Source organism: Fretibacterium sp. OH1220_COT-178 (assembly GCF_003860125.1).
GTDB lineage: Bacteria > Synergistota > Synergistia > Synergistales > Aminobacteriaceae > CAJPSE01.
On record NZ_RQYL01000011.1, the window covers coordinates 1 to 100953 of the forward strand.

Here is a 100953-nt window from a genome sequence, read left to right on the forward strand (position 1 = left end):
TACTGTATGGGGTACATACGGAAGAGTAGGTCGCCGCCAGAAAACAGTATGAATACAACACGAAGCCCCCCAGCCATTCTGGCCGGGGGGCTTCGCGCGTCTTTCGATTGTTTTTGAATGAGGCTCTTGGGGCTGCTTTATGCTCTTGCCCCTCAAACTTGGGCGGGGCTTGATCCTGAGATCAAGCCCCGTTTTTTCATATTCTCTTCTCTCAACTTTTTTCTCTTGTATTTTAGAGAAATAAAAGCTATAGTTTATTTGTGTTTGCATCTTAAAACTTTTAAGGAGTGATTCTCGTGATGAAGTCTGGAAAGTGGAAGCTGGGAGTTTCTCTTTGCCTACTTGTTTTTGCCTTGATGTTCTTGGGGGGGTGCGGCGGGTCGGATAGCAATCAGCAGACCCGAATTTTTGGTCCCTGGGCGGGGAGCTGGACGAGTTCCACTACTTTCCTTGACGCGCCCGAGATGGTTGATGTCTACAAGATGCTGGCAGAGAAGGCTGCCGCTGCAGGAAAGAAGACCAACACGCCGGAGGCGGTAAAAGCCTTTTTCAAGGCAATGGGGAATTCGGATTTTGCAGGATTGAGACTGGAGGGAGACAAGGTTACTTTCCTGAATGCCGATGGTACGTCTAAGGAGACCCTGTCCTATACTTATGAGGGGATTGAGAAGCGGAAATTCGGCGAGTATCCCTTGAGCTGGTCGACCTTTCAGGCGACGTCCGCGAGCTCCTATAAATACCTCGTTATGATGCCTCCGGAGCAACACGGTACTGGGCCTGTCCATTTTCACGTCCGTTACGGTGACAAGGGTATAGCGTATTTGTTGGACACACCTGCACTGCAGGGGTGGTGGCCGACGCTCTGCAAGGAGGGGACGACGGCTGCCAAGTACGCCGCGGGGATCCTGGAAGGGGCGGACGAGATGGTGGGCATGCTGCCTTAGCCGGTCCAGGTGGAAAGACGCGGTCGGGGGACGTCCTGATCGTGATGCCGGCGTTGCCCTTTCTCGACATCTGCACGAGCCCCCCAGCCAAAATGGCCGGGGGGCTTCGCGCATCTTATAACCGTTTTTTCTTTCGAAAGGCGCACGGCAACGGACCCTGCCGGATGCCCGCAGCCTTGCGGAGGATCGAGGATCCTATCGCGAAGGCAAGGCCTCGTCGGCCTCCCTTTCGGCCAGAAGCCTGCGGGCGTGATCGCGGGCCTCCGCAAGGTTGGGGGTGCCGGAGAGCATCCTCGCGATCTCGGTCACGCGCTCCTCGCCCTCGACCCTCCGCACTTGGGATTCTCCGCCCTCCCGGCGGACGAGGATATGGACATCTCCCAAGGCCGCGATCGAGGCCTCGTGGGTGACCAGGACGACTTGGCAGCGGCGCGAAAGCGCCTTCAGCTTGACCCCGGACAATACGGCGGCCCGTCCGCCCAGCCCGGCCTCCACCTCGTCGAACACGAGGCTGGGCGGAAGCCACTCGTCGGGAAGGGACAATTGAAGCGCCAGGAGCAGCCGGCTCAACTCCCCCCCGGAGGCGATCTTGTCCACGCGCCCGGAGCGCTTTCCGGCGGAGAGGAGGAACTCCGCCTCGTCCGCGCCGCTTCGGCGCAGTTTTGTGAGCTCCTTCAGCACAACGGAGAATTCGATGCCCTCCATGCCCAGGTCGGCCAGAAGTGCGTTGACCCTCGCCTCCAGGGCGGAGGCAGCGGTCCTGCGCCCCTCGCGCAGGACGAGAGCCAGGGCGCTGGCCCTGCGCTTGAGGTCCCGGGAGCGCTGCGACAGATCTTCGAGCTGCGCGTAACTCGTCTCCAGCCACTCCAGGCTTTCCGCGGCATCCCGGCAGTAGGCCAGCAACTCGTCCTCGGTTCGGGTGCCGGACAGGCGTTTCAGCCGGCGCAACGCTCCGAGGCGCGACTCCAGACGGTCCCTCTCCATCGCCTCGTTCGCGTGTCCCTCCAGGCCCTCCCGAACCGTCTCGGCGACGTCCGTAAAGGCTTGCACGCCCTCGGTCAGTGAATGGCGTGCTTTGGAGTGCTCCTCCTCCGGCAGGATCTCCAGCAGGGATTCGCCGATGTTTCTCAGCTCGTCGAGAAGTCCCTGCTCGGAGAGTCCGCCGCAGAGACGGTCCAGGTTCTGCCTCGCCCTATCCTGCTGCGCCAGGCGCCGGTTGATGGCGCCGATCTCGGATTCGAGCGCGCCCTCGAGGCCGGGTTCGGGCCGCACCTTTCGGACGAGAGCCAGGACCTCGCCGGCGTTGGCGTATTGGCGCTCGATCTCCGCCCTTCGCTCCGCCATCCCCCTCAGCTCCCTGTCGCAGGCACGGGCCTGGTCGAAGACGGTCCGCAGTTCCCGGGCGGCCGCCCGGGCCTCGGAATCGATGCAGGAGTCCACCATGGAAAGCTGCCGATCGGCGTCCAGGAGCTCCATCTGGGCGAACTGGCTTTGAATGCGGAGCAGGCGTCCCATGGCCTGAGCATAGGTCCCGAGCGGGACATGGATGCCCTGGAGGGCCGCTCGTGCACGGTCGCCGCGCGGCAGAACGCGCCGCGCAAAGAGCGCCCCCTCCTCCGGCTGCAGGGAGTCCTCCAGGCCCGGAAAATGGAGGGCGGTGGAGAAGGTCGCCTCCGCCCCCGCCTCCTCCTCTCCGCCCCGGATCAGGGACGCTTGTCCCCGCGCCCCGGCGACGAGCTCGAGGGCCCGGACGATGCTGCTCTTGCCCGCGCCGCTCTCGCCGGTGATGACGGTCAGCCCCCGATCGAAGGAGAGGGCGGTTTGTCCGATGCCCCCGACGTTCCAGAGACGGAGTTCCTCCAGCACGGCGGGCGTCTCACTCCTTTTCGGACACGGCCCGGCTCTGTCCCCAGCCGAGCTTCTCCTGGACGAGGTCGAGGAAGGTGCGCTCGGGCATGGTGATGGTGCGGATGCACTTGTCCTGGGCCAGTTCGATGTCCATGCGGTCCCCGGGAAAGACCTCGTAGCCCAGCTGGCCGTCCTGCGTCAGGGTGATGTCGCGGGAGCTTCCGCGCGGGATGAGCGAGATCCGGTCCGTGGCCGCCGCCATGAGCGGACGGGAGTAGAGCGTGTGGGCGCAGAGGGGGGCGAGCAGCATGCTGTCGAGATGAGGCGGGATGATGGGGCCGCCTGCGGAGAGGGCGTAGGCGGTCGAGCCCGTGGGGGAGGAGACGATGACCCCGTCCGCCGGAAGAACGCCGAAGAAGCGGTCGTCGAACCGCACCTCGATGTGGAGCAGCCGCGCGATGGCGTTTTTGCTGAGGACGACGTCGTTGAGGGCGTAAAGGGTATGGAGCGGCACGCCGTCCCGGTGGAGGACGCACCGCAGGAGCCTGCGGCACAGAACGTTGTAGTGGCCGTTCAGGATGTTCTCCAGGTCCGTCTCCGCGTCGTCGGGCTTGCCGGAGGCGAGAAAGCCGAGATGCCCCAGGTTGATGCCGTAAAGGAGGGTGTCCGCGTCGAGCACGTAGCGTGCGGCGCGCAGGAACGTCCCGTCCCCGCCGATGACGAGGGCGACCTCGACCGTCCTCAGCCACTCCTCGTCCGGGATCCCGACGGTCGTGAGGACCGAGGCCTCCTGTTGGGGGAGGAGGATGGAGAGCCCTTTGTCCTGTCCCCACTGCAACAGCCGACGCGCCATCGCGATGGCCTCGGGCTTGTGCGTGTTGACGATCATCCCCAGTTTTTTCATGACGTCCCTCTTTCCTCCTGCGTTCGTGCCCGGGGGGCGCTGCCGCCCCATTATATCAGGGCCGATCGGCCTCCGCCCGTGCGAAGTCCCTGTACATCAGGCTGGGCTGTATGCCCGTGTTGTTTTGGTACTTGCCGCTTCGGTAGGGCTCGTAGTCGCCCTCGAGCGTGTGGTAATAGATCTGGCAGATCTCGATTCCCGGGTAGATGCGGACGGGCTGGACGCAGAAGATCTCGAGGGTCCAGTAGCCCGCGAAACCGACGTCGCCGAAGCCCGCGGTCACGTGGATGCAGAGTCCGAGTCGGCCGATGGACGAGCGCCCTTCGAGCATGGGGACGTAGGACTCGGTGCGGGTGTACTCGACGGTCCGTCCCAGGTAGAGTTTGCCCGGCTTCAGGAGAAGGCCGTCCCTGGGGATGGCGAGCGTCTCGGTTTCGTTGGGGATTCTCATGTCGAGCGCTTCGCACGCGTAGACCATCAGTTCGTCGTGCAGGGTCAGGTTGTAGCTGTTGGGGTTGAGCCTCCGTTCGTCGAAGGGATCGATGACGATCTCCTTCCCCATGTGCCTCAGGATTTCCTTTCCGGAGAGAATCACGATGACGCGGGCCCCCTTTTCGGATTTTCGGGCGCCTTTCTCGTTCGGCGGAGGCGCTCCTTTTCTGTTCCTCGATCTCCGGGCCGATCAGGCCGTTTTTCGTAAAAAGCCCTTTATATTTTGGCCTTTTGTCGATTGCCCCCTTGCCGTTTATCGTCCCTGGGCCTTATTATAGAACGGATGCGTTTTTTCGCCGAATGGCGTCCGTCTCGGGCGTATGGGATTCGTAAATTCGAGGTTCCATTGAGGTTATGTGAGCAGAACGAAGGAAAGAGCGGAACGGGGCAGATGAAGGAAAAAAAGAGATTGACGGTCGAGGAGACGCGGCGGCTTTCCAAGGATTCCGCCTTTTCCCTGTTGGGGGTCGTCTCCCGCCTTGTGCGCAAGAAGGACAGAAACGACAATCCCTTCTGGGACATCTCGGTGATGGACGGAACGGGACAGATCGACGGCAAGATCTGGGGCAACTCCGAATGGTGGCGGCTCCGGGGCGAGGAGCGGACGCGCCTCGATCCTCTGGCCGACGACGAAGTCCTGAACCTGGAAGGATGCACCGCAGGGCTCCAGGGCAAGGTCGTGGAGTTCAGGGACCAGAACCAGTACAACTTCAACGTCGTGTACCTCGTGGATCAGGACAAGTACCCGGCGCACGGCTTCGTGCGCCGGTCCCCGTTCTCCGACGAGGCCATGGAGGCCGAGTTTCGGTCCTTGGTCGAGGGGTGCGGGGAGCCCGTTCGAGGCTTCCTGGAGCGTATTTTCTTCGAACGGGGGATTTGGAGGGAATTCAGGGCGTGGCCTGCGGCCGTCTCGGTTCACCACGCCTACGTGGGCGGGCTTCTCGAGCACTCGCTGTCCGTGGCGCGCGCGGCGGTCGCCCTCGCCCGCGGCTACGTCGAATCCGGCGTGCCGGTGGACGTGGATGTCGTCGTCGCCGGATCGCTTCTGCACGACCTCGGGAAGCTCGAGTCGTACCGCCTGTCCCCAACCCCCCAGGTCACGCTTCCCGGCAACGTCGTGGACCACATCGTCCTGGGCTATCACCGTTTTATGTCCCTGGCCGAGGAGGCGGGGTTCGACCGGGACAGGGCGCTGGCCATAGGACACATCCTGGTGAGCCACCACGGAAGCCGCGAGTTCGGGTCGCCCGTTCTGCCCGCCACGGCCGAGGCGATGATCGTCTCCGCGGCCGACGAGCTGGACTTCAAGCTCTATTGCTGGCGGGAGCAGATCGCCCAGCTGGATGCGGCCCGGGACGTGACCGATTTCGTGCCCACGCTGCAGCGCCGCCTGTGGCGGGGTGCTCCCCCCGCGGGGAACGCGAAGGCCTTCACGGAGCAGGGATGAGCTACCGCCTGCTCCTTTCCCGGGACCACGACGGGCGCCGTCTCGACCGCACGCTGCGCTCGATATGGCCGGCCGTCCCCCTCTCCGCCATCATGCGGAGCCTGCGCAAGGGGGAGGTGCGGCTGGACTCCGTCCGGGTTCGGGAGCCGGGTACGCGCGTCCGTGCGGGGCAGGAGCTTTACGTCCCCTGGGAGGGCCCGGAGGAGCGGAGCTTCGAGCGGCGGGGGACCGTTCCGGTCCTCTGGCGGGGGGATGCGGCGCTCGTCGTGAACAAGCCCGCGAACCTGCTCGTTCAGCCCGACGTCAAGGACGGCGACAGCGTGATCACGCGGGTCTGGAGCATGGTGGGGGGGCGCGAGGCCGGGTTTGCCCCCGCCGCCGTCCATCGCCTCGACCGCAACACGACCGGAGCGCTTGTCGTCGCCCTCCGGGGCGACGCCTTGCGGGGCCTGGAGCGCCTCTTCAAGGAGAGGCGCGTGGTCAAGCGCTACCTGGCGATCGTCGTGGGACGGTCCCGCGAGGCCGGGGAGATCGATGCCCCTCTGCTGAAGGACGCGGAGGCGAACACCGTTCGCGTGGCTTCCGAGGGGAAGAGGGCCCTGACCCGCTACCGGCGCCTGGCGGGCGACGACGGGATGTCCCTGGTGGCCATCGACCTGCTGACGGGGCGGACGCACCAGGCCCGCGTGCACATGGCCCATGCGGGGTTCCCCATACTGGGGGACCGGAAGTACGGCTGTTTCGAGGCGAACCGAAGCCGGGGGGAGGTGCGGCGTCCTTTGCTCCACGCGTTCGAGCTGGGCTTTCCCGAGGGGCTCGACGGTCCCCTGGCCGAGCTGTCGGGCCGGACCTTTAGGGCGCCCCTGCCCGAGGAGATGCAGGCGGTCGCCGTGAGGCGAGGGTGGGACGTCTCCGTTTTGGGGAACTGATTTTTTCGCCGTCCTGAGCGTTTTCGAGGTGTGGATCACGGAGGGGGGAGTCGGGGAGGATGGAAGAGGGGACGAAACGGGTTCCTCTTGTGGAGATGCGGGGCATCACCAAGCAGTTCTCGGGGGTGACGGCCAACAGTGAGGTCGATTTCTCGGTGGAGGCCGGGGAGGTTCACGCCCTCCTGGGGGAGAACGGGGCCGGAAAATCCACCCTGATGAACGTTCTGTACGGCCTGTATGCCCCGGACTCGGGACAGATTTTTGTGAATGGAGTCCCCAAGGTCTTCCGGTCGCCGAGCGACGCCATCGCGGCGGGCATCGGCATGGTGCACCAGCACTTCATGCTGGTTCAGACCCAGACGGTCTGGGAGAACATGATCCTGGGGCTTCCGGGGACCGGCTTTGTTCTGCCGCGCCGAAGGATTCAGGACAGGATCGCGGAGATCTCGGAGCACTACGGGCTCCGGATCGACCCCTCCGCAATGGTCTGGCAGCTCTCCATGGGGGAACAGCAGCGCGTGGCGATCCTGCAGATGCTCTACCGCAACGCCTCGGTCCTGATCCTGGACGAGCCCACGGCGGTCCTGACGCCCCAGGAGGCGCAGAACCTCTTCAAGACGATGCGCCGCATGACGGAGGAGGGGCACGGGATCGTCTTCATCTCGCACAAGATGCACGAGGTCATGAGCGAGACGCGGCGGGTCACGGTGCTCCGCAGGGGGCGCAACGCGGGCTCCGTGAGGACCGCGGAGACCTCGCCCGGGGCGTTGGCGGAGATGATGATGGGGACCAAGGTCCCGATCGACCTCCATAAAAAGCCGTTGAAGGCGGGCCCCCCCGTGTTCGAGGCCGAGAACATCTCGGTGCTCAACGACCGGGGGCTGGTGGCCGTGGACGGGCTTTCCTTCCGGCTCCGCCCCTACGAGATCCTGGGCATAGCGGGGGTGGCGGGAAACGGCCAGAGGGAGCTCTGCGAGGGGATCGTCGGGCTTCGGGCCCTGAGCTCGGGATGCGTCCGCATGGAGGGGACGGACATGACGAACGCGGCGCCCCGCCGCTTCGTGGACAAGGGCGTGCACTACATCCCCGCCGACCGCAAGCGGGTCGGCATGGTGGCGGACATGGACGTCAGCAGCAACACGATCCTCCGCAACTACTGGCAGAACCCCATCTCGCGCTCCGGCTTCATCGACTGGAGACGCTCGGAGGACTACTCGAAGAACATCATCCAGGACTTCAACGTCTCGGTCCCCTCGCCGAGGACCCCCGTGCGGAACCTGAGCGGGGGCAACCTCCAGAAGCTCCTGCTGGGGCGCGAGCTCTCCGGAGACCCCAAGGTGGTCGTGGCCATGCACCCCACCTGGGGCCTGGACGTCGCCGCCACGCGCTACGTGCGCGAGCAGCTGCTGAAGGAGCGCGAGCAGGGGGCGGCGATCCTGCTGATCTCCGAGGACCTGGACGAGCTGATGGCCCTGAGCGATCGGCTGGCCGTGCTGTTCAAGGGAAAGTTCATGGGCATCCTCGCGGACCCCGCCTCGGTGTCGTTCGAGAAGGTGGGGCTGATGATGGCGGGCTCGTGGATCTCCGAGGTCCTGAGGGACGAGGCCGGGGTATGCGGGGAGGGCTCGCGATGAGGCTGAGGGTGGAGAAGCGGCTCGATCCCTCCGCCTGGATCAACGCCGCCGTGTCGGTGCTGTCGGTGCTGCTGGCCTTTGGGGTGGGGGGTGTGCTCCTGCACGTGCAGGGGGTATCGCCCATCGAGGCCTACAAGATGATCTTCGATTCGGCCTTCGGCAGTGCCTACGACCTGAGCGAGACGGTGGTGAAGGCGCTGCCCCTGGCGATGGTGTCGCTGGCGGCGATGCTCTGCTTCACGATGCTGATCTGGAACATCGGCGGGGAAGGGCAGGCCCTGATCGGCGCCCTGGCCGCTGCGGCCGTGGTGCGCTATTTTCCCATGGAAAACTCCCTTGCGATGCTGGCCTCGATGGCGGCCGCGGCCGCGGTCGCCGGCGGGACGTGGGCGGGGATCGCCGGCTTTCTCAAGGGACGCTGGAACGTCAACGAGATCATCTCGACCCTGATGCTGAACTATATCGCCATCAAACTGCTGGAGTACTTCGTCTACGGCCCATGGCGGGATCCCTCCTCCCTGGGGTTCCCCATGACGGCGCCCTTCATCGACTCCGCGCGCCTGCCGACGCTCTGGGGGACGCGCATCCACCTGGGGCTTTACGCCGTTCTGGCCCTGACGGCGGTCATGTGGGTCCTGCTCCGCAGGAGCCGCTGGGGCTACGAGATCCGGGTGATGGGAAACAACGCCCGGGCGGCCCACTACGCCGGGATGAACTACGAGCGGAGCGTGATCCTGGTCATGTTCGTCTCCGGGGCCATCGCGGGCTGTGCGGGGATGTGCGAGGTCTCGGGCCTTCAGGGGCGCCTGCAGGCCGGATTCACCGCCCAGTACGGCTACACGGCGATCATCGTCGCCTGGCTGTCCCGGCTCAATCCTCTGCTCAGCCTCCTCGTCGCCTTCCTGATGGGGGCGCTTCTCGTGGGGGGCGATGCGCTGCAGATCATGATGGGGCTGCCGGTGGCGACCGCCACCATTCTCCAGGGCCTGATCCTGTTCTTCGTGCTGGGGGGACAGTTCTTCTACAATTACCGTATTTCCTGGATCGATGGAGGTAAGAGCTGATGGAGACCCTGGTTCCGATTTTGGCCGCCGCCGTCCGGAGCGGCACGCCGATTCTCTATGCCACGCTGGGCGAGATCCTGACGGAGAAGGGCGGGGTCATGAACCTGGGGCTCGAGGGAATCATGCTGATGGGGGCCCTGTCGGGGTTCGTGGTCACGTTCTCCACGGGAAATCCCTGGCTGGGCCTGGGGGCCGCCTTTGCGGTCGGGATGGGGCTGGGGCTGATCCACGCCTTCCTGACCGTGACCATGAAGGGCAATCAGGTGGTCTGCGGCCTGGCCATGACGATGTTCGGCTCGGGCGTCAGTGCGCTGATGGGCCGTGCGCACATCGGGGTGACCATCGGCGGCCTGAACCCCGTTCCGATACCCGGCCTGTCGGACCTGCCGGTCCTCGGTCGGGTGCTCTTCTCGCAGGATGTGATGGTCTACGCCTCGCTCGTGCTGATGGCGCTGCTGTACTTCTTTTTCTCCGCGACGAGGCCGGGGATGAACCTGAGGGCGGTCGGCGACAACCCCAAGGCCGCGGACGCCATGGGGCTCTCCGTCGCCCGCGTCCGCTATCTCTACACTATTCTCGGTGCGGGGCTGGTGTCCCTGGGTGGGGCCTACATGTCGATCGTCTACAACAAATTCTGGGCGGAGGGCATGATCGCCGGACGGGGCTGGATTGCCGTGGCCATGGTCATCTTCGCGATCTGGAACCCCTTCCAGGCCGCCGTGGGCGCCTATCTCTTCGGGGGGGTCGAGGCCTTCCAGCTGAGGCTCCAGACGGCGGGCACCTCCATTCCCGCGCCGCTCCTGATGATGCTGCCCTACGTCATGACGATTCTGGTGCTGCTCTTCATCTCGATCGGGCGGGGGAGAAGCGTCGTCCTGGGGGCTCCGACGGCGTTGGGGGTGCCCTTCGACCGGGAGGAACGGGACTAGGAGGGGAGAAATATGGACGGGACGATTCGGGATCTGATGCCGCTGAGGGACGACGAGACGCCCCCCGCGCTCTTCCGGTGGGGGGGCATCGCGCTTGGCGTCGTCCTGGTGTCGGACGCGTTGCGGCGTTTTCTGATTCCCGCCTCCAGGCGGGATCTTTACGGTTTTCTGGTCTACCTCGTCCTGGGCGTCGCCTGCCTGGCCCTTGCGGGGTATCGGCGCGCCTTTGTGCTCGACGATCGGGGCCTGGTCCGCGAGACGACCGTCTGGGGGAGGAGCCGGCACCGCCTCCTCCTCTCCTGGGAGGATATGACGGGGATTCTCTGGGATCCGGAGGAGGGGGGCGGCACGGCCAGATTCGCCGCCGACGGCGTGGCGTGGCGCCTGCGGGTGCCCGAGAGGGGCGGCGATTTGGCCGAATGGATCGCCCGAAGGCGGCCGGACCTGGGAAATTTCGGGCCTGCTGGGAGATGACGAATTCATGGTGAAGGTCTTGCTGTTTGGAGAGCTGAAGCGCCTGGCGGCGAGCTCGGAGGTTTTTCTGGAGGTTCGGGAGACCAATGTGCTGAACGCCCTGGTCGACCTTTCCGCCCGCTACGGGGGGCGTTTTCGTGAGATCGTCCTCGGGGATGGCGACGAGAGGGCGATCGTCCTGGTGAACGGGGCTCCCGTTCGTTTTGGGGTCATGGAAAAGCGATTGAACGACGGCGATGTCCTGAGCCTGATGCCGCTCTGCGAGGAGGGGCCGGAATGAGCCTGCCCCGCTGCAGAAGGTTTTTGCTGCGTCTCGCCGCGGTCTTCGTCTTCGTGTTCGCGGTCTATCATGCGGCGGATCTTTGGACGCTCCGTTCCTGGAACGATGAGGACTCCCTGATTGTGGAAGTGCTGGAGATGGGGACCGAACGGCTCCGGCCGACGGCCGTTTCGAAGGACGAGGAGGCCGAGGAGGAGTCGTTTCCGGCCCTGGATCGGCCTCTGAAGGTGCTCGTTCTGACGGGGAAGCAAAAGGGGCGCGCCTTCAACATCGTCGTGACCCGGCTTGCGGGCAGCGGCGTCGACCTGCTCCCGAACCGGCGCTATCTCCTGATGGAGGACGTCTTCGAGGACGGCGGCAAGCAATATTCCATTGCGGACTCCTATCGCATTCCCTCGGTCCTCGCCTTCGTGGCGTTCGTCTCCGCACTGCTGCTGCTTTTCGCGGGGTGGGATGGGCTTCGTGCCCTGCTGGGACTGGGCATCTCGGTCGTCTGCCTGCTCTGGGGGCTGGTCCCTCTGATCGCTTCGGGCTGGCCTCCCATCCCGCTGGCCTTCTCCGCCGTGCTCGCCATCTCGACCGTGACGGTGATCTGCGTCGTCAAACGGCACCGTTACCGCTCCGCGGCGCTCCTGGGCAGCCTGGGAGGCGTGGGGGGAGGATTTCTCCTGGGCGTGTCGATGGTCTTCGTCTGGCAGCTCAGCGGCCTGGCCGGCGAGGGTGCGGCGCTGCTGGCCTCCACGCATCCCGACATCGACATCCGCGGAATCCTGTTGGCCTCGCTTCTGATCGGGGCTATCGGGGCGGTGCTCGATGTGGGGATCTCCATCACGGCCTCGATGGCGGAGCTGGTGGATTACGACCCGGACATTCCCCTGAAGCGGCTCTGGGTCGCCGGTATGAATGTCGGGGGCGAGGTGCTGGGGAGCATGATCAATACCCTGATCCTGGCCTATCTGGGGGTCTCCTTGCCGATGACGGTGCTCATCAGCAGCGCCGGAGCGGACGTCAAGGGGCTGCTGAACGACCCGTACATCGGCCAGGAGATCGTACAGAGCCTCGCCGGGACGGCCGGTCTCCTGCTGACGATTCCCATGACCGCCCTGTTCTTCGTCCTGCAGGAGGGCTGGGAACGCCGGCGCCAGGTCCGGAACGATCAGGAGTTCGTACCCGAGGAGGACGGGGAGGAGGGCGCATAGGACGATGGGCGAGGTCAAGGCCGTCATAGACATCGGGAGCAACTCCATCAAGCTGCGCGTCGGCCGCTTCCGGAGGGGGCGGATCGAGGTGTTGCTGGACTCGACCGAGGTCGTTCGTCTGGGGCGCGGGCTCGAGGGCGGACGTCTGCGGGAGGAGACGCTTCGGAACGGCGTCCGCGTCGTCGAGGAGATGGTCCGTCGTGCCCGGGACCGGGGGGCCGATCCGCGTCTCGTTGGAACAATGGCCCTTCGCATTGCGGAGAACGCTCAGGACTTCCTGGACGCCATTCTCGATCGCACGGGATTGGAGGCGACGGTGCTCTCCGGGGAGGAGGAGGCCCGGCTCGCATGGAAGGGGGCCGTGGCCGGGCGCGATTGCGGCGGGGCGTTTGCGGTGTTCGACACGGGGGGCGGAAGCACGGAGTTCATCTTTGGCTCGAGCTCCGGCATAGAACGTTCCGAAAGCGTTGCGGTGGGGGCGGTGAGCCTCTCCGAGCGTTTTTTTGCGGAGGATCCCGTTTCGGAGGCGTCGCTGCACGAGGCTTTGGGTTATGTCCGCGATCTGTTTTTTTGCAGTAAAATAGAATGGGGCAGGTCGTTGGTCTCTCCGACGGTCATCGGACTGGGAGGCGGTCTGGTGGCCATGGCCTCAGTCCGATTGGGGCGTCCGGTCTTCGTGCCGCTGAGGCTCGACGGCATGAGATTGTCCCGGGAGAATGTGGAGGAACAGGTGCGACGCTATGCGGGCTGTACGCTCGACGAGCGGCGGCGCATCGTGGGGTTGCCGGCGAGCCGGGCCGACCTGGTCCTGGGCAGCGCCTGCATCGTGCGGTGCGCGATGGAGGCGCTGCATGTCGATTCCCTCATCGTCGGTATCAACGGGCTTCGACATGGGCTCCTGGTGGAGCTGTTCGAGGCGGACGGTTTTGTCCTGCGATAGGAACGTGAGCGCGATCGGGCCCTTGGGCCCATGACGTCGTCTTTCGAGGAGGAGGGGACATGGTGAGTCTGCGGAAGCTCTTGAGCGCGGTTCTGATTGTTGTCGTTGCGGTGCTTCTGGCCGTTCCCGCTTCGGCGTCTTCTCCGAAGCGGCTGATCGAGGACTCCGTCGAGGTCCTCAGGGAAATGGTCAAGCAGGACGATGCCCGGAGTATGGCCGACGTGCTGAAGGGGGCCCATGCCGTCGCCTTCGTTCCCTCTCTGGTCAAGGCCGGATTTGTCCTGGGAGGCCAGTACGGCGAGGGGCTGATCCTGCGGAGGGAGAAGGGCAAATGGTACGGCCCGAGCTTCTACAACCTGGGAGGCGGTTCCCTGGGGCTCCAGATCGGGGCTCAGAAGATCTCCCTGGTCCTCGTCGTGACGAACGAGAAGGGGGTGGAGGCCTTTTTGCGCAGCAAGACGAAGCTGGGCGGGGACGTGGCTGTGGCCGCAGGACCGGTGGGGCGCCGCGCCGAGGCCGCGACGGACGCCCAGATGAAGGCCTCCATTTACAGCTATTCCATGACGCAGGGGTTGTTTGCCGGTGTCTCGCTGGAGGGGTCCGTGATCAGCATCAGCGTCAAGCGCAACGAGGAGTACTGGAAAAAGAAGATCAGCGCGTCCGAGGCCCTGAAGGGCCGGGCGAGCGACAAGCGAATCCAGCCCCTCGTCAGGGAGCTGGACCGTTTGATCGGAAAATAGCCTCCGCTCCGGCGGCGGAGGGGCGTCGGTATTGGCGAAGCGCTTCACCGGTTCCGGGCATCGACGAAAAGCCGTCCATGGAGGGAGACGACCGTTCACCCAGAGGACGGCCGCGGAACGAGCGGCTTTCAGCGGGGTCGGCAAGGAGGAGAAAGTGTGAAAGCTCTGATACCGTCCTTTCAGGAGCGCGTGCTCTTCGACAATCTCCTGAGTGGGGTGTGTTTTCTGAACCAGGCTCGCCAGATCACCTACTGGAACGAGGCGGCCGAATATTTTCTGGGCTATCGCGCCGAGGACGTCATGGGAAAGCCCTGCGCCGACTGGGTCAGCGGAATGGCCCTGAACCTCGCCTCCTTTTGCGAGCAGAGCTGTGTCCTGAAGGGGTGCGTCCCCGAGGCCATGAACTCCCGGCAGTTCTCCGTGGTGACGAATCTGCGGCACAAGGAGGGCTACTGGATTCCCCTCGAGCTGAGCTGCTTCCCCCTGCTGGACCGGAGGGGCAAGGTGATCGGCGCGGCCCTGGTCTTTGGTCAGACCCGGGAGGCCAGGGAGCTCGAGAGCCGGCTTTCGGAGCTCAGTCAGATCGCGTACTGCGACGCGCTGACGAACATCCCCAACCGTCGCTATCTCGAGGAGCGGCTTCAGGAGGCCCTCAAGCTGTGGGAGGAGGAGCGGCGGAGCTTCATCGGCGCCATGGGCGACATCGACTTTTTCAAGAACGTCAACGATTCCTACGGTCACGACGTGGGCGACCAGGTGCTCAAGGAGGTGGCCTGTGTCCTCTCCCGGAAGCTCCGTTCGTCGGACGTGGTGGGGCGCTGGGGGGGCGAGGAGTTCCTGATCCTGCTGAACAACATCTCGGCCGATAACCTGGTGCGCCGGCTGGACCGCCTTCGGGAGTCCGTCAGTGCCACCGTGATTCAGTCGGGGATGGTGGAGGTGCACGTGACCATGTCCTTCGGAGCCACCGAGCCCCGCAAGGGGGAGACCTCGGCGTCCCTGCTCTCCCGGATGGACGACTGCCTCTACCGGAGCAAGCGCGAGGGGCGGAACCGGGTCACGTTCGAACCGGCCTGATCCGCGCCGCCCGAAGGTACGGGCCGCCCGGCGGCCTTGGACTCGGATTGTTGGGAGGGATACCCATGAACGCAGGAAGACTGGGAAAGCGTCTCGTTCTGGCGGGCTTGTTGGCGCTGCTGCTGGGGTCGTCGGCCCTTGCCGCCGCGAAGTCGAGTTTTCTCCACCTCGCGCACTTCGGGACGGTCGCCCAGGTGCGGGCGGCCCTGGACCGGGGAGCGAACGTCAACATCCGCCGGGACAACGGTTCCACGCCTTTGGTGGAGTCCGTTTTCAACAAGAACATCGGCGTGTTTCCCCTTCTGATCGAGCGGGGGGCGGACATTCACGCCAGGGACAGGGACGGCGCCACGCCTCTGATGATCGTGGCCCTGTACGGCAAGGACCTCCTGAATCAGCTCCGCATGCTGCTGGATGCCGGCGCCGACGTGAACGCTCGGTCCGACGACGGCCGGACGGCGCTGATCTACCTCTGCATGACCTCCCTGATCCACCCCCATCCCGCCCGGGCCGTCGAACTGCTGCTGGACGCCGGGGCGGACCCCTCCATCGCCGACGACTCGGGGAGGACGGCCCTGGATTACGCCCTGCGCAACCGGGGGCTGATGGACGAGCCGGTGGTCGAGCGCCTGAGGTGACCGATGTGGCGCCGGGGGAGCCGCGACTTCGGCGGCGGGGGGAGCCTTGGAACGGCATTGCCCCCGCTCCGCTGGCGGGTTTGAAAAAGCCATGAGAGACATGACGAGCCCCATGCCCCAGGTCGTAGGCCGACGCGGGCATGGGGCTTGTCGAAGAGCGAGACGACCGTATTATTTCCCCGCCTGATAGACCGCCACCGCGTCGGGATACTTGATTCGGGGAAGAGCCGTCTCCAGAATACGGAGGTGATGGTTCAGCTCAACCTGCTCCGTGTAGGCCACGGAGATGTCCTGGCCGACCAGCAGATCCATGAATTGAGGCTGGGCGCAGAGCAGCGCGGCCGTTCCGGGCTGCAGTACCGCAGCCTGGAAGATACGCCCGTCGAGCAGTTTCTGGATGCGCTCGATCTCCATCAGCCCCGTACCCGGCTGGATGCGGTGGAGCTGTACGAAGAGGTCCGGACTCACGACCAGCGTGTGCCGGCCCATGCGCCCTTTCTGCTGCAGCGCGGAGATGCCGGATACGATGTCCATGAACGCCTCCTCGCCGTTCCCCCAATCGCCCCGTTTGAGGGTATTGACCCCGCGGGCGGAAAGCAGGCCGTCGATGCCCAGGGACTTGTTGCCGTAGAAGACCATGTGGTCCTCCCGTCGGCAGAAGGCCTGTGCGGCTACGAGCGCCGGAGCGAGGTCGAGCGGCTGCCCCTCCCTTTCGGCCACCTCGATGTCGCGCCACAAAAGCCAAAAATCCTCGGAGAGCTGGGGGACTTCGACGAAGGTGCGCTTGGGCGAGAAGGTGAAGCCGTTTTCGGTTTTTTCCTCCCGGACGGGGCCGTCCGTCGGGGCGACCTGAACTCCGGGGCCGAGCGGGCCGTGCAGGGGCAGAAAGCGCCGGGCGGTGAGAAATTCCTTTGCCGTCTCGACAACCGTCTCGTCCAGTCGTCTCCAGATTTCTATGGGAAGGGGAGAGGCGGCTCTCCCAAGATAATCTTCCATTTTGTCTACCTCCTTATTTTTAAGCCGGAGATGAGGGCTATTTTTCGATGAGGCTGCCAACGGTTACCGTAGGGGCGGAATCCGGCCTCGACGGGGTGATGCCGAGTTCCTCCATCATCTCGCGGACCTCGCCGTCCCCTTCGGCAAGGAACTCCGCCCAGTTGGGCTCGAGGTAGCGCAGCAGCGCCATCAACTCGCCGACATGCGCCTTCTCCTCGTCCCGGATGTCCATCAGCACCTTTCGCACCAGAGGATCGTCGGTCGCCTGGGCGTGAGCGTCATAGAGAAACATGGCCTCGAGCTCTCCTGCGATGTCGATGCGCAGGGCCTGGACCAGTTCCTCCTTGCTGACTTTTCGGTCGACGTTTCCGGCGAACGGATTGGGAAATTCGGGCACGATAAATCGCTCCTTCCTTGTTGGTGTGTCAATTTCGTCAATTATAAAGAATATCAAATAAAAATAGAAGGGAGGGAAGTGCAGATTTTGCTTGTCGGAGTGCCGTTCCCCCCTCCCGAGGTTTCGGTCGATTTCGTTCCGGCTGCGGAGGACGAAGCTGACGATTGCTTTCGGCGAACCCGAAGGCATCCGCGCGTCAGAGCCTCAACATGGTCTCCGAAAACCTGAGGCGCCGCCCCAGTCGGTGCAGGGCGTCCCTCGCCCGGGGGGCCAGGGAGGTCCGGTGGCGCTTCAGCGTCTCGTAGTAGAGGTTCTGGGCCTGGTACAGGCTGGGACGCCACTGGTGTTCGTCGACGAAGAGGGCGAGCAGGCCGCAGATGCCGTCGATCCGTTCGACGTCCCGGGGGTCCTCGCAGAGCTTCTCCATCTCCAGATGGAGCCAGCGGGACAGGGCAAAGCTCACCCGGGCGGCGTCGGGCGCGATGCGCCACCGCGCCGCGAGCCGAAGCTGGCGGCGGATGTCCTGGAGGTCGGGCGCATCCCGCTCCAGGGCATGGACGATGTTGGCGGTCAGGGCGACCTCCGCGGCGGAGGCGATGATCCGCGGCGGCCGCACCTCCAGGGCCGTCAGGTCGTCCAGGAGCGTGTCGTAGCTGCGGACGATGGCGTGAACGCTCTCCTCGATGCGCTCCACGTCCTGCTGCAGCAGCTGGTCCAGGAGTCTGTGCTGGGTGTCTCGCAGGATGTGGCGCAGGGAGAAGAGGGCGTGCCCGAAACGATCCACCAGCTCCCTTTCGCCGGGGCCGGCAAAGAGGGCGTGCAGGGACGAGGCCTCCTCGTCGGTCGGCTCGCGGAGGCCGCTCTCGGGGGACACGCCGCAGAGCATGGAGGTGCCGCCCCGGTGGTTGGCGGCGAAGAGGAACGTCCCCTCCTCCTCCGTGACAACGGAGCGGACGCGGACGGTCCCGGCGGAGAAGGCGAGGGACCCCGGAGCGTCCTTCCGGACGGAGGCCGTGCCGGAGAGCCTCCAGCACCCCTCGGAGCTCTCCATCCCGAAGCCCGGGAAGAGCGAGGTGATCCCGTAGTGCGCGGCCAGCTGGGCCTTGTCGATGCGCCCGGGGCAAGCCAGGAGCTCGTAGACCCGGGCTCCGTTCTCGAGTTCGGGGACGTTGCTGGGAGCCCTCTCCAGCGTGCTCAAAAAATCCGGAGTGCGGTCCCGGCCGGAGAGCGCCTTGCCCAGCTCGATGGCCCGGGCCGCATAGCGCAGGATCTGGACGGTCTCGATGCGCGAGACGTCGTCGAAGAACCAGCCGCAGCTCGTGTACATCAGGAGGGCCGAGCGCTGCATCTCCATGAGGGAGAGGGCGCGCCTGCGCTCCTCGGGGGACAGGGGACGGGAGGCGTGCTTCGCGAGCCAGCGCCCCACGTTCTCCGGCGATCGGTCGAGGACGACGGAGATGTAGGCGTCCCGCGCCCCCCAGGGGTCCGGAAACAGCCCCGCCGACTCCCGCTCGAATACGCCGGCCAGATCGTCCCTCAGGGCGTCCAGGGCCTCCCGCAGGGGGCCGCGCCATCGCTGATGGAACCCCGGGGTCCCCGCGTTGCAGCCGCAGTCCCCCCGCCACCGCTCCACTCCGTGCGCGCAGCTCCAGGAGGAGTTCTCCACGATCCGCACGGCGTGCTCGGGGGGAAAGAGCGCCAGGAATTCTCCGTAGACGGTGAGCTGTGCGTCGTGGGAGCGGTCCAGGGTCTCCAGGCAGTAGGCCAGGGCCATGTCCCCGTGGTCGTGGTGGTGTCCGTAGGACTCCCCGTCCGTCGCGACGTGGGAGAGCTCCGGCTGCTGCGGGTCCGTGCAGGTGCCGATCAGGCGGTGGGCGAGATGCTCCCCGTTGTGCAGGAGCCCCCCGAAGGCGATCTCCTGTGCGAGACGGCCGTCGTAGAAGAACAGGGCGATGCTGCGCCCGGAGGGGAGATCGCAGCGGTAGGCGCGGCGGGTGTCCACGCGCTCGCCCCTCACGTCGTGCCAGGTGCTCTCCTGCAGCGGACGGACCGCGGCGGCCTGCTTCGGGGCCAGGACGGTGAAGAGGATGCCGTTCTCGGCCAGGACCTCCAGGGTCTCCGTGTCCACGGCGGCCTCGGCCAGCCACATCCCCTCGGGGTCGCGCCCGAAGCGCCTCTTGAAGTCCTCGAGGCCCCACCGGACCTGAGTGGCCTTGTCCCGGCGGTTCGCCAGGGGCATGATCGGATGGCTGTAGACCTGAGCCATGGCGGGCCCGTGGCCGGAGAACCGCTTTCGGCCCAGGATGTCCGCCTCCAGGATCGCCCGGTAGCAGCGGGGCTCCCGCTCCTCCAGCCAGGAGAGCAGGGTCGGCCCGACGTTGAAGCTGATCCGGGAGTAGTTGTTGCAGATCTTCACGATGTCTCCCCGTGCGTCGAGAATGCGGGAGGCCGCGTTGCGGTTGTAGCATTCGGCCGCGATCCGTGCGTTCCAGTCGTGCCACGGGGCGGCCGACTCCTGAAGCTCGACGGCCTCGAGCCAGGGGTTCTCCCTCGGCGGCTGGTAGAAGTGTCCGTGGATGCAGACATAACGGGGCATGCGCAAAAACTCCCTTCGAAACCGTGAATGTGAACCGCCCGAAAAAGCCCCCTTCGTCTCGGAAGGGGGCGGCCGGCCGGAGGATCAGGGTGCCGGGGTCCTGTAGTGGAAGAGCACGATCGAAAGCGGGGGCAGGACCAGAGGCAGGGATTGGGGATACCCGTGGCTGGGCACCTGGTCGGCCTCCACCCCCCCCGCGTTGCCCATGCCGCTCCCCCCGTAGAGGAGGGCGTCGCTGTTCAGCATCTCCCGCCAATAGCCGGGACGGGGGACCCCGACCCGGTAGGGGGTCCTCGGCACCGGGGTGAAGTTGCAGACGCAGAGGACGAACTCCCCGTCGTCCCTGCCCTTGCGCAGCCAGGCGAGGACGCTCTGTCGCCAGTCGGTGCAGTCGACCCAGCGGAAGCCCTCCGGGGAGAAGTCCAGCTCGTGAAGCGGGGGGCAGGTCCTGAGGGCGGCGTTGAGGTCCTTGACCCATTGCTGGATACCGCGGAACTCCGGCTTGTCCAACAGGTGCCACTCCAGGGCGGCGTTGTGGTTCCACTCGAGCCCCTGGCCGAACTCCCCGCCCATGAAGAGCAGCTTCTTTCCCGGGTGCGCCCACATGTAGCCGAGCAGGAGGCGGAGGTTGGCGCGCTTCTGCCACCAGTCGCCCGGCATCTTGTTGATGAGGGATCCCTTGCCGTGGACCACCTCGTCGTGGGAGAGGGCCAGCATGAAGTTCTCCGAGAACGCGTAACAGATGCTGAAGGTCAGCCGGTTCTGGTGATAGCTGCGGAAGACGCTGTCCAGGCCCATGTAGCCCAGGGTGTCGTGCATCCAGCCCATGTTCCACTTCATCCCGAAGCCCAGGCCCCCCAGGAACACGGGGCGCGTGACCATGGGCCAGTTCGTGGACTCCTCGGCCACGGTCTGCACGTCGGGGAAGCGGCCGTAGACCTCGCGGTTCAGGTCCTGGAGCAGGGATATGGCCTCCAGGTTCTCCCGCCCTCCGTGCACGTTGGGCTCCCACTGGCCGGCCTTCCGGGAGTAGTCGAGGTAGAGCATGGAGGCGACGGCGTCGATGCGCAGGCCGTCGATATGATAGTGGTCGAGCCAGTACACGGCGCTCGAGATGAGGAAGCTCCGTACCTCGTTGCGGCCGTAGTTGAAGATGTAGCTGCCCCAGTCGGGATGGTAGCCCTTCTGGGGGTTCTCGTGCTCGTAGAGGGCGGTCCCGTCGTAGCGGGCCAGGCCGAAATCGTCGGTCGGAAAATGGCTGGGAACCCAGTCCAGAAGGACGGCCACTCCGCTTTGGTGCAGGGCGTCGATCAGGGCCATGAAGTCCTCGGGGGACCCGTAACGGCTGGAGGGGGCGAAGTAGCCCAGGGTCTGATAGCCCCAGGATCCGTAGAAGGGGTGTTCCATGACGGGCAGCAGCTCGACGGCGGTGAACCCCATCTCCGTGCAGTAGCGCGGGAGCTCCTCGGCGAGCTCCCGATAGGAGAGGGAGAGCCCGTCGTCCCAACGGTGCTTCCAGGAGCCCAGGTGCACCTCGTAGACGCTCCAGGGCGCGTGGAGCGAGGTGACGCCGGCGCGCCCGGCCATCCATCCGGAGTCCCGCCACTCGTAGTCGGGCCAGTGGACGATCGAGGCGGTGCGCGGCGGCACCTCGAAGGCGCGGGCGAAGGGGTCCATCTTGTCCTTGTGCTCGCCCCTGCTGTTCAGGAGGTGGAACTTGTAGAGGGTCCACTTTTCGAGCCCGGGGACGAAGCCCTCCCAGATTCCGCTGCCGTCCCAGCGGGCGGCCAGGGGGTGCGCCTCGGGGTTCCAGCCGTTGAAGTCGCCGACGACGCTCACGGACCTGGCGTTGGGGGCCCAGACGGAGAAGGCGATCCCCTCCGTCCCGTCCTCGGCGATGTGCCTCTGCGCGCCCATCTTGTCGTGAAGGGTGTAGTGCGTTCCCTGCTTGAACAGGAAGATATCGTAGTCGGTCAGGGTCGAAACGCCGTACCGTACCGCATGGTCTTTCCGCATGGCCGTTTCCTTTCCCCAGGGGGCCTTCTTGCCCGCCCCGGACTCGATCCCGAATCTTAAGCAGATGACCGCCTCTCCAGGATCGGAAGGTCCTGGATGGCGTGTCAGTCGCTTACGTCGACACGCGGTACGGTTACCGCGTCGTCGACGCAAACGGAAGGCTTTGCTTTCTTAATAAAAAGCGTATAACGGGCCCGCTCGATGGGAATCAGATCAGCGCGTAGTGCTCCAGCCGCCGCCGAACCTCGTCCCGCCCCAGGTGGACGGCGACCTCGAAGATGCCGGGGCTGACCTTCATCCCCGTCAGGGCGAAGCGCATCGTCATCGCGTAGTCCTTCATCTTCGCTCCGCGGTCGGCGACCCACCGGCGGGCGCTCTCCTCGAGGGCCTCCGAGGTCCAGTCGGGCGTGGCGAGGAGGACGCCGAAGAAGTCCTTCAGGCCCGGCCTGAGCCCGTCCGGGACGGCATCCGACGCGTACCGGGCCTTCACCGGCTCGAAGGACACGAAGTAGTCCGAGTACTCGGCCATCTCCCTGGCCGTCCGCCCCCTCCCGGCCATCAGGGTCAGGGCGTCGGCCAGCCAGGCGTCGCCGTGGTTTTCGACGGGCAGTCCCATCTCCGTCCAGAAGGGACGGATCATCGCCAGGCGCACCGCCGGGTCGAGCCGCTTCAGGTGCTCCTGGTTGATGAAGTTGAGCTTGTCGGGGTCGAACACCGCGGCCTTCCGGGTGACCCGCGACAGCTCGAAGAGCGCGGCGGCCTCGTCGCGGGAGAAGATCTCCCGGTCCTCCCCGGCCGACCAGCCCAGGAGGGCCAGGAAGTTGAAGACGGAGTCCGGCATGTAGCCCATGTCCCGGAACTCGTAGACGCTCGTGGCCCCGTGGCGCTTGCTCAGCTTCTTCTTGTCCTTGCCCAGGATCATGGGCAGGTGGGCGAACTGCGGTACCTCCCAGCCCAGGGCGCGGTAGATCAGGATCTGCTTGGGGGTGTTGGAGATGTGGTCCTCGCCCCGGATGACGTGGCTGATGTCCATGAGGTGGTCGTCGATCACGACGGCGTAGTTGTAGGTGGGCATCCCGTCGCTCTTGATGAGGACGATGTCCTTCAGGTTGTCCGAGTTCTTCTCCTTCAGGCCGTCGCTCAGGGTCTCGATGCGGCCGTAGACGATATCGTCGAAGGACAGGTCCTGACCGGGCAGGACCTTGAAGAGGACGGCCTCTCCGTCCCGGTAGGCCTTGCCCTCCGCCACGAGGCGCTCGGCGTGCTCCCTGTAGAGGTCGAGCCGTTCGGACTGGCGGTAGGGGCCATGGTCCCCGCCCCGGTCGGGGCCCTCGTCCCAGTCCAGGCCCAGCCAGTTCATGCCGGCCATGATGGTCTCCTCGTAGGCCTGGGTCGATCGGGCCCGGTCGGTGTCCTCGATGCGCAGGATGAACTGCCCGCCGGTGTGCCGGGCCCAGAGCCAGTTGAAAAGGGCGGTGTGCCCGCCCCCGATGTGCAATGCCCCCGTGGGGCTCGGGGCGAAGCGCACCCGCACGCTTTTTTCAGGTTTTGCTGTCATGAACGTCCGTCCTCCACGCCGATTTTTTGCGACCATGCGCCCGCCGGGCCCCCGAAGGGATGCCGACGAGGCAAAATCTCATAGGATAAGTTATTATAACGCAAGCGGAGCACGTACGACCTTGCGCGGGTCGCCGCGTCACCTCTGCGACTTCGAGACCCCGTCGAAAAGCGCGGCCGGGGGAGGGCTCCCCTCCGTGCGCCCGGGGTTTTGGGAAAACGAGGTTCATCCAGATGCGGGAAATGGAAAAAATTCTGATCGTCGACGGGCACGGACTGGCCTTCCGGGCCTTCTACGCCGTGCCGCCCCTCTCGGCCCCGGACGGGACGCCGACCAACGCGATCACGGGGTTCATGAACATGCTGGCCCGGGTGGAGGAGGACCTGGCGCCCGGCCGCTGTGCCGTGGTGTTCGACGCGCCCGGCCCCACCTTCCGGCACGAGGCCTTTCCGCAGTACAAGGAGCAGCGCAGGCCGACCCCCGAGGAGTTCAAGCCGCAGGTGCCCCTCCTGCGGGAGCTCCTGGAGCTGATGGGGTACCCCGTCCTCTCCGTGGAGGGGGTGGAGGCGGACGACGTCATCGCCTCCCTGGCGCGTCTGGCGGTCGGTGCGGGGCGGCGCGCCGTCATCCTCTCGTCGGACAAGGACCTCCTGCAGGTGCTGGGCGACGGCGTGACGATGATGCGGCCGATGAAGGGCATCACCACGCTGGCGGAGTACGACGCGGCCGCCTTCGAGCGGGAGCACGGCTTCCCTCCGGAGTCGGTCCCGGACTACCTGGCGCTCCTCGGCGACGCCGCGGACAACGTCCCGGGGGTGCCGGGGGTGGGGGAGAAGACCGCCCTGCAGCTCGTGGGGCAGTGGGGGACGCTCGAACGGCTCTTCGAGTCCCTGGACGAGGTCAGGCCCGCGGTCCGCAAGAAGCTCGAGGCGGGGCGGGATTCCGCGTTCCGGAGCCGCGAGCTCATCCGGCTTCGGCTCGACGTCCCGCTCGGCCTGGACGAGTCCCTTGCGGCCGAGCCCCGGCCCGAGGGGGCGCTGTCGCTCTGCGCCCGCCTGGGGCTCTCGAAGCTCGCGGAGCGGGTGAGGCGGAGGGCCTCGGCCCCGGAGAGCGCGGCGCCTGTCGTTCGGGAGGGGATGATCGCCTCCTGGGAGGATCTGGCGGGGGCCGATACGCTAGCGGCCGTCCTCCTCGACGCCGGAGAGAGGGGGGACGGCGAGGCTCGTTTTCAGGTCGCCGTCCCGGACGGACGCTTCGCCGAGGGCGGCCCTGACGATCTGAGGGGGCTTCTGTCCCGCGGGGGCGTCCGCACCGCGTTCGTGGACGACTGCAAGGGGCTGATGACCCGTCTCGGGACGGCCCCGTTCGAGGGGCTGCGCGTGTGGGACCTCAGGACGGCCCACTACCTGCTGCACCCCGACCGGGGCTCCCACGGGCCGGCCGATCTTCTTCCGGAGGGGACGCCGCCCGCCCTGGGGCTCCTGGACCTGGCCCGGACCCTGGACGCCGAGATCGACCGCCATGAGGGGCTGCGGGACGTTATGGAGAGGATCGACCTCCCTCTGATCCCCGTCCTGATCGGCATGGAACGGGCCGGGATCCGGCTCGATTTCGGCCGGTTCGATGCGCTCCGCTCCGAGCTGGAGGAGCGCATCCGCGTCATCGAGGGGGAGGTCGCGGATCGTGCCGGGGAGGAGGTCAACCTGAACTCGCCCAAGCAGGTCGCCGAGCTCCTGTTCGTGCGGCTGGGCCTTCCCAGCGGGGCCAGGACCAAGGGAAAGACGGCCTTCTCGACGAGCGCATCCGTCCTGGAGGGGCTGGCCGACCTGGACCTGCCGCACAGCGACGTCCCGCGGCTCCTTCTGGAGCACCGCGAGCTCTCCAAGATGCTCAGCGGCTTCGTGGTCCCCCTGCGGAAGTCGGCCGAGCTCGACGGCGGCGTCATCCATACGACGTTCGAGGCGGCCTTCACCGGGACGGGGCGGCTCAGCAGCCGGGACCCGAACCTCCAGAACCTTCCGGCGTTCGGACACTGGGCGGAGCGCATCAAGGCGGGACTGATCCCCGTAGGGGAGGGCAACGTCTTTGTCGCCGCGGACTACTCGCAGATCGAGCTGCGCGTTCTGGCGCACTTCTCGCGGGAGCCCCGGCTGATCGAGGCCTTCCGGAGGGGGATGGACATTCACCGGGAGACGGCGTCCTGGGTCTTCGGCGTGGAGCCGGACTTCGTCACCCCTGAGCTGCGCCGCGTCGCGAAGATGGTCAACTTCGGCCTTCTCTACGGGATGAGCGCCTTCGGGCTGGCCGAGCGGCTGGGCGTGGATCGGGGGGAGGCCGCGGGGATCGTCAAGCGCTACTTCGAGGCCCTGCCGGGGGTGGAGCGGTACTTGGAGGAGAGCGCCGCCCAGGCCCGGGCCGTCGGGTATGCCCGGACCCTGGACGGACGGATCCGCCCCGTGGCGGAGGCTGCGGAGGGCCTGAGGGACCGGAACGGGCTGAACCGCGTCCTTGTGAACACCCCCATCCAGGGGACGGCAGCGGACGTCGCCCGGAGGGCGATGGTGGAGTTCGCCCGGCGTTTCTCCGGGGACGGGGACGTGCGCCTCTTTCTGCAGGTGCACGACTCTCTGGTCTGCGAGTGCCCGGAGGAGCGCGCGGAGGAGGTGGGAGCGGTCATGGCCGAGGTCATGAAGGCGGCCGGACGCCTGTCGGTCCCCCTGGAGACCGCCCTCAAGACGGGACGCTCCCTTGCGGAGGTGTAGGGGGGGCCGTCCGCCGGGAGCGGGCAGGTTCGGAACCGATATGATAAAATCAAAACTCATGGCACCCGGGGGAACGGGGTGTTTTGACTTTTTGCCGAAAGAAGGACGATGGTGGATATGATGCAGCGGTTGAGGACGCAGATGCGTTGGATCATGCTCTTGATTGTGGTGGCCTTCCTGCTCTCGACGTTTCTCATGTACGAGGGGCGCGGTCGGCGCGGGCCGCAGCGCGCGCCCGACGGTTCGATGGCCGACTACGAGGTGGCCGAGATCAACGGGAAGCCGCTGATGCGGTCCGAGCTGGAGCAGAGGCTGAGGGGCTACCTGGAAAGCTATGGACAGCGCGGGATGGCGTCCCTGGACATGCCCGCCATCTACAAGTCCCTGCTGGACCAGTATGCGTTCGAGCTCCAGCTGGCTCAGGAGGTCCGGGATCGCGGGATAGAGGTCTCGGACGCCGAGGCCGAACAGGCGATGAAGGATTACGCCGACCAGGTGTTCCCGACGCGGGAGGCCTTCTTCCAATCCCTGGAGCGCTCGGGGATAAAGGTCGAGGACTACAGGAAGGGCATAGCCCGTCAGATGGCCAACGAGCGGCTTCTGCGCTCCGCCATCGGCGAGGTGGTCGTCAGCGAGGACGAGGCGGTGCAGTTCTACGACACGATGAAACCGCTGCTCTACCGGCAGCCCGAGGGCTTCAAGGTCTATCTGGCCCAGTTCTCGAACGCGGGGGCGGCCGAGTCCCTTCGGGGGCAGCTGGTCGGAGGGGAGAGCTGGGAGCAGGCGACCTCCGGCGATGCCCTGGCCTCCAAGGACGTGATCAGCGTGACCGCCGAGGCGATCTTCCTGCCCGAGAGCGCCTTCGATTCGGGGGCCCTGTCCTTGATGAAGTCCCTGGACGTCGGCCAGGTCAGCCCGGTCTTCGAGCTGTCGAGCGACGACTTCGCCGTGGGGCTCAAGAGCGAGAGGGTCGCGGAGCGGACCACGCCCTACGATGAGGTCAGCGCGGACATCCGCGTGCTCCTGCGGCAGCAGAAGGAGCGCCAGAGCCTGGATGCCTTCGAGAAGGAGGTGCTGGCCCGGGCGAAGGTCGTGATCCACGATCCGTCCCTCTTCGCTGCGAACGCGTCCGCCGACGTCTCCGAGGGGCGCGCCCCTGCGGCCCTTTCCTCGGGGGACGCCGCCTCGCCGGACAAGGCCCCCGAGTAGCTCTGCCGGGGAGAGAAACCGCTCGACTCGGGCCTGTCGCCTTCACGGGACGGGCCCGATTTGTTTTCTCCCCTTGGCGGGTTTGATATAATTACGATAATTATGGAAAGCGGCAGGGACGATCGTCGAATTCATACACGAAGCAGGAGGAGGCGTTGCAAGTGAGGAAGTTTGTGCTGTTGGCGCTGCTGTCGGCCTTTGCGTTCGCGGGGGCCGCGGGGGCCGCGGGGGCGGCGGACGAGGCCGCCTTTCATATCGGGATCGTGACGGGCACCGTGTCCCAGAGCGAGGACGATCTGCGCGGGGCGGAGCTGATGATCCAGAAGTACGGAAATGCGGCCGAGGGCGGAATGGTCACGCACATCACCTACCCCGACAACTTCATGTCCGAGATGGAGACGACCATCAGCCAGCTGGTGGGGCTGGCCGACGATCCCAAGATGAAGGTGATCGTGGTCAACCAGGCCATCCCCGGGACCACCGAGGGCTTCCGCCGCGTGCGGGAGAAGCGTCCCGACATCCTTCTCTTCGCCGGCGAGGCGCACGAGGATCCGGGCGTCATCACGACGGCCGCGGACATCGCCATCAATGCGGACAACATCAGCCGCGGCTACACGATTCCCCTCGGGGCCCAGAAGATGGGGGCCAAGACCTTCGTGCACATCTCCTTCCCGCGCCACATGAGCTACGAGACGCTGGGCCGCCGCCGTGCCATCATGGAGGCCGCGTGCAAGGATCTGGGCATCAACTTCGTGTTCGAGACGGCTCCGGATCCGACCAGCGACGTGGGGGTCGCCGGAGCGCAGCAGTTCATCCTCGAGAAGATGCCCGCGTGGCTGGAGAAGTACGGCAAGGACACGGCGTTCTTCTGCACCAACGACGCGCACACGGAGCCCCTGCTGAAGCGCATCGCCGAGCAGGGCGGCTATTTCGTCGAGGCGGACCTTCCCTCGCCCCTGATGGGCTATCCCGGCGCGCTGGGGATCGACCTCTCCAAGGAGAAGGGCGACTGGCCGGCGATTCTGAAGAAGGTCGAGGAGTCCGTGGTGAAGGCCGGGGGCGGCGAGCGCATGGGGACGTGGGCCTACTCCTACGGCTACACCAACAGCGCGGCGCTGGCCGAGTTCGGCAAGCGCATCGTCGAGGGCAAGGCCAAGCTGGGCAACATGAAGGACCTCATCGCCTGCTACAACGAGTTCACCCCGGGCGCCAAATGGAACGCCAGCTACTACACGGACGCGGGGACCGGCGTGCGCAACAAGAAATTCGTCCTCGTCCAGCAGGACACCTACGTGTTCGGCAAGGGGTACCTGAATGTGGCCGAGACCGAGGTGCCCGAGAAGTACTTCAAGATCGGCAAGTAGGTCCGGGCCACTTTCGATGCACGTCTCGGAGGCCGGGGCCCCGGGCGGTCGGGAAATTTAAGGTTTTGTGTCTCAAGGGGTGAGTGCCCGCCAAGGCACTTTCCCCTTTATTTTTGCTGTTTTGCGTGAAACGCGAGAGGTGATGGTATTGTCCGATACGCCCCTGCTGAAACTGGAAAATATAGGTAAGGAATATTACGGAAACAGGGTGCTCTCGAACGTCAGCTTCTCCCTGCATTCCGGCGAAATCCTGGGGCTGGTGGGAGAAAACGGCGCGGGAAAGTCCACGCTCATGAACATCCTGTTCGGGATGCCCGTGATCGCCGCCACGGGCGGCTACGAGGGAACGATCACCATGGACGGCCGCGTCGTCCGTTTCGGGTCCCCGTTTCAGGCCCTCGAGGCCGGAATCGGGATGGTGCACCAGGAGTTCTCCCTCATCCCGGGCTTCACGGCGGCCGAGAACATCCTGCTCAACCGCGAGGTGCTCAACAAGTCCCTCCTGGAGCACGTCTTCAGCGAGCGCATGTCCACCCTGGACCGGGATGCGATGCGGGAGCGGGCCGGAAGGGCCATTCGCACCCTCGGCGTGGACATCGGGGTCGACACGATCGTCGCGGAGATGCCCGTGGGCTACAAGCAGTTCATCGAGATCGCCCGGGAGATCGACCGCAGCCGGACCCGGCTTCTCTTTCTGGACGAGCCCACGGCCGTCCTGACGGAGACCGAGGCCCAGATCCTGATCGCCGCCCTCAAGAAGCTGGCCCGGAGCGGCATCGGGATCATCTTCATCTCGCACCGCCTGCACGAGGTCAAGGAGCTGTGCGACCGTATCGTCGTCCTTCGGGACGGGGAGGTGATCCGCGAGGCGGACGCCAAGACCGCCTCGGTACGGGACATCGCCTCCTGGATGGTGGGGCGTCAGGTGGACGAGCACAAGGGCCGGAGGCGCGAGCGCGTCCGTTCGGATTCCGTGGCCCTGGCCGTGGAGCACCTTTGGGTCGATATGCCCGGAGAGACCGTGCGCGACGTCTCCTTCGAGGTCCGCAAGGGCGAGATCTTCGGCATCGGCGGCCTGGCGGGGCACGGAAAGCTCGGAATCCCCAACGGCATCATGGGGCTCTACCCCTCGGGCGGAGCGGTGGAGCTCTTCGGCCGCTCCATCCCCCTGAACATACCCCGAAAGGCCCTGGACAGCCGCATGGCCTTCGTATCGGAGGACCGGCGCGGGGTGGGACTGCTCCTGGACGAACGCATCGACTGGAACATCACCTTCACCGCCATGCAGGTGCAGAACCGCTTCCTGAAGCGCATTCCGGGGCTGGGGATCCGGCTCCGGGACGACCGTGCCATCAGCCGCGAGGCCGAGCGGTACATCGACGCGCTGGAGATCAAGTGCACGGGGCCCGGCCAGCGGGCGGCGGAGCTGTCGGGAGGGAACCAGCAGAAGATCTGCCTGGCCAAGGCCTTTGTGCTTCAGCCCGAGGTCCTGCTGGTGTGTGAGCCCACGCGGGGCATCGACATCGGAGCCAAGGAGCTGGTGCTCGATACCCTCAGACGCTACAACGAGGAGCATGGGACGACGATCGTCGTCACCTCCTCCGAGCTTGAGGAGCTGCGCGCCATCTGCGACCGTATTGCCATCGTGGGCGAGGGCCGCATTGCGGGCGTGCTCCCCGCCGAGAGCCCGGCCGAGGAGTTCGGCCTCCTGATGATGGGCTCGAAATAGAGGAGGGGGACGTCAATGATCGGAAACTTTATCGACAGGGCCGGATGGCCGCGGATCATCATCGGCCTGTTTCTGCTGGGGCTCTTCATCGCGGCCCCGTTCGTCGGGGTGCGGATCGACACGTCGCTGTCCGACACGCTGGTCCGCTTCGGGATGAACGGCGTCATGGTCCTGGCCATGATCCCGATGGTCCAGTCGGGCTGCGGCCTGAACTTCGGTCTGCCCCTGGGCATCATCGCGGGGCTGCTGGGCGCCACGCTGTCCATCGAGCTCGACATCCGCGGCCCCCTGGGCTTTTTCGCCGCCATCCTGATCTCCATGCCCATCGCCGCAATCCTGGGCTACTTCTACGGCCAGCTCCTGAACCGGGTCAAGGGCGACGAGATGATGATCGCGACCTACGTCGGCTTCTCGTCCGTGGCCTTCATGTGCATCGCCTGGCTGCTGCTGCCGTACAGGAGTCCCACCATGATCTGGGGGTACGGGGGCTCGGGGCTGCGCACCACGATCAGTGTGGGCGACTATTGGATTCACGTCCTGAGCAATTTCCTCTCCTTCAAGATCGGGCACCTCTTCGTCCCGACGGGAATGTTCCTCTTCTTCGGCCTGATGAGCTTTCTGGTGTGGCTCTTCATGAAGAGCAAGACGGGGACGGCGATGACGGCGGTAGGCTCCAACCCCGAGTTCGCCCGGGCCTCCGGGGTGAACGTCGACCGCATGAGGACCATCTCGGTCATCCTCTCCACCATGCTGGGGGCCGTCGGCATCCTGGTGTACGAGCAGAGCTTCGGCTTCATCCAGCTCTACATGGGGCCCTTCTACATGGCGCTTCCGGCCGTGGCGGCCATCCTGCTGGGCGGGGCCTCGGTCAACAAGGCCTCCATCCTCAACGTCGTCGTGGGGACCTTCCTCTTCCAGGGGATCCTCACCATGACGCCCTCCGTCATCAACAGCGTGCTGCAGACGGACATGTCGGAGGTCATCAGGATCATCGTCAGCAACGGGATGATCCTCTACGCCCTGACGAGAAAGGTGCGGGTGAAACGATGAACAGCCCGGTGCGCAGCCTTCTGAAGCCGATCCTCAACAACGCGGTGCCCCTCATCTTCATCGCGATATCGGCCGTGGCCATTCCCCTCTCGGGCTTCTCGGCCAGCTACCTGATCCAGGAGCTCCTGATCCGGATCGGGCGCAACTCCTTCCTCATCCTCTCCCTGCTGATCCCCATCATGGCGGGGATGGGCCTGAACTTCGGCATGGTGCTCGGCGCCATGGCGGGGCAGATCGGCCTGATCCTCGTCTCGGACTGGGCGATCGTCGGCATCCCCGGCGTTTTGCTCGCCATGATGATCGGGACGCCCATCGCCGTGCTCCTGGGTCTGCTCTGCGGCCATGTCCTGAATCGGGCCAAGGGGCAGGAGATGGTCACCTCCTACATCCTGGGCTTCTTCATCAACGGCATCTACCAGCTCTTCGTCCTCTATTTCATGGGGTGGATCATCCCGATCGGCAATCCCTCCCTCGTGCTCTCCCGAGGATACGGCATCCGAAACGCCGTGAGCCTCCTGGGGGTCCGCGGCGTTCTGGACAACCTGATCCCGTTATCCTTCACGCTGCCGTTCTTCTCGGGGACCGTCAAGGTGCCGGTGGCGACCTTCCTGGTCATCGCGGTCTTCTGCGTCTTCGTCGTCTGGTTCCGCAGGACCAAGCTGGGCCAGGACATGCGCGCCATCGGCCAGGACATGGCGGTCGCCGACTCCGCGGGGATCCCGGTCAACCGCACCCGGGTCATCGCCATCGTCATCTCCACGGTGCTGGCCTGCTACGGGCAGATCATCTTCCTCCAGAACATGGGGACCCTGAACACCTACAACAGCCACGACCAGGCCGGGATGTTCTCGATCGCGGCGCTCCTCATCGGCGGGGCCAGCGTCTCCCGCGCCGGCATCGCGAACGTCTTCGTGGGGGTGGTGCTCTTCCACCTCATGTTCATCGTCGCCCCCATGGCGGGCAAGAACCTCATGGGGCAGGCGCAGATCGGGGAGTACTTCCGCGTCTTCGTGTCCTACGGGATCATCGCCATCGCGCTGGTGCTCCACGCCTGGAAGCGGAACCGGGACAGGGCCGAGGCGCGCCGAAGCCTGCGCGGCCCCGCCGGGGCCGGAAAGGAGGGAGCGTGATGCGCGTCCTTCAGAGGACCGTCGTGCTGCTGGCCCTGATCGCTCTCGGGGTGGGGCTCTTCTACATGGGGCGGGAGCATCAGGTGTTCCTCGACAACAGGACGATCGAGGCGGGCGGGGCCACCTTCAGGGCCCTGGAGCAGGTCAACGTCAGCGTGAACGGGGGCGAGCCCATCGAGCTCCTGGAGCGCGACCGGGACGTGGTCCGGACGGTGGGGCCCACGCTCTCGGTCCGGGTGGAGGTCCTGGACTCCATGGGCGGCGACGTCGAGCGGACGGTCGACCTCGTGCTCAGGCCCGGGTTCCGGAGGGATCTGATGCTCAGCCTTCCTCTGGTGGCCGCGGGCCGGGACGATTTCGTCCTGCCGCCCCCCACGGCGCAGCAAACCGCTCCGGAGGCGGAACCCGCGCCTCCGCCCGAGGAGGGGATTTCGCCTCCGGCCGCGGAGCTCCCCCCTCCGGGGACCGCCCCCGAGGAGACGCGGCCCGCCGGGAAGCCCTGAGTGATTCGAGGGCTGGAACGGTTGTCCGATCTTCTTGTGCGAGGGTTCGTCATTTCTCCTAAGGTAAAAACGTGAAGATTGTGTTATTCTTAGAGAATATGTGGTAAGTTGCCTCAACCCGCAAATCGAGTGCCCGCGGTGTCCTCGGGGGCACATTTTAAGGAGGAACGTGTCGGATATGGGATTCCGCACTATCGAGGAGCTTTGTGAGGAGCTCAAGGCAAAGCGCGTATCCGTCCTCGCCGGCGGCGGGGAGAAGGCCGTCGCCAAGCAGAAGGCCAAGGGAAAGGGGACGGCCCGGGAGAGGATCGACCAGCTTCTGGATCCGGGCTCCTTTGTGGAGATCGACGAGTACGTGACGCACCGCTGCGTCAACTTCGGCCTGGATAAGTCCAAGCCGCTGGGGGACGGGGTGGTCACCGGATGGGGGACCATCGAGGGCCGAAAGGTCTTCGTCTTCAGCCAGGACTTTACCGTTCTGGGCGGGTCGCTCGGCGAGAAGCACGCCGACAAGATCTGCAAGGTCATGGACCTGGCCATGGAGATGGGCTGCCCGGTCATCGGCCTCAACGACTCCGGCGGCGCCCGCATCCAGGAGGCCGTCGACGCCCTGAACGGCTACGGCAAGATCTTCTATCGCAACACCCTCGCCAGCGGGGTGATCCCGCAGTTCTCCGTCATCATGGGGCCCACGGCGGGTGGCGCGGTCTACAGCCCCGCCCTGACGGACTTCATCTTCATGGTGGACAAGACGGGCATCATGCACATCACCGGCCCGGCCGTCATCAAGGCCGTCACGGGCGAGGAGGTCTCGAGCGAGGAGCTGGGCGGGGCCACGGCCCACAACACCAAGAGCGGCAACGCGCATTTCATGGCGGCCTCGGAGCAGGAGTGCTTTGCGCAGATTCGCAAGGTCCTGTCCTACCTGCCCCTGAACAACCTGGAGGACGCGCCCTGCAAGGAGACGACGGACAGCGTGGAGCGCGCCGACCTCGGCCTGCGCGCGGCGGTTCCCACGAACCCCAACAAGGGGTACGACGTGCGGGACGTGCTCGTCCGCGTCCTGGACGACGGGGAGTTCACCGAGGTCCAGCCGGGCTGGGCCCAGAACATCCTGACCGGTTACGGCCGCATCGGCGGGCGCGCCGTCGGGATCATCGCCAATCAGGCCAAGGTCATGGCCGGCTGCCTGGACATCAACGCCTCCGACAAGGCCAGCCGCTTCATCCGCCACTGTGACGCCTTCAACCTGCCGATCGTGACCTTCGTGGACGTCCCCGGGTACCTTCCGGGCGTCACCCAGGAGCACAACGGCATCATCCGCCACGGGGCCAAGCTCCTCTACGCCTACAGCGAGGCCACGGTGCCCCTCCTTACGGTCATCCTCCGCAAGGCCTACGGCGGCGCCTATCTGGCCATGAGCAGCAAGTCCCTGGGAGCCGACATGGTCCTGGCCTGGCCCCAGGCGGAGATCGCGGTCATGGGGGCCGAGGGCGCGGCGAACATCGTGTTCAAGAAGGACATCGACGCCTCGTCGGATCCTGCGGCCACCCGTCTCGAGAAGATCGAGGAGTACCGGAAGGCCTTTGCCACTCCCTACGTGGCCGCCGAACGGGGCCTGGTGGACCGCGTCATCATGCCGGAGGAGACGCGCCGGGAGCTTTGGCTCGCCCTGTGCGGCATGGAGAGCAAGCGGGTCGGACGCCCGAGCAAAAAGCATGGCGTCATCCCGCACTGAGGAGGCCGGCCATGGTTCCCGCTGCGGCCACTGAAGCTTTCGAGGGGGTCTCCGGTTCCGTCATCGTCAGCATCACGGCCTTCACCATCGTATTCATCGTCCTGCTGGGCCTGACGGCCGTGATCTATGCCATCAAGATCTTCGCGGGCGAGAACTCCGCCTCGAACGGCAAGGCCTCCGCCGTCCCGGCGCCCGCCCCGTCCCAGGCACCCGCCCCTGTATCCGTCGCCTCTGCGACCCCGAGCGGGTGCGAGAGCACGAGGGTCGTCGCCGCCATCACGGCGGCCATACTCGCGGCGACGGGCGGCCGGGGCAGGGTTCTCTCCGTCGTCCCCGAGGAGACGAGGGGGCCGGGGTCCCGATGGACGCGCACCTGGAGGACCGCCGCCCTGATCGAGCAGGTCGGCAATCGCCTGAACCGTTCCTGGAAGCACTAGCCGGTACGGTCCGGACCGTGAATGAATCCGTGCTCCTTTTTGAGAGCGCGTCGTCATCTTTGGAAAGGGGTTGTTTCTGTCGTGAATAAATACAGAGTTGTCGTGGATGGTACCGCGTACGTCGTCGAGGTGGAGGATCTGGGCGCGGCTCCCGCGAGTGCGCCCGTTGCTCCGGCTCCCGCAGCGGTATCGGCTCCCGTTGCCGCCCCAGTGCCCGCTCCCGCCCCTGCGGCGCCCGCAGCTCCGAAGCCGGCGGCGCCGGTGTCGGCCGGAAGCTCCACCATCACGGCGCCCATGCCGGGCAAGGTCCTCGACGTCAAGGTCTCGGTCGGCGGTGCCGTCAAGAACGGCGATCTCGTCCTGCTCCTCGAGGCGATGAAGATGGAGAACGAGATCTTCGCCCCGGCCGACGGCACGGTCGCGGAGGTCCGGGTGCGGGGCGGGGACTCCGTCAATACGGGAGACGTCCTGGTCGTCCTCTCCTGAGGAGAGAGGGCGCCCTGCAGGGCCCCCTTTCCCGGTCCGGCCGCCGTTCTTCCCGATTTCCGATCGCACGTTTCCCTCCCCCCCTCTCGTTGTCGAAAACGAATGGCGGGGAGGGAATTTTTTTGACCGGCCCGGCCCGGCTGCATCGGCCGTTTGCATGAAATGTGGGGATAGCGCTCCTCCCGAAGTCCGGGTAGTGCTATCATTGTAAGATATGGAGGTGCTTGAGATGAACATAGCCGTTGGATGCGATCATGCCGGTTTCGTTCTGAAGTCCGCCGTGACGGACTACCTCGGGCAGCGTCCGGGAGTCGAGCTCCTGGATTTCGGGACCCATTCCGAGGATCGGGTCGACTATCCCGATGTGGCTCTCGAGGTGGGCCGGGCCGTCTCGGACGGTCGCGCCGCCTGCGGGGTGCTGCTCTGCGGGACGGGCATCGGCATGGCGATAGCGGCCAACAAGATTGGGGGCGTGCGGGCCGCGGCCTGCAACGACGTCGAGAGTGCCCGCATGGCCAAGGCCCACAACGACCTCAACGTGATCGCGCTCGGAGGTCGGGTCATCGGGACCGGGCAGGTCCCCGACATTCTCGAGGCGTGGCTCTCGACCCCCTTCGAGGGGGACCGCCACCTCGTGCGCATCAACAAGATCGCGGCGGCGGAGACGGCGACCCTCTCCGCGGAGCTCTCCTCCGGGGGGCGCGTGGTCGTGTTCAACCATCCCCTGGTCCAGCACAAGGTCGGGATCATCCGGGACAAGGACACCAGCGTCAAGGAGTTTCGCGAGCTGGTTCAGGAGATCGCGGGGCTGATGGTCTACGAGATCACCCGCAATCTTCCCCTGACCGAGGTGCGGGTGGAGACGCCTCTGGCGGTGACGACGGCTCGGACCCTGGAGGGCAAGAAGCTGGCCATCCTCCCCGTCCTGAGGGCGGGGCTGGGCATGGTGGACGGAATCCTTCAGCTGGTCCCGAACGCCAAGGTCGGACACATCGGCCTTTACAGGGATCCCGAGACGCTGCTGCCGGTGGAATACTACTGCAAGCTTCCGCAGGACATCGAGGAGCGCGAGATTTTCGTCCTCGACCCGATGCTGGCGACCGGGGGATCGGCCGCCGCGGCCATCTCCCTCGTCAAGGGCCGCGGGGGGCAGAAGATCTCCCTGGTGTGCCTCATCGCGGCTCCGGAGGGCATCGCACGCGTCCACGAGGAGCACCCCGAGGTCGACATCTTCATCGCGGCGCTGGACAGCCACCTGAACGACCACGGCTATATCGTCCCGGGGCTCGGGGATGCGGGGGACCGGCTCTTCGGGACGAAATAGGGGGGATCGGCGCTCTTGATCGACGTCGAACTGTTCCTGCTGGGGCTTGGAGGCTTTTTCTGGGGCGGCCTGATCACGCCGTTCTCCATTCGCCTGGCCCAGAGCTACCGCATCCTGGACCTGCCGGACGCCAGAAAGATCCATACGGATCAGGTGCCGCGCGGCGCCGGGCTGGGACTCTGGGCGGGATACCTGCTGTGGTCGCTCTATGCGGTGGGGACGACGCCGGCCGTGCGGGTGATCGCGCTTGGGGCGACGATCGTCTTCTTCGCCGGTTACGTCGACGACATGCGCTCCCTCAGCCCCTTTCTCAGGCTGGGGCTCCATCTGCTGGGCTCGGCCCTGGCCGTTCTGCCCCTGGGGCTGCCCCCCACGACCGCCCTCGTCTGCATCCTCTGGGGGGCGGGGGTGACCAGCGCCTACAACCTGATCGATGGGGTCAATGGCCTTTGCCTCTCGCTTTTCATCGCCTCCTCCTCGGGGCTGGCCTTTCTGGGGGCCGTACCCGTCGGGGTGACCCTGGCGGCGATGGCCCTGGGGGTGCTGTGCTGGAATTTTCCGTGGGCCCAGACTTTTTTGGGGGACGGCGGGAGCACGCTGCTGGGCTATATTTTCGCCGTCCATTTTCTGACCGCCGCAGCCCCGACGCTCCGGACCGTGGGGCCCCACGAACTGATCCTGCTGCTCCTGCTGTTCGGCGGGGTTCCGGTGCTGGACACGATGGTCGCCTTCGTCCGCCGCATCCTGAGGGGCAAATCCCCCTTTTATCCCGACAAGGGGCACCTGCACCATCGCCTGATGCGCCTTACGGGCTCCCCGTTCTGGGCCGTCGTCTGCCTGTGGCTGATGCAGTCGGCCTTCCTCGCGGGGGGGATCGCGGTGTATGGGCGGCTGTCCTGACGGGCGGCGGATAGGATACGAAATGAAGAAGAAACGGGGAGCGCCTTAATGCGTAGAGTAACCTGTGTCGTGGGGACCCGGCCGGAGGCCATCAAGATGGCGCCGCTCATACGCCTGCTGAGGGAGGATGGGCGTTTTGCCGTCACCGTCCTGGCCAGCGGTCAGCATACCGACATGCTTCAGCAGGCGCTGGCGCATTTTTGCATCGATGCGGACGTCAATTTGAACGTCATGAGGGAGCGGCAGACGCTCGATCACGTCACGTCGGCCGTGCTGCTGGGGGTCGGCGCCTTCCTGGACCGGGCTCCGCAGGACATGCTGCTGGTGCACGGGGACACGACCACGACGCTCGGAGCGGCCCTGGCGGGCTTCTATCGCGGGGTCCCCGTGGGGCACGTGGAGGCCGGATTGCGCAGCCACAACATGGCCCTTCCCTTTCCGGAGGAGGCCAATCGGGTGCTGACGGACCGCCTCGCCTCGCTTCACTTCGCCCCCACTCCCAGGGATGCGGAGAACCTGAGGCGCGAGGGGGCATCGGAGGCCCGTATTTTCGTCACCGGAAACACCGTCATCGACGCACTGTACTGGACGCTCGAGAACCTCGCTCCGGCGGAGATCCTGCGGGACGTCCCCGAGGACGTCCCGCTCGTGCTGATGACGGCCCACCGGAGGGAGTCGTGGGGGACGCCGCTGGTCTCCATCTGCGAGGGCGTTGCGGCGCTCCTGAGGGAGCATCCCGAGGTCCGGGTGCTCGTCCCGCTCCACAAGAATCCGGCCGTCCGCGACGTCATCCGCAGGGAGCTGGGGGCCTCCCCGCAGGTGATCCTGACGGAGCCCCTGTCGTATCCCGACTTCGTCTCGGTGATGAACAGGAGCCTTTTCATCGTGAGCGACAGCGGGGGTATCCAGGAGGAGGCCTCCGCGCTCAGGAAGCCCGTCCTGATCCTGAGGGAGGTCTCGGAGCGTCCGGAGGCCATTTTCGAGGGGACGGGGGTCCTTGTGGGGACCCGCCCCGACGCCATCCTTCGGGAGTCCCTGCGGCTTTTGGAGGACCCGGCCTATCGGGCGGTGTTTTCGGAACGGGGGATGCCCTTCGGGGACGGCAGGGCGTCCTCGAAGATCAGGGATGTCGTCTTGGAATACCTGGACGGGGCTCCGCGGGAGGGGTTTTAGATGAATGTCATGAGGATAGAGGGGGGGACGCCCCTCAAGGGGACCGTCCGGACTCAGGGGGCGAAGAACGCGGCGCTGCCCGTGATGGCGGCCTGCCTGCTCCTGAAGGGGGGGACGCTGACGCTCGACAACGTCCCCGACCTTTATGACGTGAGCACGATGATCGAGCTGCTCGGAACCCTTGGCGTGAAGGTCTCCCGGGAGGAGGACCGCGTCCGGCTGAACGTCCCCGATGAGGTCGTCTGGGAGGCGCCGGAGCACCTGGTGCGCAAGATGAGGGCCTCCTCGCTGGTCCTCGGGCCCCTCCTGGCGCGCTGCGGCCGTGCGGCCCTGCCCCTGCCGGGCGGGTGCTCCATCGGCAGCAGGCCCATAGACCTGCACCTGAAGGGGCTGGTGCAGATGGGGGCGAAGATCGAGATCCGAAACGGCGTGGTGCACGCGGTCGCGGATCAGCTACGGGGCCGGCGGATCTACCTCGACTTCCCGTCGGTGGGGGCTACGGAGAATCTCATGATGGCCGCGGCCCTGGCCCGGGGGGAGACGATCATCGAGAACACCGCCCGCGAGCCGGAGATCGAGAACCTCGCGGCGGTCCTGAGGGCCATGGGGGTCCCCATCGAGATGGAGGGGACGGGCTGCGTCCGCATCAAGGGGATCGAGGAGGTCCGGGAGGGATGCGAGCGGGTCATCCCCGACCGCATCGAGGCCTGCACCTACATTCTGGCCGGGGTCATGACCGGCGGGGAGATCACCGTGAGCGACATCGTCCCCGCCCACATCGACGCCCTGCTGGCCAAACTGGAGGAGGCCGGAGCGAACTTCGTCGTGAGGGGCAGGGAGGTGGCCGTGTTTCCCGTCGGCCGGCTGAAGTCCGTCTCCCTCAAGACGATGCCCTACCCGGGTTTCCCCACGGATCTGCAGCCCCAGATGACTGCGGCGCTGGCGCTGGCCGGCGGCGTCAGCATGGTGGAGGAGAGCGTCTTCCAGGCCCGATTCCTGTACGCCGAGGAGCTCAATCGGATGGGGGCGGAGATCCGCATCAAAGGGGACACGGCCATCGTCAACGGGGTGAAGGCGCTGGACGGGGCCACCGTCAGGGCGACGGACCTGCGTGCGGGGGCCGCCCTGATCCTTGCCGGGCTGGCCGCGTCCGGCGAGACTCGCATCGAGGATATGGTCCACGTGTGGCGCGGGTACGAGGCGATCGACCGCAAGCTTCGCGGCCTGGGCGCCCGCGTTTCGCTCGAGGAGGGGGTTGGGGGATGACGGGAATCGAGACGGAGCTCGAGAGGACCGGGAACGAGGGAACGGTACCCCCGGACGGGGGCTCGCCTCGGCCGGATGGCGCTGCGGCACGGAGGCCCAACCTCTCGTCGATAGAGGTCTACGGGTTCGTGGGGCCAGCAGGGACGGGAAAGAGCCAGAGGGCCTCGCAGGTTGCGCGGCAGTACGGGATCGACCTGATCGTCGACGACGGCTTGGTCGTCTCCCGCGGTCGGATCATGGCCGGAAAGAGCGCCAAATCGGAGGTCAACATGGTCCGGGCCATACGGCGTGCGATCTTCGAGTATCCCGCCCACCGCATGGAGGTGGCGGGTTTCCTGGAGGGACGTGCGCCCTGCAAGGTGATGATCCTGGCCACCTCCGAGGGGATGATGCGGAAGATCGTGGCGAAGCTGGGGCTGAACGATCCGGTCAAGGTCATCGGCATCGCCGACGTGGCGACGCAGGAGGAGATCGAAAACGCGCTGCGCGAGCGGCGCGAGAAGAAGCAGCACGTCGTCCCCGTCGCCCGGGCCCAGATTCAGCGGAACTTCGCCGGAAAGCTGGTGAGCCAGCTCAAGGACCTCTTCAAAAGCAAGGACAAGGAGGACGGCCGCACCGTCGTCAAGCCTCCCTTCAGTTTCGACGGGCGCGTGACGATCGGCCAGGAGGCCATCCTGGAGATGTGCCGTCGCCTCGTCGTGATCGGGGAGCACGTTCAAAAGGTGCATGAAATCGATCTGGAGCCCGACGACGACAGCCTCGACGTCAACATGGTGCTGGACGTCAAGCTCGGGGACAAGAGCGCGCTGGCCATCGCCCGCCTCCTGCAGAAGAAGATCAGTGTGGGGTTGAGCTACTTCACGGGGATGGAGGTCCGCAAGGTCAACGTCAAGATCAACGAGGTGGCTCTGTAGCTCCGATGGGGAGCGAAACGTGTCCTGGGCGGCCGGTGCCCTGTCCGGGGCTGCCGGAACGAGGCCGGTCATGATGGGGAGGAGTGTGGCTATGGACGGTGTGGAGGGTGAGCTCCGCGTCCCATCGGGACGGGAGGAGGCGGCCTGGAACGAGTTGCGCTCCCGCGTCGAGTCGTGTGGGCGCTGCGGGCTCTGCGAGACCCGTACCCGCACGGTCTTTGGACAGGGGGCGCTGCGGACGCCGCTCGCGTTCGTCGGAGAGGGGCCCGGTGCGGACGAGGACAGGGAGGGATTGGCCTTCGTCGGAAGGGCCGGTCAGCTTCTCACGCAGATCCTCAACGCGGCCGGTATCGATCGGGAGTCGGTATTCATCACGAACGTGGTCAAGTGCCGCCCTCCGAACAACCGGGTCCCCACGCAGGAGGAGATGATGCGGTGCGGGGATTTCCTGGAGGCGCAGCTCCTGCTGCTCCGTCCCCGCCTTCTCGTCTGCCTCGGCAACACGCCGATGCGCTGGATACTCAAGACCTCGGAGGGCATCACGGCCCTCCGAGGGCGCTGGTTCGAGTGGCGGGGCATCGAGGTGATGCCCATGTTCCACCCCAGCTATCTTCTGCGCAACGACTCCCGCCAGAAGGGCAGTCCGAAGGACCTCACGTGGCAGGACGTCCAAAAACTGAAGGCGCGCCTGGACGAAATAAGGAAGGAGAACGTCGAGCGATCATGAAAACAGTGCCCGATCACCTGGCAATCATTCTGGATGGGAACGGGAGGTGGGCCAAGCGCCGCGGGCTGCCGCGGCTCATGGGGCATCGTGCCGGCCTGAGAAAACTCGAGGAGATGGTCCGCCTCGTCAAACGTCAGGGAATCCGCTATTTCTCGGTCTACGCCTTTTCGACCGAGAACTGGAACAGGCCCAAGATGGAGGTCGATGGACTGATGAGCCTGTTCCGTTACTATATCCGCCACAAGGTCGACGCGATCAAGGCGGAGGGGGGGCGCATCCGTTTTGCCGGCAGGCGCGAGAACATCCCCGCGGATCTGCTGGAGATGATGCGCTGGGCCGAGGAGCGCACCGCGGGGGAGACGACGATCGACTTCATCCTCTGCCTGAACTACGGCGGCCGCGCCGAGGTGCTGGACGCCGTCAACGCCCTTCTGGAGAGCGGGCACCGGGGGCCGGTCACGGAGGCCGACCTGCGAAGGTTCTTCTACCTTCCGGACGTTCCCGACCCCGACCTGATCGTGCGTACGAGCGGCGAGCTGCGCCTCAGCAACTTCTGGCTGTGGGAGGCCGCCTACAGCGAGTTCTATTTTACGGACATCCACTGGCCCGACTTCGACGAGGCCGCCCTCAGGACGGCGCTCGAGGACTATGCCGGACGGGAGAGGCGCTATGGCGGGCTCAAATCCTAGCCGGGAGTTCGTTCAGCGGACCCTGAGCGGCGCCGTCATCGTCCTGGGGATCATCGGCGGCATCTACCTCGGCGGGTGGGCGTGGATCCTCGTCGTCTCCCTGCTGGCGCTCGTCTCCCTGAGCGAGTATTACCGCCTGCTCGGCAAGCGCATGAAACTTTCGCGGGGAATCGGCTACATCTGCGCGCTGTCGGTGCTCCTCTCGTCGGCGGAGGGGGTTCGCCCGGTATCGATCGCCCTGATCCTGTCGCTGAGCACCTACGCCATCTTCATGGTCGAGATGATGCGGCGGCAGACGACGCAGCAGAGCTTCGCGGTGGGCAACGTGGGCGGCACCCTGTCGGGGGTGCTCTTCATCGTCATCCCCTGGACCTGCATTCTGCTGCTCCGCAGTTTTCCGATGGGAAACCTGATCCTGGTCTCGCTTTTCGCCTGTACATGGGGCTGCGACGTCATGGCCTACCTGATCGGGGCGCGGTGGGGCCGGTTCAGGCTCTGCGAGTACATCAGCCCCAAGAAGACCTGGGAGGGGTTCATCGGAGGGGTCGTGGGCAGCTTTCTGGTGATCGCCGTCGTCATCTACGTCCTGGAGCAGCCGCCCTACCCCCTCTTTCTGATCGCCCCGATCTGCGGCCTCGCCGGCCAGCTTGGGGACCTCGCGGAGTCCCTCGTCAAGCGGGAGCTCGACGAGAAGGACTCCGGCCGGATCATTCCCGGGCATGGGGGCGTCCTGGACCGTTTTGACAGCATTCTGATCAACGGGCTCCTGACCTACCTCCTGTTCGGGGTCGTCCTGGCATGACGGGGCCGGAGGGAGGGCAGGGCCGGAAGCGGGTTGCGGTCATCGGGGCCACGGGCAGCGTGGGGACGGCCGTGCTGGACGTCTGCCGCGCCCATCCCGGGGCGTTCGAGGTCCGTGCCCTGGCCGCCCGCACGGACTCCGAAAAACTGACGGCGTTGGCGGCGGAGTTCGGTGCTACAATGCTCTGTGTCCACGACGCGCCGCCCGGTTCGGGGTCGGCGCTTTGCGGCACCCGGGGACTCGTCGCCGTGGCGGAGGACCCCGGGGTGGATCACGTGGTCTTCGCTTCGTCCGGGACGGCGGCCATACCCGCTCTGCAGGCCGCCCTCCGCGCAGGGAAGGAGGTCTCCCTGGCGAACAAGGAGAGCATCGTGGTCGCAGGGCCATGGGTGATGCCCCTGGTGCGTTTCCGGGATCAATTGCGCCCCCTGGACAGCGAGCACAATGCCGTCTGGCAATGTCTTCACGGGGAGGAGGCCCCCGTGCGGCGAATCTTTCTCACGGCCTCCGGGGGCCCCTTTCGGGACTGGCCGGCCTCGAAGCTCGATGCCGTGACCCCCGAGATGGCCCTTCGGCATCCCGTCTGGGCGATGGGGGCGAAGATCACGATCGACAGCGCCACCCTGATGAACAAGGGTATCGAGCTCATCGAGGCGATGATCCTCTTCGGCCTCGAGCCGCATCAGGTGGAGGCCCTGGTCTCGCCGGGCTCCTTCGTCCACGCCCTCGCCGAGTTCGAGGACGGCAGCGTCAAGATGCTCGCCGGCCCTCCGGATATGCGGCTGCCGGCCGCCTCCTGCCTTTTCTGGCCGGAGCGCCGTTTCCCCTGCGAGCGCGTCGGCCGGCCCGTCCTGGCGCCTCGGACGATCGCCTTCGAGCCCCCGGACGAGGGACGTTTCCCCGCCCTGAGGCTTGCGCGGGAGGCGATGGAGCGAAGGGGACCTCTTCCCGCCGTGCTGGTGGGGGCGGACGAGGTGGCCGTCGATCGGTTCCTGGAGGGGCGCATCGGGTTTACGGCCATAGCCCGGGCCGTGGAGGAGACGATGGGGGCCTGTCCGCTTCCCGCCCCCGCCTCCCTGGAGGAGGCGCTCTCGGCGCTGGACTGGGCCCGTCGGTATTGTGCAAAGATCTGCGATGCGTGGGAGGCGTGAACGGCCTCTTGACGAATCGTAAAATATCGGGAGGACTTGGATGTTGACAAGTGTGGTTGCGTTCATCATCGTCATCGCCATCTGCGTGCTGATTCACGAGTTCGGGCACTACATCACGGCGCGCCTTCTGGGCGTGCAGGTGCACGAGTTCGCCTTCGGCATGGGGCCGGCGATCAAACAGATCGAGCGGAAGGGCCGGTCCCGGATGCTTTGGTCCTGGCGGCTTTTTCCGGTCGGCGGTTTCTGCCGTCTGGCCGGCATGGGGGAGGAGTCCGGCGAGGAGACCGTGCTCCCGGGCATGGGGTTCAACGAGCAGCCCGCCTGGAAGCGCTTCTTCATCCTCCTGAACGGCTCCCTCTTCAACGTTCTGCTGGCGTTCCTGCTGACGGCGGTCTTTCTCTGCGGGCACGGCGTCATGAACATGGAGGACACGAAGATCGGGACCCTGATGGAGGGCTTCCCGGCGCAGCGCGCCGGGCTCGAGGCCGGGGACCGCATCGTAGCGGTCAACGGCAGGCCCGTCGGGCATTGGCGCGAGATGTCGGCCGCATTGCGCGACGCCGCGGCGAAGGGGGACGTCACCATCGAGGTCCAGCGCGCCGATCGGACGCTGACCGTGACGACGCCCATTCCCGACAATGCGGAGTACGGGCACCCCATGCTGGGGGTTACCCCGGCGCTCGAGCGCTACGCCCCCGGCCGCGCCCTGCGGAACGCGGTGGGGTACACCTGGGGGATGACGAAGCTCATGCTCAAGGGGGTCTGGGACTGGGTGGCGCAGCGCCAGGAGGTCGACGTGACGGGGCCCATCGGCATCGCCTCGATGTCCGGCCGCGCTCTGCGCGAGGGGCCCTGGAGCTTCGTGACCTTTTTGGCGCTGATCAGCCTGAATCTGGGCCTCCTCAACCTCTTTCCCATCCCGGCCCTGGACGGGGGGCGCATCGTCTTCGTGCTGCTGGAGATGGTGTTCCGCCGGCGGCTGCCGGAGCGGGTTGAGAACTGGATCCACATGACGGGGTTCGCCCTGCTCATCGCCCTGATGATCTTCATCACCTGGCAGGACGTTTACAACCTCTTCTGGGCGCGATGAAGCGCCAGGTTCGTATCGGGCCCCTTTCCGTCGGGGGGGGGGCGCCGGTTCGTGTGGAGAGCATGCTCAAGACGCCCCTCTCGGACCGCGCGGCCTGTCTCGCTCAGTGCGAGAGCCTCCTGAGGTCGGGATGCGAACTGGCCCGCGTGGCCCTGCCGAGGGCGGAGGATGCGGGTGGCCTGGCATGGCTCCTGCCCCGGACCGAACTTCCCCTGATGGCGGACATCCATTTCGATCCCGCCCTGGCCCTGGCCGCGATGGCCGCGGGGTGCCGCAGCATACGGATCAACCCCGGAAACATGCCCCTGGGGCGGCTGAACGAGATGATCCGGGCCGCGAAGGACGCCGGGGTCGTGATCCGGATCGGCGCCAACGGGGGTTCTCTTTCGGGCCGTCAGCTCGACGAGGCGGAGGGCGACCGGGCCGCCGCGCTCTTTCTGGCGGTCAGGGAGCAGGCCGAGCTTCTGCTGGAGAACGGCTTCGAGGACATCATCCTCTCGGCAAAGTCCTCGTCCGTTTCCGAGATGGTGCGGGCCAACGTTCTGATCGCCCGGGCCTTTCCCGGTTTTCCTCTGCACATCGGTCTGACGGAGGCGGGGCCCGGGGACGGAGGGATCGTCAAGAGCACGGCCGGGATCTCGGCACTGCTGAGTCAGGGGATCGGAGATACGCTGCGCGTCTCCCTGACCGACGAGCCGGAACGCGAGGTTCGGGTGGGCTACGAGATCCTGAAGGCGCTCTCCCTGCGTTCCCGGGGCGTCAACCTGATCTCCTGCCCGACCTGCGGCCGCAGGCGCGCGGACGTCATGCGCCTCGTGGCGCTCATCGAGCCGATGCTCGAAGGGCTGCCCGACGGGACGAGCGTGGCCGTCATGGGCTGTGAGGTCAACGGCCCCAAGGAGGCGAAGCACGCCCGGCTGGGGATCGCCGGGACGCCTTCCGGTGCGGTGCTGTTCCGGGAGGGGCGGGTCGTCGGCGAATATGCCTTCGAGGCCCTGCCGGAGGTGTTGCCGCGCTTTTTCGCGGCGGACGGCAAGGTGGACGGGGGGCAGGATTCCTGAGGCGGGCGTTGCCTGTCGTAGGTGCGACTTGCGGCCGCTGTTCGGGCCGATAGCTTGGAGGAGGGGGTCAAGATGTCTGCAAAGCGAGTCTTCCGGTGTGCGTCCTGTTCGCACGTCTTCGATCAGGAGGAGGGGCACTTGTCGCTTCGGTGCCCCGAATGCCGGGGCAGGACGCTGATTCTGGTGGAGGGGGCCTCCCTCAAGGGGGCCAAGGGATGCGGCGGGAACTGCGGGGGCTGCTCCTGCGGCTGCCATTAGGGGGAAACGCCTATGGCAGGACAAAAGCAGGAGCATACGACCCATCTGCTGGGTGCCGCGGTCGTCGGCAAGACGCATCCGCGCATCGAGCTGCGCGGTCGGCTCGACAGCCTGAATGCTGCGATCATCCGTGTACAGGTGCTGGCCCGCGAGGCGGGGTGCGCCCAGCTGGAAGGGGACCTCGAGGAGCTCCGGGAAAAGGTGGGGGAACTTCTGGCCTGCGAGGTGCGGGACATCCCCTGTTCCGAGCTCTCGTTGTGGGGGCTGACGGACGAGGAGATCCACGAGCGGTCGCACTTTCCGGAGCGTTCCTATGGACTGGGGCACATTCTCCCTCACCCGGACATGGGCCGATGGGCCGCGGAGCTCAACGTGCTGCGTACGCTGGTTCGGGAGGTGGAGCTCTGCGCCTGCCGGGCCTTCGAAACGGATGAGGGGATGGAGCGCCCGGATATCGTCAAAGTGCTGAACCGTCTCAGCAGCGCCCTCTACATCCTGACCTACCGGTACCTGCCCGAGGGGTACGATCGAACGATCCATTTTGCAAGGAAATAACGGCACCTGGAGGAAACGCACAAAAACCTTTTTCGTCGAACATGGCGTGTTTTTTCTGGGGGGATGTGTCAATGGCCGGAGAAAAACTCCTCCCCAAATGTGCAGGGAAAAGTCCTCTCCGTGTTTTGACGTTGACTGGCACGTTGTCTGTTTTTATTGAAACCGCATCTCCAGGGGGGCAGGGGCGGGCTTGTGAGCTTTCACGAGCTTCGCCCTTGTTCTCTTTCTTCGCGTCGTCCGGTTCGGCCTCTGCAGGAAATGCTTCCGCCGCAGTCCGTCTTGTGCATCTGCCGGTTAGGGTTGGCGAAGAGAAAATCCAGTCGACCCTCTCCGCGGCTGTGAGCATGCGTGCGGCACTTGAACGGCTGATGTCCATCTCTTCGACCTCCTTCAGACCGTCGGTGAAATGGGAGAAGTTGAAGTCGTGATGCTTTTCCCGGCGGAGGCGGAGCACTTTGAGGCGGATGTGTTCTCCTGTCTCGTGTGTGGGATGTCTGCCTCTGTTCCCGTGAACGATGCCCGTTTTGCCCCGATCCAGGTCCTTTTTCCCGAGCCTGAGATCTGCCTCCGACAGAGCTTTGAGGACCCCTCAGCCTCCTGATTGGTCATCATTCTACTGACCGACAGCTCCAAGACCTCGATGCGTTTGATATCTTTTTGCGACAATGCCGCTCGCTCCCGCTCCATGCCGATATTTCGTGCGGGGGGACCTTTTCACTGACCATTTATAGGGTGGACCGAAAGTTTGATGAAGCCCCAAATCGAAGATTTGCTTTCTCGCTTATGGCGTAGCTGCAATCATCACTGACAACGACAAACTTAACCTTAACAATAAAGATTGACAAAAAAAATAAGTATGGCACAATTTAGCGACAACGAAGTCATGCGCGGGTTGTTGTGCAAGAAAGGTGAGCACCGTTTGTCCGTTGCAGCAAAGAAGCGAGGTCAAACTTTTTCTTGGTGTCGGATTCTCCGTGGGATTGGTGCGGCTCGATCCGGCTGCAGCAGTTGATGCGCTGAGGCAAAGACTGAGCGTGATGTTTCGTTGAATCGAAATCCTCCGTGTCCTTTCCGCTGGAGGTTCAGAGGAAGGGACGGGCTGTACCCCCCTCCATCTTCATCCGGGAGCAAATGAATCGTTCCGCTTTGGCTTTTTGTTTTTGGGGTGCCTGGGTACGTGCGTTGTCGAATTTCCTTGCTTGGGCACAGAATCGCAAAAGCGTGATGGTCCGGTTTTCCCTGAAACTCCTTCCCGTCGTCCTGCCGGGCGTAATGCCTGTATGAAGTCGGCCGCTGGCAGCCGCGAACAGGTCCCCACGAGGACCGGTTTCGCCTTGTCCTGCCAACATGAGCAGATGGTCGGCCCTTTGGGGTTCGCTGAGTGCTTGCCGGCCTTCCGCTTGTAATGGAGCGTTTGAGCTTCTGCTTTCTCTTGACCTCGATTCTCCTCTTCTCCTTTGTTATGCGTTTCGCGCTCCACTGCAGGGGGCGTCAAGCGTGCGTCGCAACCGTTGTGAATGGAGAAGTTGCACTTATGGCTGAGCCGGAAACCTGCAGCTCGTCGGCCGACGAGACGGAGCACCTGGGGACAAAGCGGTCGTTTTGACGAGTTCTTTGAGATATCTCCGGCAGGCCTCCCGCCCGGGAAATCGCTCCTGCGTTCCTGTGAACGCTCCTTTGGGACGGCCTTTGTCGAGTCTCTTTTTGAAGCCATCCATGCCAGCGCTCGTGATGCAGGGAACTCCGTTGTCCTGCAGCCAAGCCATGCACGGACTGTTGTTTGCTTTGCCTTTGTTTGGCGGTATGAATACAGAGTCGGTCCAATGTTCGAGGTCGTCTATGGTGCGGTGTCAAAAGAGCTTCATCGTGAAAGGAGAATGGCTATGTCCAAGAAATCAGAGCCTGTAGTTGCGGAATCCGTCAACAGCGTGGAGGAGTTGCAGGCAAAGATTGCCGCCATGAGGAAGGCGCAGGAGAAATTTGCTTCTTATACGCAGGAGCAGGTCGATCGTATTTTTTTCGAGTCGGCTATGGCGGCGAACAAGGAACGGATTCCTTTGGCAAAACTCGCGTGCGAGGAGACCGGCATGGGCGTCGTGGAGGACAAGGTGATCAAAAATCACTATGCGGCGGAGTATATCTATAACGCCTACAAGAGAGTGAAAACGTGTGGCGTCATCGAGCACGATGCGGCTTATGGCGTGAAAAGGATCGCCGAGCCGGTAGGCGTGGTCGGGGCCGTCGTCCCCACGACGAATCCTACCTCCACGGCGATTTTCAAGTGCCTGATCTGCCTGAAGACGAGAAACGCCATCTTGCTGAGCCCGCACCCCCGAGCCAAGGCGTGCACCATTGCGGCGGCGAAGATCGTGCTGGAGGCGGCCGTCAAGGCTGGGGCGCCCGAGGGGATCATCGATTGGATTGAAGAGCCCTCCATCGAATTGTCGAACGAATTGATGCGGTCGGCCGACGTCATTTTGGCGACGGGCGGCCCCGGCATGGTCAGGGCCGCCTACTCGTCGGGCAAGCCGGCCATTGGCGTGGGGCCCGGAAACGATCCGGTCGTCATGGACAGCTCGTGCGATATCCCCACCGCGGTTTATTCGGTCATCCACTCCAAGACGTTCGACAATGGGATGATCTGTTCTTCGGAACAATCGGTAACCGCGATGGCCGATATTTACGACGCCGTGCGGCAGGAATTCGTCAAACGGGGGTGTTACCTGCTTCGGGACGACGAACGCGAAAAGGTGGGGAAAATCCTTCTGACCGAGGCGGGGACGGTCTCGCCGAAGATCGTCGGGCAGCCCGCTTGCAAGATAGCTGAAATAGCGGGGATCAGCGTGCCGGAGGAGACGAAAATTCTGATCGGAGAGGTGACCTCGGTCGACCCGTCGGAGCCGTTTGCCCACGAAAAGCTGTCCCCCGTCCTGGCGTTGTACAAGGCCGAGAACTTCGACACCGCTTTGGACATGGCGGACAAGCTGGTCAAGGACGGCGGTTACGGCCATACGGCATCCCTCTACATCAACCCCCTGGAGACCGAGAAGCTGGAACGCTTTGCGAGCCGCATGAAGACCTGCCGGATATTGGTGAATACGCCCTCGTCGCAGGGGGGAATCGGCGATCTCTACAACTTCAAGCTCACTCCTTCGCTGACTTTGGGATGCGGTTCCTACGGAGGCAACTCCGTGTCCGAAAACGTGGGGATCAAGCATCTGCTGAACATCAAAACGGTTGCCGAAAGGAGAGAAAATATGCTGTGGTTCAGAGCGCCCCAGAAGGTCTATTTCAAAAAGGGATGCCTGCCCGTCGCCCTGGACGAGTTGAAGAACGTCTATGGAAAGAAGAAGGCGTTTATCGTCACGGACACCTTTTTGTTCTCGAACGGATATACGAAACCCATAACCGACAAACTGGATCAGCTCGGCATCAGCCACGAGTGCTTCTTTGAGGTGACGCCCGATCCCACCATCCAATGTGCAAGGAAGGGAGTGCAGGCCCTGACGGCCTTTGGACCCGACGTCATCATCGCTCTTGGCGGAGGCTCCTCCATGGACGCCGCCAAGATCATGTGGGTGATGTACGAACATCCGGAATGCAACTTCGAGGACCTGGCGATGGACTTCATGGACATACGCAAAAGGGTATACACCTTCCCCGAGATGGGGCTCAAGGCGATGATGGTCGCCATACCGACCTCGTCCGGGACGGGGTCCGAGGTAACGCCGTTCGCGATCATCACGGATGCGGACACGGGGACGAAATGGCCCATCGCCGATTACGAGCTGTTGCCCAACATGGCGATCATCGATGCCGACAACATGATGAATCAGCCCAAAGGGTTGACGAGCGCTTCCGGCATCGACGCGCTGACCCATGCCCTGGAGGCCTACGTCTCCATTATGGCCACGGACTTCACCGACGGCATGGCCCTGACGGCGACCCGGCTCATCTTCGAGTATCTCCCCAGAGCGTACGAGAAGGGGGCCCAGGACCCCTTTGCGAGGGAAAAAATGGGCAACGCTTCGACACTTGCCGGCATGGCTTTTGCGAATGCTTTTCTGGGCGTCTGCCACTCCATGGCACACAAGTTGGGCGCCTACCATCACCTGCCCCACGGCATAGCCAACGCCTTGTTGATCGAACACGTCATGCGCTACAACGCGAACGAGGCACCGGCAAAGATGGGCACGTTCCCCCAATATCCTTATCCCAAGGCCAAGAGCCGGTATTGTGAAGTGGCCAGGTTCGTTGGCATCACGGGCGGAAATGAGGACGAGATCTTCGAGAAATTCGTCGGGAGTGTCGCTGCCCTGAAGGAAAAGGTAGGCATCAAGCGGACCATCAAAGAATACGGTATCGCAGAGGCAGATTTTATGAGAACGCTGGACGATATGGTGGAGAACGCGTTCAACGACCAATGTACCCCCGCGAACCCGAGATATCCCTTGATGAGCGAGATCAAGGAGCTGTATCTCAAGGCCTTCCATGGATCCTGAGTCCTGAGGCGCACGATTGAAGGGCGCTTGGAGTGGGAGCTGTGGCCTGTGCGAGAGGGACATTTCTTCTTCCCCGGGAGTCGGCCCGTGACTGTGGAGATGCCGCGCCCGTTTGACATTCCCGGTTTTTGCCGTATAGTTTTCGTGTAGACAAAACAGCCTCGGAAGGTGTTCGGGAAGTCCGGTGAGAGACCGGCGCGGACCCGCCACTGTAAGCTCGGAAATACCGGCCGCACCCACTGGGGGCGTCGTCCTCCCGGGAAGGGGGCCGGAAAAAGGAGCGAGCCAGGAGACCGGCCTTCCGGAGGAGCACACGCCCCCCGCGTGGATTCGGGCCGGTATGTGGAGTGCGTCTTTCGGCAACCCGTCGTGCGGGGGCCGAAGGCCGTGTCCTCCGTCATTCGGGGCCGTCCTCTCGCGAGGGCGGCCCTTCGCGGTTCTCCGGGACCGCAGTCGAATGGAACGGGAGGATTCACGAACATGACCGAGTCGAATGCAGCCTTGCTGTCCCACCCTCTGAGAAAGCTCTTCGCCCCTCAAAGCGTCGCCATCGTCGGCGCCTCGTCCGACCCGGAACGCCTGACGGGACGGACGCTCCGCTATTTGCAGGCCTTCGGCTACCGGGGAGCGATACACCCGGTCAACCCGAAGGCCGACGCCGTCGCAGGCCTGCCCGTGCACCGGGACATCGCGGAGATCGAAGGTCCCCTGGATCTCGCGATCCTCAGCGTCAGGGCCAACCTGATCCCCGGCGTGATGCGGGCCTGTGCCGACAAGCAGGTTCCCTTCGTCCTGATCTACTCCTCGGGTTTTTCCGAGACGGGCAACAATGCGCTTCAGGAGGAGGTGTCCGCCATCGCACGCGAGGGGGGCATCCGGGTCCTGGGGCCGAACTGCCAGGGACTGGTGAACCTGGCGGAGGGGATTCCCCTCACGTTTTCGGGCGCCCTCTACGAGGCGCCGCGCCCGGTAACGGGACACGTTGCGCTCGTGTCCCAGAGCGGAGCGTTCGGGTTCTCGTCCTTCGGCGTGGGGATGGAGCACGGCGTGCGGTTCCGCTACGTCGTCACCACCGGCAACCAGTCGGACCTCGATGCCGTGGAGTGTGCGGACTACGTGCTGGAGGACCCCGAGGTGCGCCTGCTGATGCTCTATCTGGAAGGGCTGGAGGACGGGGCGGGCTTCCTGCGCCTGGTGCGGAGGGCCCGCGAACGCGGCATCGCCGTTGCGGTCCTGAAGGCTGGACGGTCGCCCTCGGCCCGGGAGGCGGCCAAGAGCCATACGGCGGCACTGACGGGGGACGAGCGGGTCTGGTCGGCGGTGTTCTCGCAGTACGGGGTCATCCCGATGGAGGATATCGACGACATCATCGGCATCGGCCAGGTGCTGGGGGCGGAGAAACGCATGAAGGGCGGCAGCTCCGCGATCCTGACCACCTCCGGAGGGGCCGGCATCGTCATGGCCGATTGCCTGAACGACGTGGGGCTCTCCGTCCCGGAGTTCTCGCCTCTGACGAGGACGCGCATCGAGGCGGCCATTCCGCCCTTCGGGGCGTCCCGCAACCCCGTGGACATGACGGTCCAGATCTCCGAGCAGCCGGAGAACTTCCGCAGCGTCTTCGACGCGGTGCAGGAGGACGCGGAGCTGGACTCGGTCGTGACGTCCCTGTCGATGATCGTGGGGCGCGCGGGCGACGTCATGACGGACATCATGATCGAGAGCTACGGCCGCAGCCCGAAGCCCCAGGCGGCCGTCTGGATGATCGACCATCAACATGGAGGCCGCTTCATCGAACGGCTGAAGGGGGCCGGGATCCCCATCTTTCAGAGCTTCCGTCAGTGCGCCCGCGCCATGAAGGCCCTCAAGCGGTGGGGGACCTTCGAGCCTCCTCTGGCGCCCCGTTTCGACGCGAGCGAGCCGATCCTTCCGGACTGGGAGGAGAGCATGACCGAGTACGACGCCAAGGTGTTCCTCTCCCGGTACGGCATTCCCGTGACGCGCGAGCGCCTTTGCCTGAACCTGGAGGAGGCGTGCGACGCGGCCGAGGAGCTGGGTTTCCCCGTGGCGCTCAAGGGGATGGCGGCCTCCGTGCTGCACAAGACGGAGGCGGGGATCGTGGCACTGGACGTGCGGTCCTTCGAGGAGCTCCGAAGCGCGCTCAAGACCGTGCGGAGTCATTTGGCGGAGCATGTCGGGGACCGGGGAGTCCAGGGTTTTCTGGTCTCCGAGATGGTGCGGGGAGGGTTCGAGTGCATCGTCGGCGTGAAGCGGGATCCCGTGTTCGGGCCGATGATCGCGGTGGGCCTCGGCGGAATCTACGTCGAGGTGCTGGGCGACGTGTCCCTGAGGCACGGGGCCGTCGACGAGGACGAGGCGCTCGACATGATCCGCCAGATCAAGGGCTACTCGTTCCTCTCCGGGACCCGGGGCAGCCGGCCGAGGGATATCCGGGCCCTGGCCCGGATCGTCAGCCGGGTCTCGCAGCTGGCGGTCACCGAGACGGGGCTGCTGGAGCTGGACATCAATCCCGTGTTCGTCCTGGAGGAGGGCAAGGGGGCCGTGGCGGCGGACGCGCTGGTCGTGAAGGCGCAGGAGGCATGAGGCACGAAGGGCCCCCGGAGAGGTTCTCCGGGGGCCCCGGTTTGCAGCGCGGTTATCCCAGAATGGCCTTGAGGTCGGCCTCGGGGGTCGTGATGGGCTGGATGTTGAAGGCCTTCTGCAGGAACTCCAGCACGGGCGGCTTGACGAATGCAGGCAGCGAGGGCCCGAGCCGGATGTTTTTGATTCCCAGAAAGAGCAGGGAGAGCAGGATGCAGACGGCCTTCTGCTCGTACCAGGAGAGCACCAGAGACAGGGGCAGGCCGTTGACGTCGGTGCCGAAGGCCTCGGCCAGCGCCGCGGCGATCTTGATGGCCGACGCGGCGTCGTTGCACTGCCCGACGTCCAGCAGGCGGGGCAGCCCGTCGATGTCCCCGAAGTCCAGCTTGTTGAAGCGGAACTTTCCGCACGCCAGGGTCAGGATCACGGTGTCCCGGGGCGCCTGTGTGGCGAAGTCCGTGTAGTAGTTGCGACCGCTCTTGGCGCCGTCGCAGCCGCCGACCAGGAAAAAGTGCCGGATCTTTCCGGCCTTGACCAGCTCGACGACCTTGCCCGCGGCGTTCAGCACGGTGTTGTGGCCGAAGCCCACGAGGATCCGCTTGTCGTCGCCGTCGGCCTCGAAGCCCGGCGCGGCCAGGGCGGCCTCGATGACCGGCGTGAAGTCCTTCTTGTCGTCGATGTGGCGCACTCCGGGGAAGGCCACCAGCCCCGTGGTGAAGATGCGGTCCGTATAGCTGGTGGGCTTCTGGATGCAGTTGGTGGTCATCAGGATGGCGCCGGGGAAGGCCGCGAACTCCTTCTGCTGGTCCTGCCAGGCTCCGCCGTAGTTGCCCGCCAGGTGCGGATACTTCTTGAGCCGCGGGTATCCGTGGCAGGGCAGCATCTCGCCGTGGGTGTAGATGTTGATGCCCTTGCCCTCCGTCTGCTGGAGCAGCAGATCCAGGTCGCGCAGATCGTGGCCGGAGACCAGGATGGCCTTGCCCTTCAGCGGGTGGATGCGGACCGGCGTCGGCTCGGGGTGTCCGTACACCTCGGTGTTGGCCCTGTCCAGAAGGTTCATGACGTCTATGTTCCACTTGCCCGCGTCCAGAACGTGTGCCGTCAGCTCCTCCACGGTCATCGCCTCGCGGCTCAGGGCGTCGAGCTTTTCGTGGAAGAACCCGTAGATGCCCTCGTCCTCGTAGCCCAGCACGAGGGCGTGGTGGGCGTACGCCGCGCTGCCCTTCAGGCCGAGCAAAACCAGATCGTAGAGCCCCTGAACGACATCCCCCCGTCTCTCCGCCCAGCTCAGGGGGGTGTAGCGCCCGCCCGCGACGACCATGTCGGCCATGCTTTCCGGCAGCTCGTCCACCGCAGGGCCGGAGAGAACCTCGGGCTTCGTGCCCACCCGCGCGCAGGCCTCCTCGTAGAGCCGTTTCGCGCTCCTGCGCGCGGAACTGGCCCGGGCGATCATCTCGGCCATGCGGAGGTTGTCGAAGTTGACGTTCGTGACGGTCGTGAAGAGCGCCTCGACCACGAACCGATCGATCTCCCGGTCGACCGATCCGAGCCCGCGCGCACGGTGCGCGTACATCGCAATTCCCTTTGCGGCGTGGACCAGGAGATCCTGAAGGTCCGAGACCTCCGCGGACTTCCCGCACACTCCGACGACATTGCATCCCGTCCCCCTCGCGGTCTGCTCGCACTGATAACAGAACATGCACATTCCCCCTCGATATGGTATTAAGTAAATAGGAGTCTATTTACCTTTATTATATTCCTATCCCGTTGTTTGTCAAATAGCGAATGTCGCCGAGACGCGTGCGGCGGCTTCTGCGTTAGAATGGGGATGATCGATGCCTGCGGCCGTGGAGGCCGTCTTGATGGAAACGGAGGAAGGTTCATGAAATGTTCTGCCGTATCGCTGGGGGTGCTGGCCGCGTTCTGCGGCCTTTTCTGCTGTTCGGGGAGGGGCGCGGCCTCGGAGGTCGGGGCCGTGCCCGAGCGCGCGTCGGTCCCGGAGAGGTACCGCTGGGATCTCGAGGCCATCTACCCGACGCTCGACGACTGGGAGGCCGCGTTCGCCGCGCTCTCCCCGAGGGTGGACGCCCTCTCCGCCTGGGCGGGAAAGCTGAAGGACGCCCCGTCGCTGCTCGCCTTCCTCAGGGAGAGGGAGGCGGTGGAGTTCGAGCTGGAGCGGCTCTTCGTCTTCGCCCACATGAAGGGGGACGAGGATCTGCGCGTGGGGCGCCATCAGGAACTGAAGGGGCGCGCGGAGAGCCTCTCCGTCCGGTTCGGAGCGGCCTGCTCCTTTTTCGTGCCGGAGGTGCTGGCCCTGGACGAGGAGGAACTGCGCCGCTGGGTCGCCGGGGATGAGGCCCTGAAGCAGTACGCCTTTTTCTTCGAACGACTGCTTCGGGAGAAGCCGCACGTGCTCTCCGCGGCCGGGGAGGAGCTCCTGGCGCGTTCGCGCGAGATGGCCTCCACGCCCGCCGGAGCCTTTTCTCTCCTGACGAATGCGGACATGAAGTTCCCGAAGGTCCGCGGCGAGGACGGTACCGAGGTCGAGTTGACGGAGGAGCGCTACTACAGGCTCAGCCGCTCCCGGAACCGCGAGGTGCGCAAGGCGGCCTTCGAGGGCATCCACGACACCTACGGCGGCTTCCGCAACGCCATCGGCGCACTTTATGCGGGGTCCGTGAAGGGGGACCTGTTCTACGCGCGGGCGCGGCGCTACGAAAACAGCCTCCAGGCCGCCCTGTTCGGGGACGACGTCCCGGTGTCCGTCTACGACAACGTGGTCGATACGGCTCGAAAACACTCCCCGCTGATGAAACGCTACGAGCGGCTGCGTCGGTCGGTGCTGAAACTCGATGCGCTGCACGCCTACGACCTCAACGTCCCCCTGACCGAGGAGCCGCTCGCCGACATTCCTTATGAGGATGCCTGCAGGATGGTCGTCGAGGCTCTGGCGCCCCTGGGCGAGGAGTACGTGAGCACCCTTAAAAAAGGCTTCGAGGAGCGGTGGGTGGACGTGTACGAGAACCAGGGCAAGCGGAAGGGCGCGTATTCGTGGGGAAGCTACGGAACCCGGCCCTATGTGCTGCTGAACTACAACGGGACGCTCCGCGACGTGTTCACCATTGCGCACGAGATGGGCCACTCCCTGCATTCGTGGTACTCCCGCCGCACCCAGCCCCAGGTCTACGCCGATTATCCCATCCTGCTGGCGGAGGTGGCCTCCACCACGAACGAGATGCTGCTGCTGGAATATCTGCTCAGGAGGAGCGCCTCGGCCGAGGAGAAAAAATGGCTTCTGACCTATTTCTATGACATGATTCGGGCGACGTTCTTCCGGCAGGCGCTCTTCGCCGAGTTCGAGCGCACCGTCCACGCGCGCGCCGAGGGGGGAGGGGCCCTGACGCCGGAGTACTTCTGCCGGGTGTGGGGCGAGCTGAACGAGGACTACTACGGCCCGGAGATGGTCGTCGACGAGCCCCTCAAGATGGAGTGGGCGCGAATCCCGCACTTTTACAGGGCGTTCTACGTCTACAAGTACGTGACGGGAATAACCGCCGCCTGTGCCCTCTCCGAAGCCCTGCTGACGGAGGGAGAGCCCGCGCGCGAGCGCTATCTGGCCTTTCTGAGGAGCGGATCCGCCGAGTGGCCGCTCGAGACTTTGAGACGGGCCGGGGTCGATCTGACGAGCCCGGCTCCCTTCGAGAGGACGATGGAGCTTTTCAAACGACGTCTGGACGAAGGGGAGGCCCTTTGGCGGTGAGTCGGCGATGCGGCCACCGGGGAAAATATATTTGTCCGGAAGCCGGGCGGGATGTGAGAATAGATGCGCCGGATCCTGCGGCCTTTTGAGGGCTTATGGAACGACTGAAGGAGGATATGACGGTTATGATCGATAAGAAAAGGCTTTTGGACACGTTTTTGAGCTATGTGCAGATCGACAGCGAGTCGCTGAACGAGCGTGCGATGATGGAGCGGGTCAGCGAGGATCTGCGGGCCCTCGGCGCGGAGGTCTGGTTCGACGATTCCGGCAGCGCGGTCGGCTCTAACGGCGGCAACGTCTACGCCCGCCTCGAGGGGGGGCTGGACATGGAGCCGATGCTCTTCTCCGCGCACCTCGACACGGTGAAGCCCGGCAACGGGGTGAAGCCGGTCGTCGAGGACGGCGTCGTGCGCAGCAGCGGCGACACCATTCTGGGCGGCGACGACAAGTCGGGCGTCTCCGGCATCATGGAGGCCCTGAGGACGGTCACGGAGAAAAAAGTTCCCCACCGCACGATCGAGGTGCTCTTCACGATCTGCGAGGAGATTGGCCTGAGGGGCGCGAAGCACGCCGACTTCGGCAAGCTCTCGGCGAAACGGGCCGTCGTGCTGGACAGCAGCGGCGACGCGGGCAAGATCATCACGTCCGCCCCGGGGCAGAACAAGTTTCTGGCCACCGTCATCGGAAGGACCGCCCACGCGGGGATCGCGCCGGAGCAGGGGATCAGCGCCATCCAGGTTGCGTCCGAGGCCATCGCGGCGATGAAGCTGCTGCGCATCGACGAGGAGACGACGGCGAACTTCGGCAGCTTCGTCTCCGAGTACGCGACGAACATCGTCCCGGAGCGGGCGAAGCTGGTCGGCGAGGTGCGCAGCCGCGATACGGAAAAGCTGAAGGCTCAGACCGAGCACATGAAGAGGTGCCTGGAGGATGCGTGCGCCCGGCACGGTGCGACGCTCGAGTGCGAGATAGAGACCGCCTACCTTGCGTACGGCTTTTCGGAGGACGACGAGCTGGTCCGCGAGGTGAAGGACGCGTGCGCCCGAATCGGCGTTTCCGCGACGACCGCGGCGAGCGGCGGGGGCAGCGACGCGAACGTGATGAACCTGAGCGGGGTCAAGGCGGTCGTCCTGGGCACGGGGATGGACAAGGTCCACACCACGTCCGAGCGCATCACGGTCAGGAACCTCGAGGACACGGCGCGGCTCTGCTTCGCGCTGATGACGGGGCAAGGGGCCTGAGCCCTTTTCTCTCCGCGGCTCGTTTTTCGGGCCGCGGAGAGGAGAACGCCGGAAGGGGGGAGAATCATGGACGGCGGACGGCTTTCCGAGATCCGGCCCGGCGACGACCGGGCCCGTGCGGAGTGGGAGGCGCTACTGGAACGGGAGGGAATCCGACGCGACCGTCACCTCGACTACACCGTGGGGCTGTACGACGAGGAGGACCGGCTGGTCGCGACCGGCTCGTGCTTCGCCGATACGTTGCGCTGCCTGGCGGTGGACGGCGCCCGACGGGGCGAGGGGCTGTTGGGCCGGATCGTGTCGCACCTCGTCGAGCTGCTGATGGAACAGGACCGACCGAGGCTCTTCCTCCACACTCGGTCCGACCGTACGCCCTTCCTTTCCGGACTGGGGTTTTACGAGGTGGTCCGACGGGACGGAATCTCGCTCATGGAGAACCGCAGGGACGGCTTCGAAAAATTTCTCCGGGACCTCTCGGGTTCCGCGCGGCCGGGCCGGAGCGCGGCCCTGGTGATGAACGCCAATCCCTTCACGCTGGGGCACCGTTTCCTGGTCGAGCGCGCAGCCGCGGAGAACGATTCGGTGCATCTCTTCGTGGTCTCGGACGACGTTTCCCTCGTCCCTTTCGAGGACCGCTTCGCGTTGGTCAAGGCGGGTTGCGACGGCCTCGGCAACGTGGCTTTGCACCGCACGGAGGGGTACATGATCTCACAGGCCGTGTTCCCCTCCTATTTTCTGGAGGACGAGGATGCGGCCGTCACGGCACAGGCTCGGTTGGACGCGGCTTTGTTCGAAAGGATCGCCTCCGTGCTGGGGGTGACGCGCCGCTATGTGGGGGAGGAGCCCTTCAGCCGCGTGACCCGGCTTTACAACGAGGTCATGGCGCTGGGACTGCCGAATGCGGGCATCGAGCTCGTCGTCGTGCCCCGCCTGGAACGGGATGGGCGTGCCGTCAGCGCCTCGGAGGTGCGGCGCCGGATCAAGGAGGGGGACGTCGAGGCCGTTCGGCCCCTCGTCCCCCCCGCCACCTACGACTACTTCTTCACCGAAAGGGGAAGGGAGGCCGTCCGCAGGATACGGTCGGCCTCAGAGGTCGTGCATCATTAGTTCGAACCGCCAGGCTGTTGCAGCGGCTTGATCTGCCGCACCACGTCCAGCAGCGTCCCGTCGCGCGCCTCCATGATCGCCACGACGCGGTCCTCGAACTCCAGCGGGTCGGGCGTGCCGACGATGGCGTAGGCCCGGTCCTTCAGCGCCCCGATCGTCGTCGTGGGGATCCGGGCGGCCTCGAGGGCGGCGGAGATATCCTGCCGCGCGGGGTTGACCGCGATGCCGTAGTCGGTGACCAGGACGTCCACGGATTCGCCCGGGGTGGTGACGGTGACGACCCGTTCGCAGACCGTGGGCATGCGCCCGCGGACCAGCGGCGTCACGATGATCGTGCACTTCGCGCCTGCGGCGGCGTCCGGGTGTCCGCCCGGCGCGCCGCGCAGGATACCGTCGGAGCCGGTCACCACATTGACGTTGAAGTCCGTGTCGATCTCCAGCGCCGCCAGAATGACGAAGTCCAGCTTGTTGACGAAGGCCCCCTTGTTCATGGGGTTGGCGTACTGCGAGGTCGAGATCTCGAAATGCCGGGGGTGCTCGTGCACCGAGTTCACCGCCGCGATGTCGAAATCCTGCGCGTCGACGACGGTGTGGATCAGGCCCTTGTTCAGCAGGTCCACGGTGGGACGGGAGATGCCGCCGATGGCCCAGCGCATCGTGATGCCCCGCTCGACCATCAGGGGCTCCAGAAAGCGGTTGACCGCCAGGGAGGGGCCTCCGGCTCCCGTCTGGAAGGAATATCCGTCCCGGAACCAGGGAGTGGCGGCCATGACGCGCGCACAGGCCTCGGCCATCATCAGATCGCGCGGGTCCTGGGTCATCCGCAGCGCCTGAGAGGCGATTTTCGCGGGGTCCCCGATCGCATCCACGACGACCACGCAGTCCACATCAACGGCCTCGATGCTCGGAGGAAAGTTGGGAAAGGGCACCAGGGCGTCGGTGATGACCACGACCTTGTCCGCGTAGCGCGCGTCCGCCATGGCGTAGGACAGCACGCCGCAGTCCGATTTGCCTCCCTTGCCACGTGCGTTGCCGTACTCGTCGCAGCTCGGGGCTCCGATGAAGGCGACATCGATGTGCAGCTCCCCCTCCTCGATGGCCCGGACGCGCCCGCCGTGGGAACGCAGGATCGCTGGGGTCCGGAGCTTCCCGGCGGAGACGGCCTCGCCCATCCTTCCACGGATCCCGCTGGTCTGAAGCCCGGTGACGACGCCGTCCTCGATCATTTGGGCGATGGGGTCGTGGGCCGAACCCAGCGAGGAGGCCGCGATGGTGATGCCGCGGATGCCCAGGGCCTCGATCTCCTTCATCACGCTGTTGACGATGTAGTCGCCGTCGCGGAAATGGTGGTGGAAGGATACGGTCATGCCGTCCCTCAGTCCGCAGCGGACGATGGCCTCCCGGATGCTCTCGACGACCTTGCTCTCCTGCGGTCGGACGTGGGCCCGGACCCTGGGGCCGGGCCTGACGTACTCCCTGCCGTCCCGATGGTTGTTGCCCCTGAAGACCTCTCGGCCGTTCGCCAGCAGTTCGTCGGGAATGTCCCTTCCGATGGCGTTGATCATGGCTGCAATTCCCCCTCGTAGAGGCCCGATGCCCGAGCCAGGGCCAGGGTCCGCTCCGCCCCGGGCAGGAAGGCGATGTCCAGCATCTTGCCGTCGAGCGTGAAGACGCCCACGCCCTTGTCCGCGTTCTCCCGGATGGCACGCACGATGCGCTCCGCCTGGCGGATCTCCTTCTCGGTGGGCGCGAAAATTTCGTGCACCACCCGGATCTGCCTGGGGCTGATGATGGACTTCCCGTCGAAGCCCATCTCCTTGTTCTGGAGGACCTCCGCGCGGAAGCCCTCCATGTCGTCGAGGTCGGTGAAGACGGTATCGAAGCACTGGACGCCCGCCGCCCGGGCGGCCAGCAGGATATGGCCTCGCGCGGCCAGCATCTCGATGCCGCCGGGACGGTAGGCGGTCTGCATGCACTTGCGGAAGTCCCCGCCGGAGATGGCGATCCCGAACAGACGCTCCGAGGCCGTGCAGATCTCCAGGGCGTTCAGCACGCCCCGCGGGCTCTCGAGCGCGCCCATCAAAAGGGTCTCGCCCGGGGTACGCCCGAACTCCCGTTCCGCCTCCTCCACGGCGGCCTCCACCGTCCTGACGTCCTGCGCGCACTCGCACTTGGCGATGCGGATGGCGTCCGCCCCGCCGGCCACACAGACCCGGACGTCCTCGCGCCAGTGCGGCGTGTCCAGGCCGTTGATGCGGACGACGCGCTCGACGGCTCCGTAGTCCACCGCCCGGAGCGTGTGGTACAGGGAGAACCGCGCGGAGTCCTTCTGATTCTCGGCGACGGCGTCCTCGAGGTCGAACATCACGGAGTCGGGACGATAGATGTAGGCGTCCTTCATCAGGCTGGGGCGCTGTGCGCTGAGGAACATCATGGTGCGCCGCAGCCGGTTCTTTTTGGCGTTCATTCCCGAACCGCACCTCCCCAGGGTATGCCCTCGGTCCGCCCGGAGGAGCGAAAGACGGCGCACTCCACACGGGCCCGGATCGTGCAGTCCAGCGCCCCCTTGTCGACAAGGGTGACCCTGGCCGAACGGACCTCCAGACGCTCCAGGGTCTCCGCCACGACGTTTCTGATCTGCCTGCCGTACTGCCTCATCACGCTGCTGCTGATATCGATCGAAATGCCCTCCCGCTCCGGCTCGACCGTGACCTGAACGTCGCTCGACTCGAGCGACCCGGCGACGGCCGGTCTGAGGATTTCCATATGGGATCGCCCCTTCCTTGAGTTCTCAGCATTCATTGTAACAGGAATCCCGGGGATCGCGGGATCGGCCCCTCGAGTCGGAGGCCAGGGATTCCAGAAGCTCCAGCCAGGCGGCAGTGGCCCGTTCCTCGGAGAAGAAGGCGGCGCGTTCGCGCAGCGCGTGGGGCGGCATGGGATGCGACAAGGCCTCTCCCAGCGCCCGAGCGACATCCTCCGGGTCCCCGACGCGGGCCAGCCGTCCACAGCGTCCGTCGTCCAGGATCTCGGCGGGCCCGCTGGGGCAGTCGGTCGCCACGACGTTACAGCCGCAGGCCAGGGCTTCGGCCACGACGTTTCCGAACCCCTCGAAGCGCGAGGTGAGGGCGAAGACCGCCGCACGGGACATCCAGGCGTAGGGGTTCGGATCGTAGCCGGGCAGGAGTGCACGGCCGGACAGGCCTAGGTCGGCGATCAGGCGCTCCAGCATCCCGCGCTGTCTGCCCTCCCCCAGGATGACCAGCCGCAGGTCGGGGCGTTCCCGCGCCGTCAGCGCGAAGGCGCGCACGAGGGTCGCGAAGTCCTTCTGATCCCCGAGCCGCCCGGCGCCGAGGACCACGGGCGGCTCTCCCGGGGCCATCCACGGGTGCGGCAACGGGGCCCGGGCCTGTTCCAGGAGAGCCTCCGTCACCACGGGGTTGTAGATGACGTGGATGCGGCCCTGCGGCAGAAGCCGCAGGGCCCTCATCTCGTCGGCCACGCCCCTGGAGATGCAGACGCAGGCCGAGGCCAGGGGATAGAGCAGTCGACAGCGCAGAAAACGCAGGCGCGTCTGCACGGGGCCGCGGTCCATCGTGAACATGTTGCGCTGCGACAGGACCACCTGAAAAGGTCCGCCCAGCACGCGTTTTGCCAGGAGGGCGCGCATGGAGGTGTAGACGGGCAGGAGGAAATCCACGGGGCGGGCGCGGAGCTCGATCAACAGGCGCAGGAACGCCCCCCGCAGATCGACGGTTCTGACGGCGGGGTCTATCGAATTCAGCAGGGGGCCGCGTGACCGCAGCAGAAGCAGGGTCACGTCCGCCCCCTCGCGCGCCAGGCCGTTGGCCAGCCGCAGCGAGGAACGTTCCGCGCCGCCCTCCCCGGCGTCGCGGAGGAGAAAGGCGATGCGGAGGGGGGAGGAAAGCCGTTTGATTGGCGTATTCATCGCGCACCGGCCTTTTCGGACTCCGGCTCGGAGCGCCGCAGACGGCGAGAGAGCCTGCGGAGGGCCTCCTTGACCAAAAGTCCGATGGTCGAGAAAATGTCGTTGCAGAGGACATCGCGACGGAACCGTTCCCCGATCCTCCGATAGCATTGGCTGGTATGGCGGTGGTTTTGCGGGGAGGCCCCCATCAGGTCGATCAGGAGCTCGGCGGTCTCCCCGGGCGTCAGCTCAGCCCCCCAGGGGGTTCTCAGGTACGTCTTCCAGTAAAGTTTTTCGAGCGGGGTCCCCCGCAGCCCCGTCCAGGGCTTGGGCTCTCGGATGGCGTGCATGATGGAGCCTTTCGTGTCGCCGTCGAGGTTGCGGTTGTTGAACCTGTTGTCGATGAGCTTGATGTCGCCGCGGAAGAGGGCGTTCAGAAAATCCTGATCGGGCAGGGTGCTCATGGAAGCGTTTTCCGAAAACCAGCGGACCGCCTCTCGTACCAGGTTGTATTTTGCCCGGATGCGGTCGAGCCGCATGACCAAAACTCCGGAGTTGACGTAAGTGGGCAGAGAGCAGCCGATCAAACGGGTCCTCAGTGTTTCGCGGGAGAGACGCCGATTGGATTTTTTTTTCGAATGATCCGGAACTCCGGCGAGGCTGCAGTCGTCGAGGGGTTGGTTCCAGAGCTTTTGGATGTCCGTGTTGACGACGGTGTCGCAGTCGAGGTAGATCGCTTTTTCCAGGGAGGGAAGCAGCTCCGGGATCAAGAGACGGAACAGGGAACCGATGGACCAGCTGCTTGCGACCAAGGCGAGGGCCTCTTCGCCGAGCTTTGCCGAAGTGCTGCCGGCATCGATGAAGTCCGTTCGCTGGTCGTACTTCGCGGCGATCGCCTGCAGTTTTTGACGGTTTTCGGAGGTCAGGGTCTCGTCGTGCAGGATATGCACGCACACGGGAACCCCGGTGTGCTCGAAAAGAGAGAGCATGACGACGCCGGCATGACGCGCGTAGGTTCCCGAATCGTCGTGGACGGCCAAAACGACATGAACGGTGTCCTGTTTTTCGACGTCCGTGACGCTCATCGAGCTTTTCCTCCCGACCCCGTGTTTTTGCTGCAACGCTTCATTCCCTCCAGCGCAAGCAGTTTTAGGAGCACTGCGATTTTTCTGAAAGGACCGGACAGATCGCTCGCCAGGCGGAACGCAATTTTTTGGTAGCACTGGGAGGTGTGCCAATGGGTGCCGGGTGAGCGGAGGGCCGTGTCGATAAGAGACTCCACCAGCTCGTCGGCGTCTCCTCCCCAGGGGCTTTTGAACAGATACCGCCAGTAGAGCCGCTCGACGGGAAGCCCCTGTAGGCCGTTCCAAGGCTTGACAGGAGCGGATGCGTGCAGGATGGAGCGAGAGGGGTCTCCGCGATAGGGGCTGCAGCGATTGAACCGTTCCGGAAGGGGCAGGATGCGGCCCCGGAAGAGGGCGTTCAGAAAATCCTGATCGGGCGACTCCGCACAGTGGGAATACCGGGGAAACCAGGCGGCGGCTTCGGAGACGAGGTCGTGCTCCCGGCGTATCCGGTCAAGGTTCATGACCAGCACTCCGGCGTTCACGTAGCCGTCCTGGGATCGTGACCCATTCCAGGTGGCCGCGATGGAGGAACGCGAAAAAGCCTTGTTCATCTTTCTGAGCATCTCCCTGTCCGGGACTCCGGCGAGAGGAGCTCCTTCCATGGAGAGATTCCAAAGCTCCGAGAGGTCGAGATTGACGACGACGTCGCAATCCAGGTATATAACCTTGGGCAGCGGGATGAGGCGCGGGATGGCCAGCCTGAAAAGTGTGCCGAGGGAGAATATCCGGGTCAGTCGGGCGGCGTCCTCGCCCATCTCGCTGACGGAAGCGGCAGCATCCGCAAAGTGGACCTGCTGTCCGTATCCGGCCGCGGTATGTCTGAATTTTTCTCGATTGTCGCCGGACAAAGTCTCGTCGTGCAGGATGTGCACGCATACGGGGCTTCGGGTGTTCTCAAAAATGGAGGCCATGACGACGCCCGCGTGGCGGGAATACGTCTCCTTCGGGTCGTAGACCGCGAGCGCCACGTGGATGGTCTCCAGCGTCGCATCCCGAGCGGGTGTCATCGCGGCGCTTCCTCCCCCTTCAGGATCTTCCGTACGGCCTCAAGGTCCTCCGGCGTGTCCACACTCGGGCCTGCGTCGGTGCAGCGCGTGACGGCCGTGCGGATTTTGTGGCCGTTCTCCAGGACCTTGAGCTGCTCCAGGGACTCCGCCTCCGCCAGGGGCGTCATCGGCAGCGCCACGTAGCGCCTCAAGAATCCGGCGCGGTAGCCGTAGATTCCGATGTGTTCGTAGACGGGGACCCGGGGCGTGTTCCGCGGGTAGGGGATGAGGGAGCGGCTGAAGTAGAGCGCGTCGCCGTTGCGGTCCAGCACCACCTTCACCACGTTGGGGTTCGTCCGCGCCTCCCCGTGCAGGGGGCGGCACAGGGTTGAACAGACCACGTCGTCGGCGGAGAACAGCGCCTCGGCCGTCTCGTCGATCATCGCGGGGTTCAGCAGGGGTTCGTCGCCCTGGATGTTGATCACGGCGTCGGCCTCGCGCCCCTCCAGAACCTCCGCAGCCCGGCTCGATCCGTTGGGGTGCTCCCGTGAGGTGATGACCGCGGCGCGCTCGCCCGCGAAGGCACGCACGGCGTCCAGGACACGGCGGTCGTCCGTCGCCACGACGAGCCCGTCCAGGCACTTCGCCCGAAGGGCCCGCTCGTAGACGTGCTGGATCATGGGCTTGCCGCAGAGGTCCGCCAGCACCTTGCCGGGCAGGCGCGTGGACGCGTAACGGGCGGGGATGACGCCCAGAATTTTTTTACCGTTCATCGCTGACACTCCTGTTTTGATTATCGGTACGGAGGGCTTTTGAAATTCCCCTTTCGATGCTTAACATGCTCAACCAAAGGAATCGGGGCAAAAATCCTTGCCGTGTCGTCCGGATACTGTTCGATACTGTTCGATACTGTTCGAAGCTCAAATCGGGCTGTCCAAAGGAATCGGAGCAAAAATCCTTGCCGTGTCGTCCGGATACTGTTCGATATTGTCCGGTACTGTTCGGCCCAGACACCATGTTCTCCAAAGGAGCAAAACGGCTTATCTGGAAGATCCCAGGGTGTAATATTTTTGTGGGTCTTTTTTCCCGGACCCATGTTGTTCCAAGAGTCCCTTATCCACAAGTGCCTGCAGGGCGTTTCGGCAGCGGTATCGTGTTGCTCCTGATCTGGTCTGCGCTTCTTTGAGGGTTGTTCTGCCGCAGGCGTAAACCAGACGCAGGATGTTGAACTCCGTTTCGTTGAGGGCATCCAGAACGTGGGGGGAAATCATCGTCTCCATTTTTTCGGCAGAGCGTAAGTGCCTGGAGGTGATGCTGTTTTCCAGCGTAAGCAGTACCGCGTAGCCGGGCTCCGTGTAGATGGGATCGTGCAGGAAAAACGACTGCATCTCGTCGTAAATGCGTCTGACCCCTTCGTTGAGCTCCTTGACCCAGCCCAGTTCCGTCAGGGCCCTGGCAATCCGGGGGTTGCGCGCGTATCGGGTCGTCCTCATGTTTTCGAGGGTGACCACGTTCGGCAGTTTGCCGGGGCTGAATATTTCAAGCCGGTCGTCGTACATGACGATACGGATATGATCGCCTGCAAAGGAATAGTCGCGATGGGTGAGGGCATTGACCATGCCCTCCAGCCATGCGAACTCGGGATATTCAGGGACGCTCCTGAAAGTTCCGTCGGACGTCAGAAATTGAAATTCTCTCAGTTGTGCGTTGATCAAGGTGCGGGCTTGATCGATGATTGCGGGGATCGGGCCGTCAAAGGTCCGCTCCTTGATGATGTTGATGTGTTCTCCCGTCTTCGCCCGATCGCCGTCGTAACGCAGGAACCGCAATCGAGCCTGAGGAAGATACTTTCCGGGATATTTCGAGAAGAGGAGTAGTCCGGCGTTTGTAAGATGGCCGTTTTTCAGAAAACCTCTGGATTCCAAAATCTGTCTGTCGCTGGCGCTCGTTCCCAACGCCTCCCGGTAGCGGCTCATCACGACGGGATCGACATCCTCCATGGAGGAGTCGGGGACCTCTCTGTCCTCAAAGACACGCTGGCCCCTGTCGTATTCCAATTTTGCGATCTGGTCGTGAGTCAGGGCGAGGCACCGATCCTGAGTTCGCAGGAAAACTTTGTCGTCGAGGGTGCGGATAAGCGCGTCTGCTCTCGTCTCTACCTGGAGGAGCAGGACGACGTCGTTTTTTCCACGGGTGTTGATCACCTCGATCTCCCGAGTTTTGAACTTGGGCAGAGGTTGGCAAAATTGATAAGGGGCGTTGCGAAATTCCTCGACGCCGCAGGCAGAATCGTAATCAAAACTGGTGATCTCACCGTTGTCCTCGATCCCTACGGCCAGGATGCCCCCTTCGGCATTGGCGAATGCGGCGATCGTCTTCGCGATATCCTTGGGCTTGATCCTCGCGCTCTTTCGGTCGAAATGCTGCCCTTCCCGCTCGTGGACGAGGAAGTCAGGAGAGATGTCGTGCAGTTCCATGCCGGTCTCCTTACGCCAATCCGGCCTTCAGCAGCTCGTGAATGTGAACCATGCCCACGGGGCGGCCGTCCTCCACAGCGACGATGACGCTGATCTCCATGCGCTCCATGAGGCGCACGGCCTCAGCCGCCAGGCTGTCCGGGGCTATGGTCTTGGGGTTGCGGGTCATCGCCTCCTCGATCGGGACCTCGAAGGCCTCGACGCCCCTCTTCTCCATCAGGCGCCGGAGGTCCCCGTCGGTGAAGATGCCGATCAGGGCGCCCCCCTCGTCCACGACGCAGGTGGCCCCGTAGTTCTTGCTGGTGATGGCGAACAGCGCATCCCGGACCGGAACGCCGCGCTCCACGGAGGGCAGTTGGTCCCGGCCCCCCATGACGTCGCGCACCCGCGTGAGCAGACGGCGCCCGAGGGCACCCCCCGGATGGAACAGGGCGAAGTCCTCCCGGCGCAGCCCGCGCAGCTGCGACACCATGGCCGCGAGGGCGTCGCCGATGACCAGCTGCAGGGTCGTGCTGCTCATCGGGGCGAGCTGGAGGGGGTCCCCCTCGCACTCCACGCCGGAGTCGATGACGATGTCCGAATGGGCCGCCAGGGGCGAGCTCCTCCCCCCGGTAACGGCGATCATCGTCGCGCCGAGCCGTCGAAAATGGGGCAGCAGCGCCACCAGTTCGGAGGTCGTCCCGCTGTTGCTGACGAAGAGCCCCACGTCCTCGCGCCGGACCATGCCGAGGTCCCCGTGGGACCCCTCCGCGGCGTGAAGAAAAAAGGAGGGCGTGCCCAGCGACGCGAGGGTCGCGGCGATCTTTCGGCCGATGTGTCCGGACTTGCCCAGCCCGACCACCACCACGCGGCCCGCGCACTCGCAGATGGCTCGGGCCGCCCGCACCAGTTCGGGGCCCAGCCGTTCGGCCGCCCGCATCAGCTCGGCGGCCTCGATGCGGACGAGCTCCCTGCCCGAGCGCAGCAGTTCCTCGTCCGAAAGGCTTTCGCCCGGCCGCTCGCACGGCAGGATGGCGCTCATCGAACCCCTCCTCCGGACGCCGCGTTGCGGGCGTTGTGGATGGCGAGGACCTGATCCAGGAAGTCGCCCATCTCGCTCAGGGGGATCATGTTGGGGCCGTCGCTCCTCGCTTCGTCGGGGCTGGGATGGGTCTCGACGAACAGCGCGTCGATCCCTACGGCGGCGGCGGCCCGGGCGAGGGGCAGGGCCAGGGCCCGGTCCCCGCCGGGCCCGCATCGTCACGAGGCCGGCCATGTCCACCACCAGGCGGTGATAGCCCATCGTCGTGCCGCGCTCGCACAGGACGATGCGGTCGTTTCCGGCCTCGCGGCACTTTGCGGCCGCATGGGCCATGTCCTCGGGGGCCAGGAACTGCGCCTTTTTGATGTTGACGATCCTTCCCGTGGCGGCGGCCGCGACGAGGAGGTCGGTCTGGCGGCAAAGGAAGGCCGGGATCTGGATGATGTCGGCGACGCGCCCCGCCGGTTCGGCCTGATGGCTCTCGTGGATGTCCGTCACCACGGGGACGCCGACCGTTTTCTTGATCTCAGCGAGCTGCTCCAGGCCCTTCTCCAGTCCGGGGCCCCGCCAGGAGTGCATGGAGGTGCGGTTCGCCTTGTCGAAGGAGGCCTTGAAGACGTAGGGCAGGCCGCGGGCGCTGCAGAGCGCCTTCATCGTCTCTGCGACCTCGAGCCCCAACTCGAGGCTCTCCAGCGAGCAGGGCCCCGCCAGGACCGTCAGGCCTCCGTCGCCGATGGCGAAGCCTCCGATTCCGTATCTCTCGTCCGACCTTGTCATATCGGTATCATCCTCGTTCCTGATTCGGGAGGGGCGAGCCCCTCCCGCGACTTTTGACCATACTAGCGCAACTCCGGGGGGAAGAAAAGGGCCAATGGCCCCACGGCGCTTCGGGAGGGGAGGAAGATGTTACAATATTTGAAACGATCGCGGTTCGCCCTCTCGGAAGAATTCGGAAGAAGTTGTTGCCGTTCTTTCCGGAGTCGCGGGCGGGTTTGTGACATTCGATCTTGAAGGAGGATTCTGCGATGAGAAGAACTTGGATGGCGATGGTCTTCGTTCTGCTTCTGGGGCTGGGTGCGGCCCATGCCGCGGAGGTCGTCAAGGCCTACACGACGGTGGAGGAGCCCTTGGCCAAGGAGCTGTTCGACACGTTCGAAAAGGAGACGGGGATCCGCGTCGAGTGGGTGCGGCTCTCCGGCGGGGAGGCCGTGGCCCGCATCGAGGCGGAGAAGGCCAATCCGCAGGCCTCCATCTGGGTCGGCGGGGTGGGGACGCAGCACATCGAGGCCAAGCTCAAGGGGCTGACGGCCCCGTACCGTTCCCGAGTCGCGGACAGCATTCCCGAGAAGTATCGCGATCCGGAGCGCTACTGGACCGGGCTCTACGTCGGGCCGATCGCCTTCTGCATGAACACGAAGCGGGCCGAGGACCTCAAGCTCGAGATGCCGCGTTCCTGGGCGGATCTGCTGAAGCCCGAATACGCCAAGAAGGTCCGCATGGCGCACCCCGCCACCTCTGGCACCGCCTACAACGTCATGACCACGATCATCCGCATCAACGGCGGGGACGAGGACAAGGCGTTCGAGTACTTCAAAAAACTGGATGGCGCCATCGAGCAGTACACGCGCTCCGGGTCCGCGCCCGGGAAGAACTGCGCGATCGGCGAGATCCCCGTCGCGATCGGCTACCTGCACGATCAGGTGAAGCTGAAGAAGGAGGGGGCGCCCATCGAAATTGCGGTCCCCGCTGACGGGACGGGGTTCGAGACGGCCTCCATGTCCCTGCTGAAGGGCGGCCCCGACGCCCTCAACGCCAAGAAGCTCTACGACTGGGTGCTGGGGGAGAAGGCCATGGACATCATTGCCCGATGGTACGTCATCCCCCTGTCGAAGCTGGCGAAGCCGTCCGAGACGGGCTTCTCCCTGGACAGCATGAACCTCGTCGATCAGGACGACCAATGGGATGCCGCCAACAAGGCGCGCCTGATCGAGCGGTGGAACAAGGAGATCGCCGGCGCACCCGAGAAATAGCTGAGGCTGGGGGCTTCGGCGCGATGGGCCGGCGGAGACCGCCGGGCGGGGCGGTGTACGGGTCGGAGGTGAGACCGGAATGTTCACGAAGAAGCGGGTTCTGAACTTCCTCCTTGCGATGGCGTTCGTCGCGCTGGTCGGGGGCTGGATCCTCGGCAACGTGCGGGGCGAGTTTCTTTCCCTTTCCAGGGACACCCAGCGGCGCACGGTCGCCGCGGCGGCGGCGAGCTATCCCTCGGATTCGGAGGACGTGGCGGTTTGGCTGGGGCGTCTTTCCGCCCGCAGCGCCGCCTATCGGGTGGCCCTGGTCGAAGGGCCGCCAGCCCCCGGGGAGACGGTTGCGGTGCGCGGCGACTCGGAGCTGAGCGCGCTCTGCGAGCGGTCGGCTTCCGATCCCGAGTTCGTCAAAGGGTTCGACAACGCCGCCTACGAGGAGATCTACCGAAGTGAAAGGGACTGGACGGTCGGAGGCGCGGAACGGGCGCTCTTCTTTGCCCCGGCGGTGAACCCGGGGACGGGAGATGTGGAGGGTGCGCTGCTCTTCTCGTTCGACTCCGCCGGAGAGCGGGGGTTCGTGCGTCTGCTCTACATCCTCTTCGGCGTTGCGTGGCTGCTGTTCGGAATCGTCGCCTGGCAGGTGCTGTTCAGCCGGGATCCCATCGTGGGCTTCGCGGTCGTGGGGCTTTTTCTGATGGCCCTGGTCTTTGTGGCGTACCCCCTCTTCGAGGCGGTGCGCCTTTCCTTTCTCGAGGAGGGGCGTTTTTCGCTCGCGATCTGGCGCACCATCCTGAGCTCCGGGGGGTATCGGTCCGCCCTGATGGGCAGCCTCGAGCTGGGATGCTGGACGGCCACGTCCTCCACCCTGGTGGGATTTCTCTTCGCGTTCGTCTGCTCGCGGACCAACGTGCGCTTCAAGAGGTTCATCGCCACGATGGGCGTGCTGCCGGTCATCTCCCCGCCCTTCTCCCTGACGCTGTCGGTCATCCTGCTCCTGGGCAACAACGGGCTCGTCACCCGTTGGCTCGGGCTTTCCAACTTCTCCATCTACGGCCTCCCGGGTCTGGTCCTGGTGCAGACCATGGGGATGTTCCCCATCGCGTTCCTCACGCTGAGCGGCGTCCTGGACGCCATAGACTCCACCTACGAGGAGGCCGCCCTGAACCTCTCCGCCACGCGGTTCCGGACCTTCACGTCCGTCACCCTGCCGCTGGCGGTTCCGGGGATCCTCAGCGCATGGCTTCTGGTCTTCACGAACTCCCTGGCGGACTTCGCCAACCCCCTGATCCTGTCGGGCGGCTTCCGGGTCCTGTCGCTCGAGTCCTACCTGGAGGTGACGGGGATGAACCGGCTGGGCCACGGCGCGGCCCTCTCCCTGCTGCTCCTGCTTCCGACCATGACGGCCTTCCTGGCGCAGCGGTTCTGGGTGTCCCGTCGCTCCTTCGTGACCGTGACGGGAAAGCCGACCGGGCGCATTACGGAGCTGACGACGCCGGGGGTCCGTCTCCTCCTCGTCTCCCTGATCGCGCTCGTCATCGGATTCCTGATCCTGCTCTACGGCACGATCGTCGCGGGATGCTTCGTCAGGAACTGGGGCATCGACTACACCTTCAGCCTGGTCAACATCCGGGAGGCCCTGACGCGGGCCCGGGACGCGCTGGTCGACACGGTGACCCTGGCCGGGATCGCCACGCCCATAGCGGGGGTCGTCGCCATGGTCGCGGCGCTCGTCATCGTCCGCAAGAAATTCCACGGCAAGCGTCTGCTCGAGGCTCTGCTGATGACGCCCTTCGCGCTGCCGGGCACGCTGGTCGGCATCAGCTACGTCCTGGCGTTCAACCGGGCGCCCCTGGTGCTGGTGGGGACCGCCGCGATCATCGTCATCAACTACGTGGTGCGCGAGCTCCCGGTGGGCGTGGAGGGGGGAATCGCCTCGCTGCGCCAGATCGACCCCTCCATCGAGGAGGCGGCCACCGATCTGGGCGCCGATTCCGCGACCGTCTTCCGGACCGTCGTCCTGCCGCTCGTCCGGCCCGCGTTCCTGTCGAGCCTGTCCTACACCTTCGTCCGCTCCATGACGGCGGTCAGCGCGGTCATCTTCCTGATCTCCGCGCGCTGGTACCACTTGACGGTTCTGATCTACAACTTCTCGGAGAACCTGCGGTTCGGGCTGGCCAGCGTGCTGTCCACCGTCCTGATCGTCATCGTCTTCGGGGTGTTCGGGATCATGCGGCTTTTGGTGCGCCGAAACGAGAACCTGATGAAGAGCGTCGGTGCCGGGGCATAGCCCGAAAGGCTATCTTTTCCCATACAGAGAGGTCTTCCAATGACTGACATGGACAAGAGAATTGGCGCGTCGAAATCCGTAACGCTCCGGGAGGTGAGCAAGGTCTTCCGCGACCCCCAGTCCGGTCAGGACGTCACGGCCGTCGACGGGGTGTCGTTCCGGATCGAGCCGGGCGAACTGGTCACCCTGCTCGGCCCGTCGGGCTGCGGCAAGACGACGGTGCTGCGGATGCTGTCCGGCTTCGAACGCCCCACCTCGGGGCGTATCATGATCGGGGAGACGGACGTCACGGAGGTCCCGCCGAACAAGCGGGACACCGCGATGGTCTTCCAGAGCTACGGGCTGTTTCCGCACATGAACGTCTTCGACAACGTCGCTTACGGGCTGAAGCTGCGCAAAATGGAGGGCTCGGCCATCGAGGAGAAGGTGCGCCGTTTTCTCGACATGGTCGGGCTGGGCGCGCTGGCCAAGCGTCCCCCGTCGCGCCTCTCGGGCGGACAGCAGCAGCGCGTGGCCCTGGCGCGGTCCCTCATCGTCGAGCCCTCGGTGCTCCTCCTCGACGAACCCTTGTCGAACCTCGATGCGCTCCTCAGGGAGCAGATGAGGGTGGAGATCCGCCGGCTCCAGAGAACGCTGGGGATCACCGCGATGTACGTGACGCACGACCGGGTGGAGGCCATGAGCCTGTCCGACCGGATCATCGTGATGCGCGGCGGCCGGATCGTCCAGATGGGGACGCCCAGCGCGATCTACCGGGACCCCGTGGACACGTTTGTAGCGGGGTTCGTGGGCAAGGTCGCCTTCTTCCCCTGCCGGGTGCTCGACGTCGGGGAGGGGGCGTGCCGGGTCGAGCTGAAGGGGCGCACCTTCGAGGTGCCGCGCTGGACTCAGGGCCTGAAGAAGGGGGATTCGGCCGTGGTGATGGCGCGTCCGGAGTCCCTGTCGCTCGGGGAGCCCGGGGCGGGCATCGAGGACGGGTCCGTCACTGCCAACGTCTATCTGGGCAACAGCGTGGAGTCCTGGGTGCGGACAGACCGGGGCGACGTGCTGGTGCAGATCGACAACCCCGACGTCAAGCGGATCTGGGCGGAGGGGGAGGGGGTCTCGCTGACCTTCGAGCCCGGATTGGCGAAGGTGCTGGAGGAGGGGCCCCGGCAATAGGGAATCCGCTCCGCCCTGGAGATCACCCAAGCCGCTTCCCATTGGGGAGCGGCTTTTCGTCCGATCGGGAGCCGTTTCCCGAGGCTTCCGTTCTCGAGGATGCTCCGGGGGCCGAAAGTTTGTTATCATCTTTTTTACGGGATTGTCGTCGTCTTCCGGTCGTCCCGGCTGAGGAGGGCCGCACCGCGGCTCTTCCGGAAAAGGAGATTCGCATTTTCGCAGGAGGTCTTTCGATGAACGATCGCGGGCACACCTTCGATGTGGCCAACCCCAAAGTGGCGGGGGCCCTCAGGCATCTTTCCTTTTTGCTGCACGGCAAGGAGGCCGTCCTGATACGGCTTCTGGCCTGCGTCTTCGCAGGAGGCCATCTCCTGCTGGAGGACCTTCCGGGCCTGGGCAAGACGACCCTGGCCCTGGCCGCGGCACGACTGCTGGGTCTGCGCTTCGGCCGGGTGCAGTGCACCAACGACCTCCTCCCGACCGACGTCACGGGGCTGAGCGTCTACAAGGCGGAGACGGGGCAGTTCGAGTTCCATCCGGGCCCGGTGTTCAACAACCTGCTGCTGGTGGACGAGATCAATCGGGCCACCCCCAAGACCCAGAGCGCCCTGCTGGAGGCGATGGGCGAGGAGCAGGTCACCGTGGACGGGAGGAGCTATGCCCTGCCGCGCCCCTTCTTCGTCGTCGCGACGCAGAATCCCGTGGAGCACGCGGGGACCTTCCCGCTCCCCGAATCCCAGATGGACCGTTTCATGATCAAGGCGTCGATCGGCTACCCCTCCCGGGATGCGGAACGGCGGATCCTGAGGCTGGGACCCCAGAAGGAGGATTTGTTCGCCTTTCCCGCGCTCTTCTCGGCCGAGGAGATCGCCGACCTGCAGGGCAGGATCGAGCGCGATGTGAGGGTCGACGACCGGATTCTGGATTACGTTCTGGATCTTGCGGAGAGGACGCGGGACCAGCCGATGCTGGAGGGGGGGATCTCCCCGCGCGGCGCCATGATGGTCCTGCGGGTGGCTCGGGCTCTGGCCTGGATGCGCGGGCGCGACTACGTGGTTCCCGAGGACGTCCGTTTTCTGGCCCCCGAGGTCTTGGCGCATCGCCTTCAGCCGGCGCGGGGGACGACGTCGTCCCGCGAGGATATCCTGCAGGCGATCCTGGACACGGTGCCCATCCCCTGATGCGGACTTCTCCGGTGATCCGGGTCCGCCCTTCGGGCGGGGTCTATATCCTCCTGACCGTCGCCCTGGGAGTGGTCTCCGTCAACAGTGGGAACAACCTGCTCTATCTCGTGACGGCCCTGCTGTTGGGCTATATGGCGGCCTCGGGGATCGCCGGCCGCCGCAACGTGATGGGGGCCGAGGTCTGGACGGAGATGCCCGACGAGATCTATGCGGGCCGTGCCTTCAGGGTTGTGGTCAAGGTCCGGAATCGGCGCCGTTTCGCATCGCTGCATCTCATCGAGGTGCTCCTGCGCAGCGGACGGGGGACGGAGGTGCGGGAGGGGCCCCGTGCTTTTTTCGGGCTCGTCCCGCCCGGGGAGGTCCTGGCCCGCAGCGTGTGGATGAGCCTGCCCCGCCGGGGGCGGGAAGCCGTCGGGCTCGAGCTCTCGTCCGCGTACCCCTTCGACTTCTTCGTCCGTTGGGGGAAGGAGCCTTCGGAGGCGGAGGTGCTGGTCTTTCCCGAACCCCTTTACAGGCGCGGGGAGGACGGCAGCGGCGGTGAGGATGGAGAACCCCGAGGGGAGGAGAGGGGCAGGAGATTTTCGGTCGAGACCACGGATGTCGCAGGCATACGCCCCTATCGGACGGGCGACCCCGTGAGCCGCATTCACTGGAAGGTCTCCGCCCGTACGGGGACCTTGAGCACCCGTATCTTCGAAGGGCCGCCTCCGCCGTCCGGTCGGATGATCGATCTCGATGCCCTGGTGGCCGCTCAGGGTGTGGAGCGCGGGCTCTCCCTTGCGGCCGGAAGGCTCCTCGAGTCGGGGCGGGAGGGCGTGCCCCTCGGGATGAAGGACCGTGGAACCGTGATTCCCCCGGCCTCGGGGTGGGGCTTTCGCCTCGGCCTCCTCAAACGGCTGGCCCTCTACGAGTTCGGAAGGCCCGAGGGGGACTTGAGATGAGGCCTTCGCTTCGAGCCGGCGTCGAGGGGCCGGCTGTACGTACGGTGTCGGTGGAGGCTGTCCTCGATGCGGTGGTCTGCGGCTGCGGCTGCCTGTGTCTTTTGATGGTGTGGGACGGGATAGGCTGGGGGACCGCTTCGGTCTTTGCCCTCGCCCTTATGGCGGTGGTCCTGGTCCGGGTTTTGGACCTGCCGCGCCCGCCTGCCGTCCTGTCGCTCGGGGGGGTCGTGCTTCTGCTCGTCCTCGTCCTTTCCCGGGTGAGCCGGCGGTATATGGCGGAGCCCTTTCTCGAGGCCGTCCTGCTTCTTTTCCTCTTTCGCGTATTGGACCGTAAGTCCTCCAGGGATTACGTCCAGATCGCGCTCCTCACCCTGGTTGCCCTCGTGGTCTACGCCCTTCTGTCCGTGGAGAAGCTCTTTCTGCTCGCCGCCCTAGGAACGGGATACTGCGCCTCCCTGATCCTGATGCTGGCCGCCTGGCAGAGACGGGAGGCGGATGCCAGGCTCTCCCTCGCCGATGCGGGCCGCCTTCTTCGCCGTGCCCTCGGGATATTCGCCATGATGCTTCCCCTGTGCCTGGCGCTTTTCTTTCTGGCGCCGCGGGTGCGGAACCCCATTCTCCGTCCCCTGGCCGGAGGGGGCGCCGTGGCTTCGACGGGCTTTTCCGAGCGGCTGCGCCTGGGGGAGGTCGGAACGATTCAGGGAAGCGACCGGCTTTCGTTCCGGGCCGAGACCGAGGAGCTCCCCCCGGATCGACTCTATTGGCGGGGTGCGGTGCTCTCCTACTTTACCGGCGTCGGCTGGGAGGTGGACCTGAGGGCGCGCGGCGAGGGCTGGGGACATCCGGATGCGAATACGCCGCAGGTGCGACAGAAAATCATCCTCGAACCGGGGAGACACCGCTGGCTCTTCGCCCTGGACCGGCCGCTCGCGACTCGGGGAGGAGGCGCCACCGGCCTGGGGAATGGAACCTTCTGGAGGCACGGCACTGGAGAGGCGCTCCGTTACGAGGCCGTCTCCGTCCTCTCGCCGCTCCCGGGAACGCTCTCCGATTCGGCCGAGTCGGTCTTTCTTGAGCTTCCCAGGGGTTATGCCCCGGCCTTGAAGGAGCTGACCCGGGAATTGATCCGGGGAATCCCGGACGGGAGGGGGCGGATGGACGCGATAGCGTCCCACTTCAGGGGGGGCGGCTATCTATGGTCTTTGGAGGGGCTGGTGCTGGGTGAGGACGCACTGGAGCGGTTCGTCCTCGACGTCAGGCGCGGCAATTGCGAGTACTTTGCCTCTGCCGCCGGGGTGATGCTGCGCATGGCGGGGGTGCCCGCCCGCCTGGTCGCGGGGTATCGAGGGGGTCACTACAACCGGTCCGGCGGGTACTACGCCGTTCGGGAGCGGCAGGCCCATGTATGGGTGGAGGCCTGGGACCGGGATGCAAGGACCTGGGTCCGTATCGACCCCACCCCTGCGGGCTCCGCGGAAGGGGCGGGAGAAACGGGGATCCTGGGGGGCTGGTGGGATTTTTGGGACTACCTGGATTATCAGTGGAACAGCAGATTTGTTGGGTACAATGCCCGGACGCAGAGCGAGTGGGCGTCGTTCCTGAGGGACCTGCTGCGGAACCCGCGTGCCTCCCTGCGGGCGCCCTCGGGGGGACTTGGGGGCTTGAGAAGCGTCCTGGTCGGGGGGGCGCTTTGGCTTGTGTTGCCCCTGAGCGGCCTGTGGCTCATCGGGACCTTTTTGCGTCGCCGGCGTCGGGATCCGTGCCGCGTGCTTCTGGAACGTTTCGATCGCGCGATGCGAAAGCATGGAGCGGACCGGCGCAACGCCGAGGGACTGGAGGAGTTTGTCTCCCGGTTGAACGGGCCGCTTCGGCGGCTGGCCGAGCAATTCGTCTCGGATTTCGAGGAGGTGTGGTACGGCGGCAGGCCGCTGGACCCGGAGCTCCGGGAGCGTCTGGAACGCCGGCTTGCGGACCTGGGAAGGCTGAAACGCGACGAACATTGAGGGGACCGGTCCTTCTTTCCGGTCCCCTTGATGCTCCTTTGCTCGACGGAATGCCCCTGGGGTTCCCGGAAAGGCAGGAGGGCAGGGGCAGCAGTTGTGCTCAGTCCCGTTTCGGGAGATCCGCCTTCGAAGCCTCCTCCAGGGCCTCCTCCAGAGTGGACGGGTCGAAGCCGAGGTAGTCGTAGTTCTTGCGGATGAGCTGTTCGTACCTCTGGGTCGGTCGTCCCAGAGGGTTGGTCTCCGGCAGGAGAAAGACGATCGCCTTGATCATGGTCCCCTGATAGCTGACGTTGATGTCGTGCTTTTGGTAGCAGTGAGGGACGCCCTCGTAGAGCTCGAGAGCCTGCATGTCCTTTCGCGTCAGGGCCCAGAGGACGGCGGGGGTCCGCGCCCCTTGCCGGCGGTCCATGGTCGCATAGTGGCTGCTTCGGGACTTTCTGAACGAGAGGCGATAGTCCTCGACCTCGGTCGTTCCCAGAAGGACGGCGTCCTCGCAGCGCCTCTTCATCTGCTCCAGGTTCATGTTCGTGTCGTAGGACAGGAAAAACAGGCGCGCGGAGTCCGGAGAATGCGGCATGCGCCCCACGAAATCCGAGTGGCGTTCCCGCACCTCCCGGGAGAGCTGGCCGGCGATCTCGGCGTCCTTGTAGGAGATCGTCCAGAAATTGGCCTCCAGTTTGGTGCTCAGCAGGCGACGGACGGCTCCCAGCCAGAAGTCGGAGAACTCCGAACAGAACTTCGGGTAGGTCATGAGAAATTCGTAGATGCCGCAACGGTGGTATATTCCGTAGACATCCAGAAATCCGGGTTCGAAGCCCTGGGGATTTTCCTCCCGGTGCCACCGGGTCACGGCTTGAAGGCCGCTCAGAAGGGAGTCGTAATACCCCTTGTCCAGAAGCCGGCTCTGCTCCTTCATCAAAAGATGTATCAGGATCGCCGTGGCCAGACAGGTCGGACGATAGGCGAGCTCAAACTGGCGATCCTTGGGCATGTCCTTCACGTCGTACAACGACCAGAGACCATCGTTCCCCTTACCTTCCGGTGAGGGGGCAGCCTGTTCCAGCAGGAGCCTTTGTATCAGGCTCTCCTCCTCGGCGGCATTCAGACGGTCCGAGACGCAGTCCTCATAAGAAAGCTCGAGCGAGCGTATGACCGCGTAGCACTTTGCCGCGTCGGCCTCGGCGTTCTCGAATCTGCGGAACACAAGTTCGTTCCTCACGGTGGGGGTCTCCTCTCCAAATTTTACATCCGCACTTCGAAATCGAAAGTAAAAAGCGCGTGGAGGAGGCGAATCGCGCCGCCCAATAGGCCTCACCTTCAAGGGAAAACGCCCATGAGTGCAAGGAGTGCTCTTTCGAATGCTGATGAGTTCGTAAGAATGTATCATACAGCATAAATGTGATTGTGAGAATAAGCATTGCGCGGTAAATGCGCAAACCTCGGTTTGTTCCCTAAAAAGCCGTTACGACGGGGAGAAGTTTATGCTAAGATGAGGCCTGCGTCGGAGGGCTTTTCAGCGCGTCGGTTTTCTGAAGGGAGTGGCGTTGGTGGAGGTTCTGGGGCTTTTGGCGATTTTCTGTGCCCGTGTTCTGGACGTCAGCTGCCAGACGACCCGCATTCTGTTCCTGGTCAAGGGACAACGCTTCATCGCGGCCTGCATCGGCTTTTTTGAGGTCATGATCTACATGCTGGTCCTTGGATATCTCCTGGGAGGGGGCAGATCCCTTTCCTTTGTCGAACTGCTTTTCTACTGCGGCGGGTTCGCGGCGGGCAATTATGTGGGGTCCTGGCTTGAAGAAAAGCTGATGAACACCTTTATCCTTGTCGAGGTGATCATGGAGGACGGAGAACGTGCACGCCAGGCCATCGAGGCGGTTCGAAATCGGGGGCTGGGCGCCACGGTGGTTCAGGGAATGGGGCGCGGCGGCCCTCGCCTGCTCGTCGAAATCTTTTGCAGGCGGCACGATGTTCAGGCGGTCCAGGCTCTTTTTGCCGACGAGGGGTTCGTCACGATATCCGACGTCAAGCGATGCACCGGAGGGTGGTTCCCCAAACGGCTCTGAATTGAAGGACTTTTGCTTGGAAAACACTCTCTGGGGGAGCCCGTGTCGAATTTGTGTGGAGGGCGTGGAGTCCTCCAAAAAGTGAGCTTTTCAGCCGCGGCCTTTGCCGCGGAGGGCCGCCGTCGAGGTGAGGAGATCGTCCCGCCGACGGTCCTGGGGGGAAAGGAATGTTGTCCATGCAGGATAGGATGCCAGGCCCGATAACCCGTCGTTGGTCTCTTGAGGAGGAGAACAGGTCCCTTTATATGCGCACGGTCGAGCTCGAGCGCAGGCTGATGCGCTTCGAGCGGGAGGAGAAGGCCTTCCGCGAGATCGAGCGCAGCTATCTGGATCTGATGGACAGCGAGGTCTTTTTGCTTCTCCTGCTCGACGTGCAGGGGGGCGTTCTGGCCGCCAACCGTTGTGCGGAGAGGTTCTGGCAATTGGCCTCGCGGGATGGGGGGGCGGCAGCGCTCGGGTCGATGTGTGCCTTTGCCGATGCGGAGAAGCTGGACTCCCTGCTTCGGCAGGCGGCGCGTGAAAGAGTTCGTGCCCGTCTGTCCCTGCTGCGTGCGAACGGCTCCCAGGTATGGGTGGAGGCGGAGCTCTCCCCCTCGCTTTTTCGTGGGGGCGACGCGATTCAATTGATCGGAGTCGACGTGACCGAAAAGGTCGAGGCGGCTCGGCCGCAGGGAGCGAGAGACTGGGGACGGGTGCTGGATGCATGTCCCGGGCTCCTGTGCTGTGTCCTCGATGCCCAGGGCAGGCTGATTTACGTTTCCCGCGGCTACCGGGCCGCGGCCAAGCGCTTTCTGGGGCACGACTGTGTCGTGGGGGCGCCCTATCCGCCCGAGGCCAATTCGGCGGACCGCTCCCTTCATGACCTGCTCGCGTCCGCGCTGCTTGGAGGGATGGGCGGCATCGAACTGCGCGAACGGCACGAGGAGGGCGATCGCTTTTGGGAGATGCTCGCCTCCCCCCTGCGGTCGGAGGAGGGCGAGGTCGCCGGAGCCGTTTTGCGCATGTCCCCCATCTCCGGGAAGCGGCCTGTCCCCGTCAACGATCCCGCCTTGGCGGAGGCCTCATCGGAGGTGTCGGACAAGGGGGCTTTTGACGGTGCGGCCATGCTGGATGCGGTCTCCGACATGCTGCTCGTTGCGGATCTGCAGGGAAATTGTCTTGCGGTGAACGAGAGTTTTTCCGCTTCCCTGAACCTCGATCCCACGGCGTTGCTGGGCAAGCCCCTGACGGATCTGCCCCTGGCGAACGATCCTCAGAACGCCGATTTTTCCGGTCGATTGAGGGAGTTGCTGAACGCCCGTTCGGGCGGTTTCGAGATCCGGGTCGGCACGAGCGGGGGAGAGCTGGTTTGGCTGGATGTCCGGGGGAGGCCCGTGGACTGGAACGGCTCCGCGGCCGTGCTCCTGACCTGCACGGACGTCACCCTGCTTCGCCGCACTCAGGAACAGCTGCGCCGGGTTGCCGTTACGGACCGCACGACGGGTTTGCTCAATCGTCAGGGGATGGAGCGGGTCCTGGTCACGGAGCTCGAACGTGCCGCCCGTTACCGGGGTTCGCTTTGTCTCATCATCATGGATATCGATGGTTTTCGCCGCCTCAACGAATTCCGTGGGTATGAGGCCTGCGACCGGGCGCTCAAGACCTTGATGAAGGCGCTGAAGAATATTTTGCGTCCTACGGATTTCCTGGGGCGCTGGGGCGGGGACGAATTCATGGTCCTGACGCCCCAGACGTCGGGGCCCGCCTGCCTGCTGGCGGATGCGCTTCGGGACACGGCCCGAAACGGCGTTTTCGACCGGGAGGACTCCATATCCCTGAGCGTCGGTGTGGCCGAGTTCAGCAGGGAGATGGACGTTTCATCCTTTGTGGGGGCGGCCTACGATGCAATGACCGCGGCGAAGAAGGATGGGGGCGACCGCACCGTCCTGGCCGGCGGAGCGGACAGACGATAGGGAGGATGGGCTGAATTGGGACAAATCCAGATCATAGTCGAGGGAATGACCGCGAGCGGCAAGTCGACGGTCGTTAATCTGCTTTCGGAGCGGCTCGGATTCAAGGTCATGCCGGAGGAATTTCGTGATCAGCACGATCTGTTGAGCCGCTTCCATCACGACCGCAAATGGGCTTTTCCCATGCAGCTCAATTTTCTGGTCACGCGTTTCGCTCAGTACCTCTGCGCCTCCGAGGAGGATCATTACATTCTGGACCGCAGCGTCTTCGGGGACAAGGTCTACGCGACGCTCTACTACAAGCAGGGGTATTTCAGGGACAGCCAGTTCGGGTGCTATCTGACGCTCTACGATTCCCTGCTCCGGTACACGAAGGCCCCGAGGCTTCTGATCCTCGTGCACTGTCCCTTCGAGGAGATCATGCGTCGGATTCACGCCCGGGGCCGCGAGGACGAGATTGCGGCGGGCGAGGAGTATTGGCGGATGCTCTACAACGCCTACGCGCCCTTCATCGACTTCGTCAAGATGGAGATGGACATTCCGAACTTCCTGGTGCTGGACCTCTCCGATCCCAATTTCATCCACACTCCGGAGCGGGTGGATCGTTTTCTGGACGAGGTCCGCTCCTTTTTTCCCGATCGGTTCGGAGGGGAGACGGGCACAGGGCGCTGACGGGCATTCATCCTTGGTCCGGAAGGAGAGTGGAGGCCATGAAGTACGACGTCGCCATCGTCGGGGCGGGGCCAGCGGGGGTGTTTGCCGCTGCCGAGCTGGTGAAGAACGGCAAAAGGGTCCTGATTGCGGACAAGGGCAAACTGATCCGTGAGCGCAAGTGTCCCATCGTCGGGGGCCTGGTTCGCAGCTGCGTCAACTGTGCCTCGTGCGCCATCGTCTCGGGCTGGGGCGGGGCGGGCTCGGCCTCGGACGGCAAGCTGACGCTCACCACGGGCTTCGGCGGCAACCTGGAGGAGTACATTGGCCGGGATGCCCTGATGGAGATGATCGGCTACGTCGACGACCGCTTCGTGAAGTTCGGAGCGGACCCCCACTGCTACGAGGCGAGCGGGGATGTCGCCCGGGAGACCATACGGCGCGGGGCCCGGGTGGGGTTGAGGGTCCTGCCGGCCCGCATCCGGCACATCGGGACGGACGCCTCGCGGGAGGTCCTGGACAACATGTACGAGGACCTGCGTCGGGGCTGCGAGATTCGTATGAGCGCACCGGTGGAGGACCTTCTGATCGAGAGCGGCCGCGCGGTCGGAATTCGTTTCGAGGACGGCTCGGTAGAGCACGCCGAGAGCGTTCTGGCGGTTCCGGGGCGCGAGGGGGCCCCTTGGCTGGAGCAGATCATCGGCCGCCTGAAGCTGCCCATCGCTTCGATGCCCGTGGACATCGGGGTGCGCGTGGAGGTGCCCGACAGCGTCTGTGAGAGCCTGACCCGGGAGTTTTACGAGGTGAAATGCCTATACAACACCCCCACCTTCGACGACCGCTGCCGGACCTTCTGCATGAATCCCTCGGGGTTCGTGGTGCACGAGTACAACCAGTCGCACAACCTCGTGACGGTCAACGGGCATAGCCTCAAAAACCGCAAATCCAGCAACACCAACTTTGCGATCCTGGTCACGAAGAATTTTACGGAGCCCTTCAACGACCCGATCGGCTACGCCACCCACGTCGCCAAGCTGGCGAACATGCTGGCGGGCGGGGGAATCCTGGTGCAGCGCCTCGCGGATCTGAGGGACGGACGCCGCTCCACCCAGTCCCGCATCGATCGGGGGATGGTGGAGCCGACCGTGGCCGCGGAGCCGGGGGATCTGAGCCTCGTTCTGCCGCATCGCTATGTGACGGATATCGTGGAGTTCCTGGACGCCCTCAACGAGATCATGCCCGGGGTGAGCCACGGGGACACCCTTCTCTACGGGGTCGAGATCAAGCTGTATTCCCTGAGGCTCGAGCTGTCGAAGGGGCTGTCCGTCCCGTCGGTCGAGGGGCTATGGATGGCCGGCGACGGGGCCGGGGTCAGCCGCGGGATTATCCAGGCGGCTGCCAGCGGCGTGGTCGCGGCGAGGGATATTTGTGCGCATTGAAATGAGGCCGCACGAGCCTTCAATACGAGCAAAGCAAGCGAGGACGCCCGATCGGCGTCCTCGCTTGTAAAATTGAACAAAACCTGAGTTCAGGACCGTCGCAGAGCGTCCTCTCGGTCCCGCCGTTTCAGGGCGGCGGCGTTGAGCCATTGGGAGCGGCGGGCGTTCTCAAGAGCCCGCTCCGCCAGGAGCTCCGTCTGCATCTCGCGGTTGTAGCGGTTTCGGCGGGCGATGGCGTCCTTTCGGATTCGGGCCTTGTTGAGTTCCTGAGACTTCTTCACCATCTCGGCATGACGGTCCCACATCCGAAAAGTCGTCCTGGAGATGGACTCCTTTGCGTCCCGAACCTTTTCCAGTGCCCCGTCCCGACCGCGCGGTCCTTCGGCTGAACCGGGACGTCCGGCGGCCCTGTCGATAAGCCGGACATCCAATACGCCCGCGGCGTCGTTCGGATTGTTGCCGATCTTCAGCATGAGGCGGCTCCTCCTCGTATTCTTCGATACCGATCATACGGTTGTCGACGATTATAGCATGAAAGACTCCGATTTCGTTTGAAAGTGAGTATCGGGGCAGGGGGAAATATTTCGGCCTCCTGATATAATCGAAGAACGACGCACTGCGGCGTTTCGAATGTCCTCTTGCGCTGTGGGGGGAGCGAAGCGCCCAAAGTCCTTTGTTTGGTCGATGGAGGCGTGATCCGAGATCATGACATGGAGGAACGGGAAGGGCTGTTCTCTTGCCGCCGCGATGGTGGCGATTCTGTTCGTGTCCGGCGGCCGGTCGGATGCCCAGTCGTTGTTCGTGCCGGGCGGAGGCTGTGCGCCGGGAGTGTCGACGGGGTGCCGTATCGCTGGCAACGCCGTCTTTGCGGCGTATCAGAAGGCCTATGCCATGAATTTCGAGGTGTGGCGTCCCGAGGGCATGCCTGGAGGATGGTACGCCACCTTCGATGGGTTTCCCGTGGCTCAGATCGCTCCGAACCGGTGGGTATACGGCCGGACGGGCGGCGATGGATGTCTCGTGCCGACCTGCGTACTGGTGGGGTCCGTCGTGCCCGCGAACGTCCCGGAACTGGCCCGGGTGGCGGCCACCTGGGTCTGCAACGACTTTATCCGGAGCCGGGAGTTTAGGATGATTCTGGAATACGGATGCGACCACATGGGCATTCTGGAGGATCCCCTGGTCCGAACGGTCATTGCCTGGCGTTCTGGCAGGCCTGGCGTCTGGGTTTGGCTGGCCGATCGCTGGGGCCGGGTCTCCCCTTCCGGAGGTCAGCACACCTGGGAGGCCCTCGGAAAGAAACGTCCTTGGATTGCGGAGCGCCTGAGGGAGAGGGACTGTTTCTGGGTGTGCGGGGACGCTTGGGATCTGGCCGATCTGGCCCGTACCTGGGGGCTTGTCTGGCATGGAGACGTTCCTATGCGCCTCCTGTCCTCGTACCGCCAGGACGAGGGGGGGAGGGGCGGACGAGGGGGAGGCTTTCACCCGGCTCCGACCCCGCCTTCGTCGGACAACCCCGGAGGACAGTGGGATGTCGGCGAGGGCTCGGATCGTACGTCCCCGGGCGGCGGCGGAGGCTGGGATACGGGCGGGAAATAGAGGCGGCGGGGCGGGCTCGGCTGCCGTGAGCGGGTGCCGCCGAACCCGAGTCCGAAGGGAAGTTTTTGTTGGAGGTTCTTGATATGGACGCAAGAGAAATGAGCATCGAAGAGCTTCTGGATAGCGCTTACGAGTCCGAGGATATGGCCGAGGTGGAGGAACTGGTGCGGCAGGCGCTGGAGCTGGATCCGGAGAACCCGGAGGTCCTTTTGCTTCAGGCGGACCTGACCGAGGACGACGAGGTGCGGCTGCCGATCCTTCTTCACGCCCTGGAGAACGCCCGCGGCGTTCTGGAGGGCGAGGGCGTCCCGGAGGAGGCGTTTGCCGAGGACGAGCTCGGCAACGTCTATCTCGCGCTCTTGCAGCGGACGGCCTTCACCCACTTCTCCCTCGAGGACGACGAACGGGCCCTGGAGAGCGTCCGGGAGCTGCTGCGTCACGATCTGGAGGATCAGGGGTCCGTCAAGAGCCTGTATTACAGGATTTTGATCGAGAAGCAAGATTGGGCGGGCATCCTTCGCGAGACGCTGCAGGACGAGGATCGTCAGCTGGGGTGGGCCTATGCGAGGCTGGCCGCGTCCTTCATGCTGGCCGGGGAGGGCAAGGGAGGGCTTGATGGAGCCGCCACGATGTTCTGGGATGCTCTGGCGATGGCCCCCAACGTTCCCTTCTACATGCTGGGTTATTTCCCCGATCCGGTGGACGACTCGGAGGAAGAGGAGGAGGACTTTCACTTCAGCCTTCTCTTCTCGGACGTCTGGTCCCTCTCCCACAACCTGCTCAATTGGTTTTCCAGAGGGGTCATCCTCTTCGGTCTGCTCTCCGGCCGCTTCGGAGAGGAGAGCGAGGATATGCTGGAGATCCTGGATTCTTTGGGGGGCCGGCACGAGTATGAGCGGATGGAGGCGTTGCCGGACGAGGGCGACGACGCCACTTTGATCGAGGCCCTTGCGGCCAATCGCTGCCTGGCGAAGTAAGGCTGCGCTCCGAAGGAGGCCGGGTGTCGGGGGAGATGCGGCGGACGGATGCCAATGGCTGCGATTGAACGGATCGAAGGATCCGGGTCCCTGTGGAATGGCACTTTGGCGAAACTTTGACCGTTTTGACTAAATATCATATAGAATGGAGTGTTGCATGATGACGGTACCGAGCGATATCGAGATTGCGCAGTCGGCGAAGATGCGTCCCATAGTGGAGATCGCGAAGAAGCTGGGGATTGCCGAGGACGATCTTGAGTTCTACGGCAAGTACAAGGCCAAGGTGCAGCCCCAGGTCCTCAGGAATCTCAAGGACAGACCGAACGGAAAGCTCGTCCTCGTGACGGCGATCACTCCGACTCCAGCGGGCGAGGGCAAGACCACGACCAGCGTGGGATTGACCGACGGCCTGAGCAAGATCGGCAAGAAGGTCTGCGTCGCCCTGCGCGAGCCCTCCCTGGGGCCCAGCTTCGGGGTCAAGGGAGGAGCGGCGGGCGGAGGCTATGCCCAGGTCGTCCCCATGGAGGACATCAACCTCCACTTCACGGGCGACCTCCACGCCATCACCACCGCCCATAATCTCTGTGCCGCGATGCTGGACAACCACATGCAACAGGGCAACGAGCTGAATATCGATCCCCGCCGCGTCGTGTTCCGTCGCGCGATGGACCTGAACGAGCGTGCGCTGCGCAAGGTCATCATCGGCCTCGGAGGACGCACCGAGGGGGTTCCGCGAGAGAGCGGGTTCGACATCACGGTCGCCTCGGAGGTCATGGCGATCCTCTGTCTTTCCATGGACCTGATGGACCTCAAGGACCGCCTCTCCAGGATCGTTCTGGCCTACACCTACGAGGGCAAACCCGTCACCGTGGCGGACATCGGGGCGGCCGGATCCATGGCGGCCCTCCTGAAGGAGGCCATCAAACCCAACCTGGTCCAGACCCTGGAGGGTTCCCCCGCCTTCATCCACGGCGGCCCCTTCGCCAACATCGCCCATGGATGCAACAGCGTTCAGGCTACGCGCCTGGGGCTGAAGCTCGCCGACTATCTCGTCACCGAGGCGGGGTTTGGCGCGGACCTCGGAGCCGAAAAGTTTCTCGACATCAAGTGCCGTATGGCGGACCTCAAGCCGGATGCGGTCGTCGTCGTCGCGACGGTGCGCGCGCTCAAGATGCACGGCGGCAAGAAGAAGACGGAGCTGACCGGCGAGGACCTGAAGGCCCTCGAAGCGGGGATCCCCAACCTCCAGAAGCACATCGAGAACGTCAAGAAGTTCGGGCTTCCCGTTGTCGTGGCGATCAACCGCTTCCCGCTGGACACCGAGGCCGAGCTGGCCCTGGTGGAGAAGAAGTGCGCGGAGCTCGGGGCCTCCTTTGCGCTCTCCGAGGTGTGGGCCAAGGGGGGCGAGGGCGGGGTCGAGCTGGCCAAAAAGGTTGTCGAGGCCTGTGAGAAGCCCTCCGAGTTCAAGTTCATCTACAAGGCGGAGATGACGCCCAAGGAGAAGATGGAGGCCATCGCCAGGGAGATCTACGGTGCCGACGGCGTCGATTTCACCCCTCAGGCGGAGAAGGACCTCGAGCTCATCCATCAGTTGGGCAAGGACGACCTTCTGATCTGCATGGCCAAGACCCAGTATTCCTTCTCCGACGATGCGACGAAGGTCGGTCGTCCAAAGGACTTCCGTATCACGGTGCGTGAGGTGCGCCTCTCCGCGGGGGCGGGGTTCATGGTGGCCGTGACGGGGGCGATCATGACCATGCCGGGGTTGCCGAAGAAGCCGGCAGCGCTCTCGATCGATGTGGATGAGAACGGAAAGATAACGGGCCTGTTCTAGCCTCTCTTCGGTTTGCCGACGGTGCGTCACGATAAAGGCGGTCTCCCGGAAAATTCGGGAGACCGCCTCGCTGTCCGTCTGGAGCCCAGTCCGTTTGAAGAATTCGGATCACTTCGATCGCAGAACCGCCTCGTTTCGAACGCTCAGAGCACGATCCGCCCTGACGCAGGCCCGGAGGACGGTCTCCCATCTTGCGTCGCGGCTCTCGGCGGAGGAGGCGAGCATCATGCCGACCTCCTCTTCCAGGTTTTCAAGCGCCTGCTTCAGGGCGTTCTCCGTCTCCTGGGGAGCGGCGCTGGGATCGGCGTAGAGGAGGGATTCCGACAACTTGAAGAGAGGGGTCAGCCGCTCTCTTTCCCCGGAGAGCACGTTCTGAAGATCCTCGGCCATGTTCCTGACGCGAGAGGACGCCTGGACCAGGTTCTGACGGCCCTGCTGATGTTCCTTTCGGTCCGAGCCGCTCAGCTTGAGCATCGCCATGTTGGTGAGAAGGAGCGGGACGAGGAAAACGGCCAATCCTGCGATGTGAATGAGGAAATAGGTCTTGACCCCGAAACCGACCCGGGCGTTTACGAAAGCCGCGACGACGACGAAGATGAAGTAGAGCACGAGCAGGTAGATGTGAGAAAACCCGTGCGGGATCTCCCTGCCCGAGTTGCTTCGAATGACGATCCGCGAGGCGAAAAGGGTGCCCAGCAGGGCGGCGAACGCCACGAACCCCATCGACATCCAGAAGGTCGTCCCTCGGGCTTCGGGGGTGGTCAGGAACCAGACGGTCACTCCTGTGATCACGGCCACCAGCATCAGGAGGAGAAAGAGGTTGAAGATCTGCCTGGCTTTGTTGGTCGCTTTGCTCATATCGATTCCCTTCCTTTCACGGTTTCGATTGCGGCCTTGTCATGCCTGTGAGGTACTGCCCCGGGTGCTTTTGCCGCATTGGGAACAAAACGCCGCGTCCGGGGCGAGAGGGGCGCCGCACGCACATGTCCTGCCGATCGGCTTGCCGCACTTGAAGCAGAAGCGCGAGTCCTCGGCCACCTCCGCTCCGCAGTGCGGGCAGCCGGGCTTCGCCGACAGCGACGCTCCGCATGAGGGGCAGAAACGTCCATCGGCTCCGCAGGACTTGCCGCACTTCGGACAGGGGCGGGAGGAGGTCTCCGGGCTGGAGGGCGTCGGCTGGGGCTGCGGGGAGTTCAAAAATTGCCCCATCTGGGAGGCCATCTGGCCGAAGGCTCCGCCCATTCCAAGTCCTGCGCCGAGGCCCATGCCGGCCCCGAGCAGGGGATTGCCCCCTCCGTCGCCTCCGCTCCCGCCCGAGGCCTGAGCCATCTGCTCCATGGCGTCGAAGGAGCGTTTCTGCTGATAGTTGAATCCCATCAGGTTCATACGCGCCCGCTCGCTCATGGCCTTTTTGAGGTCGAGCACGGCGTCGTCGTCGTCCGGAACGTTGACGGAACCGATAAAGAAGTTGGCGGGTTCGATCCCGAACTCCTCGAACACCGGGCGAACCGCATCCACGGCTTCGTCGGACATGTCCCGAAGGTAGGCGCTGATGTCGAAGATGTTGATCCTCTTCTGGGTCATGTAGGTGGCGATCATATCGCCGATACGGCTCAGCAAAAGGCCGCGGAACGATTCGATCAGCTCCTCCCGGGTGAGCCGGGTGCGGGTTCCGACCAGTTTGAGCAGGAACTTGCGGCTGTCCCGGATGCGGATGCCGAACTGCCCGTAGGCGCGGACGGGGATGGGGATCTGATATTCGGGGTCCCGGAGCAGCAACGGGGAAAGAGTCCCCCATTTGACGTCCAGAACGTTGAGCTTGTTGACGAACCAGATGTGGGCCTTGAAGGGATTTTCTCCGCCGGTCGGCAGATTGATGAGGCGCCTCAGCAGCGGAATGTTGTCCGTGGAGAGCGTATAGCGTCCCGGACCGAAGAGGTCGAGGGCCTGTCCGTCGCGGAAGAGGACGGCCTCCTGGGACTCCTGAACGACCAGTTGGGTCCAGTTGCCGAGGGCGTCGCTCTTCTCCGGATGCTTGCGGTCCACGTAGCGCCACGCGAAGACGTCCGAGGGGTTGAGACCGGAGTCCCATTCGACGATCTGCAGTAAAGCCATTTTCGACTGCTCCTTCCTGAATTGCTTCCAAAATGGGCTCCGGGCGGGGAGCACGTGCTGCGGAGCCGAGGGGCGAATGTCACAGATCGGGATTCAGCAGTTCCATCGAGATCATCTTGTTGACCTGAAACTGAAGGTAGAGAGCGCCGAACAATACCGTCATCAGGCCCGAGGAGGCGATGCTGAGCACGACGACGTTCTTCTCCAGGTACTGCGAGGCGTAGATCTGAAGGATGCTGCGGACCCGAAAGGCCAGCCACAGGGAAAGGACGAAGCTCAGCAGAAAGGCGAGTGAGAAATAGTCGTCGATCGCCTCGGCCGAGAGCCCCAGTCCGAGGCGGACAAAGTCCTGCGGAAGGGAAAACCAACTGACGATAAGGAACGTGTACAGGCAGGCGGCCCACAGAGGGAGTCGGATCTTGTTGGGGGCAAGGCGGTTCAGGGATTTGCTCCGCAGTATGTACCAGATGCAGCTGTAGAAGCCCAGGCTGAAAAAGTAGAGGAACAGGAGCATTCCTCCGGACACGCGTTTCATGGACTTGAGGCCGTCCTTCTTTTCCTGTCTGAGCTTCTCCTCCAGGTTGGCCTTCGCATAGGGGGTGGCAGCGCCGCAGTATTCGCATCGCTCGGCTCTGACGGGCAGGACCGCTCCGCAGTGCATGCAGTTCATCTCTGGATTCTCTCCTCCCAAAATAGCGGAAAGCAACGCTTCCGAACGACATGGAGCAGTGTCGTCCCGGGAAGACGCACGTCTTTCGCGCGCTCTTACCGGGCCATTGTGATTGGAATTTCAGCGGCTGTCAAGGTTGTTTTTTGTCTTTTCAGGGTGGTTTTTTCCGCCCGGTACGCCGTTTGCATCCGTCGCGTCCGTACACCTGCGGTCGGGACGATCGGGGCGGGACTGGAGATTCGCACAGCACGGCGCACGAAAAGTTTTTTGCTGAAAAACGTGTTTTTTTCGCCGTTAGTGAGATACAATGAAAAGCGTGTATCGTGAATGATTGCAGCCCCGACTTTTTTGGGGGGCCAGGAAAAAAATCGTGAGGATACCGAGAAAGGGTGGCGGAAAGTGAAGACGGGTCTCAAGCGGTTTTACGTGTCGTGTGCCCAAAAGCTCCTGAGCGTGGCTCTGTGCCTGTCCTTCCTTGCGGGGGGCGTCGTGCTGGCTCCTTTGACGGCCTCCGCGTCGGAGGACAAGGTTGGCATGGTCAGCAAGGGAGCGGAGAATGCGGAGAAAAAGGTCGCGGGGAAGAAGGCCAAAAAGAGGGTCGTTCGCGTTCGTAAGGTGTCGGCCAGGAAGGCGCCCCGCGGCTCCCGGGTTCGTATTTTCGCGGGGGGCAACGGCTCCGCCAAGAGGCCCTGGACCATCCGTACGGCCGCCCAGCTGCGCGCCTTCGCCCAGTCGGTCAACAAGGGCAACTCCTATGCCGGCAAGCGCATTCGTCTGACATCGGACATCGATCTGAGCGGGGCGGTCTGGTCGCCGATCGGTTTTCACAAGGAGGGTACGGCATCGCGTCCCTTTAAGGGAATCTTCGACGGAAACGGACGCACGGTCTACGGGCTGCGGGTGTCCAGCCCCGCCAGCGGGGCTGCGGGGCTGTTCGGTGCCCTGGATGGTGCTTCCGTCCTCAATCTCAACATCGACGAGGCCTCCGTATCCGGAGGGACGGAGGCTGGGGCCTTGGCCGGTTTCGCCTTCAAGTCCGAGGTCAGAAACTGCGTCGCCTCCGGGCAGGTCTCCGGTGGCGACGGGGTGGGAGGGCTGATCGGGAGTGCTGCGAAGAGCCGTTTCGATCGCTTGTCCTTCTCCGGAACGGTGACGGCCTCGGGCTCGAACGCGGGAGGGGCGGTGGGCTTGATGGCCGAGACGGTCCTCTCCAGGGTCTCCGTTCGAGGCAAGGTCCAGGGCAAGGACGGCGTTGGAGGAATGGCGGGAGGCATAATTGCCGGAGAGCTGCGCGATTCGGAGGGCATTCTGCTCGCCGTTGAGGGAAACAAGAATGTGGGGGGGCTGGTCGGGTCGATCAATCGGACCGGCGTGCTCCGCAAGGTCGTCTTCGACGGAGAGGTCTCCGGGAAGGAGAACACCGGCGGCCTCGTGGGCTGGGTGGAGTCCGGGGTCCTGACGGATTGTGACGTTGCCGGCGCCGTTTTGGGCTGGGAGCGGACGGGAGGGGTCTCCGGCGTCTGGAGCGACGGGACCGCGAGGCGCTGCGTCGTCCGGGCCTTTGTCAGCGGGACGGCCGGGGTGGGTGGCTTCTCCGGAAGGATGAGCAAGGGAATCGCGGATCGATGCGAGATGCAGGGCGACGTCGAGGGCGGGGACGCGGTCGGCGGCCTGGTGGGCAGCATGGGATCCGGGAAGCTCGAGAAGTGCGCGGTCTTTGGAGGCGTGCGGGGAGTTCTGGCCTCGGGACGGGAGATAGGCAAGTCCATGCACTGAAGCAATGACCGAAGAAGTAAATGAAGGAGGGGCTCCCGCTCGGAGCCCCTCCTTCATTTCTGGGGCGAAAGAAGGCTTTCGAAGGCGACGGCATCCTTGAGAAGGCTTTCGGCCTCGTTCAGGGGGACGGGCTGGGAGAAGAAGTACCCCTGGCCCTGGACGTCGAAATCGGACAGCCAAAGGACCTGGTCCTCGTTTTCTATGCCCTCGGCCACGATTTTCAGGCTCAGCGTATGCGCCATGTCGATGATGGTCTTGACCATCCCCGGGGTCTTGGGGGATGTGAAAAGCTGATCCATGAAGGACTTGTCTATCTTGATGCAGTCGATGGGAAGCTGATTGATGTACTGCAGCGAGGAGTAGCCCGTGCCGAAGTCGTCCAGGGCGATGCGGACCTTCAGGCGCTTGATCGCTTCCAACTGAGCGCTCGCCATGTCCAGGTTGTCGATCAGCATGCTCTCGGTCACCTCCAGGACGAAGTTGTCCGGGGGCAGCGAGGCATTGCTCATCTCGGATTCGATGAAAGGGGCGAAGCCGAAGTCCCGGAGCGATGCTCCCGAGACATTGGCGCTGATGAAGAAAGGGGTCCCATTTGCCTTTTCGGAGAGGCTGCGCAGGGTCTCTATGGCCCGGGAGATAATCTGCCGATCGATGTCCGCGATCAGGCCGGACTCCTCCGCTGCCGCGATGAAGGCCGCGGGGGAGAGGATTCCCCGGGAGGGATGGTGCCATCGGACCAGGGTCTCGAACCCCGCCAGTCTCCTGGTGGAGAGCTGGTAGATGGGCTGGAAGTAGGGAACGAAGTGCGAAAGGGTGAGGGAGTTCTGGATCTCCGCAGTCAGGGTGAGCAGGTTGGTCCTGTTGCCCGCCTGCATCCTTCGCTTCTCCGGGGAGGTCGATTCGAAGTGGATGGTGCCGAACCCCTGTTTTTTCGCCTCGGCAACGGCATCCGAGAGCCGGGCCAGAAGCTGGGCGGAGGAAACGTCCTCGGCAATATCCAGGATGGCGGCGATGCTGGCGCTGGGGAACAGGTTGTCCCCCTCCATCGATATGGGCATGGTGATCAGCCTTTGCAGCCTTGTCAGCAGGGATTCCATGTATTCCCTGGAATTGGTTCCGTGGATGATGGCGGCGAACTCGTCCCCGCCGATGCGAAAGATGGTGGCGAACCCTCCAAGAATGGTTTTGATTCGTTCCACGACCTCCAGAAGGACCTTGTCGGCCTCCCGGGACCCGATCTGCTCATTGACCAGTTTGAAGCGGTCCATGTCGGCGAGGATTACGCTGAAGAGGTAGCCGCCGGAGTCCAGGAACTTGCGAATCTCCCTGTCGAGCTCGTCCAGAAAGGAATTCCTGTTGGGAAGTCCCGTCAGCGGGTCGAAATAGGCCATCTGCCGAAGACGTTTTTCCATCGCGTCGCGCTCGGTCATGTCGTAAAGCGTCGACAGCGTCAGAGAGCGTCCTCCCGAGACGAGCTGCGTCCTGAAACATCGGACGGGGACGGGGAGTCCTTTGTTTCGAATCAGGGACGCTTCGCAGGTCAGGGCATTGCCTGCGATGGTGCAGGCATGGATCTTGCCGTCGAGGGAGACGGCGGTCGTTGACCCGTTCCGCTGCTCCGTATCGAAGAGGGACGATTCCTCCATGTCCAGCAGAGAATCCTCGGGCGCTCGCCCGCAGAGGGCGAGGAGGGCCTTGTTGTGAAAGAGGATTTTGCCGTGCTCGTCGCTCAGCAGAAGGGGAACCGGTATCCGGTCGAGCAGCTCCTCGCGGGAATCCAGGAGGCCGTTGATGGCGTCGACAAGGCCCTTACAGTCCCTCTCGCCCTCCGGGGTGCAGGAAAGACGCTCGCCCGGGCGCCAGGATCGGGCCAGGGACGACAAAGCGTCCTTAAGAGCGTGCAGGGATGCGGCACTTTCTTGGAGCGGCATAAGGGTGCAGCCTAGCTCAGGCGGTTGAACTTACGAATCTCGTAACCCGCAAATTGGGATACGATGCGGAGCGCCGCCAATTGGGATTCGGTCAGTGGCGTATTGGATTTCGAGGCGAGGGCGACAAACCCCTCGACACGGTCTCCATCACAGAGGGGGAAAAGATAATCCATCTGTCCAAGGGCCCTCCAAGGACATTCTCCCAGTCCCCATGAGTTGAACAGCTCATGGGCCGGGGTTTTGTTCAGGTCGAAGAAGGGCCGTGAGGGACACCTCGCAGGGTGCGGTGCAGGCATCGATGCGCTCTCGGGAGGAGCCTTGATCCCCTCGGTGCGGTGCTCGACCAGGCTATATCCCTTGAGCCCACCGTTCCAGGCGGCCAGGAGGCATTCCGGCACCTGCCCCAGTTCCATGAAGATATCCATGACCAACGAGAGGAAACGGCCGTGGTCCTCCTCGCTGCGCAGGGCGCTCAGCACGTTGGAGAGGGAGAGGATGGTGAAGTCGCCGGAGGAGACCTGCGATGCGGCCAGCAGGTTCTTCGAGCGGAGGCTGTTGATGGACAGGGCCCGGACCGCGAGGCTCCCCAGGAGCTCCAGAAAGTTGAGCATCTCGCTGTCCGGGAGGTAATTCCATTCCATGACGCAGAAGAGCCTGAGCTCCGCCTCGGTGATGGGGAGCACGACCTCGTAGGGGGCGGCCTCCCTGCGCGTCAGCACCGGGGTGGGGGGAAGAAGGGGCTGGGCGTAGATTCCCTCTCGGGGAGGGACGGCCGCCGAATCGCCTTCCAACGGAATGAGCCGATGCCCATCGTCCTGCAGAATGGCGATGGAGTGCGGGAACAGGCTCTCGCGCAGGACGTCCGACACGAAGGCCGCGTAGTATTCGAGCGGCATGGGCTCGAAGATGGAGGCCAGGGTATTCTTAGTGGCCAGGATCATGTAGGAAAGGCGGGAGAGCTTGCTTTCGTTGTCATTGGTCTTCTGAAAACTCTGACAAAGCCTTATCAGGCCCGCAAAAGGCCTCAGCTCGGACAGCAGCGCCTCGTCCGCGCGCTCCTTCAGAAGGATATAGATCTCCCAGTGCGGTCCTCTCATGCGCAGGGCCCAGGGCCATTCTCCCTCGATCCGTTCCTGTTCCATCTCGCAGGGGGAGATGGCGGGACGGGAGGAAAAAGAAGCGGCCAGGCGCAGGCTTTCTCCCGGCAATATGAGCTGCGTCGGACGGGTCCCCGTGGCGTCCAGGATGTGGAGGTCCGCCCCCCGGGGCTCCAGGACGATAGCCGAGGAGACCGTGGTGGCCAGAAAATCGGTCAGCAGTTTCAAGGCTCCGCCGGACAAGACAAAATCCATCTTTTCGTAAAGGTCGTTCACGAGCTGTTCACCTCCGGCCAAAGTCGCACCCGACCGACAGCGGGGGGCGCGCGGCAAAACAAACGCACGTTTGCAATCCCTTCGTTGTCCGGGGGCGCCGTCACCGGCTGTCCTTCGATGCCGTCTTCCGCCCTTGAAATAGACAACGGATTCACCACATCGTATTTTAGCCTCTTTTTGTTGTAAAATCGACACGACTTGGAGTGCATGTCGATTTTTATGGAGGTCACCCAAAAAAATGGCAAAAACGACGTTTCGTAAAGTGGGCGTGGAAGTGCATGGGATTCGCATGCCCGTGATCCGGAGGGGAGACGATCTGGTGCGGATGGTGGCGGAGCACCTCATAGCGGCCTCCGCGTCGGAATACGCGCCCTTCGCACTGAGGGACCGTGATGTCGTCGGCGTAACGGAGTCCCTGGTTGCGAGAGCTCAGGGCAATATCGTCTCTTTGGACGATATTGCCGCGGATGTCATGGATAAGCTTCCGGAGGGGGACGTGGCCGTGGCCTTCCCCATCCTCAGCCGCAATCGCTTCATGCCCCTGCTCGACGGGATCGTGAGGGGAGTGCGGGGACGGGTCCATCTTGTGCTGTCCTGTCCCGCGGACGAGGTGGGCAACCATCTGATTGACCCTCTGGAGTTCCTCCGGCGCTCTCCGGGCATGCCGGACTGCTTCGGGGAGGCGGAGTACGACGCCCGCTTCGGGCGTTACAGACACCCCTTCACGGGCGTCGACTACGTGGAGCTCTACAAGTCCCTGGCTCCGGACAGGATAGAGCTGCACTTTACGAACAACCCCCTCCATATCCTGGATTTTGCCTCTTGCATCGTGATGGCGAACATTCATCGCCGGCATATCTTTGCCGACCTTCTGAGGGAGAAGGGGGCCGCCGTTTTGACGCTGGACCAGATCTGCACGAAACCCCGGACCGAGGGGGGCGGCTACAATCCCGAGTTTGGGCTTTTGGGGTCCAACTACTCCAGCGAGGGGACCGTCAAGCTCTTTCCTCGGGATGCGGAGCTCTTCGCCCATGCCCTCCAGCAGGAGATCCTTCGCCTGTCCGGCCGAAAGGTCGAGGCGATGGTGTATGGGGACGGCGCCTTCAAGGACCCGGCCTGCGGTATTTGGGAGCTGGCCGATCCCGTGGTCTCCCCCGGCTACACGGAGGGGTTGAGGGGGACGCCCTCCGAGGTCAAGTTCAAGATGATTGCGGACAACGCCAAGGGCGATGCGGAGGAGGCCGTGCGCAGTGCCATCCGTTCGAAACCCTTGGCGAGTGGAAGGGAATCCGGGCTGCCGGAGGAAAAGAACGCCCTCGGCACGACGCCCCGGCGCTATACGGACCTTTTGGGCTCGCTTTGCGACCTGGTCTCCGGAAGCGGCGACCGGGGGACCCCTGTCGTCCACATATCGGGATACTTCGATTCCTATATCGACGAATGATCGCAGCGGCGTCGCCGTTCCGGAGGGTATTCCCCGCCGTCAGGGTTGCGAAGGGAGGATCATTTTGATGAGGCGGTTCCTTTTCACCGTCGTTTCGGTGTTTTGTCTGACCCTTTCATTTTCCGTTCGGGCCTGGGGCTTCCCCCTGCGGGCCCGGGCGCTCTTCGTCGGGGACATCATGGCCCACAGGCAGCAGCTGGCCACGGCGGAGGCCCGGGATGCCGATGGGACGAAATACTGGGACTTCCGCCCGCAGTTCCTGAGGGTGAAACCGCTCCTGGCCGGGGATGCACTCGTTGTCGGAAACCTGGAGACGACCTTTGCCGGCGAGCACCGCGGCTATGCCGGCTACCCGTCGTTCAACACCCCGGACGCCCTTGCCGATGCCCTGACCGATCTCGGAGTCGACCTCGTCACCCTGGCCAACAACCACATCCTCGACAGGGGGGCAGAGGGCGCGCGGAGGACGACCGAGGTGTTGGACCGTGCGGGGTTGCCCTGGACCGGGCTGGGGTTGGACGGCGTGCCCCGGAACGACGCGCTCCTCATGGAGCACGGCGGATTGCGGTGGGCCTTCGTCAACTACTCCTACGGCAGCAATCGGACGCTGTCGTCGAGCGATGTCCAGCTCAACGTCATTTCCGATGCTGCGATATCCGAGGGGTTGGCACGTGCCTGGGCTCTGAGGCCGGATATCGTGGTGGCCTGCTTCCATTGGGGCAACGAATATCAGTTCGTCCCATCGATCCACCAGAAAAAGGCTGCCGAGGCTGCGCTGTCCGGCGGGGCTCACCTGGTCATCGGAACGCATCCTCATGTTTTGCAACCGATGGAGGTACGCATGGACCGTTCCGGATCCGGCCCTGCCGAAGCACGCCTGGTGGCCTGGTCTCTGGGCAACTTCGTCTCCTTTCAGCGGACGCTGCCGAGGGAGCGCAGTTGTGTGCTTGCGATCGACGTCGAGAAGCCGTCAGAACGGGAGGGGGTCCGCCTGGTCCGGGTTTCCGTGGCCCCTACGCGGGTCTCCCTTGTCCCCACGGGGCGTGGGCGTCGTGCCGAGGTGGTCTATGCCGGGACGGGCGGCTCCTTCAATCACTTCGGGCTTTCGCCCTCGGAACGGGAGCGGAACCTGAGTGCGGGGCGAGGCGTCCTGGATTTTTTGGGGGCGTGGGATGAGCCGGACACAAAGGGGTTTTACACGCTGTGGAGCGCCGAGGATCCCCTGCGCCTGCCCGTTCCGAGGCGCAAGTCCCCTAAGGATTGACCGACGCCGCGGCGTCGGTCACACGGCAACTGTGCCGTGCGCCGACGTAAGCGATCGACACGGCATTTTGGGCCTGCGGCCCAAAAGAGCCGGTCTGA

The 100953-nt window shown here is 64.6% G+C and carries 82 protein-coding genes and 1 riboswitch; of the genes, 57 read left to right on the forward strand and 25 right to left on the reverse strand.

What is annotated here, in order from left to right:
• Window positions 1–299: 299 nt before the first annotated feature.
• Window positions 300–944 (forward strand): ZinT/AdcA family metal-binding protein, encoded by a 645-nt coding sequence (locus EII26_RS05785; protein ID WP_124888203.1) that lies wholly within the window; start codon window positions 300–302, stop codon window positions 942–944.
• A 195-nt stretch (window positions 945–1139) separates the two neighbouring features.
• On the opposite strand, the gene EII26_RS05790 is transcribed toward EII26_RS05785, so the two are convergent.
• Genes EII26_RS05790 through dcd form a run of 3 tightly spaced genes read right to left on the reverse strand, consistent with a single transcriptional unit; the run spans window position 1140 to window position 4291 of the window.
• A complete protein-coding gene (locus EII26_RS05790; RefSeq protein WP_124888204.1) occupies window positions 1140–2810 on the reverse strand; it encodes an AAA family ATPase in 1671 nt (556 codons plus the stop codon).
• 10 nt (window positions 2811–2820) lie between these two features.
• Entirely contained in the window at window positions 2821–3696 is an 876-nt protein-coding gene (locus EII26_RS05795; RefSeq protein WP_124888205.1) for an NAD(+)/NADH kinase, read from the reverse strand.
• 55 nt (window positions 3697–3751) lie between these two features.
• A complete protein-coding gene (gene dcd / locus EII26_RS05800; protein WP_124888206.1) occupies window positions 3752–4291 on the reverse strand; it encodes a dCTP deaminase in 540 nt (179 codons plus the stop codon).
• Between the two features lie 288 nt (window positions 4292–4579).
• Here dcd and EII26_RS05805 point away from each other — a divergent pair, with 288 nt between their 5' ends.
• From EII26_RS05805 to EII26_RS05860, 12 genes are all read left to right on the forward strand, one after another.
• Window positions 4580–5635: a 3'-5' exoribonuclease YhaM family protein gene (locus EII26_RS05805; protein WP_124888207.1), complete on the forward strand. Its 1056-nt coding sequence runs from the start codon at window positions 4580–4582 to the stop codon at window positions 5633–5635.
• Window positions 5632–6564: an RluA family pseudouridine synthase gene (locus EII26_RS05810; protein WP_124888208.1), complete on the forward strand. Its 933-nt coding sequence runs from the start codon at window positions 5632–5634 to the stop codon at window positions 6562–6564. Before EII26_RS05805 ends, EII26_RS05810 begins: the two co-directional genes overlap by 4 nt.
• Window positions 6565–6623: 59 nt before the next feature.
• Window positions 6624–8198 (forward strand): ABC transporter ATP-binding protein, encoded by a 1575-nt coding sequence (locus tag EII26_RS05815; protein WP_124888209.1) that lies wholly within the window; start codon window positions 6624–6626, stop codon window positions 8196–8198.
• Complete coding sequence (locus tag EII26_RS05820; protein ID WP_124888210.1) at window positions 8195–9262, forward strand: ABC transporter permease; 1068 nt, start codon at window positions 8195–8197, stop codon at window positions 9260–9262. Before EII26_RS05815 ends, EII26_RS05820 begins: the two co-directional genes overlap by 4 nt.
• Window positions 9262–10191, forward strand: a complete 930-nt coding sequence (locus tag EII26_RS05825; RefSeq protein WP_124888211.1) for an ABC transporter permease — start codon at window positions 9262–9264, stop codon at window positions 10189–10191. Before EII26_RS05820 ends, EII26_RS05825 begins: the two co-directional genes overlap by 1 nt.
• Window positions 10192–10203: 12 nt before the next feature.
• Entirely contained in the window at window positions 10204–10665 is a 462-nt protein-coding gene (locus tag EII26_RS05830; RefSeq protein WP_124888212.1) for a hypothetical protein, read from the forward strand.
• Between the two features lie 7 nt (window positions 10666–10672).
• Entirely contained in the window at window positions 10673–10945 is a 273-nt protein-coding gene (locus EII26_RS05835; protein WP_124888213.1) for a MoaD/ThiS family protein, read from the forward strand.
• Entirely contained in the window at window positions 10942–12144 is a 1203-nt protein-coding gene (locus EII26_RS05840; RefSeq protein ID WP_124888214.1) for a YibE/F family protein, read from the forward strand. The genes EII26_RS05835 and EII26_RS05840 overlap by 4 nt, the downstream gene beginning before the upstream one ends.
• A 4-nt stretch (window positions 12145–12148) precedes the next feature.
• Window positions 12149–13084 (forward strand): Ppx/GppA phosphatase family protein, encoded by a 936-nt coding sequence (locus tag EII26_RS05845; protein ID WP_124888215.1) that lies wholly within the window; start codon window positions 12149–12151, stop codon window positions 13082–13084.
• A 59-nt stretch (window positions 13085–13143) separates the two neighbouring features.
• On the forward strand, window positions 13144–13824 hold the full coding sequence (locus tag EII26_RS05850) for a lipid-binding SYLF domain-containing protein (RefSeq protein ID WP_124888216.1): 681 nt from the start codon (window positions 13144–13146) through the stop codon (window positions 13822–13824).
• A 156-nt stretch (window positions 13825–13980) separates the two neighbouring features.
• Window positions 13981–14901: a sensor domain-containing diguanylate cyclase gene (locus EII26_RS05855; protein ID WP_124888217.1), complete on the forward strand. Its 921-nt coding sequence runs from the start codon at window positions 13981–13983 to the stop codon at window positions 14899–14901.
• Window positions 14902–14966: 65 nt separating this feature from the next.
• Window positions 14967–15539 (forward strand): ankyrin repeat domain-containing protein, encoded by a 573-nt coding sequence (locus EII26_RS05860; RefSeq protein ID WP_124888218.1) that lies wholly within the window; start codon window positions 14967–14969, stop codon window positions 15537–15539.
• Window positions 15540–15710: 171 nt separating this feature from the next.
• On the opposite strand, the gene EII26_RS05865 is transcribed toward EII26_RS05860, so the two are convergent.
• The 5 genes from EII26_RS05865 to gltX all read right to left on the reverse strand — a co-directional run bounded on the left by EII26_RS05865 (window position 15711) and on the right by gltX (window position 23102).
• Entirely contained in the window at window positions 15711–16535 is an 825-nt protein-coding gene (locus tag EII26_RS05865; RefSeq protein WP_124888219.1) for a family 1 encapsulin nanocompartment shell protein, read from the reverse strand.
• Window positions 16536–16572: 37 nt separating this feature from the next.
• Window positions 16573–16932: a demethoxyubiquinone hydroxylase family protein gene (locus tag EII26_RS05870; RefSeq protein ID WP_124888220.1), complete on the reverse strand. Its 360-nt coding sequence runs from the start codon at window positions 16930–16932 to the stop codon at window positions 16573–16575.
• A 196-nt stretch (window positions 16933–17128) separates the two neighbouring features.
• Window positions 17129–19528, reverse strand: coding sequence for a DUF3536 domain-containing protein (locus EII26_RS05875; protein ID WP_124888221.1), 2400 nt, complete (start codon window positions 19526–19528; stop codon window positions 17129–17131).
• 84 nt (window positions 19529–19612) lie between these two features.
• Entirely contained in the window at window positions 19613–21544 is a 1932-nt protein-coding gene (gene glgB / locus EII26_RS05880) for a 1,4-alpha-glucan branching protein GlgB (RefSeq protein ID WP_124888222.1), read from the reverse strand.
• Between the two features lie 208 nt (window positions 21545–21752).
• A complete protein-coding gene (gltX, locus tag EII26_RS05885) occupies window positions 21753–23102 on the reverse strand; it encodes a glutamate--tRNA ligase (protein ID WP_124888223.1) in 1350 nt (449 codons plus the stop codon).
• A 233-nt stretch (window positions 23103–23335) separates the two neighbouring features.
• Here gltX and EII26_RS05890 point away from each other — a divergent pair, with 233 nt between their 5' ends.
• The 25 genes from EII26_RS05890 to EII26_RS06010 all read left to right on the forward strand — a co-directional run bounded on the left by EII26_RS05890 (window position 23336) and on the right by EII26_RS06010 (window position 54523).
• Window positions 23336–25864 (forward strand): DNA polymerase, encoded by a 2529-nt coding sequence (locus EII26_RS05890; protein ID WP_233572628.1) that lies wholly within the window; start codon window positions 23336–23338, stop codon window positions 25862–25864.
• Window positions 25865–25972: 108 nt separating this feature from the next.
• Window positions 25973–27073 carry a peptidylprolyl isomerase gene (locus tag EII26_RS05895; protein WP_124888224.1) on the forward strand — a complete coding sequence of 367 codons (1101 nt, stop codon included), beginning with the start codon at window positions 25973–25975 and terminating at the stop codon, window positions 27071–27073.
• A 161-nt stretch (window positions 27074–27234) separates the two neighbouring features.
• Complete coding sequence (locus EII26_RS05900; RefSeq protein ID WP_124888225.1) at window positions 27235–28437, forward strand: DUF3798 domain-containing protein; 1203 nt, start codon at window positions 27235–27237, stop codon at window positions 28435–28437.
• A gap of 142 nt (window positions 28438–28579) precedes the next feature.
• Window positions 28580–30166, forward strand: coding sequence for a sugar ABC transporter ATP-binding protein (locus tag EII26_RS05905; RefSeq protein ID WP_124888282.1), 1587 nt, complete (start codon window positions 28580–28582; stop codon window positions 30164–30166).
• A gap of 15 nt (window positions 30167–30181) precedes the next feature.
• A complete protein-coding gene (locus EII26_RS05910; protein ID WP_124888226.1) occupies window positions 30182–31216 on the forward strand; it encodes an ABC transporter permease subunit in 1035 nt (344 codons plus the stop codon).
• Window positions 31213–32346, forward strand: a complete 1134-nt coding sequence (locus tag EII26_RS05915) for an ABC transporter permease (RefSeq protein WP_124888227.1) — start codon at window positions 31213–31215, stop codon at window positions 32344–32346. Before EII26_RS05910 ends, EII26_RS05915 begins: the two co-directional genes overlap by 4 nt.
• Window positions 32346–32849, forward strand: a complete 504-nt coding sequence (locus tag EII26_RS05920) for a DUF6672 family protein (RefSeq protein ID WP_124888228.1) — start codon at window positions 32346–32348, stop codon at window positions 32847–32849. The genes EII26_RS05915 and EII26_RS05920 overlap by 1 nt, the downstream gene beginning before the upstream one ends.
• Window positions 32850–33027: 178 nt before the next feature.
• Window positions 33028–34587: an acyl-CoA carboxylase subunit beta gene (locus tag EII26_RS05925; protein WP_124888229.1), complete on the forward strand. Its 1560-nt coding sequence runs from the start codon at window positions 33028–33030 to the stop codon at window positions 34585–34587.
• An 11-nt stretch (window positions 34588–34598) separates the two neighbouring features.
• Window positions 34599–35024 (forward strand): OadG family transporter subunit, encoded by a 426-nt coding sequence (locus EII26_RS05930; RefSeq protein ID WP_124888230.1) that lies wholly within the window; start codon window positions 34599–34601, stop codon window positions 35022–35024.
• 102 nt (window positions 35025–35126) lie between these two features.
• Window positions 35127–35510 carry a biotin/lipoyl-containing protein gene (locus EII26_RS05935; RefSeq protein ID WP_446718753.1) on the forward strand — a complete coding sequence of 128 codons (384 nt, stop codon included), beginning with the start codon at window positions 35127–35129 and terminating at the stop codon, window positions 35508–35510.
• Window positions 35511–35739: 229 nt separating this feature from the next.
• A complete protein-coding gene (gene upp / locus EII26_RS05940) occupies window positions 35740–36834 on the forward strand; it encodes a uracil phosphoribosyltransferase (protein WP_124888232.1) in 1095 nt (364 codons plus the stop codon).
• A gap of 15 nt (window positions 36835–36849) precedes the next feature.
• Window positions 36850–37734 carry a glycosyltransferase family 4 protein gene (locus EII26_RS05945; RefSeq protein ID WP_124888233.1) on the forward strand — a complete coding sequence of 295 codons (885 nt, stop codon included), beginning with the start codon at window positions 36850–36852 and terminating at the stop codon, window positions 37732–37734.
• Window positions 37735–37782: 48 nt separating this feature from the next.
• Window positions 37783–38907 carry a non-hydrolyzing UDP-N-acetylglucosamine 2-epimerase gene (gene wecB / locus EII26_RS05950; protein ID WP_124888234.1) on the forward strand — a complete coding sequence of 375 codons (1125 nt, stop codon included), beginning with the start codon at window positions 37783–37785 and terminating at the stop codon, window positions 38905–38907.
• Window positions 38908–40173 carry a UDP-N-acetylglucosamine 1-carboxyvinyltransferase gene (gene murA, locus EII26_RS05955; RefSeq protein WP_124888235.1) on the forward strand — a complete coding sequence of 422 codons (1266 nt, stop codon included), beginning with the start codon at window positions 38908–38910 and terminating at the stop codon, window positions 40171–40173.
• Complete coding sequence (locus tag EII26_RS05960) at window positions 40170–41087, forward strand: hypothetical protein (protein ID WP_233572629.1); 918 nt, start codon at window positions 40170–40172, stop codon at window positions 41085–41087. The genes murA and EII26_RS05960 overlap by 4 nt, the downstream gene beginning before the upstream one ends.
• Before the next feature lie 91 nt (window positions 41088–41178).
• Complete coding sequence (locus EII26_RS05965) at window positions 41179–41814, forward strand: uracil-DNA glycosylase (RefSeq protein ID WP_124888236.1); 636 nt, start codon at window positions 41179–41181, stop codon at window positions 41812–41814.
• Window positions 41811–42503: a polyprenyl diphosphate synthase gene (gene uppS / locus EII26_RS05970; RefSeq protein ID WP_124888237.1), complete on the forward strand. Its 693-nt coding sequence runs from the start codon at window positions 41811–41813 to the stop codon at window positions 42501–42503. The genes EII26_RS05965 and uppS overlap by 4 nt, the downstream gene beginning before the upstream one ends.
• Entirely contained in the window at window positions 42484–43305 is an 822-nt protein-coding gene (locus tag EII26_RS05975) for a phosphatidate cytidylyltransferase (RefSeq protein ID WP_124888238.1), read from the forward strand. The genes uppS and EII26_RS05975 overlap by 20 nt, the downstream gene beginning before the upstream one ends.
• Window positions 43302–44456, forward strand: coding sequence for a 1-deoxy-D-xylulose-5-phosphate reductoisomerase (locus EII26_RS05980; RefSeq protein ID WP_124888239.1), 1155 nt, complete (start codon window positions 43302–43304; stop codon window positions 44454–44456). The genes EII26_RS05975 and EII26_RS05980 overlap by 4 nt, the downstream gene beginning before the upstream one ends.
• A gap of 40 nt (window positions 44457–44496) precedes the next feature.
• The gene (gene rseP, locus EII26_RS05985) at window positions 44497–45546 is read left to right on the forward strand and encodes an RIP metalloprotease RseP (protein ID WP_124888240.1); all 1050 of its coding nucleotides are present in this window, start codon (window positions 44497–44499) and stop codon (window positions 45544–45546) included.
• Complete coding sequence (ispG, locus tag EII26_RS05990) at window positions 45543–46607, forward strand: flavodoxin-dependent (E)-4-hydroxy-3-methylbut-2-enyl-diphosphate synthase (protein ID WP_124888241.1); 1065 nt, start codon at window positions 45543–45545, stop codon at window positions 46605–46607. Before rseP ends, ispG begins: the two co-directional genes overlap by 4 nt.
• A gap of 72 nt (window positions 46608–46679) precedes the next feature.
• Complete coding sequence (locus EII26_RS05995; RefSeq protein WP_124888242.1) at window positions 46680–46865, forward strand: hypothetical protein; 186 nt, start codon at window positions 46680–46682, stop codon at window positions 46863–46865.
• A 12-nt stretch (window positions 46866–46877) separates the two neighbouring features.
• Window positions 46878–47420, forward strand: a complete 543-nt coding sequence (locus EII26_RS06000; protein WP_124888243.1) for a hypothetical protein — start codon at window positions 46878–46880, stop codon at window positions 47418–47420.
• A gap of 1883 nt (window positions 47421–49303) precedes the next feature.
• On the forward strand, window positions 49304–51922 hold the full coding sequence (gene adhE / locus EII26_RS06005) for a bifunctional acetaldehyde-CoA/alcohol dehydrogenase (RefSeq protein WP_124888244.1): 2619 nt from the start codon (window positions 49304–49306) through the stop codon (window positions 51920–51922).
• 149 nt (window positions 51923–52071) lie between these two features.
• Window positions 52072–52238, forward strand: a riboswitch (cobalamin riboswitch).
• Window positions 52239–52402: 164 nt separating this feature from the next.
• Window positions 52403–54523, forward strand: coding sequence for an acetate--CoA ligase family protein (locus EII26_RS06010; protein WP_124888245.1), 2121 nt, complete (start codon window positions 52403–52405; stop codon window positions 54521–54523).
• Window positions 54524–54575: 52 nt separating this feature from the next.
• On the opposite strand, the gene hcp is transcribed toward EII26_RS06010, so the two are convergent.
• Window positions 54576–56219 (reverse strand): hydroxylamine reductase, encoded by a 1644-nt coding sequence (hcp, locus tag EII26_RS06015; protein ID WP_124888246.1) that lies wholly within the window; start codon window positions 56217–56219, stop codon window positions 54576–54578.
• 183 nt (window positions 56220–56402) lie between these two features.
• Between hcp and pepF the strand changes: the two genes are divergently transcribed.
• From pepF to citC, 3 genes are all read left to right on the forward strand, one after another.
• Entirely contained in the window at window positions 56403–58280 is a 1878-nt protein-coding gene (gene pepF / locus EII26_RS06020) for an oligoendopeptidase F (RefSeq protein ID WP_233572630.1), read from the forward strand.
• A 95-nt stretch (window positions 58281–58375) separates the two neighbouring features.
• A complete protein-coding gene (locus EII26_RS06025; RefSeq protein WP_233572631.1) occupies window positions 58376–59521 on the forward strand; it encodes a M20/M25/M40 family metallo-hydrolase in 1146 nt (381 codons plus the stop codon).
• Between the two features lie 66 nt (window positions 59522–59587).
• Window positions 59588–60628 carry a [citrate (pro-3S)-lyase] ligase gene (gene citC / locus EII26_RS06030; RefSeq protein ID WP_124888249.1) on the forward strand — a complete coding sequence of 347 codons (1041 nt, stop codon included), beginning with the start codon at window positions 59588–59590 and terminating at the stop codon, window positions 60626–60628.
• Here citC and citF read toward each other — a convergent pair.
• The 9 genes from citF to kdsA form a co-directional block, all read right to left on the reverse strand.
• Window positions 60625–62193, reverse strand: a complete 1569-nt coding sequence (gene citF, locus EII26_RS06035; protein WP_124888250.1) for a citrate lyase subunit alpha — start codon at window positions 62191–62193, stop codon at window positions 60625–60627. The genes citC and citF overlap by 4 nt on opposite strands.
• Complete coding sequence (locus EII26_RS06040; RefSeq protein ID WP_124888251.1) at window positions 62190–63095, reverse strand: aldolase/citrate lyase family protein; 906 nt, start codon at window positions 63093–63095, stop codon at window positions 62190–62192. Before EII26_RS06040 ends, citF begins: the two co-directional genes overlap by 4 nt.
• Window positions 63092–63394 carry a citrate lyase acyl carrier protein gene (citD, locus tag EII26_RS06045; RefSeq protein WP_124888252.1) on the reverse strand — a complete coding sequence of 101 codons (303 nt, stop codon included), beginning with the start codon at window positions 63392–63394 and terminating at the stop codon, window positions 63092–63094. Before citD ends, EII26_RS06040 begins: the two co-directional genes overlap by 4 nt.
• Before the next feature lie 25 nt (window positions 63395–63419).
• A complete protein-coding gene (locus EII26_RS06050; RefSeq protein WP_158612181.1) occupies window positions 63420–64577 on the reverse strand; it encodes a glycosyltransferase in 1158 nt (385 codons plus the stop codon).
• Window positions 64574–65641 (reverse strand): glycosyltransferase family 8 protein, encoded by a 1068-nt coding sequence (locus EII26_RS06055; RefSeq protein WP_124888254.1) that lies wholly within the window; start codon window positions 65639–65641, stop codon window positions 64574–64576. The genes EII26_RS06050 and EII26_RS06055 overlap by 4 nt, the downstream gene beginning before the upstream one ends.
• Window positions 65638–66690 (reverse strand): glycosyltransferase family 8 protein, encoded by a 1053-nt coding sequence (locus tag EII26_RS06060; protein WP_124888255.1) that lies wholly within the window; start codon window positions 66688–66690, stop codon window positions 65638–65640. Before EII26_RS06060 ends, EII26_RS06055 begins: the two co-directional genes overlap by 4 nt.
• Complete coding sequence (gene kdsB, locus EII26_RS06065; RefSeq protein ID WP_124888256.1) at window positions 66687–67442, reverse strand: 3-deoxy-manno-octulosonate cytidylyltransferase; 756 nt, start codon at window positions 67440–67442, stop codon at window positions 66687–66689. The genes EII26_RS06060 and kdsB overlap by 4 nt, the downstream gene beginning before the upstream one ends.
• Window positions 67443–67709: 267 nt before the next feature.
• Window positions 67710–69146, reverse strand: coding sequence for an ATP-binding protein (locus EII26_RS06070; protein WP_124888257.1), 1437 nt, complete (start codon window positions 69144–69146; stop codon window positions 67710–67712).
• A gap of 10 nt (window positions 69147–69156) precedes the next feature.
• The gene (gene kdsA, locus EII26_RS13680) at window positions 69157–70944 is read right to left on the reverse strand and encodes a 3-deoxy-8-phosphooctulonate synthase (protein WP_446718754.1); all 1788 of its coding nucleotides are present in this window, start codon (window positions 70942–70944) and stop codon (window positions 69157–69159) included.
• 248 nt (window positions 70945–71192) lie between these two features.
• Between kdsA and EII26_RS06085 the strand changes: the two genes are divergently transcribed.
• From EII26_RS06085 to EII26_RS06110, 6 genes are all read left to right on the forward strand, one after another.
• Window positions 71193–72197, forward strand: a complete 1005-nt coding sequence (locus EII26_RS06085; RefSeq protein ID WP_124888259.1) for an ABC transporter substrate-binding protein — start codon at window positions 71193–71195, stop codon at window positions 72195–72197.
• Between the two features lie 79 nt (window positions 72198–72276).
• Window positions 72277–74481 (forward strand): ABC transporter permease, encoded by a 2205-nt coding sequence (locus EII26_RS06090; RefSeq protein WP_124888260.1) that lies wholly within the window; start codon window positions 72277–72279, stop codon window positions 74479–74481.
• A gap of 48 nt (window positions 74482–74529) precedes the next feature.
• Window positions 74530–75642 (forward strand): ABC transporter ATP-binding protein, encoded by a 1113-nt coding sequence (locus tag EII26_RS06095; RefSeq protein ID WP_124888284.1) that lies wholly within the window; start codon window positions 74530–74532, stop codon window positions 75640–75642.
• Window positions 75643–75875: 233 nt separating this feature from the next.
• Window positions 75876–76823 (forward strand): AAA family ATPase, encoded by a 948-nt coding sequence (locus EII26_RS06100; RefSeq protein WP_124888261.1) that lies wholly within the window; start codon window positions 75876–75878, stop codon window positions 76821–76823.
• Window positions 76823–77767, forward strand: a complete 945-nt coding sequence (locus EII26_RS06105; protein WP_124888262.1) for a DUF58 domain-containing protein — start codon at window positions 76823–76825, stop codon at window positions 77765–77767. Before EII26_RS06100 ends, EII26_RS06105 begins: the two co-directional genes overlap by 1 nt.
• Window positions 77764–79770, forward strand: coding sequence for a transglutaminase TgpA family protein (locus tag EII26_RS06110; protein ID WP_124888263.1), 2007 nt, complete (start codon window positions 77764–77766; stop codon window positions 79768–79770). Before EII26_RS06105 ends, EII26_RS06110 begins: the two co-directional genes overlap by 4 nt.
• Before the next feature lie 100 nt (window positions 79771–79870).
• On the opposite strand, the gene EII26_RS06115 is transcribed toward EII26_RS06110, so the two are convergent.
• Window positions 79871–80989 carry a gamma-glutamylcyclotransferase family protein gene (locus tag EII26_RS06115; protein ID WP_158612182.1) on the reverse strand — a complete coding sequence of 373 codons (1119 nt, stop codon included), beginning with the start codon at window positions 80987–80989 and terminating at the stop codon, window positions 79871–79873.
• 328 nt (window positions 80990–81317) lie between these two features.
• Between EII26_RS06115 and EII26_RS06120 the strand changes: the two genes are divergently transcribed.
• The 4 genes from EII26_RS06120 to EII26_RS06135 all read left to right on the forward strand — a co-directional run bounded on the left by EII26_RS06120 (window position 81318) and on the right by EII26_RS06135 (window position 85872).
• Window positions 81318–81833, forward strand: coding sequence for a DUF5698 domain-containing protein (locus EII26_RS06120; RefSeq protein ID WP_233572632.1), 516 nt, complete (start codon window positions 81318–81320; stop codon window positions 81831–81833).
• Window positions 81834–82078: 245 nt separating this feature from the next.
• A complete protein-coding gene (locus EII26_RS06125) occupies window positions 82079–83785 on the forward strand; it encodes a sensor domain-containing diguanylate cyclase (RefSeq protein ID WP_158612183.1) in 1707 nt (568 codons plus the stop codon).
• Between the two features lie 15 nt (window positions 83786–83800).
• A complete protein-coding gene (locus EII26_RS06130; protein ID WP_124888267.1) occupies window positions 83801–84454 on the forward strand; it encodes a deoxynucleoside kinase in 654 nt (217 codons plus the stop codon).
• Between the two features lie 38 nt (window positions 84455–84492).
• Window positions 84493–85872, forward strand: a complete 1380-nt coding sequence (locus EII26_RS06135) for an NAD(P)/FAD-dependent oxidoreductase (RefSeq protein ID WP_124888268.1) — start codon at window positions 84493–84495, stop codon at window positions 85870–85872.
• A gap of 89 nt (window positions 85873–85961) precedes the next feature.
• Here the strand turns inward: EII26_RS06135 and EII26_RS06140 are convergent, their stop codons facing one another.
• Window positions 85962–86345 (reverse strand): hypothetical protein, encoded by a 384-nt coding sequence (locus EII26_RS06140; RefSeq protein ID WP_124888269.1) that lies wholly within the window; start codon window positions 86343–86345, stop codon window positions 85962–85964.
• A gap of 232 nt (window positions 86346–86577) precedes the next feature.
• Between EII26_RS06140 and EII26_RS06145 the strand changes: the two genes are divergently transcribed.
• The 3 genes from EII26_RS06145 to EII26_RS06155 all read left to right on the forward strand — a co-directional run bounded on the left by EII26_RS06145 (window position 86578) and on the right by EII26_RS06155 (window position 90282).
• Entirely contained in the window at window positions 86578–87471 is an 894-nt protein-coding gene (locus EII26_RS06145) for a hypothetical protein (protein ID WP_124888270.1), read from the forward strand.
• 83 nt (window positions 87472–87554) lie between these two features.
• Entirely contained in the window at window positions 87555–88448 is an 894-nt protein-coding gene (locus tag EII26_RS06150; protein ID WP_124888271.1) for a hypothetical protein, read from the forward strand.
• A 160-nt stretch (window positions 88449–88608) separates the two neighbouring features.
• A complete protein-coding gene (locus EII26_RS06155; protein ID WP_199735087.1) occupies window positions 88609–90282 on the forward strand; it encodes a formate--tetrahydrofolate ligase in 1674 nt (557 codons plus the stop codon).
• Between the two features lie 108 nt (window positions 90283–90390).
• Here the strand turns inward: EII26_RS06155 and EII26_RS06160 are convergent, their stop codons facing one another.
• The 3 genes from EII26_RS06160 to EII26_RS06170 form a co-directional block, all read right to left on the reverse strand.
• Window positions 90391–91140, reverse strand: coding sequence for a hypothetical protein (locus EII26_RS06160; RefSeq protein WP_124888273.1), 750 nt, complete (start codon window positions 91138–91140; stop codon window positions 90391–90393).
• Window positions 91141–91179: 39 nt separating this feature from the next.
• Entirely contained in the window at window positions 91180–92397 is a 1218-nt protein-coding gene (locus EII26_RS06165; protein WP_124888274.1) for an SPFH domain-containing protein, read from the reverse strand.
• Between the two features lie 79 nt (window positions 92398–92476).
• Window positions 92477–93067, reverse strand: coding sequence for a DUF4234 domain-containing protein (locus EII26_RS06170; RefSeq protein WP_124888275.1), 591 nt, complete (start codon window positions 93065–93067; stop codon window positions 92477–92479).
• Between the two features lie 399 nt (window positions 93068–93466).
• On the opposite strand from EII26_RS06170, the gene EII26_RS06175 reads away from it, so the two are divergent.
• A complete protein-coding gene (locus EII26_RS06175) occupies window positions 93467–94843 on the forward strand; it encodes a hypothetical protein (RefSeq protein ID WP_124888276.1) in 1377 nt (458 codons plus the stop codon).
• A 53-nt stretch (window positions 94844–94896) separates the two neighbouring features.
• On the opposite strand, the gene EII26_RS06180 is transcribed toward EII26_RS06175, so the two are convergent.
• Together EII26_RS06180 and EII26_RS06185 are read right to left on the reverse strand one after the other, a co-directional pair.
• Complete coding sequence (locus tag EII26_RS06180; RefSeq protein WP_124888277.1) at window positions 94897–96774, reverse strand: sensor domain-containing protein; 1878 nt, start codon at window positions 96772–96774, stop codon at window positions 94897–94899.
• 11 nt (window positions 96775–96785) lie between these two features.
• Window positions 96786–98147: a hypothetical protein gene (locus tag EII26_RS06185; RefSeq protein WP_124888278.1), complete on the reverse strand. Its 1362-nt coding sequence runs from the start codon at window positions 98145–98147 to the stop codon at window positions 96786–96788.
• Between the two features lie 238 nt (window positions 98148–98385).
• Between EII26_RS06185 and EII26_RS06190 the strand changes: the two genes are divergently transcribed.
• Both EII26_RS06190 and EII26_RS06195 read left to right on the forward strand, forming a co-directional pair.
• Window positions 98386–99591 carry a coenzyme F420-0:L-glutamate ligase gene (locus EII26_RS06190; RefSeq protein WP_124888279.1) on the forward strand — a complete coding sequence of 402 codons (1206 nt, stop codon included), beginning with the start codon at window positions 98386–98388 and terminating at the stop codon, window positions 99589–99591.
• A 67-nt stretch (window positions 99592–99658) separates the two neighbouring features.
• Window positions 99659–100855 (forward strand): CapA family protein, encoded by a 1197-nt coding sequence (locus EII26_RS06195; RefSeq protein WP_124888280.1) that lies wholly within the window; start codon window positions 99659–99661, stop codon window positions 100853–100855.
• The last annotated feature ends 98 nt before the right edge of the window (window positions 100856–100953 follow it).

Bases quoted from the DNA above. Each gene is read 5' to 3' on its own strand.
- EII26_RS05785 (WP_124888203.1), top strand. From the start codon at position 300: ATGAAGTCTGGAAAGTGGAAGCTGGGAGTTTCTCTTTGCCTACTTGTT.
- EII26_RS05795 (WP_124888205.1), bottom strand. From the start codon at position 3,696: ATGAAAAAACTGGGGATGATCGTCAACACGCACAAGCCCGAGGCCATC.
- EII26_RS05805 (WP_124888207.1), top strand. From the start codon at position 4,580: ATGAAGGAAAAAAAGAGATTGACGGTCGAGGAGACGCGGCGGCTTTCC.
- EII26_RS05810 (WP_124888208.1), top strand. From the start codon at position 5,632: ATGAGCTACCGCCTGCTCCTTTCCCGGGACCACGACGGGCGCCGTCTC.
- EII26_RS05815 (WP_124888209.1), top strand. From the start codon at position 6,624: ATGGAAGAGGGGACGAAACGGGTTCCTCTTGTGGAGATGCGGGGCATC.
- EII26_RS05820 (WP_124888210.1), top strand. From the start codon at position 8,195: ATGAGGCTGAGGGTGGAGAAGCGGCTCGATCCCTCCGCCTGGATCAAC.
- EII26_RS05825 (WP_124888211.1), top strand. From the start codon at position 9,262: ATGGAGACCCTGGTTCCGATTTTGGCCGCCGCCGTCCGGAGCGGCACG.
- EII26_RS05830 (WP_124888212.1), top strand. From the start codon at position 10,204: ATGGACGGGACGATTCGGGATCTGATGCCGCTGAGGGACGACGAGACG.
- EII26_RS05835 (WP_124888213.1), top strand. From the start codon at position 10,673: ATGGTGAAGGTCTTGCTGTTTGGAGAGCTGAAGCGCCTGGCGGCGAGC.
- EII26_RS05840 (WP_124888214.1), top strand. From the start codon at position 10,942: ATGAGCCTGCCCCGCTGCAGAAGGTTTTTGCTGCGTCTCGCCGCGGTC.
- EII26_RS05845 (WP_124888215.1), top strand. From the start codon at position 12,149: ATGGGCGAGGTCAAGGCCGTCATAGACATCGGGAGCAACTCCATCAAG.
- EII26_RS05850 (WP_124888216.1), top strand. From the start codon at position 13,144: ATGGTGAGTCTGCGGAAGCTCTTGAGCGCGGTTCTGATTGTTGTCGTT.
- EII26_RS05860 (WP_124888218.1), top strand. From the start codon at position 14,967: ATGAACGCAGGAAGACTGGGAAAGCGTCTCGTTCTGGCGGGCTTGTTG.
- EII26_RS05865 (WP_124888219.1), bottom strand. From the start codon at position 16,535: ATGGAAGATTATCTTGGGAGAGCCGCCTCTCCCCTTCCCATAGAAATC.
- EII26_RS05875 (WP_124888221.1), bottom strand. From the start codon at position 19,528: ATGCCCCGTTATGTCTGCATCCACGGACACTTCTACCAGCCGCCGAGG.
- glgB (WP_124888222.1), bottom strand. From the start codon at position 21,544: ATGCGGAAAGACCATGCGGTACGGTACGGCGTTTCGACCCTGACCGAC.
- gltX (WP_124888223.1), bottom strand. From the start codon at position 23,102: ATGACAGCAAAACCTGAAAAAAGCGTGCGGGTGCGCTTCGCCCCGAGC.
- EII26_RS05890 (WP_233572628.1), top strand. From the start codon at position 23,336: ATGCGGGAAATGGAAAAAATTCTGATCGTCGACGGGCACGGACTGGCC.
- EII26_RS05895 (WP_124888224.1), top strand. From the start codon at position 25,973: ATGGTGGATATGATGCAGCGGTTGAGGACGCAGATGCGTTGGATCATG.
- EII26_RS05905 (WP_124888282.1), top strand. From the start codon at position 28,580: ATGGTATTGTCCGATACGCCCCTGCTGAAACTGGAAAATATAGGTAAG.
- EII26_RS05910 (WP_124888226.1), top strand. From the start codon at position 30,182: ATGATCGGAAACTTTATCGACAGGGCCGGATGGCCGCGGATCATCATC.
- EII26_RS05915 (WP_124888227.1), top strand. From the start codon at position 31,213: ATGAACAGCCCGGTGCGCAGCCTTCTGAAGCCGATCCTCAACAACGCG.
- EII26_RS05920 (WP_124888228.1), top strand. From the start codon at position 32,346: ATGCGCGTCCTTCAGAGGACCGTCGTGCTGCTGGCCCTGATCGCTCTC.
- EII26_RS05925 (WP_124888229.1), top strand. From the start codon at position 33,028: ATGGGATTCCGCACTATCGAGGAGCTTTGTGAGGAGCTCAAGGCAAAG.
- EII26_RS05930 (WP_124888230.1), top strand. From the start codon at position 34,599: ATGGTTCCCGCTGCGGCCACTGAAGCTTTCGAGGGGGTCTCCGGTTCC.
- upp (WP_124888232.1), top strand. From the start codon at position 35,740: ATGAACATAGCCGTTGGATGCGATCATGCCGGTTTCGTTCTGAAGTCC.
- wecB (WP_124888234.1), top strand. From the start codon at position 37,783: ATGCGTAGAGTAACCTGTGTCGTGGGGACCCGGCCGGAGGCCATCAAG.
- murA (WP_124888235.1), top strand. From the start codon at position 38,908: ATGAATGTCATGAGGATAGAGGGGGGGACGCCCCTCAAGGGGACCGTC.
- EII26_RS05960 (WP_233572629.1), top strand. From the start codon at position 40,170: ATGACGGGAATCGAGACGGAGCTCGAGAGGACCGGGAACGAGGGAACG.
- EII26_RS05965 (WP_124888236.1), top strand. From the start codon at position 41,179: ATGGACGGTGTGGAGGGTGAGCTCCGCGTCCCATCGGGACGGGAGGAG.
- uppS (WP_124888237.1), top strand. From the start codon at position 41,811: ATGAAAACAGTGCCCGATCACCTGGCAATCATTCTGGATGGGAACGGG.
- EII26_RS05975 (WP_124888238.1), top strand. From the start codon at position 42,484: ATGGCGGGCTCAAATCCTAGCCGGGAGTTCGTTCAGCGGACCCTGAGC.
- EII26_RS05980 (WP_124888239.1), top strand. From the start codon at position 43,302: ATGACGGGGCCGGAGGGAGGGCAGGGCCGGAAGCGGGTTGCGGTCATC.
- rseP (WP_124888240.1), top strand. From the start codon at position 44,497: ATGTTGACAAGTGTGGTTGCGTTCATCATCGTCATCGCCATCTGCGTG.
- ispG (WP_124888241.1), top strand. From the start codon at position 45,543: ATGAAGCGCCAGGTTCGTATCGGGCCCCTTTCCGTCGGGGGGGGGGCG.
- EII26_RS05995 (WP_124888242.1), top strand. From the start codon at position 46,680: ATGTCTGCAAAGCGAGTCTTCCGGTGTGCGTCCTGTTCGCACGTCTTC.
- EII26_RS06000 (WP_124888243.1), top strand. From the start codon at position 46,878: ATGGCAGGACAAAAGCAGGAGCATACGACCCATCTGCTGGGTGCCGCG.
- adhE (WP_124888244.1), top strand. From the start codon at position 49,304: ATGTCCAAGAAATCAGAGCCTGTAGTTGCGGAATCCGTCAACAGCGTG.
- EII26_RS06010 (WP_124888245.1), top strand. From the start codon at position 52,403: ATGACCGAGTCGAATGCAGCCTTGCTGTCCCACCCTCTGAGAAAGCTC.
- hcp (WP_124888246.1), bottom strand. From the start codon at position 56,219: ATGTTCTGTTATCAGTGCGAGCAGACCGCGAGGGGGACGGGATGCAAT.
- pepF (WP_233572630.1), top strand. From the start codon at position 56,403: ATGAAATGTTCTGCCGTATCGCTGGGGGTGCTGGCCGCGTTCTGCGGC.
- EII26_RS06025 (WP_233572631.1), top strand. From the start codon at position 58,376: ATGGAACGACTGAAGGAGGATATGACGGTTATGATCGATAAGAAAAGG.
- citC (WP_124888249.1), top strand. From the start codon at position 59,588: ATGGACGGCGGACGGCTTTCCGAGATCCGGCCCGGCGACGACCGGGCC.
- citF (WP_124888250.1), bottom strand. From the start codon at position 62,193: ATGATCAACGCCATCGGAAGGGACATTCCCGACGAACTGCTGGCGAAC.
- EII26_RS06040 (WP_124888251.1), bottom strand. From the start codon at position 63,095: ATGAACGCCAAAAAGAACCGGCTGCGGCGCACCATGATGTTCCTCAGC.
- citD (WP_124888252.1), bottom strand. From the start codon at position 63,394: ATGGAAATCCTCAGACCGGCCGTCGCCGGGTCGCTCGAGTCGAGCGAC.
- EII26_RS06050 (WP_158612181.1), bottom strand. From the start codon at position 64,577: ATGAATACGCCAATCAAACGGCTTTCCTCCCCCCTCCGCATCGCCTTT.
- EII26_RS06055 (WP_124888254.1), bottom strand. From the start codon at position 65,641: ATGAGCGTCACGGACGTCGAAAAACAGGACACCGTTCATGTCGTTTTG.
- EII26_RS06060 (WP_124888255.1), bottom strand. From the start codon at position 66,690: ATGACACCCGCTCGGGATGCGACGCTGGAGACCATCCACGTGGCGCTC.
- kdsB (WP_124888256.1), bottom strand. From the start codon at position 67,442: ATGAACGGTAAAAAAATTCTGGGCGTCATCCCCGCCCGTTACGCGTCC.
- EII26_RS06070 (WP_124888257.1), bottom strand. From the start codon at position 69,146: ATGGAACTGCACGACATCTCTCCTGACTTCCTCGTCCACGAGCGGGAA.
- kdsA (WP_446718754.1), bottom strand. From the start codon at position 70,944: ATGACAAGGTCGGACGAGAGATACGGAATCGGAGGCTTCGCCATCGGC.
- EII26_RS06085 (WP_124888259.1), top strand. From the start codon at position 71,193: ATGAGAAGAACTTGGATGGCGATGGTCTTCGTTCTGCTTCTGGGGCTG.
- EII26_RS06090 (WP_124888260.1), top strand. From the start codon at position 72,277: ATGTTCACGAAGAAGCGGGTTCTGAACTTCCTCCTTGCGATGGCGTTC.
- EII26_RS06095 (WP_124888284.1), top strand. From the start codon at position 74,530: ATGGACAAGAGAATTGGCGCGTCGAAATCCGTAACGCTCCGGGAGGTG.
- EII26_RS06100 (WP_124888261.1), top strand. From the start codon at position 75,876: ATGAACGATCGCGGGCACACCTTCGATGTGGCCAACCCCAAAGTGGCG.
- EII26_RS06105 (WP_124888262.1), top strand. From the start codon at position 76,823: ATGCGGACTTCTCCGGTGATCCGGGTCCGCCCTTCGGGCGGGGTCTAT.
- EII26_RS06110 (WP_124888263.1), top strand. From the start codon at position 77,764: ATGAGGCCTTCGCTTCGAGCCGGCGTCGAGGGGCCGGCTGTACGTACG.
- EII26_RS06125 (WP_158612183.1), top strand. From the start codon at position 82,079: ATGCGCACGGTCGAGCTCGAGCGCAGGCTGATGCGCTTCGAGCGGGAG.
- EII26_RS06135 (WP_124888268.1), top strand. From the start codon at position 84,493: ATGAAGTACGACGTCGCCATCGTCGGGGCGGGGCCAGCGGGGGTGTTT.
- EII26_RS06140 (WP_124888269.1), bottom strand. From the start codon at position 86,345: ATGCTGAAGATCGGCAACAATCCGAACGACGCCGCGGGCGTATTGGAT.
- EII26_RS06145 (WP_124888270.1), top strand. From the start codon at position 86,578: ATGACATGGAGGAACGGGAAGGGCTGTTCTCTTGCCGCCGCGATGGTG.
- EII26_RS06150 (WP_124888271.1), top strand. From the start codon at position 87,555: ATGGACGCAAGAGAAATGAGCATCGAAGAGCTTCTGGATAGCGCTTAC.
- EII26_RS06155 (WP_199735087.1), top strand. From the start codon at position 88,609: ATGACGGTACCGAGCGATATCGAGATTGCGCAGTCGGCGAAGATGCGT.
- EII26_RS06160 (WP_124888273.1), bottom strand. From the start codon at position 91,140: ATGAGCAAAGCGACCAACAAAGCCAGGCAGATCTTCAACCTCTTTCTC.
- EII26_RS06165 (WP_124888274.1), bottom strand. From the start codon at position 92,397: ATGGCTTTACTGCAGATCGTCGAATGGGACTCCGGTCTCAACCCCTCG.
- EII26_RS06170 (WP_124888275.1), bottom strand. From the start codon at position 93,067: ATGAACTGCATGCACTGCGGAGCGGTCCTGCCCGTCAGAGCCGAGCGA.
- EII26_RS06180 (WP_124888277.1), bottom strand. From the start codon at position 96,774: ATGCCGCTCCAAGAAAGTGCCGCATCCCTGCACGCTCTTAAGGACGCT.
- EII26_RS06190 (WP_124888279.1), top strand. From the start codon at position 98,386: ATGGCAAAAACGACGTTTCGTAAAGTGGGCGTGGAAGTGCATGGGATT.
- EII26_RS06195 (WP_124888280.1), top strand. From the start codon at position 99,659: ATGAGGCGGTTCCTTTTCACCGTCGTTTCGGTGTTTTGTCTGACCCTT.